The organism is Pseudomonas siliginis (assembly GCF_024072275.1).
GTDB lineage: Bacteria > Pseudomonadota > Gammaproteobacteria > Pseudomonadales > Pseudomonadaceae > Aquipseudomonas > Aquipseudomonas siliginis.
This window is the reverse complement of record NZ_CP099598.1, coordinates 3,331,491-3,446,833: the sequence shown is the minus strand read 5'-3', so window position 1 is coordinate 3,446,833 and position 115,343 is coordinate 3,331,491. Positions and strand designations below refer to the sequence as shown.

94 protein-coding genes, 8 pseudogenes and 1 riboswitch (1 of these 103 only partly in view) are annotated in these 115,343 nt (G+C 59.1%); of the genes and pseudogenes, 52 read left to right on the top strand and 50 right to left on the bottom strand.

Annotated elements, in window-relative coordinates:
* The first annotated feature begins 162 nt into the window (after window positions 1-162).
* Window positions 163-360: a hypothetical protein gene (locus tag NF676_RS15775; RefSeq protein WP_056789288.1), complete on the top strand. Its 198-nt coding sequence runs from the start codon at window positions 163-165 to the stop codon at window positions 358-360.
* A 64-nt stretch (window positions 361-424) separates the two neighbouring features.
* Here NF676_RS15775 and NF676_RS15770 read toward each other — a convergent pair whose 3' ends face one another.
* Entirely contained in the window at window positions 425-664 is a 240-nt protein-coding gene (locus NF676_RS15770) for a hypothetical protein (RefSeq protein WP_041480783.1), read from the bottom strand.
* Window positions 665-848: 184 nt separating this feature from the next.
* Between NF676_RS15770 and NF676_RS15765 the strand changes: the two genes are divergently transcribed.
* Window positions 849-1,184, top strand: a complete 336-nt coding sequence (locus tag NF676_RS15765; RefSeq protein ID WP_252886362.1) for a hypothetical protein — start codon at window positions 849-851, stop codon at window positions 1,182-1,184.
* Window positions 1,185-1,377: 193 nt separating this feature from the next.
* On the top strand, window positions 1,378-1,983 hold the full coding sequence (locus NF676_RS15760; protein WP_016775068.1) for a DUF6338 family protein: 606 nt from the start codon (window positions 1,378-1,380) through the stop codon (window positions 1,981-1,983).
* A gap of 140 nt (window positions 1,984-2,123) precedes the next feature.
* On the opposite strand, the gene NF676_RS15755 is transcribed toward NF676_RS15760, so the two are convergent.
* Entirely contained in the window at window positions 2,124-3,023 is a 900-nt protein-coding gene (locus NF676_RS15755; protein WP_056789291.1) for a LysR family transcriptional regulator, read from the bottom strand.
* Between the two features lie 119 nt (window positions 3,024-3,142).
* Here NF676_RS15755 and NF676_RS15750 point away from each other — a divergent pair, with 119 nt between their 5' ends.
* The gene (locus NF676_RS15750) at window positions 3,143-4,510 is read left to right on the top strand and encodes an MFS transporter (protein ID WP_041480776.1); all 1,368 of its coding nucleotides are present in this window, start codon (window positions 3,143-3,145) and stop codon (window positions 4,508-4,510) included.
* A 30-nt stretch (window positions 4,511-4,540) separates the two neighbouring features.
* On the top strand, window positions 4,541-5,815 hold the full coding sequence (locus NF676_RS15745; protein WP_252886361.1) for a glucarate dehydratase family protein: 1,275 nt from the start codon (window positions 4,541-4,543) through the stop codon (window positions 5,813-5,815).
* A gap of 102 nt (window positions 5,816-5,917) precedes the next feature.
* Here NF676_RS15745 and NF676_RS15740 read toward each other — a convergent pair whose 3' ends face one another.
* Window positions 5,918-6,802, bottom strand: coding sequence for a LysR substrate-binding domain-containing protein (locus NF676_RS15740; RefSeq protein WP_236168672.1), 885 nt, complete (start codon window positions 6,800-6,802; stop codon window positions 5,918-5,920).
* A 157-nt stretch (window positions 6,803-6,959) separates the two neighbouring features.
* Here NF676_RS15740 and ydiJ point away from each other — a divergent pair, with 157 nt between their 5' ends.
* Window positions 6,960-9,986 carry a D-2-hydroxyglutarate dehydrogenase YdiJ gene (ydiJ, locus tag NF676_RS15735; protein WP_252886360.1) on the top strand — a complete coding sequence of 1,009 codons (3,027 nt, stop codon included), beginning with the start codon at window positions 6,960-6,962 and terminating at the stop codon, window positions 9,984-9,986.
* Here ydiJ and NF676_RS15730 read toward each other — a convergent pair.
* A complete protein-coding gene (locus tag NF676_RS15730) occupies window positions 9,919-10,605 on the bottom strand; it encodes a paraquat-inducible protein A (RefSeq protein WP_150741026.1) in 687 nt (228 codons plus the stop codon). The genes ydiJ and NF676_RS15730 overlap by 68 nt on opposite strands.
* The gene (locus tag NF676_RS15725) at window positions 10,602-11,198 is read right to left on the bottom strand and encodes a paraquat-inducible protein A (RefSeq protein ID WP_041480769.1); all 597 of its coding nucleotides are present in this window, start codon (window positions 11,196-11,198) and stop codon (window positions 10,602-10,604) included. The genes NF676_RS15730 and NF676_RS15725 overlap by 4 nt, the downstream gene beginning before the upstream one ends.
* A gap of 170 nt (window positions 11,199-11,368) precedes the next feature.
* Between NF676_RS15725 and NF676_RS15720 the strand changes: the two genes are divergently transcribed.
* Entirely contained in the window at window positions 11,369-12,538 is a 1,170-nt protein-coding gene (locus NF676_RS15720; RefSeq protein ID WP_252886359.1) for an acetyltransferase domain-containing protein, read from the top strand.
* 252 nt (window positions 12,539-12,790) lie between these two features.
* Here NF676_RS15720 and NF676_RS15715 read toward each other — a convergent pair whose 3' ends face one another.
* Window positions 12,791-14,182 (bottom strand): aldehyde dehydrogenase family protein, encoded by a 1,392-nt coding sequence (locus NF676_RS15715; protein ID WP_150635061.1) that lies wholly within the window; start codon window positions 14,180-14,182, stop codon window positions 12,791-12,793.
* Window positions 14,183-14,285: 103 nt separating this feature from the next.
* Between NF676_RS15715 and ptrR the strand changes: the two genes are divergently transcribed.
* A complete protein-coding gene (gene ptrR / locus NF676_RS15710) occupies window positions 14,286-15,164 on the top strand; it encodes a putrescine utilization regulator PtrR (RefSeq protein ID WP_038862196.1) in 879 nt (292 codons plus the stop codon).
* 12 nt (window positions 15,165-15,176) lie between these two features.
* Here the strand turns inward: ptrR and NF676_RS15705 are convergent, their stop codons facing one another.
* Together NF676_RS15705 and NF676_RS15700 are read right to left on the bottom strand one after the other, a co-directional pair.
* Window positions 15,177-15,800 (bottom strand): glutathione S-transferase family protein, encoded by a 624-nt coding sequence (locus NF676_RS15705; protein ID WP_056789310.1) that lies wholly within the window; start codon window positions 15,798-15,800, stop codon window positions 15,177-15,179.
* A gap of 115 nt (window positions 15,801-15,915) precedes the next feature.
* Window positions 15,916-16,734, bottom strand: coding sequence for an alpha/beta fold hydrolase (locus NF676_RS15700; RefSeq protein ID WP_095180222.1), 819 nt, complete (start codon window positions 16,732-16,734; stop codon window positions 15,916-15,918).
* Between the two features lie 223 nt (window positions 16,735-16,957).
* Between NF676_RS15700 and NF676_RS15695 the strand changes: the two genes are divergently transcribed.
* From NF676_RS15695 to NF676_RS15685, 3 genes are read left to right on the top strand one after another with little or no spacing between them, the layout of a single operon-like run.
* The gene (locus tag NF676_RS15695) at window positions 16,958-18,664 is read left to right on the top strand and encodes a ShlB/FhaC/HecB family hemolysin secretion/activation protein (protein WP_252886358.1); all 1,707 of its coding nucleotides are present in this window, start codon (window positions 16,958-16,960) and stop codon (window positions 18,662-18,664) included.
* A 25-nt stretch (window positions 18,665-18,689) separates the two neighbouring features.
* Window positions 18,690-27,341: a two-partner secretion domain-containing protein gene (locus tag NF676_RS15690; RefSeq protein ID WP_252886357.1), complete on the top strand. Its 8,652-nt coding sequence runs from the start codon at window positions 18,690-18,692 to the stop codon at window positions 27,339-27,341.
* Window positions 27,341-27,775: a hypothetical protein gene (locus tag NF676_RS15685; RefSeq protein WP_016775049.1), complete on the top strand. Its 435-nt coding sequence runs from the start codon at window positions 27,341-27,343 to the stop codon at window positions 27,773-27,775. Before NF676_RS15690 ends, NF676_RS15685 begins: the two co-directional genes overlap by 1 nt.
* On the opposite strand, the gene NF676_RS15680 is transcribed toward NF676_RS15685, so the two are convergent.
* Window positions 27,756-28,049 (bottom strand): hypothetical protein, encoded by a 294-nt coding sequence (locus NF676_RS15680; protein WP_162098751.1) that lies wholly within the window; start codon window positions 28,047-28,049, stop codon window positions 27,756-27,758. The two genes, NF676_RS15685 and NF676_RS15680, sit on opposite strands and share 20 nt — an antisense overlap.
* Before the next feature lie 224 nt (window positions 28,050-28,273).
* Between NF676_RS15680 and NF676_RS15675 the strand changes: the two genes are divergently transcribed.
* From NF676_RS15675 to NF676_RS15630, 11 genes and pseudogenes are all read left to right on the top strand, one after another.
* On the top strand, window positions 28,274-28,543 hold the full coding sequence (locus NF676_RS15675; protein ID WP_016775048.1) for a hypothetical protein: 270 nt from the start codon (window positions 28,274-28,276) through the stop codon (window positions 28,541-28,543).
* A 237-nt stretch (window positions 28,544-28,780) separates the two neighbouring features.
* Complete coding sequence (locus tag NF676_RS15670; protein ID WP_224787207.1) at window positions 28,781-29,398, top strand: SMI1/KNR4 family protein; 618 nt, start codon at window positions 28,781-28,783, stop codon at window positions 29,396-29,398.
* 25 nt (window positions 29,399-29,423) lie between these two features.
* Complete coding sequence (locus tag NF676_RS15665) at window positions 29,424-30,014, top strand: hypothetical protein (RefSeq protein WP_150635064.1); 591 nt, start codon at window positions 29,424-29,426, stop codon at window positions 30,012-30,014.
* 124 nt (window positions 30,015-30,138) lie between these two features.
* Window positions 30,139-32,508 (top strand): annotated as a pseudogene (locus tag NF676_RS15660) (TreTu family toxin); the annotation flags it as partial.
* A gap of 7 nt (window positions 32,509-32,515) precedes the next feature.
* Complete coding sequence (locus NF676_RS15655; RefSeq protein WP_252886356.1) at window positions 32,516-32,800, top strand: hypothetical protein; 285 nt, start codon at window positions 32,516-32,518, stop codon at window positions 32,798-32,800.
* A gap of 378 nt (window positions 32,801-33,178) precedes the next feature.
* Window positions 33,179-33,541, top strand: a pseudogene (locus tag NF676_RS15650) (hypothetical protein); the annotation flags it as partial.
* On the top strand, window positions 33,538-33,828 hold the full coding sequence (locus NF676_RS27895; RefSeq protein WP_488656664.1) for an immunity protein CdiI family protein: 291 nt from the start codon (window positions 33,538-33,540) through the stop codon (window positions 33,826-33,828). The pseudogene NF676_RS15650 and the gene NF676_RS27895, both read left to right, overlap by 4 nt.
* A 136-nt stretch (window positions 33,829-33,964) precedes the next feature.
* A pseudogene (locus NF676_RS15645) lies at window positions 33,965-36,310 on the top strand (DUF637 domain-containing protein); the annotation flags it as partial.
* 522 nt (window positions 36,311-36,832) lie between these two features.
* Window positions 36,833-37,108: pseudogene (locus NF676_RS27770) on the top strand (hypothetical protein); the annotation flags it as partial.
* 554 nt (window positions 37,109-37,662) lie between these two features.
* Window positions 37,663-38,118 carry an Imm42 family immunity protein gene (locus NF676_RS15635; protein WP_159894627.1) on the top strand — a complete coding sequence of 152 codons (456 nt, stop codon included), beginning with the start codon at window positions 37,663-37,665 and terminating at the stop codon, window positions 38,116-38,118.
* 120 nt (window positions 38,119-38,238) lie between these two features.
* Window positions 38,239-38,751, top strand: a pseudogene (locus NF676_RS15630) (hypothetical protein).
* A gap of 54 nt (window positions 38,752-38,805) precedes the next feature.
* Here the strand turns inward: NF676_RS15630 and NF676_RS15625 are convergent.
* Window positions 38,806-39,849: an LLM class flavin-dependent oxidoreductase gene (locus tag NF676_RS15625; protein WP_065616172.1), complete on the bottom strand. Its 1,044-nt coding sequence runs from the start codon at window positions 39,847-39,849 to the stop codon at window positions 38,806-38,808.
* A gap of 203 nt (window positions 39,850-40,052) precedes the next feature.
* Here NF676_RS15625 and NF676_RS27765 point away from each other — a divergent pair.
* Together NF676_RS27765 and NF676_RS27760 are read left to right on the top strand one after the other, a co-directional pair.
* Window positions 40,053-41,093 (top strand): annotated as a pseudogene (locus tag NF676_RS27765) (cache domain-containing protein); the annotation flags it as partial.
* Window positions 41,094-41,231: 138 nt separating this feature from the next.
* Complete coding sequence (locus NF676_RS27760) at window positions 41,232-41,999, top strand: methyl-accepting chemotaxis protein (RefSeq protein ID WP_370593578.1); 768 nt, start codon at window positions 41,232-41,234, stop codon at window positions 41,997-41,999.
* Between the two features lie 140 nt (window positions 42,000-42,139).
* Here NF676_RS27760 and NF676_RS15615 read toward each other — a convergent pair whose 3' ends face one another.
* Window positions 42,140-42,625, bottom strand: coding sequence for a flavin reductase family protein (locus tag NF676_RS15615; protein WP_016775037.1), 486 nt, complete (start codon window positions 42,623-42,625; stop codon window positions 42,140-42,142).
* Between the two features lie 323 nt (window positions 42,626-42,948).
* On the opposite strand from NF676_RS15615, the gene NF676_RS15610 reads away from it, so the two are divergent.
* Complete coding sequence (locus NF676_RS15610; RefSeq protein WP_252886353.1) at window positions 42,949-44,355, top strand: purine-cytosine permease family protein; 1,407 nt, start codon at window positions 42,949-42,951, stop codon at window positions 44,353-44,355.
* Between the two features lie 249 nt (window positions 44,356-44,604).
* Complete coding sequence (locus tag NF676_RS15605) at window positions 44,605-45,705, top strand: polyamine ABC transporter substrate-binding protein (RefSeq protein WP_252886352.1); 1,101 nt, start codon at window positions 44,605-44,607, stop codon at window positions 45,703-45,705.
* Between the two features lie 124 nt (window positions 45,706-45,829).
* On the opposite strand, the gene NF676_RS15600 is transcribed toward NF676_RS15605, so the two are convergent.
* Window positions 45,830-46,804 (bottom strand): TerC family protein, encoded by a 975-nt coding sequence (locus tag NF676_RS15600; protein ID WP_252876458.1) that lies wholly within the window; start codon window positions 46,802-46,804, stop codon window positions 45,830-45,832.
* 239 nt (window positions 46,805-47,043) lie between these two features.
* Window positions 47,044-47,832: an AraC family transcriptional regulator gene (locus tag NF676_RS15595; protein ID WP_252887973.1), complete on the bottom strand. Its 789-nt coding sequence runs from the start codon at window positions 47,830-47,832 to the stop codon at window positions 47,044-47,046.
* Window positions 47,833-47,914: 82 nt separating this feature from the next.
* Here NF676_RS15595 and NF676_RS15590 point away from each other — a divergent pair, with 82 nt between their 5' ends.
* Window positions 47,915-48,913 (top strand): bile acid:sodium symporter family protein, encoded by a 999-nt coding sequence (locus NF676_RS15590; RefSeq protein ID WP_252886351.1) that lies wholly within the window; start codon window positions 47,915-47,917, stop codon window positions 48,911-48,913.
* Between the two features lie 6 nt (window positions 48,914-48,919).
* Here NF676_RS15590 and NF676_RS15585 read toward each other — a convergent pair whose 3' ends face one another.
* Window positions 48,920-49,522, bottom strand: coding sequence for a LuxR C-terminal-related transcriptional regulator (locus NF676_RS15585; RefSeq protein ID WP_252867757.1), 603 nt, complete (start codon window positions 49,520-49,522; stop codon window positions 48,920-48,922).
* Window positions 49,523-49,636: 114 nt separating this feature from the next.
* On the opposite strand from NF676_RS15585, the gene NF676_RS15580 reads away from it, so the two are divergent.
* Window positions 49,637-51,265 carry an ATP-binding response regulator gene (locus NF676_RS15580; RefSeq protein ID WP_252886350.1) on the top strand — a complete coding sequence of 543 codons (1,629 nt, stop codon included), beginning with the start codon at window positions 49,637-49,639 and terminating at the stop codon, window positions 51,263-51,265.
* Window positions 51,266-51,315: 50 nt separating this feature from the next.
* Here NF676_RS15580 and NF676_RS15575 read toward each other — a convergent pair whose 3' ends face one another.
* The 3 genes from NF676_RS15575 to NF676_RS15565 form a co-directional block, all read right to left on the bottom strand.
* Window positions 51,316-52,041: a hypothetical protein gene (locus NF676_RS15575; protein ID WP_252886349.1), complete on the bottom strand. Its 726-nt coding sequence runs from the start codon at window positions 52,039-52,041 to the stop codon at window positions 51,316-51,318.
* A 250-nt stretch (window positions 52,042-52,291) separates the two neighbouring features.
* Window positions 52,292-53,464 (bottom strand): cystathionine gamma-synthase, encoded by a 1,173-nt coding sequence (locus tag NF676_RS15570; RefSeq protein ID WP_252886348.1) that lies wholly within the window; start codon window positions 53,462-53,464, stop codon window positions 52,292-52,294.
* A complete protein-coding gene (locus NF676_RS15565; protein ID WP_056789363.1) occupies window positions 53,461-54,837 on the bottom strand; it encodes a pyridoxal-phosphate dependent enzyme in 1,377 nt (458 codons plus the stop codon). Before NF676_RS15565 ends, NF676_RS15570 begins: the two co-directional genes overlap by 4 nt.
* A gap of 364 nt (window positions 54,838-55,201) precedes the next feature.
* Here NF676_RS15565 and metE point away from each other — a divergent pair, with 364 nt between their 5' ends.
* On the top strand, window positions 55,202-57,490 hold the full coding sequence (gene metE, locus NF676_RS15560) for a 5-methyltetrahydropteroyltriglutamate--homocysteine S-methyltransferase (protein ID WP_252886347.1): 2,289 nt from the start codon (window positions 55,202-55,204) through the stop codon (window positions 57,488-57,490).
* A gap of 210 nt (window positions 57,491-57,700) precedes the next feature.
* On the opposite strand, the pseudogene NF676_RS15555 reads toward metE, so the two are convergent.
* From NF676_RS15555 to NF676_RS15545, 3 genes and pseudogenes are all read right to left on the bottom strand, one after another.
* Window positions 57,701-58,369 (bottom strand): annotated as a pseudogene (locus NF676_RS15555) (ABC transporter ATP-binding protein); the annotation flags it as partial.
* 92 nt (window positions 58,370-58,461) lie between these two features.
* Window positions 58,462-59,478, bottom strand: a complete 1,017-nt coding sequence (locus NF676_RS15550) for a FecCD family ABC transporter permease (protein ID WP_056789371.1) — start codon at window positions 59,476-59,478, stop codon at window positions 58,462-58,464.
* Window positions 59,475-60,488 carry an ABC transporter substrate-binding protein gene (locus NF676_RS15545; RefSeq protein WP_252886345.1) on the bottom strand — a complete coding sequence of 338 codons (1,014 nt, stop codon included), beginning with the start codon at window positions 60,486-60,488 and terminating at the stop codon, window positions 59,475-59,477. Before NF676_RS15545 ends, NF676_RS15550 begins: the two co-directional genes overlap by 4 nt.
* Before the next feature lie 140 nt (window positions 60,489-60,628).
* Window positions 60,629-60,820: riboswitch (cobalamin riboswitch) on the bottom strand.
* 137 nt (window positions 60,821-60,957) lie between these two features.
* Here NF676_RS15545 and NF676_RS15540 point away from each other — a divergent pair.
* Both NF676_RS15540 and map read left to right on the top strand, forming a co-directional pair.
* Entirely contained in the window at window positions 60,958-61,185 is a 228-nt protein-coding gene (locus tag NF676_RS15540) for a ParD-like family protein (RefSeq protein WP_007918027.1), read from the top strand.
* Entirely contained in the window at window positions 61,182-61,973 is a 792-nt protein-coding gene (gene map / locus NF676_RS15535) for a type I methionyl aminopeptidase (protein ID WP_122704021.1), read from the top strand. The genes NF676_RS15540 and map overlap by 4 nt, the downstream gene beginning before the upstream one ends.
* Window positions 61,974-62,176: 203 nt before the next feature.
* Here the strand turns inward: map and NF676_RS15530 are convergent, their stop codons facing one another.
* The 5 genes from NF676_RS15530 to ribBA form a co-directional block, all read right to left on the bottom strand.
* Entirely contained in the window at window positions 62,177-63,331 is a 1,155-nt protein-coding gene (locus NF676_RS15530; RefSeq protein WP_016775021.1) for an ABC transporter ATP-binding protein, read from the bottom strand.
* A 17-nt stretch (window positions 63,332-63,348) separates the two neighbouring features.
* Window positions 63,349-64,158, bottom strand: coding sequence for an ABC transporter permease (locus NF676_RS15525; RefSeq protein ID WP_007918021.1), 810 nt, complete (start codon window positions 64,156-64,158; stop codon window positions 63,349-63,351).
* A gap of 6 nt (window positions 64,159-64,164) precedes the next feature.
* Window positions 64,165-65,073: an ABC transporter permease gene (locus NF676_RS15520; protein ID WP_252887972.1), complete on the bottom strand. Its 909-nt coding sequence runs from the start codon at window positions 65,071-65,073 to the stop codon at window positions 64,165-64,167.
* Window positions 65,070-66,095, bottom strand: a complete 1,026-nt coding sequence (locus tag NF676_RS15515) for an ABC transporter substrate-binding protein (RefSeq protein ID WP_016775018.1) — start codon at window positions 66,093-66,095, stop codon at window positions 65,070-65,072. The genes NF676_RS15520 and NF676_RS15515 overlap by 4 nt, the downstream gene beginning before the upstream one ends.
* Before the next feature lie 426 nt (window positions 66,096-66,521).
* Window positions 66,522-67,631: a bifunctional 3,4-dihydroxy-2-butanone-4-phosphate synthase/GTP cyclohydrolase II gene (gene ribBA / locus NF676_RS15510; RefSeq protein WP_016775017.1), complete on the bottom strand. Its 1,110-nt coding sequence runs from the start codon at window positions 67,629-67,631 to the stop codon at window positions 66,522-66,524.
* A 68-nt stretch (window positions 67,632-67,699) separates the two neighbouring features.
* Here ribBA and NF676_RS15505 point away from each other — a divergent pair, with 68 nt between their 5' ends.
* Window positions 67,700-67,996: a DUF1330 domain-containing protein gene (locus tag NF676_RS15505; RefSeq protein ID WP_252886344.1), complete on the top strand. Its 297-nt coding sequence runs from the start codon at window positions 67,700-67,702 to the stop codon at window positions 67,994-67,996.
* A gap of 123 nt (window positions 67,997-68,119) precedes the next feature.
* On the opposite strand, the gene NF676_RS15500 is transcribed toward NF676_RS15505, so the two are convergent.
* The 7 genes from NF676_RS15500 to NF676_RS15470 all read right to left on the bottom strand — a co-directional run bounded on the left by NF676_RS15500 (window position 68,120) and on the right by NF676_RS15470 (window position 73,457).
* The gene (locus NF676_RS15500) at window positions 68,120-68,683 is read right to left on the bottom strand and encodes an NUDIX hydrolase (RefSeq protein WP_024013191.1); all 564 of its coding nucleotides are present in this window, start codon (window positions 68,681-68,683) and stop codon (window positions 68,120-68,122) included.
* A gap of 1 nt (window position 68,684) precedes the next feature.
* Entirely contained in the window at window positions 68,685-69,449 is a 765-nt protein-coding gene (locus NF676_RS15495; protein WP_042606770.1) for a GntR family transcriptional regulator, read from the bottom strand.
* Window positions 69,450-69,506: 57 nt separating this feature from the next.
* On the bottom strand, window positions 69,507-69,896 hold the full coding sequence (locus NF676_RS15490; RefSeq protein WP_027613073.1) for a carboxymuconolactone decarboxylase family protein: 390 nt from the start codon (window positions 69,894-69,896) through the stop codon (window positions 69,507-69,509).
* A 128-nt stretch (window positions 69,897-70,024) separates the two neighbouring features.
* Window positions 70,025-70,510, bottom strand: coding sequence for a flavin reductase family protein (locus tag NF676_RS15485; protein WP_076562509.1), 486 nt, complete (start codon window positions 70,508-70,510; stop codon window positions 70,025-70,027).
* A 12-nt stretch (window positions 70,511-70,522) separates the two neighbouring features.
* Window positions 70,523-72,004, bottom strand: coding sequence for an aldehyde dehydrogenase (locus NF676_RS15480; RefSeq protein WP_252886343.1), 1,482 nt, complete (start codon window positions 72,002-72,004; stop codon window positions 70,523-70,525).
* Window positions 72,001-72,834, bottom strand: a complete 834-nt coding sequence (locus NF676_RS15475; RefSeq protein WP_071172700.1) for an alpha/beta fold hydrolase — start codon at window positions 72,832-72,834, stop codon at window positions 72,001-72,003. The genes NF676_RS15480 and NF676_RS15475 overlap by 4 nt, the downstream gene beginning before the upstream one ends.
* 32 nt (window positions 72,835-72,866) lie before the next feature.
* Complete coding sequence (locus NF676_RS15470) at window positions 72,867-73,457, bottom strand: amino acid synthesis family protein (RefSeq protein ID WP_150635081.1); 591 nt, start codon at window positions 73,455-73,457, stop codon at window positions 72,867-72,869.
* A gap of 462 nt (window positions 73,458-73,919) precedes the next feature.
* Here NF676_RS15470 and NF676_RS15465 point away from each other — a divergent pair, with 462 nt between their 5' ends.
* On the top strand, window positions 73,920-74,963 hold the full coding sequence (locus NF676_RS15465; RefSeq protein WP_056789409.1) for a WD40/YVTN/BNR-like repeat-containing protein: 1,044 nt from the start codon (window positions 73,920-73,922) through the stop codon (window positions 74,961-74,963).
* Window positions 74,960-77,344 carry an efflux RND transporter permease subunit gene (locus tag NF676_RS15460; protein WP_042606775.1) on the top strand — a complete coding sequence of 795 codons (2,385 nt, stop codon included), beginning with the start codon at window positions 74,960-74,962 and terminating at the stop codon, window positions 77,342-77,344. Before NF676_RS15465 ends, NF676_RS15460 begins: the two co-directional genes overlap by 4 nt.
* Window positions 77,345-77,608: 264 nt before the next feature.
* Here the strand turns inward: NF676_RS15460 and NF676_RS15455 are convergent, their stop codons facing one another.
* Window positions 77,609-78,328, bottom strand: coding sequence for a FadR/GntR family transcriptional regulator (locus tag NF676_RS15455; RefSeq protein WP_252886342.1), 720 nt, complete (start codon window positions 78,326-78,328; stop codon window positions 77,609-77,611).
* Between the two features lie 187 nt (window positions 78,329-78,515).
* The gene (locus tag NF676_RS15450; RefSeq protein WP_252886341.1) at window positions 78,516-80,252 is read right to left on the bottom strand and encodes an IlvD/Edd family dehydratase; all 1,737 of its coding nucleotides are present in this window, start codon (window positions 80,250-80,252) and stop codon (window positions 78,516-78,518) included.
* 192 nt (window positions 80,253-80,444) lie between these two features.
* On the opposite strand from NF676_RS15450, the gene NF676_RS15445 reads away from it, so the two are divergent.
* The 8 genes from NF676_RS15445 to NF676_RS15410 all read left to right on the top strand — a co-directional run bounded on the left by NF676_RS15445 (window position 80,445) and on the right by NF676_RS15410 (window position 87,243).
* Window positions 80,445-81,767: an MFS transporter gene (locus NF676_RS15445; RefSeq protein WP_056789414.1), complete on the top strand. Its 1,323-nt coding sequence runs from the start codon at window positions 80,445-80,447 to the stop codon at window positions 81,765-81,767.
* Window positions 81,768-81,911: 144 nt separating this feature from the next.
* Window positions 81,912-82,904, top strand: coding sequence for an AraD1 family protein (gene araD1 / locus NF676_RS15440; protein ID WP_252886340.1), 993 nt, complete (start codon window positions 81,912-81,914; stop codon window positions 82,902-82,904).
* Between the two features lie 9 nt (window positions 82,905-82,913).
* Window positions 82,914-84,494 carry an aldehyde dehydrogenase (NADP(+)) gene (locus NF676_RS15435; protein ID WP_024013181.1) on the top strand — a complete coding sequence of 527 codons (1,581 nt, stop codon included), beginning with the start codon at window positions 82,914-82,916 and terminating at the stop codon, window positions 84,492-84,494.
* A gap of 207 nt (window positions 84,495-84,701) precedes the next feature.
* Entirely contained in the window at window positions 84,702-85,013 is a 312-nt protein-coding gene (locus NF676_RS15430; RefSeq protein ID WP_252886339.1) for a DUF5629 family protein, read from the top strand.
* A complete protein-coding gene (locus tag NF676_RS15425) occupies window positions 85,000-86,175 on the top strand; it encodes a lactonase family protein (RefSeq protein ID WP_236169619.1) in 1,176 nt (391 codons plus the stop codon). Before NF676_RS15430 ends, NF676_RS15425 begins: the two co-directional genes overlap by 14 nt.
* A gap of 156 nt (window positions 86,176-86,331) precedes the next feature.
* Complete coding sequence (locus tag NF676_RS15420; RefSeq protein ID WP_016775003.1) at window positions 86,332-86,511, top strand: hypothetical protein; 180 nt, start codon at window positions 86,332-86,334, stop codon at window positions 86,509-86,511.
* Between the two features lie 265 nt (window positions 86,512-86,776).
* Entirely contained in the window at window positions 86,777-86,989 is a 213-nt protein-coding gene (locus NF676_RS15415) for a hypothetical protein (RefSeq protein ID WP_039763920.1), read from the top strand.
* Complete coding sequence (locus NF676_RS15410; RefSeq protein WP_016775000.1) at window positions 86,986-87,243, top strand: hypothetical protein; 258 nt, start codon at window positions 86,986-86,988, stop codon at window positions 87,241-87,243. Before NF676_RS15415 ends, NF676_RS15410 begins: the two co-directional genes overlap by 4 nt.
* Before the next feature lie 119 nt (window positions 87,244-87,362).
* Here the strand turns inward: NF676_RS15410 and NF676_RS15405 are convergent, their stop codons facing one another.
* From NF676_RS15405 to NF676_RS27755, 7 genes and pseudogenes are all read right to left on the bottom strand, one after another.
* Window positions 87,363-87,959, bottom strand: a complete 597-nt coding sequence (locus NF676_RS15405; protein ID WP_252886338.1) for a glutathione S-transferase — start codon at window positions 87,957-87,959, stop codon at window positions 87,363-87,365.
* The gene (locus NF676_RS15400) at window positions 87,956-91,597 is read right to left on the bottom strand and encodes an AAA family ATPase (RefSeq protein WP_252886337.1); all 3,642 of its coding nucleotides are present in this window, start codon (window positions 91,595-91,597) and stop codon (window positions 87,956-87,958) included. Before NF676_RS15400 ends, NF676_RS15405 begins: the two co-directional genes overlap by 4 nt.
* Window positions 91,594-92,838, bottom strand: a complete 1,245-nt coding sequence (locus NF676_RS15395) for an exonuclease SbcCD subunit D C-terminal domain-containing protein (RefSeq protein ID WP_252886336.1) — start codon at window positions 92,836-92,838, stop codon at window positions 91,594-91,596. Before NF676_RS15395 ends, NF676_RS15400 begins: the two co-directional genes overlap by 4 nt.
* Before the next feature lie 77 nt (window positions 92,839-92,915).
* Complete coding sequence (locus tag NF676_RS15390) at window positions 92,916-94,076, bottom strand: hypothetical protein (RefSeq protein ID WP_252886335.1); 1,161 nt, start codon at window positions 94,074-94,076, stop codon at window positions 92,916-92,918.
* A gap of 201 nt (window positions 94,077-94,277) precedes the next feature.
* Complete coding sequence (locus tag NF676_RS15385; protein WP_252886334.1) at window positions 94,278-95,393, bottom strand: SoxR reducing system RseC family protein; 1,116 nt, start codon at window positions 95,391-95,393, stop codon at window positions 94,278-94,280.
* Window positions 95,383-98,373: a toxin VasX gene (locus tag NF676_RS15380; RefSeq protein WP_435406610.1), complete on the bottom strand. Its 2,991-nt coding sequence runs from the start codon at window positions 98,371-98,373 to the stop codon at window positions 95,383-95,385. Before NF676_RS15380 ends, NF676_RS15385 begins: the two co-directional genes overlap by 11 nt.
* 177 nt (window positions 98,374-98,550) lie before the next feature.
* Window positions 98,551-98,964: pseudogene (locus NF676_RS27755) on the bottom strand (toxin VasX); the annotation flags it as partial.
* A 724-nt stretch (window positions 98,965-99,688) separates the two neighbouring features.
* Here NF676_RS27755 and NF676_RS15370 point away from each other — a divergent pair.
* From NF676_RS15370 to NF676_RS15340, 8 genes are all read left to right on the top strand, one after another.
* On the top strand, window positions 99,689-100,165 hold the full coding sequence (locus tag NF676_RS15370) for a hypothetical protein (RefSeq protein ID WP_252886332.1): 477 nt from the start codon (window positions 99,689-99,691) through the stop codon (window positions 100,163-100,165).
* Between the two features lie 106 nt (window positions 100,166-100,271).
* Entirely contained in the window at window positions 100,272-100,529 is a 258-nt protein-coding gene (locus tag NF676_RS27890) for a DUF8617 domain-containing protein (RefSeq protein ID WP_488656663.1), read from the top strand.
* Between the two features lie 65 nt (window positions 100,530-100,594).
* A complete protein-coding gene (locus NF676_RS15365; protein WP_236169864.1) occupies window positions 100,595-101,023 on the top strand; it encodes a hypothetical protein in 429 nt (142 codons plus the stop codon).
* 12 nt (window positions 101,024-101,035) lie between these two features.
* The gene (locus NF676_RS15360) at window positions 101,036-101,272 is read left to right on the top strand and encodes a hypothetical protein (protein WP_221264762.1); all 237 of its coding nucleotides are present in this window, start codon (window positions 101,036-101,038) and stop codon (window positions 101,270-101,272) included.
* Window positions 101,273-101,295: 23 nt separating this feature from the next.
* Window positions 101,296-101,658 (top strand): ribonuclease toxin immunity protein CdiI, encoded by a 363-nt coding sequence (gene cdiI / locus NF676_RS15355; protein ID WP_236169865.1) that lies wholly within the window; start codon window positions 101,296-101,298, stop codon window positions 101,656-101,658.
* Between the two features lie 65 nt (window positions 101,659-101,723).
* On the top strand, window positions 101,724-102,065 hold the full coding sequence (locus tag NF676_RS15350; RefSeq protein WP_236169866.1) for a hypothetical protein: 342 nt from the start codon (window positions 101,724-101,726) through the stop codon (window positions 102,063-102,065).
* 119 nt (window positions 102,066-102,184) lie between these two features.
* Window positions 102,185-102,604 carry a hypothetical protein gene (locus tag NF676_RS15345; RefSeq protein ID WP_163025627.1) on the top strand — a complete coding sequence of 140 codons (420 nt, stop codon included), beginning with the start codon at window positions 102,185-102,187 and terminating at the stop codon, window positions 102,602-102,604.
* 81 nt (window positions 102,605-102,685) lie between these two features.
* Entirely contained in the window at window positions 102,686-102,988 is a 303-nt protein-coding gene (locus NF676_RS15340; RefSeq protein ID WP_122087874.1) for a hypothetical protein, read from the top strand.
* A gap of 89 nt (window positions 102,989-103,077) precedes the next feature.
* Here the strand turns inward: NF676_RS15340 and NF676_RS15335 are convergent, their stop codons facing one another.
* The 9 genes from NF676_RS15335 to NF676_RS15295 form a co-directional block, all read right to left on the bottom strand.
* A complete protein-coding gene (locus tag NF676_RS15335; protein WP_252886331.1) occupies window positions 103,078-104,709 on the bottom strand; it encodes a BatD family protein in 1,632 nt (543 codons plus the stop codon).
* On the bottom strand, window positions 104,706-106,442 hold the full coding sequence (locus NF676_RS15330; protein ID WP_076562558.1) for a vWA domain-containing protein: 1,737 nt from the start codon (window positions 106,440-106,442) through the stop codon (window positions 104,706-104,708). Before NF676_RS15330 ends, NF676_RS15335 begins: the two co-directional genes overlap by 4 nt.
* Window positions 106,439-107,518: a vWA domain-containing protein gene (locus NF676_RS15325; protein ID WP_252886330.1), complete on the bottom strand. Its 1,080-nt coding sequence runs from the start codon at window positions 107,516-107,518 to the stop codon at window positions 106,439-106,441. The genes NF676_RS15330 and NF676_RS15325 overlap by 4 nt, the downstream gene beginning before the upstream one ends.
* On the bottom strand, window positions 107,511-108,008 hold the full coding sequence (locus NF676_RS15320) for a DUF4381 domain-containing protein (protein WP_065616204.1): 498 nt from the start codon (window positions 108,006-108,008) through the stop codon (window positions 107,511-107,513). Before NF676_RS15320 ends, NF676_RS15325 begins: the two co-directional genes overlap by 8 nt.
* The gene (locus tag NF676_RS15315) at window positions 108,005-108,949 is read right to left on the bottom strand and encodes a DUF58 domain-containing protein (protein ID WP_150635093.1); all 945 of its coding nucleotides are present in this window, start codon (window positions 108,947-108,949) and stop codon (window positions 108,005-108,007) included. Before NF676_RS15315 ends, NF676_RS15320 begins: the two co-directional genes overlap by 4 nt.
* 5 nt (window positions 108,950-108,954) lie before the next feature.
* The gene (locus tag NF676_RS15310) at window positions 108,955-109,914 is read right to left on the bottom strand and encodes an AAA family ATPase (RefSeq protein WP_007913915.1); all 960 of its coding nucleotides are present in this window, start codon (window positions 109,912-109,914) and stop codon (window positions 108,955-108,957) included.
* A gap of 167 nt (window positions 109,915-110,081) precedes the next feature.
* Window positions 110,082-111,788, bottom strand: coding sequence for an ATP-binding cassette domain-containing protein (locus NF676_RS15305; RefSeq protein ID WP_252878334.1), 1,707 nt, complete (start codon window positions 111,786-111,788; stop codon window positions 110,082-110,084).
* Window positions 111,789-111,814: 26 nt separating this feature from the next.
* The gene (locus NF676_RS15300) at window positions 111,815-112,810 is read right to left on the bottom strand and encodes a YcaO-like family protein (protein WP_252886329.1); all 996 of its coding nucleotides are present in this window, start codon (window positions 112,808-112,810) and stop codon (window positions 111,815-111,817) included.
* Window positions 112,811-113,522: 712 nt separating this feature from the next.
* On the bottom strand, window positions 113,523-113,879 hold the full coding sequence (locus tag NF676_RS15295) for a hypothetical protein (RefSeq protein WP_150635094.1): 357 nt from the start codon (window positions 113,877-113,879) through the stop codon (window positions 113,523-113,525).
* On the opposite strand from NF676_RS15295, the gene NF676_RS15290 reads away from it, so the two are divergent.
* On the top strand, window positions 113,878-114,093 hold the full coding sequence (locus tag NF676_RS15290; protein ID WP_252876435.1) for a hypothetical protein: 216 nt from the start codon (window positions 113,878-113,880) through the stop codon (window positions 114,091-114,093). The genes NF676_RS15295 and NF676_RS15290 overlap by 2 nt on opposite strands.
* A gap of 79 nt (window positions 114,094-114,172) precedes the next feature.
* Window positions 114,173-115,343: the 5' portion of a hypothetical protein gene (locus tag NF676_RS15285; RefSeq protein ID WP_252886328.1), read on the top strand. Its footprint extends 224 nt past the window's final position; only the first 1,171 of its 1,395 coding nucleotides appear in the window; the start codon lies at window positions 114,173-114,175; the stop codon falls past the right edge of the window.

Sequence of the window (115,343 nt, the reverse complement as noted above, 5' to 3'; positions counted from 1 at the left end):
CAAGCAGATTTAAAGGTTCCCCGTTGATTGGGAGCTACTTGCCCAGCAAAAAGTGCCAGTGGATTGACGAATGCAGGGTGAGTTCGGGTTTACAACGAAGCAGGTACCGGGTGTAAGGTGGGCCTGTACACCGAAAACACCGTTGGCAAAAGGGAGGTGCTTATGAGCATTCCAATGCTGAACAAGCTGCACATGAATGGTTACGATGTGCTCAGTGTGAACAACGGCCCGTGGCGGGTATGCACTCAGGGCGACCGGTTGGCGTCATTCACCAGCAGGGAGGAAGCGATGGCCTATGCGGCGGCGCTTCCTGGTTACAAGCAACGCCCCAAACGGGTGCAAAGCCAGAACGTCAGTTGATGCGTTATAACGAAAGAGCCCCGGTTTCGACCGGGGCTTCTTATTTGTGGCTTTGGAACGCTTGTCAGTGCACCTTGATTCGGCTGATGGTCCGGGCTTTTACCTCCTTGGCATAGATCTGCAATCTCTCTTCGTCGCTTTGCAGGATTTCGCACGACCGCAACACGGTCTGGGCGTCTGCCTCGTTGCCGGATTTACGCAGTTGTTCAGCGATGCGCTTGAGATCGACCGCCGACCATCTCAGGTCCGACGCCACGCTTTGCAAATCCCGTTGAAGTTCGTGTTCGTATTCATTGAGCCGCATGATCACCTCCTGAACGTTCTCGGTAGAAAAGAGTAGTCGCATTTTCCCGGATGCGGCCAAGTCATCTGACGCCCGGCTGAACCGATGTGAAAAATTGTCCAAACGCCGGTAACGGCGGGTTGCCACGATGGATGTGCAAGCGGTTAAACGGTACATTCAGCTTTTTTCCGCACAGGTAAACAACATGCGCGTATGGATCGGCAGTCTGGCACTTGCTATGTTGACGGGGTGCTCGTTACCGGCGTCGCTGGTGCCGGGCGAGCCAAACCTCAGCAAGGCCAGTGACAAGCCACCCAAGGAATATGCTGCGTGTTTGTTACCGTTGTGGCAGAAGGATGTTGCCAGGACCTCGCAGACGTCGATTTCCAACGGCTACCGGATTACCGCGCCGAGCATTATCACGGCGGATGAGATTCTCGATATCGTCAAATACAAGGACGGTAGCAAGGTGTCCCTCTACCAGGGGCCGCCGTGGGCCAAGTCCGGATCGCTGCGCCAATCGGTGCGTGATTGCCTGTAGAACAGGCGCCCGATTCGCCCAAAAAAAGGCAGACACCGAAGTTCGGTGTCTGCCTTTTTTCATCGGATGGAGACTCCAGTCAAACGCTCGCAATGAGCTGTGACAGTTGCCCGCGAGGCGCAGCAGGATCCTTGACTAGGCTTTGAATGTCGGCCCGTGACGGGTTCGGCATGACTGAAAGGAGCCTCGGATCATGGATGATCTGGTCAAGGACATCATTCCGCTGTTGCAGTACCTCATCCCCGGGTTTCTATCGACCTGGATCTTCTATTCACTTACGGCATTCAAGCGACCGGATACGTTCGGCCAGATCGTGCAGGCGCTGATATTTACTTTTGTGATTCAGGGCGCGGTGTTGGCGGTGGGCAACCTCTGTTTGTGGATTGGCTCGAAGGGTTTTTCATTAGGAAACTGGGATGATCGGGCGCAAACGCTCTGGGCATTTGTGTTTTCGCTGATGCTGGGTTTGTTTGCCTGTTACCTGGCTACGAGTGACAAATTGCACGGCTGGTTACGTAAGCGAAACGTCACGAAACAATCTTCTTTCCCCAGTGAATGGTTCTGCGCCTTTGCCCAATTCGACCGGTTCATAACCCTGCATTTACATGACGAGAGGCGCGTGTTTGGCTGGCCTGTCGAGTGGCCGTCCGAATCCAGTTGCGGCCAGTTCGTGATGCAGAATCCACGTTGGGTCAATGACGATGGCAAGTCGACTCCTTTTGGTGCCGAAATTTTGCTGATAGATTCCGCGCAAGTTAAGTGGGTTGAATTCAGCCCGGTATCAGAGGGTTCATCATGACGACTGCAAGAGCACCGCGACCAATGCCAAAGCAATACGAACGCCTGTTCACAGGGCCTGACGGCAAGCCGCTGGAGGAGCCGTTGATCAAAGCCCCGAGCGCTCCGCCTCCGCTCAAATACAGGTTGCCACAATAATTTTCAGCCCCAACCCTGCACCACCGCCCGGCGAATCGCCTCCAGCAACATCGCGAACGCCGGGTTGTCATTGTTCTCCCGCCAGATCAGATGCAGTTCGCTTTGCACCCCTTCGCCCAGATCGATCTCGCGAAACACCACATTCCTGAACACCACGCTGGTAGCGCAACGCGGTACCAGCGCCAGACCCATGCCAGCGTTGACCAGCGCCAGAATCGTCAGCGACGAGCCCAGCCACTGCACGTAATCCGGCGCCACCCGCGCTGAGCGTAGCGTGCCGGTCAACAGTTCGTTGAACGGCGGATAGGCTTCATGGGAGTACATCAGGAATGGTTGTTTATCCAGATCGGCGACAGACACTTCAGTCGCGTTTGCCAACTTGTGCCCGCTGGGCACTGCCAGCACAAATGGTTCGCGCACCAGGCATTCGGTGGCATAGCCCGGTTCCTGCAATGGCGCCCGTGCGATGCCCAGGTCGATACGGCGAGCTCGCAACGCCTCGTGCTGTTGATAGGTGTTCATCTCTGCCAGATCGATTTTCACCTGGGGCTGTTTAAGTCGCGCTTCGGCGATCACCTTGGGCAGAAACTCATACACCGCGCTGCCGACAAACGCGATGTTCACCGAACCAATATCGCCCTCGGCAAACCGGCGTGCGGTGATCGCTGCTTGCTGGGCGCGCTCCAGCAGATTCTGCGCTTCAACGAAAAATGCCCGGCCTGCCGCCGTCAGCGCAACGCTGCGTGTGCTGCGGGTGAACAGCTCGACGCCAAGGTGATGCTCCAGCAACTGGATCTGCCGACTCAGCGGCGGCTGCGTCATGTTCAGACGCTCGGCTGCGCGGCGGAAGTTGAGTTCGGTGGCGACCGTGGTAAAGCAGCGCAGTTGGGTGAGTTCGAACATTGATCTAATCCAGGTATCAATCGAATGCCTGTTTAGATTAGACGGGATCAATGCACGACGTCCATGATCGGCTCATTGCTTCAAGTCATCCCTAAAAAAACAAGATCGGGAGTCGCCCCTTGAAAACCCTCCAGAGTCCGCCGGACATCACGGTGCTCGCCCGCGCCGCCGCCAAGGTCAAACGCCACGTACTGCCGCTGTTCGTGGTGATGTTCATCGTCAACTACATCGACCGGGTCAATATCGGTTTCGTGCGCAGTCATCTGGAGACCGATCTGGGCATTGGCGCAGCGGCTTATGGACTTGGCGCCGGATTGTTTTTCATCGGTTATGCGCTGTTCGAAGTGCCGTCGAACATGCTGTTGCAGCGCTACGGCGCGCGGGTCTGGCTGACGCGGATCATGTTTACCTGGGGCGCTGCGGCCATGGCCATGGCCTTTGTTCAGGGCGAAACCAGTTTCTACGTACTGCGCTTTATTCTTGGCGCGGCTGAGGCCGGGTTCTTCCCGGGAATCATTTACTACTTCACCCAATGGCTGCCAGCGTCCGAGCGCGGCAAAACCATGGCGGTGTTCCTTAGCGGCTCGGCGATTGCCTCGGTCATTTCCGGCCCGGTGTCCGGTGCGCTGTTGCATATCAGCGGATTGGGCATGCACGGCTGGCAGTGGATGTTTCTGATCGAAGGCGCAGCGTCGGTGGTGCTGTGTGCTTTCGTCTGGTTCTGGCTGCAATCGCACCCGCGCCAAGCCAAGTGGCTGAGCGAGGAGGAGCGTGAAGCGCTGGTCGCGGCGATTGCCGAGGAGCAGCGCGCTCGCGAAGCGGTACAAGTCGCCAAGCCGTCGATGTTCAAACTGTTGGCCGACCGGCAGATCGCGCTGTTCTGCTTCATCTACTTTTCCATTGCCCTGACCATCTACGGCGCAACCTTCTGGCTACCGAGCATGATCAAGAAGATGGGCAACCTCGGTGATTTCCAGGTCGGGCTGCTCAACTCCATTCCGTGGATCATTTCGATTGTCGCCATGTACGGCTTCGCGGCGCTGGCCGGCAAGTGGAAATTCCAGCAGGCCTGGGTCGCGCTGACCCTGGTGATCGCCGCCATCGGTATGTTCATGTCGACCACGGGCGGCCCGGTGTTTGCATTTGTCGCGATCTGCTTCGCCGCCATCGGTTTCAAAGCGGCGTCGGCGCTGTTCTGGCCGATTCCGCAGAGCTATCTGGATGCGCGCATTGCGGCGGCGGTGATCGCGCTGATCAACTCCATCGGCAACCTTGGCGGCTTCGTCGCGCCGACCGCGTTCGGCATCCTTGAACAAACCACCGGCTCCATCGAGGGCGGCCTGTATGGCCTGGCGGCGACATCGCTGATCGCTGCCGTGGTGATCTTCTTCGCCCGCACGGCGCCTGGCGCCAAAGATAAAACCCCGGCAAAGCCAAGTGACGAAGCCGCCGTTGTGGCGCCGGCTCGTCCGGCTGCGAGCCACTGAATCGATTGTTGATCTGTCAGGAGCGTTATCTTGAAAATCACCCGTGTCAGCGTCACCCCGATTGCCTTTCGCGATCCGCCACTGCTCAACGCCAGCGGCATCCACGAACCCTTTGCTCTGCGCTCGATCATCGAGATTGAAAGTGACAACGGCTACATCGGCCTCGGCGAAAGCTACGGCGATGCCCCGGCGCTGGCGATCCAGCAACAATTGCAGAGCCAGTTGATCGGCCTCGATCCGTTCAACCTCAATCAATTGCGCGCGATCGTGCAGGCCACCGTGGCGGCGAATAAACCCGCCGGCGTCGCTGGTGCCGAACTGGCCCCCGGTTCCCACGCCAGCAAAGCGGTGAGCAATGCCTACTCGGCATTCGAAGTGGCGTTTCTCGATTTGCAGGCGCACTACCTGAACGTGCCGCTGGTGGACCTGCTCGGCGGCGCGATCCGCGATGAAGTGCCGTTCAGCGCCTACCTGTTTTTCAAATACGCCGAACATATCGACTCCCCCTACAAGCCAGATAACTGGGGCGAAGCCCTGAGCGAGCAACAGATCGTCGCGCAGGCAGCGCGGATGATCGAGGCGTACGGTTTCAAGAGCATCAAGCTCAAGGCCGGCACCTTGCCGCCGGAGCATGAGGTGGCATGCATCAAGGCACTGAAGAAAGCCTTTCCGGGTTTTCCGCTGCGCATCGATCCGAACGGCAACTGGTCGCTGGGGACAGCGATTCGCATGGCCGAACTGCTCGGCGATGATCTGCAGTATTACGAAGACCCGACCCCGGGCCTTGATGGCATGGCCGAACTGCACAAGCGCACCGGTCTGCCCTTGGCGACCAATATGGTCGTTACCGATTTCGACGAGTTCCGCCGCAGCGTTGCGCAGAACAGCGTGCAAATCGTCCTCGCCGACCACCATTACTGGGGTGGCCTGCGGGATACGCAGACGCTGGCGAAAATGTGCGATGTGTTTGGCCTCGGCGTGTCGATGCATTCCAACTCGCACCTGGGCATCAGCCTGATGGCCATGGCGCACGTCGCGGCGGCGGTGCCGAATCTGGATTACGCCTGCGACACCCATTACCCGTGGCAGGAGCCGGACGAGGAAGTGATCAAGGGCGGCAAGCTGCCGATTGTCGATGGCTGTGTGAAGATCAGCCGTGCGCCGGGGTTGGGGCTGGAACTGGACCATGAGCAACTGGCCAAGCTGCATGACCAGTACCTGACGTGCGGGATTCGCCAGAGGGATGATGTGCGGCAGATGCAGCGGTACAAGGCGGATTGGCGGGCGGTCAAGCCGAGGTTTTAAGTTCGTTGCGACTGGCTTCTTCGCGAGCAGGCTCGCTCCCACACTTGACATACGTTTCCCTGTGGGAGCGAGCCTGCTCGCGAATGGCCGCGACTCGATCCTTCAGAGGGTATCAATCAGCCAATCCCTGAACGCCTTCAACGAAGGCAGATTCTCATTACGCGGCGGGTACACCAGGTAATAGCTGCGTCGGCTGGTAATCGGCTCGCCCAGTTGCAGCAATTCGCCCTTGAGCAATTCGTCTTCGACCAGAATTCGCGGCACCAGGCCAACACCGATATTGGCGCGTACCGCCTGGATCAAGTGCGAGGTCATTTCAAAGCTCGGTCCGATCCGCATGCTGCGATGCGCAAGTTGGTGATGGCTGAACCATTCCGCCCATGCCTGGGCATTGCTGCTGACGTTGAGCAGCAACTGCCCGGCAATGTGCCGTTCGGCCTCCTCGCGTTCCGTTGCCGACAACTGCGCGCTGGCAATGGCCACCAGTTCTTCGGTGTGCAGGGGCAGGGCGGTCAGGCCTGGCCATTCACCGCCGCCGACGCAGATCGCCGCGTCGATTTCGCTGGTATCGAAGTCGATGGTTTCGATCCGCGAGTGCAGGTGCACGGTCATGCCCGGGTGCGCCGTGTAGAAATCCTTCAACCGTGGCAGCAGCCATTTCGAGCCGAAGGTCGGCAGCGTCGCCAGGCGCAGGCTGTGGATGCCCGAACCAAACGCCATTGCCTGCAAGGTTGCGCTGCGAATCTGCCCGAGGGCTTCGCTGAGTTCGCGCTGATACATGCGCCCGACATCCGTCAGCACCACCTGCCGGCCTTCGCGGCTGAACAAGCGCATGCCGAGCATCTTCTCGAGAATCTGTACCTGGCGGCTGACCGCGCTCTGCGTCAGTGACAGTTCATGGGCGGCGCGGGTGTAACTCTCATGACGAGCGGCGGCCTCGAAAGCCAGCAGCAGCGACATGGACGGTGTGAGGGTGCGCGGATTCATTCGTAAAACTCATCGATAGCGGGTCGAAATTACGCTTGTTCCATGGCTGGCCAGCAATGAACATGGGCGCAATCAGATGGCGGAGCCTGACGCAATCATTCCTTGCGCACAACTGTTCACCGCCACACAGCCCGATTTGACCGAGATAACCCGACCAATGATTGCCCAGCTGTCGCCCGCCAAAGCCTTGACCGGCGATTACCAACAATTCCTCGCCGCCCTGAAAGACAGCGGCTTTCGCGGTGAAATCAGCGCTGATTACGCCAGCCGCGTGGTACTCGCGACCGACAACTCGATCTATCAGCGCCTGCCGCAAGCCGCTGTGTTTCCGCTGGATGCGGATGATGTGGCACGTGTCGCACGGCTGATTGCCGAACCGGCGTACGAGAAAGTGGTGATCACCCCGCGTGGCGGTGGCACCGGCACCAACGGTCAATCGCTGACGGACGGTATCGTCGTCGACCTGTCGCGGCACATGAATCGCATTCTGGAAATCAACGTTGAACAGCGCTGGGTGCGGGTGCAGGCCGGGGTGGTCAAGGATCAGCTCAACGCCGCGTTGAAATCCGCCGGGCTGTTCTTCGCCCCGGAACTGTCGACCTCCAATCGCGCCACGGTCGGCGGCATGATCAATACCGACGCCAGTGGCCAAGGCAGTTGCACCTACGGCAAGACCCGCGACCATGTGCTGGAACTGGAGATGATCCTGCGCGGCGGCGAGCGTTTGCACGGTCTGCCGCTGACGGAGGACGAGCTTGAAACGCAGTGCGCCCGCGACGATCGGGTCGGCGAAGTCTATCGTTGTGCGCGGCAGATCATTGATGAACAGGGCGAGCTGATCAAGGCACGCTTTCCGGATCTCAACCGCTGCTTGACCGGTTATGACCTGGCGCACCTGCGTGAGGCCGACCAGCGCTTCAACCTCAACAGCGTGCTGTGTGGCGCGGAGGGCTCGCTGGGCTTCGTCGTCGAAGCGCGGCTCAACGTGCTGCCGATTCCCAAGCACACGATGCTGGTGAATATCCGCTACGCCGGGTTCATGGATGCCCTGCGCGATGCGCGGGCGTTGATGGCGCTCAAGCCGTTGTCGATTGAAACCGTCGATTCCAAGGTCTTGCTGCTGGCGATGCAGGACATCGTCTGGCACGGCGTTGCCGAATATTTTCCCGAAAACCCTGAGCGACCGACTCTGGGCATCAACCTGGTCGAGTTCTGCGGTGACGATCCCGAAGACCTGCAGCGCCGCGTCGAAGCGTTCCTCGAACATCTGCAAAGCGACCGCACCGTGGAGCGCCTCGGACATACACTGGCGATCGGTCAGGCAGCGGTGAACAAGGTCTATGGCATGCGCAAACGGGCGGTGGGCCTGCTCGGCAACGTCGCCGGCGAAGCCCGCCCGCAGCCTTTCGTCGAAGACACCGCAGTGCCGCCGCAGCATTTGGCCGAATACATCGCCGAGCTGCGCGAGCTGCTCGACAGCCACGGTTTGCAGTACGGTATGTTCGGCCATGTTGACGCCGGCGTACTGCACGTGCGGCCGATTCTCGACATGAAAGACCCGCAGCAAGCGGCGCTGGTACGCCCGGTGTCTGATGGCGTCGCCGCGTTGACCCAGCGCTACGGCGGCCTGCTCTGGGGCGAGCATGGAAAGGGCCTGCGTTCGGAGTACGCGCCGGCATTCTTCGGCGAGTTGTACCCGGCGCTGCAAGCCTTGAAAGCCGCGTTCGACCCGCTCAATCAGTTCAACCCTGGCAAAATCGCCACGCCGGCCAACGGCGGCGCGGCATTGCTGAAGATCGACGAAGTGACCCTGCGCGGCGAGCTGGATCGGCAGATCGACGAGAAAGTCTGGCAAAGCTACGGCGCGGCCATGCACTGCAATGGCAACGGCGCCTGCTACAACTTCGATCCCGATGACGCCATGTGCCCGTCGTGGAAAGCCACCCGCGAACGCGCGCAGTCGCCCAAGGGCCGCGCTTCGCTGATTCGTGAATGGCTGCGGTTGCAGGGCGAGGCGGGCGTCGACGTGCTCTCGGATGCGATTCGCAAACCGGCTTTTTTCCGCTCGCTGTGGCAGCGCTGGCGCAACAGCCGCGATCCGTCGGCGGACTTCTCCCATGAAGTGTATGACGCCATGGCCGGTTGCCTGGCCTGCAAATCCTGCGCGGGGCAGTGCCCGGTCAAGGTCAACGTGCCGGAATTCCGCTCGCGTTTTCTCGAGCTGTATCACAGTCGTTATCTGCGGCCGGCACGGGATTACCTGATTGCCTCGCTGGAATACACCATTCCCTATATGGCGCGGATTCCGGCGCTGTACAACGGTCTGATGGGCGCTGGCTGGGTGCGTGGCGCACTGGCGCGGATCGGTGGCATGGTCGATGTGCCGTTGCTCAGCCGTTTCGATTTCCACGCAGCGATGCGCCGTTGGCAGGTGCAGCCAGCAACGGTTGCAACGCTGTCGGCGCTGACCCCAGAGCAACGCGAACGCAGCGTGGTTATCGTGCAGGACGCCTTCACCCGCTACTTCGAAGCGCCGCTGCTGGCTGATCTGGTCGAGCTGATTTCGCGGTTGGGTTATCAGGTGTATCTGGCGCCGTTCAGCGCCAATGGCAAACCGCTGCATGTGCAGGGCTTTCTCTCGGCGTTCAATCGCGCGGCTTTGCGTAATGCTGAGCAGTTGCAGGCGCTGGCGCAGACCGGGGTGCTTTTGCTGGGGCTGGATCCGGCGATGACTCTGGTCTATCGCCAGGAATACCTGAAAGTACCGGGCCTGAATGAATGTCCTGAAGTGGCGCTGGTGCAGGAATGGTTGCTCAAGGTCATGCCAGAACGGACGCCTGATGCTCAGCCGAAAGCGTTCCGTCTGCTCGCCCATTGTACGGAGAAAACCAACGCGCCGGCCGCGACCCGCCAATGGGAACAGGTGTTCCAACGGGCCGGCTTGCAGCTGGCCACGCAAGCCACCGGTTGCTGCGGCATGTCCGGTACCTACGGCCACGAAGCACGTAATCGCCAGACCTCAGCAATCATTTATGAGCAGTCGTGGGCGCGTCAGGTGCAGGCTCCGGCGGAGCAGGGCGAGGCGTTGGCGACCGGCTATTCCTGCCGCAGCCAGGTCAAGCGCCAGTCGGATCAGGCGCTGCGCCATCCGTTGCAGGTGCTGCTCCAGACCCTGCGTCGCTGACCGTGTCGCTGGTGTCCTTGTCCCAGATCAGGCGCGGGTCGAAACTCATCGCCGCGAGCATGGTGAACACCACGACCAGGCCGAAGAAGAGGATGCCCGGTCGTGGCTCGATATCGCCCAGCGCCTGGAATTTCACCAGCGCCGCGACCAGCGCGACCACCAGCACATCGAGCATCGACCAGTAGCCGATCAGTTCGACGAAGCGGTACAGCTTCGAACGCTCCCTGCGCGCCCAATCGCTGTTGCGCTGCACGGTGACCAGCAGCAAGGTCAGGGCGACGAATTTGATTCCCGGCACCGCGATGCTGGCGATGAAAATGATCAGCGCAATATCCCACGCCCCGGCCTCCCAGAACTCCAGCACGCCACTCATGATCGTGCTGTCGGCGCCGTTGCCGAGCATCACGGTATTCATCACCGGCAGCAGATTGGCGGGAACATAAAACGCCAGCGCGGCGAGCATGTACGCCCAGGTGCGCGCCAGCGAATTGGTCTTGCGCCGGTGCAACGGCGCATCACAGCGCGGGCACTGGTGTGGCTCGTCGGTCATGTCACAGGCCAGGCCACAGCTGTGGCACAGGCACAGGTTGAGTTCGCTGGCGGTCGGTGGACGCTTCATAAAATGTCCCACAGTTCGCGAATGTCCCGGCCGGCAATGCGGATCATCATCAGGCTCAGCACCGCCAGGGCGAACAGGCCGATCCCCGGCAGCACATCGAGCAGTCCGGCGAGTTTGAACACCGCGACCATCGCCCCCAGCAGACACACTTCGAGCATGCTCCACGGGCGCAGGGTTTCCAGCCAGCGCATGCACAGATTGAACCCCGGTGCCCGACGCAGGCCGAGGGCAAAACTCAACACCCAGACCAGCAACACCAGCTGAAATGCCGGGGCGATGATGATCGCAATCGCCGCGACCATTGCAATGAACGTAATCGGCCCCTGACTCAGAGCAAGCACCGAATCCCAAAGGGTTGCGCTGTTTTTCATGCCTTTGAGGCTGATGCTCATCACCGGGTAGAAATTGGCGAACAGCCACAGCATCGCCGCCGTGAACGTCAGCGCCAGACGCTGCTCGATGGTCAGGCCGTTGAAGCGCTGCAGCACGCCACCGCAGCGCACGCACAGGGTTTTCTGGTGTTGGGCGAGCACGACTTTCTCGTACACACAATCACAGTGCTCGCAAATGATCAGGTGTTCGGTGTTGACCATGGACAGCGCTCAAGGGCAGGGCGGATCTGTTCACTATAGAAGGCTGGCGCTGATGGGCAACTTCGATGCTGCATGTTTGGGTTTTGTTTTTCTGGTGTTATAAGGTAACGCGAAATTTGCGGGCGGCGTTGTGGCTGTCCGGTGTTATCCCTCTCGATTGCGAAAGATCCATGACCCCAGTGCTTCCCCGTTCTGCCTCATTGACGACTGGCCGGCTGCTGTCCATTGATGCGCTCCGAGGCCTGGTGATCCTGTTCATGCTGCTCGATCACGTGCGCGAAACCTTCCTGCTGCATCGCCAGGTCTACGATCCGATGGACATCGCCAGCACCGAGCCGGCGCTGTTTTTCAGCCGCACTCTGGCGCATCTGTGTGCGCCGGTGTTCGTCTTGCTGACCGGTTTGTCGGCATGGCTCTACGGCGAAAAATACGCCGGTAAAGCCGATGTCAGCGCGTTTCTGTTCAAGCGTGGATTGTTCCTCGTGGCGCTGGAGTTCACCTTGGTCAACTTCGCCTGGACCTTCCAGTTGCCGCCGAGCGTGATTTACCTGCAAGTGATCTGGGCGATCGGCCTGAGCATGATCGCGCTGGCGCTGCTGGTCTGGTTGCCACGTGCGCTGCTGCTGACGCTGAGCGTGGCGATCATCGCCGGGCACAACTTGCTTGATACGCTGCATTTCCCGGTCGAGTCGGCGCTGCATGTGCCTTGGGCGATTCTGCATGATCGAGGCTGGATCGAGATCAGCGAAACCCTGCGCCTGCGCACCTCGTACCCGCTGCTGCCGTGGATTGGTGTAATCGGCCTGGGCTATGCGCTGGGGCCGTGGTTTGCTCGCGGCATGGACGCGGCGGTGCGTCAGCGTCGTTTGCTGATTGCCGGGGTCGGTGGATTGCTGGGATTTGTGGTGCTGCGCTTGATTAACGGCTACGGCGAAAAACCGTGGGCGATCAGCGATTCGCTGGTGCAGACACTGATGAGCTTTTTCAACATCACCAAATACCCGCCATCGCTGCTGTTCATCGCGCTGACTGTGAGCGTGGGGCTGTTGCTGTTGCTCGCCTTTGAGCGCGTGCAGAGTCGCCGCTGGATTGGCTGGCTGACGGTGTTCGGCTCGGCACCGATGTTTTTCTATCTGCTGCACTTGTATGTGTTGAAGGTGTTGTACCTGATCGGTGTGGCGCTGTTCGGCCTGAATCAGGGCAGCTATTTCGGCTTTTCGACGGTGACGGCGGTGTGGCTGGCGGCGGTGGTTCTTGCCGTGGTGCTGTTCCCGGCGGTGCGCTGGTTCTCTGCATTGAAAGCGCGGCGGCGGGACATCAGCTGGCTGAAATATCTGTAAATTGCGTGGACTTGTGGGAGTGAGCTTGCTCACGAAAGCGGTGAATCAGCCGGTATAAATGCTGGCTGATGCACCGCCATCGCTGGCAAGCCAGCTCCCACAGGGTTCTATGGTGTTTGCTGTATCAGTTTCCACCGCAGTATTTGTGGGAGCTGGCTTGCCAGCGATGGCGCCGGTGGATTCGGCATCTTCATCGCTTGATACACCGCTTTCGCGAGCAGGCTCGCTCCCACAGGTTTTACAGCATCCGGCTTATTTGCGATCCAGCCACACGGTCTGCGCGTTGCAGAATTCCCGTACGCCAAAGTGCGACAGCTCACGACCGAAGCCGCTTTTTTTCACGCCGCCGAAGGTCACACGCGGATCGCTGGCGGAGTAGCCGTTGATGAACACGCCGCCGGTTTCCAGTTCACTGGTCAGTTGCTCAGCCAGCGCCACGTTCGCGGTGTAGATAGTCGCGGTCAGGCCGAAATCGCTGTCGTTGGCCAAGGCCACGGCGTGTGCGCAATCGCGGGCGGTGATGATCGAAGCGACCGGGCCGAACAGCTCTTGCTTGAACGAAGTCATGCGGTCGGTGACATCCGCCAGTACCGTCGGCTCATAGTAGTTGCCCGAACCCTCAACCTTGCCGCCCCCCAGCAACAGCGTCGCGCCTTCCTCCAACGTGTCGCGCACTTGCTGATCCAGCTCATCGCGCAGATCGAACCGCGCCATCGGCCCGATGTAAGTGTCGGCGTTCAGCGGATCGCCCACTTTCAACTGGCGTGTCGCTTCAACGAACTTGCGGGTGAATTCCTCGACCACACCTTGTTCGATGATCAGACGTTTGGCAGCCGCGCAGACCTGGCCGGAATTCTGATAACGACCGACCACCGCCGCGTGCACCGCCTCATCCAGATCGGCGTCATTAAGCACGATGAACGGATCGGAGCCGCCGAGTTCCAGCACGCATTTCTTCAACGCCGCACCGGCCTGAGCGCCGATGGCCATGCCGGCGCGGACGCTGCCGGTCAGCGTCACAGCGGCGATGCGCGAATCGGCGATGGCGCTGGAAACGCCTTCCGGGGTGACGTTGATCACCTCAAACACGCCATCCGGGAAACCGGCACGAACAAACGCATCGCGCAACAGATAAGCGCTGCCCATCACGTTTGGCGCGTGCTTCAGTACGTAGGTGTTGCCAGCGATCAGCGTCGGCACCGCGCCGCGCAGCACTTGCCAGATCGGGAAATTCCACGGCATTACCGCCAGAATCGGCCCCAGCGGGCGGTACTCGATGCGCGCCTTGCCGCCTTCCACCTGAGTCGCCTCGGCGTCGAGCATGGCTGGGCCGTGTTCGGCGTACCACTCGCAGAGCTTGGCGCATTTCTCGATTTCGCCACGGGCCTGGGCGATCGGCTTGCCCATTTCCTGGGTGATCATGGTTGCCATCGCTTCTGAGGTTTCACGCAGCGCGCCGGCGAGGGCGGTCAAAAGGCGCGAACGATCCTGCAGCGGCTTGCGCTTCCACTTGCCGAAAGCGAAGGCAGCGCGAGTCAGTGCCGCATCAAGGGCAACGGCGGATTCAAACGCGTATTGCCCGATCTGCTCACCGGTGGCGGGGTTGATCGAGATGGCGTGGGTCTGGCTGGAAATCTGGCTCATGACGTTGTCCTGTAGGTTCGTCGGATGGGCCTAGAGTAGGGTGGCGTTAGTTTTCTGGAAACTGAATAATAAAGAGCGTTTCTTTCACGATTGGAGAATGACTTTGGATTTGGTGCAACTGGAAATCTTCAAGGCCGTGGCCGAGCACGGCAGCATCAGCGCCGCCGCCACGCAGATCCACCGCGTGCCGTCGAACCTGACCACACGGATCAAACAGCTTGAGCAGGATCTCGGCGTCGATCTGTTCATCCGTGAGAAAAGCCGATTGCGCCTGTCGCCGGCCGGGTGGAGTTTTCTCGAATACACGCGGCGCATTCTCGATCTGGTGCAGGAAGCCCGAGCCACGGTGGCGGGGGAGGAACCCCAGGGCGCGTTCCCGCTGGGCTCGCTGGAAAGTACCGCAGCGGTGCGTATCCCCGAACTGCTGGCGGCGTACAACCAGCAGCACCCAAAGGTCGACCTCGATCTTTCAACCGGGCCATCGGGGACGATGATCGACGGTGTGCTGTCCGGGCGTCTCGCCGCTGCATTCGTCGACGGCCCGGTACTGCATCCGGCCCTGGAAGGGGTGCCGGCGTTCGAGGAGGAAATGGTCATCATCGCGCCGCTCAATCATTCACCGGTCGAGCGTGCGGCGGACGTGAATGGCGAAAACATCTACGCCTTCCGTTCCAACTGTTCTTACCGGCATCATTTCGAAAAATGGTTCAGCACTGACGCTGCCGTACCGGGCAAGATCTTCGAAATGGAGTCCTACCACGGCATGCTCGCCTGCGTCAGCGCCGGTGCCGGCCTGGCACTGATGCCGCGCAAAATGCTGCAAAGCATGCCCGGCAGCGCGACGGTCAGCGTCTGGCCGCTGACCGCGGACTTCCGCTATCTGACCACTTGGCTGGTGTGGCGCCGGGGCACGGTGTCGCGCAGTCTGAGCATGTTCGTGCGCTTGCTTGAAGAGCGGGGCGTGGTGCGTGAGCAAGCCTGATCGAGCATGTCTTTATGGCGTGCCGTTGCGCCCGTACAAACGATAACCGTCGCGCTGATTCAAGCGATCGTAATAGGCGCGCACCGCAGCAAGATCCCCGTGATCGAGCGGCGTTTCGAACCAGCGATTGACCGACAGCCCGATCGGGATGTCCGCCAGGGAAAACTGCTCGCCACTGACGTAAGCGCCGGTCTTCTCCAGTTGGCGATCGAGGATTTGCATGTTGCGCGTCCAGTCCCGGCAGCCGGCGGCCAGGGCATCGCGATCCTGATAGTCCGGCGACTTGCGCACCAGCGCCATTAGCGGATACGACCACGAGCGATTCAGCTCCGAGGCCTGCCAGTCGGTCCACTGATCGACCCGCGCCCGGGCAACAGGCTCAGCGGGATACAAATGCGCGCCGCCGTAACGCGTCGCCAGATAACGAATGATCGTGTTTGATTCCCACAAGGTGAAATCGCCGTCCTGGATCACCGGCACCATGGCGCAGGGATTCAGCGCGAGAAACTCCGGCGTGTTTGGCGACTTGAAACCCGAACCCCAGTCTTCGCGCTCGAACGGGATGTCCAGTTCGGCACAGGTCCACAGCACTTTGCGCACGTTGATCGATGAGGCTTTGCCGAGTAGTCGCAGCATGGGATTTCCTTCTCCGGGTAGTGGACGCAGAAAAATACCATAGCGTAAAACACAAGGCCCGCATTGCGCGGGCCTTGGTTCATCAGCATCTGACTACGGCTTTTGCCGGGCGGGATTACCGGTTGAGGAACGCCAGCAGATCCTCATTCAACGCCTGCGCATGGGTTACGGCGAACCCGTGCGGCGCGCCGGCGTAAACCTTCAACTCAGCGCCTTTGATTTGCGCAGCGGCCTGCTTGCCGGTGGTTTCGAACGGCACGATCTGGTCGCCGTCACCATGGATCACAAGGGTCGGCACGTCGATCTTGGCCATGTCCGGGCGGAAGTCGGTTTCCGAGAATGCGGTGACGCAATCGACGGTGCCCTTGAGCGAGGCCATCAGCGCGATGTTCAGGGTTTGCGTGAGCACGCCGTCAGAGACTTTCTGGCCCTGATTGGTGCCGTAGAACGGCGCGTTGAAGTCGGCGATGAACTGCGCGCGGTCCTTCAGCAGGCCAGCCTTGATGCCGTCGAACACCGATTTGTCGACGCCATCGGCGAAGTCGGCTTTCTTGCCGAACAGCGGCGTGACCGCACCGAGCAATACCAGGCCGGCAACGCGCTCGCTGCCGTGGCGGGCGATGTAGCGGCTGACGTCGCCGCCGCCCATGGAGAAGCCGACCAGGGTCACGTCGCGCAGGTCCAAATGGTTGATCAGGCCAGCGATGTCATCGGCGAAGGTGTCGTAGTCATAACCGGTCCACGGCTGCTCCGAGCGACCGAAACCACGGCGGTCGAAGGCGATGGTGCGATAGCCGCGACTGCTCAGGTATTCCATCTGGTATTCCCACATGTCGGCATCCAGCGGCCAGCCGTGGCTGAACAGCACGGGCTTGCCGCTGCCCCAGTCCTTGTAATAGATCTCGGTGCCGTCTTGGGTTTTGAAGGTGCTCATGCAAACTCCTTGTGATCGTGTGTGGCAAGAATAGATGCCGAATGGGCAACGGCCACTATCCGCGCAAAACGCGCCCGCCACTTGTACGCAGGTGCTGGTTTCACCCGTATGAAAGCGCGGCAAATCCCGATGAGCGGAACAAACTTAAGTTTGACGTCAAAATGATGGCCCTCTAATATCGCGCCACTATTTTGATGTCACTTTTTATGTCGAGGGATCGAACATGTTTTCACCCGCCTTCACGGCGCGGTTGTGCCTGGCGCTGCTCTGCCTTTTTCCGCTTGACTCTGCCTGGGCCGCGCCCACTCCTGGTGAAACCGACCTGATCCGCGAACGTCAGAACCGTTTGCTCGAAGAGCAGCAGCGGCGCCTCGAAGAACTCAAGGATCTGCCCGGCAAAGACGCCAAACCGGCGCAACCGACAGCACCCGCCGATACGCGCTGCTTCACCATCAAGGACATCGAGCTCAAGGGCGCCGACAGCCTCTCGGAGCGCGACAAGGCGCGGCTGCTCAAGCCTTATATCGGCGAATGCCTCGGCGTGCCGCAGCTCAACGAGCTGCTCAAAGTCATCACCGATCACTACATCGACAAAGGTCTGGTCACCAGCCGCGCTTATCTGCCGCAACAGGATCTGTCCGCCGGGCACCTGCAAGTGCTCGTGGTCGAAGGCAAACTCGAAGGCATGAAAGGCGCAGAAAACAGCCGGCTCTCGGATCGCGAACTGGCCATGGCCTTTCCCGGCAAAAGCGGTGAACTGGTCAACCTGCGCAAGATCGAGCAGATGGTCGACCAGCTCAATCGCCTGCCGTCCAACCAGGCCAAAATGGAGCTGGCGCCGGGGCAGAATGTCGGCGGCAGCGAGGTGCGCGTGACCAACACGCCGCAGAAGCCATGGCGCGCCGGCCTGTCGCGCAGCAACGATGGCCAGCGCAGCACCGGCGAGCAGCAGTGGGGCACGTCGTTCGACTGGGACAGCCCGCTGGGTCTGGCCGACCAGCTGAGCCTGCGCGGCGGTCACGATGCGATGACCGATCACCAGCACACCTCCAACAACGCCATGCTCAATTACAGTCTGCCGTGGGGCTGGTGGACGTTCAGTTACACCTACAGCCAGAGCGAGTACCGCTCGCAGATTGCCGCCAACGGCTACAACTTCAAGCAGACCGGCGACAGCGAAAACCATCAGTTGCGCGCCGAACGCGTGATCCATCGCGACGCGGTCAGCAAGACCTCCCTCAGCGCGGGACTTTCGTACCTGCGCAGCAACAACTTCATCGAAGACAGCAAACTCAAACTGAGCAGCAATCGCATCAGCGAAGCCCAATTCGGCTTCAACCACGGCCGTCGTGTCGGCAGCGCTTTCGTCAACTTCGACGCAGGCATGCAGGAGGGCATTGGTGCTTTCGATGCGCAGGGCAGTCACGATCCCGGTCCCGGCGAACCGGATGCACGCTACCGCAAATACACCGCAACCCTGAGCTATTTGCAGCCGTTCAAATTACTCGGTGAGTCCTTCAGCTTCAGCAGCCTGATGACCGGCCAGCGCAGCGAAGACGTGCTGTTCAGCCCACAGCGCACCAGCCTCGGCGGCTCGGCGTCGATCCGCGGCTACAAGGATCAATCGCTGTCCGGCGACAGTGGTGGCTACTGGCGCAACGACCTGCGCTGGAGCCGCCCGGTGACCGCCGAATGGCTGCAACCGGTGTTCGCCGAATACGGCACCAGCCTCGGTTACGACCAGGGCGTGATTCGTGGCGATCGCTACAACGGCGATCAGCATGGGCGCATGTCGAGCAACTCGCTGGAGCTGTTCGCCCGTGGTCAGCATGTGGCCGCCAGCGTGACTTTCGCGCATTCCCTGGAACGACCGGACGCGCTGACCGAGCGTGAAGCGCCGATCTATTTCCGCCTGGATTTCTTCATTTAATTTTTGCCCGCTTCGAGATTCTGATATGGACATTCGCCACCTGGCCTTCCTGGCCAGCCAACCTTCTGCGGCCGTAAAAAAGCGCGAGCAATTCTGCGGCATGCCCAAGCGTGGTCTGGCCTTTTTGCTGGCGAACGTCATGTTCTGGCAACCGGTGTGGGCGCAGGCGGACGGCATCGTTGTCAGTGCACCCGGCACCAGTCTGGATCGCGCCGGCAATGGCGTGCCAATCGTCAACATCGCAGCGCCCAATGGCAGTGGCCTGTCGCATAACCAGTTCCACGACTACAACGTCGGTGCGCAAGGCGTCATCCTCAACAACGCCACCGACCGCATGCAACAGACGCAACTGGGCGGGATCATTCTCGGCAACCCGAACCTGCGTGGCGCAGCGGCACAAACCATCCTCAACGAAGTCAATGGCGGCAGCCCGAGCCAGTTGCGCGGCTACACCGAAGTCGCAGGGCAATCGGCACGGGTGATCGTTTCCAATCCTTACGGCATCAGTTGCAACGGTTGCGGTTTCATCAACACGCCACGTGTCACGCTGACCACCGGTAAGCCGGTGCTCGACAATGGTCGCCTGGAGCGCTTTCAGGTTGATCAGGGAAGCGTGTCGATTGACGGCGTCGGTCTTGATGCGAGCAACGTCGACAGTTTCGAAATCATTACTCGCAGTGCGCAGATCAATGCACAGATCCACGCAAAAAACCTGAACATCACCACCGGCCGCAACGACGTCAACGCCGACACGCTCAGTGCCACCGCCCGTGCCGATGACGGCAGCGCCAGACCACAACTGGCCATCGACTCCTCGGCGCTCGGCGGCATGTATGCCGGTGCAATCAAACTGGTCGGCACCGAGCAGGGCGTTGGTGTGAAGCTGGCGGGGGATCTTGCCGCCAGCGCCGGTGACATCCGGATCGACGCCAATGGCCAGCTGACCCTGGCTAAAGTCACGGCGGGTAATGCCGTCGATGTAAAGGCCAAAAGTCTCGATGCCCAGGGCGCGGTTTATGCCGGTACGCAGGTCACCGTACAAACCGCCGAAGACCTGATCAATCGCCAAAGCCTCGCTGCCCGTGACAGCGTCAGCCTGAGCAGCGGCGGCAGGCTGACCAACGCTGGTGTGATTGAAGCCGGGGTGAACGCAGACAACAGCCGCAACGCCAAGGGTGATCTGTCGATCAACAGTGCTTCGGTGAGCAACAGTGGCAGCGTGTTGGCCAGCCGGACCCTGACCGCCAGCGCAGCCGCAACGTTCGAGAACCAGAACGGTACCGTGCAGGCTCAAGACATCACTTTGAACGCGGCGCGCCTGGTCAACCAAGGTGTGAATGCGCGTGTTTATGGTGAAACCCGTCTAGTCGTGAGCGCGCCGGCCATCGTCAACCTCAGCGGCCTGATTCGCTTCGCCGATGGGCAAGCGGCAACACTGGTGGTCGACAGCATCGACAACCGTCAGGGTCGTATCGAAATCGCCGGCGGCAGCCTCAAGCTCAATGCTCAGGAGGTAAAAAACACCGGCGGCAAAGTGATCGCCGGTCGCCTCGACGTGGACGCCCGTCAACTGGACAACAGCGGCGGCCTGATCGGCGCCAGCGACGGTGAGGCCAAGGTTGTCGCCCGCGAACGTCTGAATAACGGCGCGGGCAAGATCCAGGCGAAAACCACACTGGCACTGTCGGGAGGGGAGTTGCTCAATCAGGGTGGGACGCTGGCAGCCGACGACATTCTCGTCACGGCCACTCGCCTTGATAACAGCGCCAAGGGTGTGATCAGCGCGGAAAACGGTGCTGCTGATCTGACGCTGATGCAGGATTTCGATAACCACGACGGCAAGGTCCAGACTTCGGATCGCTTGACCGTCACTGCGCAGAGCATCAACAACCGCAACGCAAGTCTGACGGGCAAAACCCTCGAGGTGGCCGGTCGCGGCACGCTGGATAATACGCAAGGCACGATTTCGTCCGATGACAGCGTGGTTTCCAGTGCAGACCTGGATAACAGCCTTGGCCTGATCCAGGGAACCGATCGCCTGAGCCTGACCGCGCAGGATCTGCAAAACGCCAGCGGCCAACTTTTGGGCGGCATCGTCGACGCAAACCTGCGCAATCTGATCGGCAACAACGACGGCACGCTCAGCGCCGAAACCGGGCAACTGACGCTCCTCGTCCAGCAGCACTTGAACAACGCATTGGGCCGTCTGCAATCCATCAAAGGCGATGTGGAACTGCGTGCCAGCTCTGTCGATAACCGTGGCGGTGTAGTCGCCGCCCGGCAATTGCTGGTGGTGGCCAAGGACGGATACGTCGACAACCGTGGCGGGCGGATGATCGCCGACGGCCTGGAGTTGCACGCGGCCATTCTTGATAACCGTGCCAACGGGTTGTTGGCCGCAGGTGCCGATGGCGCGCGGTTGATCCTCAAGCAAACTGCACCAAGCCAGTCGCAACTGCTGAATCAACAGGGCCGGATTCAGAGCGAAGGTCAGTTGCACATCGACGGTGACGAGATCGAAAACAGCGCCGGTGTCCTGCTCGGCAACGCTATCGACATCAATGCCAAACAACTTGGCAACAACGACAAGGGCGGCATCGTCGGTAATGGCGGCGATGTCGTCCTCAACATTGCCGGAGTTTTCAGCAACGTCACCGGTCTGGTCGATGCTGGCGCACAGCGCTTGCTCCTTGATCAACTGACCTCGCTGGATAACCGGGGCGGCACCCTGCAAGGCAAGCGCCTGGACATCAATAGCGCCTGGATCAACAACAACGCTGCCGGGCAGATCATCGCTGGCAGCGACGGCCTGAAGATTACTGGCAAAACACTGCTCAATCAGCAAGGTGTGATTCTGGCCAACGGCAGCCATGCCGAACTGGCGCTGAACAACGGCAATTTGCAAAACCAGGGCGGCACGCTGCAAGCCGACTCGGTGAGCATCAACAGTGCCGACCTCGACAACAGTGCAGCCAGCGGCAAAGCCGGGCTGATTTCCAGCCTGATTGATGACTTGACGCTGACCGTGACGCGCCTGGCTAACCGCGCCGGCAAGATGTTCGGCAAGGATCAGGTGATCTTCACTGGTGCCAGCCTGGACAACACCAGCGGCGAGATCAGCGGTAATCAGCTGGGGCTCGAAGCCGTCGGGCAGGTCCTCAATCAGGGCGGCCTGATCGAATCGGCAAACAGCCTCAAGCTGACTGCCCACGGCTTGGATAACAGCGCCGGTGGTCAGCTCCGCGCCCTCGGTGGCGCTGCGAGTCAGATCAAGCTGACCGGCAATCTGAACAACCAGAGCGGCGTGATCGAAATCGGCAGTCAGGACCTGCTGCTGTCGGGTGCCGAAATCAATAACTTCAGCGGCAATGTGCGCCACGCGGCGCAGGGCCTTTTCGACCTGGATGTGAGCCAACTGGCCAACAACCAGGGCAGTCTCACCGGGCTGGGCAATGGTGTATGGGATGTCGGCTCGGTCAACGGTGTTGGTACCTGGCAACTGAACGGCGGGCTGACCTACACCAGTGCGCAGAACCTGACGCTCAATGCTGGCGAACGGATCGCCAGTGCTTCGGCGCTCAGCCTCAACGTGGCCAACCTGAACAATGCCGGACAATTGCTCAGCGGCGGCGATCTGGCGCTGACCCTCGGCGGCAATCTGCTCAACAGCGGCAAAGTCTCCGCGCAGCAGAAACTCACGATCAGCGCCAACGACGTGATCCAGCAGGACGGGCGACTGGTCAGCGGCGGCGACACCGTGATGACCTTGCGCGGCACACTGGACAATCTCGGTCGCCTGATCGCCAATCAGAACCTCACGGTGACGGCGGCACGGATCAATAACAAAGGTACCCTCGGCGCCCAAGGCGATCTCGAATTCACCGCCGCCAACGGTCTCTACAACGATGCCGACACGCTGCTGTTCAGCGGCGGCACGATGAAGCTGCACGGCAACAGCCTGAATAACTATTACGGCGATATTTACAGCCGCGGCAACATGAGCTTCGACGCTGTCGATGGCGCGCGCGCGGCGTTGTTCAGCAATTTGTCGGGCACCATCGAAGGCGAGGGTGACGTCGACATCAACGCGGTTTCCTTCGAAAATGCCAAAGCCGAGTTCGAGCTGACTTCCGGTCAGTCGTCCGGCAGTTTGAGCTGGGTGTGCGGTCAGCACTGCGATGGTGGTGATGGCTGGAAGCGCGGCACCATCACCATCACTACCCAATTCAACGACGAGGTGCTCAAGGACTCGCGCGCGGCGCGATTCGTGGCAGGCAAGAACTTCACCATCCACGCCAACCAGGTTGAAAACCGTTACAGCCTGCTGGCCGCCAACGGCGACCTGACCGTGACGGCTGACAGCCTGCTGAACCAGGGCGGGGAGTCGCGTTCGGGGACGCGCGTGGTGAAAAGGGGCACCCCAGGGCGTATCGACAACAGCCTCTGGGACAAGATGGAGTTCGTCGATGTTCCGGCGTTCAACGCGGCTACCGCGGCCGGCAACTTCGATCAGGCGCGGTTCGATGAACTGATCAGTCGCTCCAGTGATTCGCGATTCTCTTTGATGAGTGACGTCACCACCTGGAATGCAAACGGCAACGCCGTTTACGCTGCGGTGATGCAGGCCGGCGGCAAGGTCAAGCTCGACGTCACCAACAGCATCCAGAACGGCACGCTATACGACAACACTTATGGTCAACTGACAGGTTCTCTGGCCAGCGACCAGACTGACGCGGTCGGCGGCATCAACATCAACCTGGGCAAACATAGCACCGACGCTGTCGCCCAAACCTCCAGATCCGTTACCCGTATCGAGCATGTCGACGCCGATGGCGTGAAGCAGATCAGCTTCACACCGGTGGACTTCAAAGGTGTGCCGTTCGCCGCAGTCGACCCGACGGCTTCCTCGACCTTCCGGTTGCCGAAAGGCCCGTACGGCATGTTCGTGCAAAGCACGAATCCGCAGAGCCGTTATCTGATCGAAACCAATCCGGAGCTGACCCAGACGACGGCCTTCATGAGCTCCGACTACCTGCTCGGCAAGCTCGACTTCAGCGCCGACGAAGCGGCGCGTCGCCTCGGTGACGGTCGCTATGAATCGCGGCTGATCAGCGACGCCGTCATGGCCCAGACCGGCCAGCGTTTTCTCGCCGGTGGACTGGAGAACGACTACGAGCAATTTCGTTATCTGATGGATAACGCTCTCGCCAGCAAAAACCAACTGAACCTCTCTGTCGGCGTCAGCCTGACCTCGGCGCAGGTCGCTGCGCTGACCCACGACATTGTCTGGATGGAAGAGCGCATCGTCGACGGCCAGAAAGTGCTGGTGCCGGTGTTGTATCTGGCGCAGGCCGAGTCGCGCAACGTGCGCGGTGGCAGCCTGATTCAGGGCCGAGATCTGGAAATGCTGGCCGGTAGCGATCTGGTCAACGTCGGCACATTGAAGGCCAGCAACGACGTGTCCGTCGACGTCAAGGGCAGCCTCTATCAGGGCGGTCTGGTGGAAGCCGATGAGCGCATCAAACTCATGGCCACCGACAGCATTCGCAACGCACTGGCCGGCGAAATCCGTGGCAATCAGGTCGAACTGACGACACTCAAGGGCGATATCGTCAACGATCGCACCGCCATCGCGGTGCGTGATGGCAACGGCATGCGCACCCTCGTCGACGACGGCAGCATCATCAGCGCCCGCGACAGCCTGACCATCAAGTCCGGACAGGATCTGACCAACGCGTCTGCCATCAGCAGCGGCGGTGACGCCAGCCTGAGTGCAGCGCGCGACATCAACCTGTTGGCGACACGCGACGAAGACGAACTCCACGAATCGTTCGATGGCGGCCATCGCTCAGTCATTACCACCACGGTGGAAAACCTCGCGTCGACAGTGAAAACCGGCGGCGACCTGAAGCTCGATGCCGGTCGCGACATCAACGTCGTCGCCAGCACAGCCGAAGCCACCGGCAACCTCACCGCCGAGGCCAAGCGCGACATCAACATGTCCTCGGCCGGTGATGAACACAACGTCGAAACCCATAGCAAGGACGGCAAGAAACGTGTCCATGAACAGGATGACCACACTGTTCAGAAAGCAGCTGAGTTCATCGCCGGCGGCGACGTAAAAACCAGTTCCGGCCGTGACACCACACTGGTCGCGAGCAAAATCAGCGCAGGCAATGAAGCCTACGTCTACGCCGGTAACGACCTCAATTTGCTGGCCGCGCAGAACAAGGACCACACGCTCTACGACATGAAGGAGAAGGGCGGTTTCGGCAACCTGAAACTCCAGCGCGACGAAGTCACCCAGGTCACCCACGTCGGCAGCGAAATCAAGACCGGCGGCAACCTGTCTCTGGTCAGCCTGGGCGACCAGCATTACCAGGTGGCCAAACTCGACAGCGGCAAGGACATCCTCCTCGACAGCGGCGGCGCCATCACCTTCGAAGGGGTGAAGGATCTGCATGACGAGAGCCATACCAAAACCAACAACAACGCCGCATGGGTCTCGGCCAAGGGTCGCGGCAACACCGACGAAACCCTGCGCCAGACGCAGATGATTGCCAAGGGCAACATCGTCCTGAAAGCGGTCGATGGGCTGAAGATTGATATCAAGGATGTGAGTCAGGAGTCCGTCAGCCAGACCATTGATGCGATGGTCAAGGCTGATCCGCAACTGGCGTGGTTGAAGGATGCGGAGGCTCGGGGAGATGTTGATTGGCGGCGCGTGAAGGAGATTCACGAGTCGTTTAAATACAGCAACTCGGGGCTTGGCCCGGCTTCGCAGATGATTATTGCGATCGTGATGGCTGCCTTTGTCGGGCCTGCTGCGTTCGCTTCGCTAAGCGCGAGCATGGGCACCGCCTGGGCCGCAGGCCTCGCCGCTGTGGCAACAGGTGCAGCCACAAATGCCACGACCAGTTTTATCAATAACGGCGGAAACCTTGGAGCGGTTTTCGCGGACGTTACTTCATCCGATGCACTGAAGGGCTATGTGATTTCCGGAGTGACAGCCGGATTGATGGCCGAATACCTGAACCAGCTGACGGGTATGAAATACGATCCGAATACCGGAAAGTTGCTCGGCCCGTCGTTAGCCACGTGGGAGGGCGTCGGCAGATTTGCTGGAAGCCAAATCATCCAGGGTGGCACTTCCGCGCTGATCACCAAGGCAGTCGGCGGCGATGCAAGTGCCGGTGACGTTCTGAAGACGGCTCTGTTCAATACCGTCGCGGCGTTCAGCTTCAACATGGTGGGCGATCTCACGCAGGGCGTTCTGGATGATGGCTCAGCGGGCAAAATCATCATTCATGCGGCGGTGGGTGGGCTGTTGTCGGAGATGACCGGTGGGGATTTTGCGACAGGCGCGTTGGCGGCTGGTGCGAATGAAGCGCTTGTTGGTGAGATGAACAAATGGTTCAAGGGCAATCCCGAGTTGTTGCTCATGGGGTCGCAGATAGTGGGGGTGCTCTCCGCAACTGCGCTGGGCAATACTGATCAAGAGTCATTGGAAAACGCTTCTTGGGTTGCCAACAACGCGACACAGTACAACTTCCTGAATCACCAGGATGTAAAAGACCTCGAGAAAGCGCTTAAGGAGTGTAAAGACAACTGTGATGCTGTTCGAGCTGAGTTTGCCAAGCGTGATGCGGATAACACGGCGCGGCTCAATAACTGTTGGGCGACCGGCGATTGCGCGCAGATCAAGGCTGAGATTGATGAAGGCTCTCTTGCATTAAATAAACTTTGGGAAAATGACGATTCGGGGATCACAGATCAATTCCTTCATAGCAATATCGCCGACTCGACCAACGCTAGGACGCGAGCGGTCCTCGACCACCTTCCGAAAGGGGATCCGGCTAATGCGGTGAAATTGTTGGCTGCAGCGGGAATTATTGCTCTTGCGCCGGAAGCGATTGGTTTGCTTGGACAGTTGGCCACGAGAGGTGCAGCTACTTGTGCAGCAAACCCAGTGCTGTGCGCGAACGAAGTCGCGATCTGGACCGCTGAGGCAGGAATGTCGGAGGCACTTCCCGTGGGGTTAGGGGCCACAGCAGGTGGGGCCGCAGCCAAGGAACTGAGTGATCTCCGCGGTTTGATGGAGATCGAAGCGAAAACTGGGGCTAAGCTAACGGCTGAGCAGATTGCGGCAGTCGTTAGGCCGGCAGCGATAGGTTCAGAGGGGGCAGCCACCGTTGGAGGTCAGGCAACCTCTACATTTTTGAAAGATTTTGGCGAGAAAGTTCTTAGTCATAACACCCAGATTGGCGTGCGTAATAGTAAGGCGGGGACGATTTCTGGTGCTCATAACAGCGATGCCTTCTTGGAGTCGGTTGAAAAAACTGGGGCAAAAATCTCCAATAAAACTACGGATGTCCGTTATCCTGGCCTTGTGGAGTATAGTTATCAGTTGCCTAAAACTAACACTCGGGGCGAGTTGGTCGGTGGATACAAGTCCAAATCCACCAAAACAACTTATGATTCGAAAATTCTGTCAGATATCAAGGTGGCTGATATGTCGAGCAGGGCGGCAGTCGAAGCTGGCTCTTTGTTCAGAGCTAATCCAGCCATGAGGGAGGCCAGTATCAAAGTTGATGGTTATTACTTTCAAGTGACGCGTGATAGCAAAACTGGAGATATAACAAACTCATTTATTACTATGCCGCCGAGGACGAAATAATGGCTGATTTGGTTTGGTTAGAGGTTCTCAAGGAATCATTTTCTTCAACTGACGCAGATTATGAGGGTCTTTACGAGTTAATTGAGGCTTCTATCGTAAGAGGGAGGACTAATTTTCCTGCGTTTATCTACGACGCTTCGCAGGGACATGGGTTCTCAGTGGCTGAAGGTTTTTTTTACTCGCTTGATCAGGATTGGGACGATCCAGAAGAATTCAATGAGGTAAGTTTCTTCTTGGGGGAAGCGTTAACTTCTAGCATACCTGTGGCTGACTACGTTTCTCTGATGAAAATTGCAGCTGATGTTTATTCTGCTTACTTTCCAGATGAACGCGATGGAGTTCAAAGGTCTGCTGAAAGATTAGAAAAGCGTTATTCACAACAAATGGAGGAGATAAACGGGGACAGACCACCTTTCAATTCTCGTCCAGCGTAAAAGCGGTGGCGACCTGAAGCTCAATGCCGGTCGCGACATCAACGTTGTCGCCATCGCCGAAGCTACCGGCAACCTTACCGCCGAGGCCAAGCGCGATATCTCCCTGTCTCGGCCGGTGATGAACACAACGTCGAAATCCACAGCAGGCACGGCAAGAAACGCGTCCATGAAGAGGACGACCACTCTTTTCAGGAAGCTGCTGATTCATCGCCAGCGGCGACGCAAATACCAGCCCGGACCTCGACACCACACTGGTCGCGGGGAAGATCTGCACAGGCAACGAAGCCTACGTCTACGCCGGTAATGATCTGAACCTGCTGGCCGCGCAAAACAAGGGCCGCACCCTCTACGACATGAAGGAGTAAAACGTGTCTGTCCGCCGTTTTCCCAAGTAAGGTGATTGGAACAAACGTCTGATGCGCTCCGATCTCGACAATCAAAATAAATGTTCGGGATGGTGTGATCCAGACTGCGTTCTCGTACTGGTTAGGAATGGTTATGAGCAGTGGCGGCACGATAATAGAACGATTTGTGGCCCAAGAGTTGGACGACAGCGTTCGCTCTATTTTGAAAAACGCCTTTGATGAGCGGGTTTGCTCAGAGAGCATTCTGTTCAGGGCGTTCGAGTTTAATTGCTTTGACGTTTCTTTAGACTTTGAAAAAGGCATCGTCACATTGCAAGATGTACTCTCCGCTGGAGAAAGTAGCGTTCTTGATATACCGATACGTGATTTTATCTCTGCTTGTGGTTTGAATGTCTCTTGTTAATTGTAGAGGCCTAGATGTGATCTGACACCGGCCTAGCACCCAGATAAACGGGGACAGACCATGTTTAAAACGCATTCCAAAACGTGATCTGTCCCCGTTTCCCCGAGTCGGCGCAACATATTGAAGATGCCATCGGGGCAGGAAAGCCTGACACGTTGACCAGGCGCTTGTATTGGCGCTCAATGCAGAGAGTTGCCTAACGGGACGAAGGTTAGAATAGAGGTGATAGATTAGATTGTGAATAATTTGGATAAGTTGTTATCGATTGCAAGTTCGTCCTTGAGTGAGCGTGAACCAGAACTGTCTGGGCCAATACGCAACATGGCAGGGACTTCGGCGGAACAACTTTTTAATGTGCTGCGTCAGCGCAATGGCTTCTATGCTTTTGAAGGCGCGCTGCATATTTTTCCAAGCAACTCCAGCCAAAGTGAAATGGGCATATCTGATTGGAATCATGCTGACCTGTGGCGCACTAGCTACAAAGGTCTAGCCGATAATGGTGTCTTTTTTGCTGAAGATATCTTTGGTGGGCAGTTCTGTATCAAGGATGGCAGTATCTACATTTTTGATCCGGAAACTGGCTCGTTAGAGTACTTGGCTGCGGATGTTGAAAGCTGGGCTGAAGTAGTTCTGCACGACTATGAAGTATTGACAGGCTATCCGTTGGCTCATCAGTGGCAAAAGCGCAATGGTCCAGTTCGTGCTGGGATGCGTTTGCTGCCCAAAGTGCCTTTTGTAATGGGTGGTGATTTTTCCTTGGATAATTTATATGTTGCCGATGCTGTAGAAGGCATGCGGCTCAGAGCCGATATAGCCGATAAGATTAAAAATTTACCAGACGGTACTCAGGTTTAATTCAGTCTGGACTGACAGGAGACAAATGATAGTTTCAGCGATGTTTGATTCCCTCGTCACATTTGACTGCGTATATGGAGGCTTTGAGCTCGAAAATGGAGTAGTTCGCCTTTATGTCGAAAGAGGCCTAGCCTTGAAAAAAACGAAGTTGGTAACAGCGGCGGATGGCGCTCGGATCGTACAGTGTGATGAAGATGAGTGTCCTAAGGGCGAAAGTATTTTTCCTGTTCATTATATTTACGATCCCGCTAGAGATGTGGAGTATGTTGAATGGAGTCTTGTAAATGGTTTGTTACACGCTCGAAGCGAGGGTGGTGAATGGGTCAAATACGAGAGCAAGAGTGAAGGTTTGCACGCAATGCATGAATATGTGGGTGACTGCTGGCTGGTCTTTTCGGGTGTGAGTGTGTTGAGAAAAGTTATCTATGAATATTCTCTCGATCGAAAGAGTTCCTCAGGTAATGAGTTTGTCGAGGAGTTTATTAGTGGGCCTAAAGTCGATAAGTCTGCAAGTGAGTATTTTCTTGAGGGTGAAATAAACGTTTTGCCTGGGCCAGGATGGATGTCTTTGAAAATTGATGCAGATTCGTTTCATATCGAGATTCCCGACGATTGAAAGAAAAGCGGATAAATGGGGACCGGATAAATGGGGAAAGACCACCTTTCGAGAGACAAACGGGGACAGGCCACCTTCAAATTCGCGTCGAGCGTAAAAGCGGCGGTGACCTGCAGCTCGATGCCGTCGCAACATCTATTTGTCCTCGGCCGGAGATGAATACAACGTCGAAACCCATAGCAAGGACGGCAAGAAACGTGTCCATGAACAGGACGACCACACTGTTCAGAAAGCCGCCGAGTTCATCGCCGGCGGCGACGTAAAAACCAGTTCCGGGCGTGACACCACACTGGTCGCGAGCAAAATCAGCGCAGGCAATGAAGCCTACGTCTACGCCGGTAACGACCTCAATCTGCTGGCCGCGCAGAACAAGGACCACACCCTCTACGACATGAAGGAGAAGGGCGGTTTCGGCAACCTGAAACTCCAGCGCGACGAAGTCACCCAGGTCACCCACGTCGGCAGCGAAATCAAGACCGGCGGCAACCTGTCTCTGGTCAGCCTGGGCGACCAGCATTACCAGGTGGCCAAACTCGACAGTGGCAAGGACATCCTCCTCGACAGCGGCGGCGCCATCACCTTCGAAGGGGTGAAGGATCTGCATGACGAGAGCCATACCAAAACCAACAACAACGCCGCATGGGTCTCGGCCAAGGGTCGCGGCAACACCGACGAAACCCTGCGCCAGACGCAGATGATCGCCAAGGGCAACATCGTCCTGAAAGCGGTCGATGGGCTGAAGATTGATATCAAGGATGTGAGTCAGGAGTCCGTCAGCCAGACCATTGATGCGATGGTCAAGGCTGATCCGCAGTTGGCGTGGTTGAAGGATGCGGAGGCTCGGGGAGATGTTGATTGGCGGCGCGTGAAGGAGATTCACGAGTCGTTTAAATACAGCAACTCGGGGCTTGGCCCGGCTTCGCAGATGATTATTGCGATCGTGATGGCTGCGGTTGTTGGACCTGCGGCCCTGACAGCGTTGAGTGGGATGGGCACGTTCTGGGCCGCGACTTTCGCCGCTGTGGCTACCGGAGCGGCTACGAATGCTACGACTAGCTTCATCAATAACGGTGGGGATCTGGGCGCTGTTTTCGCTGACGTTACTTCATCCGATGCGCTGCAGGGCTATGTGGTTTCGGGGCTGACGGCCGGTTTGATGTCGCAGTATCTGAATGAATTGACCGGCGTGAAGTTTGATCCCAATGGCAAATATGCCGGACCGTCACTGGCCACGTGGGAAGGTGTGAGTAAATTCGCCGGCAGTCAGATTATTCAAGGCAGTACGTCTGCGCTTATCAGCAAGGCAGTGGGAGGCGATGCTGACCTTGGCAATTTGCTGCAAACCGCACTTTTCAACACCGTTGCAGCGTTCAGCTTCAACATGGTCGGTGACCTTACGACGGGTGTTGTGGATGATGGCTCTGCGACAAAAGTCATCATTCACGCGGCGGTCGGCGGACTGCTGTCCGAAATGACTGGTGGGGATTTCGCTACGGGCGCGTTGGCGGCTGGGGCGAATGAGGCCCTCGTTAAAGAAATGAACAATTGGTTTAAGGGCAACCCGGACCTATTGATCATGGGATCCCAAATTGTTGGGGTTCTTGCAGCTTCGACACAAGAAAATGTTGATGCAGAAACTTTGCAAAACGGCGCATGGATTACTGCTAACGCTACAAAATTTAACTATCAAGGACACTATGGTAAGTACCTTGAAAAGTATGAAACATGCAAAAACGACGCAACGGGTGTGGGCTGCTCATCAATTCTTAAACTGGCGGGCACTAATTCTCAGGTTCTTGGTAATTTCGTTCTGAATATGGATGTGGACTCCAAAATCGTCAGCTATACGTTGCTCGATGATTCAGGGAAGCCATGGATGATCATGGAACCTTTAGAGTACAAAGCTTATGTGGCATTGCCAGTGGCGATGCAGGATGCTTACAAAAACTCTGCGCAGTGGCAGTTCGACTTGTCTTCCACTTTGCTTTACGCAAAGGACGGACAAGAGGGCAAAGCAATAGAAAGCTACGAGATGATGCTGACCGATCCAGATTATTGGGGCGAGATGGCTCTCTCATTAATGCTCTCCTCGGCTGGCGGATCTGTACTTCAGGGTGTAAAGGGGGCTGCTGGTAGCTTGTTGAAGCTCGGCGAAACAAAAGTTATCAATAATGTAAGTATGACTCGTGTAGGGAGATGGATGTCCCCAGGTGAGCTATTACAGATGCAAGGTAACAACAGGGTCGTACAGGGCGCAGGAGGGCAAACTTTCATCTCAATTAACGGTGCGGCTGATTTTAAAGGGGCTGCATCTAAAGGGGCCGTGTATGTCGAATTTGATGTTCCAAGTAATGGTTTGTTGCAAGGTGGCAAGGAAGGCTGGTATAAAATGATTGGCCAAGATGCCAGTAAGTCTCAGCAGTATCTGTTGAAAAAGCAGGGCGGAGAACATCTGCCTGAAGTGAAAAATATAAAAATCTTAGATAGAAAGTGAGCGGGATATGGATTATTTTCAGTTTGAAAAAAAAATTATGCCTTTGCTCAAAGGCTACACTGTGAAAAGCTCAAAATTCGCAGGCGGAGATTTTGGTGACTTGGAACGAGTAGAGTTAGAAGGCTTTGGGAAACTGGCAACTGTTGAGTTTTGGTCTGAAGGTTGGACGGGTTTTGATATTTATGACTGCACTTGTGATGAGCAAGTCATGAATATTTTAATCTCTCCCGAGGAGGGGGAGCTCATCTCGAATGCGATTGAAGCGTTTGTAGGAAGGTTGAATGGCAAATAACAATAAATTTCTTTTGCCTAGTCAGTCGATTATTAAAGATGGAGGATAAATGGGACAGACCACGTTTAGAAAGTAATCCAAGAACGTGGTCTGTCGCCGGGAAAAATTTATTGTGCTGTTATCGGTACTTCGAAATGAATCCGGTAAGAGCGAAAATGGTAGTTCACCCAGCCGAATATCGCTGGCAAAGCTACCGTGTTAATGCACAATCAGAACGCTCGCACATTGTTACCCCTCATGCTCAATATTTGGCGTATGGAGGGCAGGGTGGGCAACCGACAAATGCTTACCGCGGGAGATAAAGGGGGACAGACCAACTTTCAATTCGCGTCGAGCGTATAACGCGATGGTGACCTGAAGCTCGATGCCGGTCGCGACACCCTTTACGACATGAAGGAGAAGGGCGGTTTCGGCAACCTGAAACTCCAGCGCGACGAAGTCACCCAGGTCACCCACGTCGGCAGCGAAATCAAGACCGGCGGCGACCTGTCTCTGGTCAGCCTGGGCGACCAGCATTACCAGGTGGCCAAACTCGACATCGGCAAAGGCATCTCACGTGATGACATTCCAAATGTTGTAATGAGTGCTCTAGAACGTGGGAAAGTTGTCGGGACCAATGGTTCGGCTAATGTTTATCGCATCACGCATAATGGTGTTGAGCAAAACATCGCAGTTGGGGTTGGCTCAAACGGCTTCGTGGCTCGAGCTAATCCGGTCAGTTCTTGGAAACCATTGCCATGATCAGGTTAAGACTAACGAGTGAGTATTTGGCCGGGCCGATATTCTGCCCAGATCCGGATAGAATGGGGCACGTTGATATTGAAAATCTGCCCCTTTCTCCAGAGCTGAGGGTCAAAGTCAGTGAGTGGGACGGTGAGTATCAGTCGACGTTCAACAGCGACTACCCGCCCGATTCTTGTTTTGCAACGCCTGAGGCAGAGCTTCGGCATAAAGTAGAGGGGGAGGAGCTGGCCAAATCGATGCAGCAAGAACTAGGGAGCAGTTATATGGATGAGTATTGCCCATAGTTGATAATTAGTCGGTGCAAAAGGAGTGTCGGGGTCCGCTCTGACGAGGGACGAATTGATTTCGGGATTGCCTGTAGGCACTAGAGATAAACGGGGACAGACCACCTTTCAATTCGCGTCGAGCGTATAAAGCGATGGTGACCTGAAGCTCGATGCCGGTCGCGACATCAACGTCGTCGCCAGCACCGCCGAAGCCACCGGCAAACTCACTGCGGAGGCCAAGCGCGACATCAACATGTCCTCGGCCGGTGATGAACACAACGTCGAAACCCATAGCAAGGACGGCAAGAAACGTGTCCATGAACAGGATGACCACACTGTTCAGAAAGCCGCTGAGTTCATCGCCGGCGGCGACGTAAAAACCAGTTCCGGGCGTGACACCACACTGGTCGCGAGCAAAATCAGCGCAGGCAATGAAGCCTACGTCTACGCCGGTAACGACCTCAGTCTTCTGGCCGCGCAGAACAAGGACCACACCCTCTACGACATGAAGGAGAAGGGCGGTTTCGGCAACCTGAAACTCCAGCGCGACGAAGTCACCCAGGTCACCCACGTCGGCAGCGAAATCAAGACCGGCGGCAACCTGTCTCTGGTCAGCCTGGGCGACCAGCATTACCAGGTGGCCAAACTCAACAGCGGCAAGGACATCCTCCTCGACAGCGGCGGCGCCATCACCTTCGAAGGGGTGAAGGATCTGCATGACGAGAGCCATACCAAAACCAACAACAACGCGGCGTGGGTCTCGGCGAAAGGTCGCGGCAACACCGACGAAACCCTGCGCCAGACGCAGATGATCGCCAAGGGCAACATCGTCCTGAAAGCGGTCGATGGGCTGAAGATTGATATCAAGGATGTGAGTCAGGAGTCCGTCAGCCAGACCATTGATGCGATGGTCAAGGCTGATCCGCAACTGGCGTGGTTGAAGGATGCGGAGGCTCGGGGAGATGTTGATTGGCGGCGCGTGAAGGAGATTCACGAGTCGTTTAAATACAGCAACTCGGGGCTTGGCCCGGCTTCGCAGATGATTATTGCGATCGTGATGGCTGCCTTTGTCGGGCCTGCTGCGTTCGCTTCGCTAAGCGCGAGCATGGGCACCGCCTGGGCCGCAGGCCTCGCCGCTGTGGCAACAGGTGCAGCCACAAATGCCACGACCAGTTTTATCAATAACGGCGGAAACCTTGGAGCGGTTTTCGCGGACGTTACTTCATCCGATGCACTGAAGGGCTATGTGATTTCCGGAGTGACAGCCGGATTGATGGCCGAATACCTGAACCAGCTGACGGGTATGAAATACGATCCGAATACCGGAAAGTTGCTCGGCCCGTCGTTAGCCATGTGGGAGGGCGTCGGCAGATTTGCTGGAAGCCAAATCATCCAGGGTGGCACTTCCGCGCTGATCACCAAGGCAGTCGGCGGCGATGCAAGTGCCGGTGACGTTCTGAAGACGGCTCTGTTCAATACCGTCGCAGCGTTCAGCTTCAACATGGTGGGCGATCTCACGCAGGGCGTTCTGGATGATGGCTCAGCGGGCAAAATCATCATTCATGCGGCGGTGGGTGGGCTGTTGTCGGAGATGACCGGCGGGGATTTTGCGACAGGCGCGTTGGCGGCTGGTGCGAATGAAGCGCTTGTTGGTGAGATGAACAAATGGTTCAAGGGCAATCCTGAGTTGTTGCTCATGGGGTCGCAGATTGTTGGGGTGCTCTCCGCAACTGCGCTGGGCAATACTGATCAAGAGTCATTGGAAAACGCCTCTTGGGTTGCCAACAATGCGACACAGTACAACTTCCTGAATCACCAGCAAGTAGACGATCTCGTCACAGAGTTGAAGGGCTGTAGAGCGAGCGAAAATCCAGCAGCCTGTCGAGAGAAAGTGAAGGATACCTATGCGAAACTGAGCGCGAAAACCAGTGGATCCGAACTGTTCAAGTGCGAGGGTTTCGATCAGTGTAATGGTCAGACGAACGCCGCTGAAGGGGGAACGCTGGCGCTTGAAAACTACGATGCAAATGGCGGGTTAAGTGCTGAAGAGCGAGCGATTGTTCAGGATTTCCAAGACTCGAACCACACGGACGAGCTGAACTCTCACCATAAAACGATGCTGGGTGATCATGCGGAAATCGCTGGGACGATTCTGACTGGAGGGATCGGGGCTGGGAGCAAATTGGTTGGCAAAACCGAGGAGGTTCTGGTTGGTGCAAAAGGTGCGGCGGATATCGGAGCCTTAGACGACGTAGCTCTTCCCGGCTTAGGTTCGACACCAGGCCTACTCTCGTCACCTAGCATTCCATCGGGAGCAGGACTTGGTGGTTTCAAATTTGGACTAAGCGCGGGTGAAATAAACGCCATCAATTCAAAATTTGATGGTTCAATATCGTTTCGAAGCGTGGATACGGCTATTGCAAACGCCAGCAATTATGATGGATTCTTTAATAAGGCTGGTTCAATTATAAGAGATATCGCAGGGGGGGCATCTGTTTGATAATGGGAATAAACGAACGGCTGTTGAGGTTGTGGAGCGGCTAATTATAAGAAACGGTGTCGATGGTCCGCCAAAGCAGGTGATATGGAATGTCGTAGATAAGGTTGCTACAGGGAAATTAACAGATGTTAAAGATATTTCTAACGCATTGAGAGGTCTGGATTGATGTCTTGTGATCCTTCTGATAAATATGCTGCTCGTTTTGGGTTTTTAGATATGAATAGTGTGCATCTGGATGATTTCATTCAGATTATGGAGCTGGTGGCAAAAAAATGCGAAGGATTCTTTATATTTAAAATCGACGGTGAAAGGAAGCCCGATATTTATACTTTTGTTCTAAATGCCTCTTCGCAAAGTAACGTGGTTCTAAGAAAGGACACAGATAATATACGAGAAGGTATGAGGTTTTTTTTCTGCGAGCTTGAAAGAGCTGGAATCTACCTCTGACTAAAGAGTTGGCAGGTTCGGCAGTCGAAAGCTCAGCGTATCTAGAAGTGCGGTGTGTGGCTTCTTTCGGGAATGGTCGGCAGCGAAATCGAGACCGGCGGCAACCTGTCGCTGATCAGCCAAGGCGACCAGCATTACCGGTGGCCAAACTCGACAGCGACAAGGGCTTCGTCCTCGACAGCGGCGGCGCCATCACCTTCGAAGGGGTGGAGGATCTGCATGACGAGAGTCACACCAAAACCAATAACAACGCCGCGTGGGTCTCGGCCAAAGGTCGGGGCCAACACCGACGAAACCCTGCGACAGACCCAGATGATTGCCAAAGGCAACATTGTCCTGGAGATAAACGGGGACAGATCACCTTTCAATTCGCGTCGAGCGTATAACGCGATGGTGACCTGAAGCTCGATGCCGGTCGCGACATCAGCGTCGTCGCCATCGCCGAAGCTACCGGCAACCTTACCGCCGAGGCCAAGCGCGACATCAACATGTCCTCGGCCGGTGATAAGCACAACGTCGAAACCCATAGCGAGGACGGCAAGAAACGCCTCCATGAGCAGTACAACCACACCGTTTAAAAAGCTGTTGAATTAATCGCTGGCGGCGACGTAAAACCCAGCTCGGGCCGTGACATCACTTTGATCGCGGGTAAGATCTGCGCAGGCAACGACGTCTACACCGGCAATGACCTGAACCTGCTGGCCGCGCAGAACAAGGACCATACCCTATGCGACATGGAGGAGTAAAACGTGGTCTGTCCCCCGTTTTCAAAATGGCAACGTCCACCGATTTGAAGGGACGAATGGTGGGTTTCACTGGAACGGTAGTACGGGTGACGCCGGCAACCAATTGTCGGCTAGTTATATACCGGCGGCGGTGCAAAAAACGCTAGGAGTAAGATTGAAGTGATTTACGGTGATCCTTTTATATTCTCAATTCAGTTTGATGTCGTGAGGGATTGGAATGATTCAAGTTGTTTCTGGGCAAATGGCTTGTTTTCGTTGTTTGTTTGTGGGGAAAGGCTCCTTGATGTGGTGGATGTAGTCGAGCTTAAAACTGCCGTGAACTTCTACGCAAAAATGGAGTTCGAAAATGTAGAGGAGGGCGATTCGGCGATTTCTGCAAAAGAATTATTTGCTTCCGCGCATCGTTATTTCTTCAAAGGAGAGTCCGCCATTTTAGAAGGCGTGCAAGATATAACGTGCACCTTTTTGGGAGACGCCGGTCTGTTTATTTTTTTTCAAAAAACAGCGCATGCAGACAGACTGGTCTGGAGTAAGGACTTTGGCAACCTTGTCCATGAGGCGTTGCTGCCTCGGGGGGCAGTGGTTGGCGTAATTGAAAGTATTGAAGAGTTGTAGATGTTTTGTGGTAGTTGTAGCGATGCAGGTTTGTTGAACTCGAAGAATCTGGCCGCTACTCTTTGAAAAGGTAAGAAAGAGTTGATTAAAGCCGGACTTTTGCTGCTTTTTATTGTCCTGATGGCAGGCTGCCATTCCAACGTCAGAGACTCTTCCCCCAGTCTATTGAAGGATGGTGTCCAACTTCAGCAAAGAACGGCAACGCCAGATGCACAACACGCCAAAGTCATCATGAAATCGACAGGCTACACATATCCTGTCGAGTGCTCGGTTCGCCGTGCTACAGATCCTGATCGGCGAATGGAAGTGATGGGTACTGTGGTCGATTCCGAGCGGGGTAAGGTATTCGGCTGGATCGCCAAGCTTAACGAAGCGGCCAATAGCGCCACGTTCAAGCACTTCCCTCAGTTGGAAGCGCAAGCCAATGCCGACTAACCCTTCGAAGTGTCGGGGCGTTCCAACGGCATGGGCACCGGCAACACTTATAGCTGCGGGCCGCTGAGCAGTACCTTTACGCCGGAGCGAAGCAAGGTCTACCTGGTGGAGTTTCAGTTTGTTGGGCGGGGTTGCGAGCAGCGTGTTTACGATGTCACCCAGCCGGGCCAGCGCATTCCCGTGATCTCTAAAAACTAAAGCCCCGGACAAGTCCGGGGCCTTTTAGTGGGTCAGAGACCGTCCGCCGAGTAATCAACGAAACGCCGGCACCACATGCTTGATAAACAACTCCAGCGATTTCTTCTTCTCTTCATGCGGCAAGCTGTTGTCACACCAGAAACTGAACTCATCCACCCCCAGTTCCTGGTAATACTTGATCCGCGGAATGATCTCTTCCGGCGTGCCGATCATCGCGGTCTTGTGCAGGCTCTCCAGTTCAAACTCCGGACGTCCGGCAAACTTCTCTTCCGGGCTCGGCGCGAGGAAGCCATTGACCGGAGTTTCCTTGTTGCCAAACCACGCATCGAATGTGCGGTAGAAACGTGAGATGGCTTTGGCGCCAACTTGCCAGCCGTCCGGGTTATCAGCGGTGTGCACGTGGGTGTGACGCAGCACCATCAATTGTGGGCGCGGTACGTCTGGGTTGTTGTCGAGCGCGGTCTGGAATTTGTTCTTCAGGTCGAGGACTTCTTCGTCGCCTTTCATCAATGGCGTGACCATGACGTTGCAGCCGTTGGCCACGGCGAAGTTGTGCGAGTCGGGATCGCGGGCGGCGATCCACATGGGTGGGTTGGGCTTCTGGATCGGTTTCGGCACGCTGGTCGAGGTAGGGAATTTCCAGATGTCGCCGTCGTGGGCGTAGTCGCCTTGCCACAGGGCGCGGACCACCGGGACCATTTCGCGCAGGGCCTGGCCGCCGCTGGAGGCGGGCATGCCGCCGGCCATGCGGTCGAATTCAACTTGATAGGCGCCGCGCGCTAGACCGACTTCCATGCGGCCGTTGCTGATCACGTCGAGCAGGGCGCATTCGCCGGCGACGCGTAGCGGGTGCCAGAACGGCGCGATGATGGTGCCGGCGCCGAGGTGGATGGTGGTGGTTTTCGCTGCGAGGTAGGCCAGCAGCGGCATCGGGCTTGGGGAGATGGTGTATTCCATGGCGTGGTGTTCGCCGATCCACACGGTGCTGAAACCGCCAGCCTCGGCCATCAGGGTCAGTTCGGTCAGGTCTTCGAACAGTTGGCGGTGGCTGACGCTTTCGTCCCAGCGTTCCATGTGTACGAACAGGGAAAATTTCATGACGCTACCTCGAGTCTTTTGTAATTGGCCGGTCGTGTGCGGGCCTGTCGAACTGACGTGAACGCTGCGCGCTCGCGAGTCTTCTCACCATTCAAGCACGCCTTCGAGGACGGCTGTTCGGTTGATTGAATATTGGTATACCATAATACGGAATATCCGCAAAATATTTCTGACCGACACTTCGAACAAGGAAGGCGCAAGCAATGAACATAAAACAAAAACTGACTCTGGCGTTTGCGGTAATCGCCAGCCTGCCGGTGTTACTGGTGGCAGCGCTGATCATCCTCAATGTCCGCGAGGGCGCGCGCGACACCTTTACCGACAGCACCGGGCGCGAAGTGCGTCAGGTGGAAAACGCGATGCAGCTGTTTTTCGAGGGCATCAGCCAGAACGTTGCTTACCTGGCCGAGCATCCGCAACTGCAGAGCATCGACACCAGCCTCAAACGCTACCTGAGCAGCGACGCCGCGCAAGTGCCGCTGGGGCCGCAGGATCAACAGCTGTTCAAGCTGTTCGACGGTCTGGCCAAGGCGCACCCGGCTTACACCTATCTATCTGTCGGCACCGAGCAGGGCGGTTACCTGTTCTGGCCGGGCGATGCGCAACTGGCCAACTACGATCCGCGCCCCCGGCCCTGGTACAAAACCGCGATGGCCAATCCCGGCAAAACCCTGCGCACCGAGGCCTATTACTGGGCGGCGGATGACGTGGTGCTGGTGAGCACCGTGCGCAGTTTCAACAACCAGTTGGGCAGCAATGCTGGCGTGGTCAACATCGATGTGTCGCTCAAGCAATTGACCGACCTGGTCAAGCAGATCCGCCTCGGCGATAGCGGTTATCTGATGTTGATGGAAGCCAACAACACCGTGCTGGTCGACCCGAGCGATCCGGCGCACAACTTCAAGAAACTCAGCGATCTCGGCGACGGTTATCAGCAACTGGCCGAGGCGGGCAAAGGCCTGGTCGAGGTGCAATTGGCTGGCGAGGATTACATGGCGCTAGTTTGGCCTTCGCAGGCGTTGGGCTGGCGGTTTGTCGGCTTGGTCAAGGCGAGCGAAGTGATGGCCGGGGCGACTCGTTTGACCTGGCTGATCGGCGCTATCGCTGTGGTTTGCGCACTGTTGTTTGCAATGGCCGGCGCGTGGTTCGCCGGGCTGATGGTCAAGCCGATTCGTGGTGTCGCCAGCGGACTCGAAGGCATTGCCCAGGGCGAGGGCGATCTGACTGCGCGACTGGAAGTACGCGGGCAGGATGAAACCGCGCAACTGGCGGGCTGGTTCAACCAGTTTCTGGAAGCGATTCGCACGTTGATTCAACGCATCGGCCAGGCAGCCGGGCAGATTCACAGCAGCTCCGGCAGCGCCACCGAGGTCTCGGCGGAAATGGCCGACGTGGCTTCGCGTCAGCGTGAGGCGGTGGACATGGTTTCTACGGCGTTTCACGAAATGGTCGCCACTTCCAACGAGGTCGCACGCTCGTGCAGCCAAGCGGCCGATTCAGCAGACAACGGTCAGCGTCAGGCACACACCGGGCAGCAGCAGATCGATGCGGCGGTGAGCAACGTCGGGCGCTTGAGCCAGGAGATCGGCCACAGTGCCGAGTCGATGCAGCAACTGGAACAGGACAGCAACGACATTCAGTCGATCCTCGGCACGATCCGTTCGATTGCCGAGCAGACCAATCTGCTCGCGCTCAACGCCGCCATCGAAGCCGCGCGCGCCGGTGAACAGGGCAGGGGCTTTGCCGTGGTCGCCGATGAAGTTCGGGCGCTGGCCAAACGCACCTCGGATTCAACCGGTGAGATTGACGCACTGCTGGGCAATCTGGCGCGGCGCACCCACCAGATGGGCAAGCAGATGCACGCCAGCCTTGAGGTGTCGCAGGAAACCGTGGTGTCGATCAACGAGGCGCGGGCGAGTTTTGAATTGATTCGTGAATCGGTTGACGTGATCCGCGACATGAACACGCAGATCGCCACGGCGGCGGAGGAACAGCATCAAGTGGCGGAGGACATCAATCGGCACATCAGCCAGATTCATGGTGATGCGCAGTTGGTGGCGAGCCTGGCGGATTCAACTCGCCAGGATGCGCAGAACCTGACGGCGTTGTCGCAGACGTTGAATCAGCTGGTGAGCCGGTTTAGGACCTGACACGGTCGCCCAGGCAACACCAAAACCTGTGGGAGCGAGCTTGCTCGCGAAGGCGTCGGGTCAGTCAACAATGTAACAACTGACCCATCGCATTCGCGAGCAGGCTCGCTCCCACATGGGATATCCGTGATCTGGTGAAATCACGCCACAACCGGCAACGCACCCATCTTGCCGTGGCAATACACCAGCGGTCCGGCGACCTGCTCGGGGACGATCAGGTTCTTCACCGCGCCGACCATGATCGCGTGGTCGCCACCTTCGTATTCACGCCACAACTCGCACTCGATCACCGCCGTGGCATTGGCGAGGATCGGGTTGCCCAGTTCGCTCAACGTCCACTCGATGCCCTGCGCCTTGTCCTTGCCTTTGCGCGCGAAGGCATAGGCCTCGCTTTGCTGCACGCTGGACAACAGGTGAATCGCAAAGCGTTTGTTCTTGATCAGTACGGGATAGGAGTCGGAGCTGTAGTTGGGGCAGAACAGCACCAGCGCCGGGTCCATCGACAGTGAGCTGAACGCGCTGGCGGTCAGGCCGACGATCTGACCGTCGTCGTCCAGCGTGGTGATAACGGTGACGCCGGACGGGAACGAGCCCATGACTTGTTTGTAAATGGCAGCATCGATCATTGGGTGGTCCTCGGGTGGTGTGACGCGGTTTTTACGGTTAGTAGGTCTGATGGTATACCGTAATACATATCTTGCAAGAGCTTTTCTGGTGAACCGATAAACGTGCCACTTTCGTCGGAAACTCAGTGTTTACGGGGCTTTCAGCTAGCCGGTCAGGGGTGGGATCAGCGAGGATAGCGGATCAGACAGCGACAGAATCAGCGGATCAGGCTTGTGCAAAGTTTGGAATACCATAATATGGTCTGCATCTGAGGGGCGACCCAAGAGTCCTCCCGGTTTGGCTTCATACAAAGATAAAAACAGACAAACTCGAGTTCATGCATATGTCCCAGATGTCCCGGCAAGATCCGTTGATCGAGAATCATACGGTCGATTACGTCCCACTCGCGGAACGCCACGGGAAGGCCCGCGATCTGTTCACTCTTTGGTTCAGCACCAACATCGCGCCACTGCCCATCGTCACCGGCGCCATGGTGGTTCAGGTGTTCCACCTCAATCTGTTCTGGGGGCTGCTGGCGATTGCGCTGGGGCATATGATCGGCGGCGTGGTGATTGCGCTGGCCTCGGCCCAAGGCCCGCGCATGGGCATTCCGCAAATGGTCCAGAGTCGCGGTCAGTTCGGTCGTTATGGCGCACTGCTGATCGTGTTCTTTGCGGCGCTCATCTATATCGGTTTCTTCATTTCCAACATCGTGCTGGCCGGTAAATCCATCGTCGGCATTGCGCCCTCGGTGCCAGCGCCGCTGAGCATTCTGATCGGAGCGCTGGCTGCTACGGCGATCGGTGTGATCGGCTACAACTTCATCCACACCCTCAACCGCATCGGCACCTGGGTGATGGGCGGCGCGTTGCTCGCCGGATTCATCTACATTTTCGCCCATGACTTGCCGGCAGACTTCCTGACGCGCGGCAGTTTCAATCTCTCCTGCTGGCTGGCGACGGTGTCGCTGGGGATCATCTGGCAGATCAGCTTCTCGCCGTACGTCTCCGACTATTCGCGTTATCTGCCAGCAGATATCGGCATCGCCAAACCCTTCTGGGCGACGTATCTGGGTGCGACGCTGGGCACGATTCTGTCGTTCAGCTTTGGCGCGGTGGCGGTACTGGCGACGCCGGAAGGCACTGAAGCGATGGCAGCGGTCAAGCAGTCCACCGGCTGGCTGGGGCCGATTCTGATGGTGCTGTTTCTGCTCAACATCATCAGCCACAACGCGCTCAACTTGTATGGTGCGGTGTTGTCGATCATCACCTCGATTCAGACCTTCGCCAGCCAGTGGACGCCGAGCATCAAGGTGCGCGTGGTGCTCTCGAGCGTGATCCTGGCCGGATGCTGCGTGGTCGCCCTCGGTGCCTCGGCGGATTTCATTTCCGAATTCATCGGACTGATTCTCGCGTTGTTGCTGGTGCTGGTGCCGTGGGCGTCGATCAACCTGATCGATTTCTATCTGATCAAGCGCGGTAACTACGACATCGCCTCGATCTTCCGCGCTGACGGCGGGATCTACGGGCGCTTCAACCTGCACGCGATCATTGCCTATTTCATCGGCATCATCGTGCAGCTGCCGTTTGCCAACACCTCGCTGTACGTGGGGCCGTACGCCAATCTGGTGGAAGGTGCCGACCTGTCCTGGCTGGTCGGTCTGGTGGTAACGGTGCCGCTGTATTACTGCCTCGCAACCCGTGGTCAGGCGCAGCAGAGCAGGGCGGCCAGACTCGGCTATACCGACTGATCCCAACGGCAACACAGCAATGCCCGGCCCAGCGCCGGGCATTTTTGTTTGCGTATTTCAGCGGTCACGGAAAATGGCCATATCGATCCCCTTTTGGCCTGCCGCCTACTGTCATCGCGCTACGCTGTCAGCAAGAATCGAAACCATAACAACAGGCTCGACCTTTTTTGCCCTTGGCTATCGTTACAGCCACTGCCGTGTACAGAACATAAAAACCATCGATCTCACGTCGCATTCGGGGAAACAACCATGGTCACGATCAAACGCATTCTGGGCGCCACCGTGTGTGGCCTGACGCTGCTGGCCAGCGCCGTCCAGGCCGAGCAGCGCGAACTGCGGGTGTACAACTGGGCGGATTACATTCTGCCGTCAGTGCCCAAGGACTTCGCCGAGCAAAGCAAGATCAAAGTGACCTGGGACACCTTCGACACCAACGAATCCCTGGAAGCGAAACTGCTCACCGGCAACTCCGGTTACGACCTGGTAGTGCCGTCCAATCAGTTCATCGAAACCCAGATCAAGGCCGGCGTGTTCCAGAAACTCGACAAGTCGAAATTGCCGAACTGGCAGCACCAGGATCCGGCGTTGCTCAAGTTGCTCGACGCCAACGACCCCGGCAACCAGTACGGCGTGCCATACATGTACGGCACCGTGCTGATCGGCTTCAACCCGGCCAAGGTCAAGGCCGCCCTGGGCGACAACGCGCCGGTGGACAGTTGGGATCTGGTGTTCAAGCCCGAGAACATGGAAAAGCTCAAGGCCTGTGGCGTGGCGATGCTCGATTCGCCGTCGGAGATCCTGCCGCTGGCCCTGCATTACCTCGGCCTCGACCCGAACAGCCAGAACCCGGCGGACTATGAAAAGGCCAAGGCCTTGATGATGAAGATTCGCCCGTACGTGACCTACTTCAATTCGGCCAAGTACATGACCGACATTGCCAACGGCGACATCTGCGTGGCGATCGGTTATTCCGGCAGCTTCTACCAGTTCGGCAATCGCGCCAAAGAGGCGGGCAACGGCGTGGTGGTCGACTGGCGTCTGCCGAAGGAGGGCGCGCCGATCTGGTTCGACACGTTCGCCATTCCGAAGAGCGCGAAGAACGTCGACGAGGCCCACGAATTCCTCAACCACTTGCTCGACCCGAAAGTGATCGCACCGATCAGCGATTTTCTCGGTTACCCAAATGCCAACAAGGACTCGATGCCGCTGGTCAACAAGGACATCACCGACAACCCCAACCTGACCCCGACCAGCGAAGCGCTGAAAACCCTGTATGTGGTGCAGCCGTTGCCGCAGAAAATGGAGCGGGTGCGCACGCGGGTGTGGACCAGTATCAAATCCGATAAATAAGAGCATCGCACTTCAAATGTGGGAGCGAGCCTGCTCGCGAAAGCGGGGTGTCATTCAACTCCTATGTTGAATGATCCGGCGTATTCGCGAGCAGGCTCGCTCCCACAGGTAGGGTTGTGTGGTGTCATTCGGTGCGGCGTTCAGCCTCGCGGCTGGTCGCCAGACTCAACAGCACCGACCCTAGAATCACCGACCCGACGATTGCCAGCGACCATTCCACCGGCATGTGGAACCACGGCATCAGCACCATCTTGCCGCCGATGAACACCAGTACGATCGCCAAGCCATACTTGAGCAGGTGAAAGCGATCAGCCATGTCCGCCAGCAGGAAGTACAGCGCGCGCAGGCCCATGATCGCGAAGATGTTCGAGGTGAAGACAATGAACGGGTCGGTGGTGACGGCGAAGATCGCCGGGATGCTGTCGACCGCGAACATCAGGTCGCTGGCCTCGATCAGCACCAGCACCAGGAACATCGGTGTTGCCCAGCGAACGCCGTTCTGCAGGATGAAAAACTTCTCGCCATGAAAGCCACTGGTGATGCGCATATGTCCGCGCACCCAACGCAATAACGGATTCTTTTCCAGATCCGGTTGATGATCAGCGAACACCAGCATCTTGATCCCGGTGATGATCAGGAACACACCGAAGGCATACAGCAGCCATTCGAACTGCGACACCAGCCACACCCCGGCAAAAATCATGATCGCGCGCATGACAATCGCGCCGAGCACGCCGTACAGCAGCACTCGTCGTTGCAATTCCGGTGGCACCGCGAAGTAGCTGAAGATCATCACGAAGATGAACATGTTGTCGATCGACAGGGACTGCTCGATCAGATAACCGGTTAAAAATTCCAAGGTTTTCTGTCTGGCGATCTCACCCCCGAATTCGCCATGCAGATACCACCAGAGCAGCCCGGCGAAGCTCAGCGCGAGCAGGCACCAGGCAATCACCCAGGCCGACGCTTCACGCACCGACACCCGGTGCGCCTTGCGCCCGCCGAAGACAAACAGGTCCAGGGCCAGCATGGCCAGAACGAAGACGATGAAGGCGCCCCACATCCAGGGTTCGCCGATGTTGATGTTCGTGGCAGGCATGGCACGCTCCCCTGTCTTTTTATTTGCAGCAAGCACATCCCCTGTGGGAGCGAGCCTGCTCGCGAATACGATGGAACAGTGAAGTTGAGGTTGCTGACCCACCGCGTTCGCGAGCAGGCTCGCTCCCACAGGGATCATCTTCTCTTCTCGATCAAAGTCAGACGGGGCCATGCTAGCGACGGATCTGGAGCAAAGAAAAATCGTTTATTTCTGACTGACAGTTCGGCAAAAACGAAGTATCAGCGGAAAAACTCTCCCGGCGTTTCGCCGAACTGCTGACGAAACGCGGCGATAAACGCCGAGGTCGAGTCGTATCCACAAGCCAGCGCAACATCGGTCACACGCTCGCCTTTTTCCAGCGGGGTCAGGGCGCCAAGCAAGCGCAGGCGCTGGCGCCAGGCGCGGAAGGTCAGGCCGGTGTCGCGCAAAAAAAGCCGTGTCAGAGTCTTTTCGGTGACGCCGAATTTTTCGCTCCAGTGGCTCAGGGTGGTCTGCTGCTCCGGGTGTTGCTCAAGGCTCTGATAGATCTGCTTCAGGCGCGGGTCTTGCGGCAGCGGCAGCATCAGGTCGATGGTCGGTGCGTCGGCGAGTTGATCGAGGATCACCTCGGCCAAGCGTCCGTCAGGGCCACTCTCGTCGTATTCCACCGGGACCTGACTGAAGGCGCGAATCAATTCCCTGAGCAGCGCGCTGACGCCGAGCACATGGCAATGTTCAGCCGCCCAGCCGGTGACACTGCTGTCGATGTACAGGCTGCGCATTTCCGTGTGCGGTGCGCTGAACACCCGGTGCGGCACGCCCGCTGGAATCCACACCGCACGCTCCGGCGGCGCGACGAAACGGCCGGCGCTGGTCTGCACTTCGAGCACGCCCTGAATCGCGTAGGACAACTGCACCCACGGATGACTGTGGCGGCGGGTGAGGGCGCGATTGGGCAGCGATTCGGTGCGTCCATACACGGGACGCGGCAGGCTGGGCAGCCCGGGAACACTGCGGCGAACGCTCTTGGCATGTCCTTTAGGCGGCATCTTGCGGCTCTTCGGCGTTAGTCGGTAATTGCCAGTCACGTTAGAGTCGTCGGCACGCACTGGCAACCCCCGGATGAATCTCATGACGCGCCCACGTTTACTGCCCGATAACTTCACCCTGACTTTGATCGGCGTGGTTCTGCTGGCCAGCTTCCTGCCCGCCAGCGGTCAAGTCGCCGTCGGCTTCGGCTGGCTGACCAACATCGCCATCGCCCTGCTGTTTTTCCTGCACGGCGCCAAGCTGTCGCGCGAATCGATCATCGCCGGCGCTGGCCACTGGCGTCTGCATCTGCTGGTGTTCGGCCTGACCTTCGTACTGTTCCCGATCCTGGGCCTGGCGCTGAAACCGCTGTTGTCACCGCTGATCGGTGATCAGCTGTACATGGGCATGCTCTACCTCTGCGCGTTGCCCGCCACGGTGCAGTCGGCGATCGCGTTCACTTCGCTGGCCCGGGGCAATATTCCGGCGGCGATCTGCAGTGCGGCGGCGTCCAGCCTGTTCGGGATTTTCCTCACGCCGCTGCTGGTGACGTTGCTGCTCAACGTCCACGGCGACGGCGGCTCGACCCTCGATGCCATCGTCAAGATCAGTGTGCAATTGCTGCTGCCGTTCATTGCCGGGCAGATCGCCCGCCGCTGGATCGGCGCGTGGGTAGGGCGCAACAAGAACTGGCTGAAATTCGTTGATCAGGGTTCGATTCTGCTGGTGGTGTACGGCGCATTCAGCGAAGCCGTCAACGAAGGCATCTGGCAGCAGATTCCGTTGTTCGAGTTGCTCGGTCTGGTCGTGGTCTGCTGCATCCTGCTGACACTGGTTCTGGTGGCATCAATTCTGTTGAGCAAAGCCTTCGGCTTCAATCAGGAAGACCGCATCACCATCCTGTTCTGCGGCTCGAAAAAGAGCCTGGCCACCGGCGTGCCGATGGCGCAGGTACTCTTTGCCGGCAGCACCATCGGCGTGCTGATTCTGCCGCTGATGCTGTTCCACCAGATTCAGCTGATGGTCTGCGCGGTGCTGGCGCAGCGCTATGCCAAGCGGCCGGAGTCGGTGCCGGATCTGATGGCGCAGGTTGATCCGTAAAAGGGTTCACAGACCCGAATACTTGACCGCCGCTGCCGCCCGCGTCGGCACGTCCAGCGTGCGCAACAACGAAGACACGTGGATCCTCACCGTGAACGGCGAAATATCCAGTTCACGGGCGATTTCCTTGTTGGTCTTGCCTTGCGCGATCAAACGCAGCACGTCCTGCTGACGCGGCGTCAGCGTCGTCGCGGTTTCCAGCGGCAACAAGCCGGACGGCGCCGACTTCACCAGCACCTCGCCTTCACGGATCGCCAGAATCGCCTGGCCAATTTCATCCGGCGCAATGTTCTTGCCGATAAAACCGTCGATGCCCGCCGCCATGACTTCACTGATCAGCGTCTGATCGTCAACCATCGACACCACGATCAGCGTGGTGCGCGGCAATCGTTGGCGCAAGTCGGCGAGTTGAGTGATGCAGGTCAGTCCGGGAAAACGCAGATCGAGCATCAGCGTGTCCGGCTCGTCGCCCTGTGGCAGCAGCTTGAGCACCGCGTCGAAGTCGCCAGCCTCGCAGGTATCGGCATCGGGCAGCAAGCGCTGCACTGTGCGCAGCATCGCCTCGCGAAACAGCGGGTGATCGTCGGCTATGATGATCCGGCACGTCATGACGCGACCCTCCCTGGGTCAGGCGTGATTCAAGGCCTGCACCTTAGCACTGGACGCGAAGGTTGCCTGTAGGCTGCTTCCGAAACTGACGATTGCTGCACAAGGACGTTTACCATGAAGTTCGAAAAAAATACCGAACTCGACCAAGCCAACCTGCGCATCATCATCGCTGCAATTGCGGTGGTTTACATGGTCGTGCTGGGTTTTCTGCCGGGCCATCGCTTCGATACCTACCTGCCGGTCATCACTTACATTGTCTTGTTTCTGCTGGCTTCGATCGCGTTCCGCCAAGCCATTGCGCGTTGGCCCGGGCATTATCCGGCGCGGCGGATTTTTGCCATGGTCCACGATTACACCGGCACCTGTTTTGGACTGGTGATCGGCGGCGAAGCGGCGCTGCCGTTGTATGCGGTGATGGTCTGGGTCAATCTTGGCAACGGCATGCGCTACGGCTCGCGCTATCTGGCAATCGCCACCGGCCTTGCATTGGTGGCGCTGCTGGTGGTCTATCGCCTGACGCCGTATTGGCAGGCGCAGCCGTTCATGGTGCTGATGCTGCTGATCACCAGCACGGTGATTCCGTTTTATGCGCACTTGCTGCTTGAGCGCACGCGCAAGGCGTCGGAAGAAGCGCTGGCGGCTAACCTGGAAAAGTCGCGGTTTCTGGCGCAGGCCAGTCATGACTTGCGTCAGCCAATTCATTCCATCGGACTGTTTACCGCGTGTCTGCGAGAGTCGCGCCTGGGCGATGACGAGCGGCGGCTGGTCGATAACATCGACCGCTCACTGCTCAACGTCTCGCAATTGTTCCGCTCGATTCTCGACCTCTACACCCTCGATAACGGCCGGGTTGAAGCGAAAATGCAAACGCTGAATCTTGGTGAATGGCTTGCGGATCTGATACGCCAACACCAGGAAGCGGCCCGTTGGGCAGGCGTCGAGCTGCGGCTGCGACCGTGCAACCACTGGGTCAGAACCGACCCGGCGCTGCTCGCGACCATGGTGCAGAACGTGCTCTCCAACTGTTTCAAATACGGCGCGCAACGTCCCGTGCTGATCTGCGTGCGTAAACGTGGGGCAGGGCTGGCCATCGTCATCCATGACCGTGGCAACGGCATTGCCGAAGAGCATCTGCACAAGGTCTTCGAGGAGTTTTATCGGGTACGGCAAGTGCGCGACAAAGATGTCGAGGGCGTGGGGCTGGGCCTGTCGATCATCAAGCGTCTGGGTGAACTGATCGATGTGCACGTTGCTCTGCGTTCACGGTTGGGACGCGGCACCGCTGTGACGCTTGCGGGGTTGCCGATCGTGGCGGCGCCGCAGTCACCGGTGGTTCGCAGTGAAGCGCGGCAGGTGGGTTTGTTGACCGGGCTGAAGGTGTGTCTGGTCGAGGATGACCGCAACGTGCTGCTGGCTACTTCGGCGTTGCTCGAACGCTGGGGCTGTGTGGTGCAGGGCGAGTGGTCGGCTGAAGGCCTGGTCACCGACTGCGACATCATCGTTGCCGACTATGACCTCGGCACCCATGCCACGGGTATCGAATGCATCGATGAAGTGCGCAGGCGGCGCGGTTGGGCAGTGCCGGCGATGATCATCACCGGGCATGACGTCGAGAAGATTCAGGCTGCCTTGCATGACCGGCAGATTGCGATTCTGTCGAAACCTGTGCGCCCGGCCGAGTTACGCGCGACGCTGCGCGCCTTGCGTGATCGACAAGGCGCAGCGGTTGAACAGATGCTGTAAAGGCCAATGTAAACGGGCGGCTCAGGAGCTCGCCCGTTATTTCGCGGCGATTATTGTGGGCTGTTGAACTGGTCGGAATAGCTGCCGGTCATCAGCGCCGATGCCACGCGATCAGAACCGACTCCGACCCGGGAGTAGGCCACTCGGTTGACGCCGGTGCGGTCGGCCCCATCCGCTGCCAATGCTCCGGCACCGACACGATCAGCGCCATCGGCAGCCACCGCGCCTGCGCCGACACGATCAGCGCCATCGGCAGCCACCGCGCCGGCACCGACACGATCAGCGCCATCGGCGGCCACCGCGCCGGCACCGACGCGATCAGCACCATCGGCAGCCACCGCGCCGGCGCCGACGCGATCAGCACCATCGGCAGCCACCGCGCCGGCACCGACACGATCAGCGCCATCGGCAGCCACTGCGCCTGCGCCGACACGATCAGCGCCATCGGCAGCCACCGCGCCGGCACCGACACGATCAGAACCATCGGCAGCCACCGCGCCCGTGCCGACGCGATCAGCGCCATCGGCAGCCACAGCGCCGGCACCGACGCGATCAGCGCCATCGGCAGCCACCGCGCCGGCACCGACACGATCAGCGCCATCGGCAGCCACTGCGCCGGCACCGACACGATCAGCGCCATCGGCGGCCACCGCGCCGGCGCCAACATGATCAGCCCCATCCGAAGCCAACGCCTGCGGTTGCGCCGCCAAGACATTCGGCACCACAACGCTGGCCGCTACCGCAAGAAGCACGCCTGACAACAACTTGTATTTCATGGTTTTCTCCACGACCCGTTGCCAAACAGCGATCAATCGCGCGCGATGCATACAGACGCCACGACTCACTGGCTTGGGTTCTACCTGGTTGGCGAAAGGCACGGGCACACCGAACGGCGTGCGGGTGTCGAGATAATTTTGATCGAGCCGATTGAGTATAGGATCGGCCTCGGGAACTGCCACGGCAGAAAGATCGACGGACAAAAAAAGACGAAGCCCGCATTGCGCGGGCTTCTTTGGGTGGAGCTGTTTACATTCTTGCCAGTGCCTGAGCCAGATCGGCGCGCAGGTCTTCAACGTCTTCAACTCCGACCGACAACCGCACCAAGCCATCGCCAATACCAAGCTTGGCGCGCGTCTCCGGTGGAATCGTCGCGTGGGTCATGATCGCCGGATGCTCGATCAGGCTTTCCACGCCACCGAGGCTTTCGGCCAACGCAAAGATCTTCACGTTTTCCAGAAAGCGCCGCGCACCGGCCAGGTCGCTGTTCAGATCGACGGAAATCATCCCGCCAAAACCGCGCATCTGCCGCTTGGCCAGTTCGTGCTGCGGGTGCGACTCAAGGCCCGGATAGTAGACGCGCTTGACCTGCGGTTGCTGTTCCAGCCACTGCGCCAGATCCAGGGCGTTGCTGCAATGGCGCTCCATGCGCAGCGCCAGGGTCTTCACCCCGCGCAAGGTCAGGAACGCATCGAACGGCCCGGAAATCGCCCCGACGGCGTTCTGCAGGAAGCCGAGTTTTTCCGCCAGTTCGGCGTTCTGTCCGACCACGGCAATGCCGCCGATCACGTCGGAGTGGCCGTTGAGGTATTTGGTGGTCGAGTGCAGGACGATGTCGAAGCCCAGCTCCAGCGGGCGCTGGATGTACGGGCTGGCGAAGGTGTTGTCGGCGACGCAGATGATCCCGCGCGCGCGGCAGATGCGCGCAATGGCGGCCAGGTCCGACAGGCTCAGCAGCGGGTTGGTAGGGGTTTCGACCATGACCATGCGCGTGTCGTCCTGCAGCGAGGCTTCGAACGCCGACAGATCGGTCAGGTCGACGAAGCTGAAACGGTGCCCGGCGCTGCGCTGGCGAACCTTGTCGAACAGGCGGAAGGTGCCGCCGTACAAGTCATTGCCGGAAACGATGTGCGAGCCGGCGTCGAGCAGTTCCAACACCGTGGAAATCGCCGCCAGCCCTGAGGCGAAGGCGAACGCTCGGGTGCCGCCTTCAAGGTCCGCAATGCAGCGCTCCAGGGCGAAACGCGTCGGGTTGTGCGAGCGGCCGTAGTCGAACCCCTTGTGCACGCCGGGGCTGTCTTGCAGATAAGTCGAGTTGGCATAGATCGGCGGCATCAGCGCGCCGGTGGTCGGGTCCGGCTCCTGCCCGGCGTGGATCACCCGGGTCGCGAAGCCTTGGGATTTATCGTCGTGCTGACTCATGCAAGGGATCTCCGTAATTGGTTGAGCATGTCGGTGCGGGTAATCAGGCCATGGAAGCTGGAACCGTCAGCGATGATCGCGACGAGGCCACGGCTGAGCACCGCTTCCAGCTCGGCCAGGCTCGCAGCCGGGGCGAGGGTTTGCAGTTTGTCGGTCATCACGCTGGACACCGACTGGCTGAAGCGCGCGGCATCTTCGTGGACGCCGAGGAGGATGTCGGACTCGTCGATCACACCCACCAGTTGCTTGCCTTCGACCAGCACCGGCAGTTGCGAAACATCCGCCAGACGCATGCGCTGAAACGCAGTGAGCAGGGTGTCGTCCGGGCCGACGCTGATCACCCGGCCGTCCTCGAAACGCCGTGCGATCAAATCGCGCAGATCGCCGTAGCCCTTGCGCTGCAACAGGCCTTGATCGGTCATCCACTGGTCGTTGTAGACCTTCGACAGGTAGCGCGTGCCGGTGTCGCAGACGAAACTGACCACGCGTTTCGGCTCGGTCTGCTCGCGGCAATAACGCAGCGCGGCGGCGAACAGGGTGCCGGTCGATGAACCACCGAGAATGCCCTCGGCCTTGAGCAACTGGCGGGCGTGATCGAAGCTTTCCGCGTCGCTGATCGAGTAGGCGTGACGCACGCTGGACAGGTCAGTGATCGACGGAATGAAGTCTTCGCCGATGCCCTCGACGGCCCACGAACCGGGCGTCGGCAAGGTGCCGTCGCGGCTGTATTGCGCCATCACCGAGCCGACCGGATCGGCGAGGACCATTTCCAGATCCGGCTGCACGCGCTTGAAAAAACGGCTCAGCCCGGTCAGCGTGCCGGCCGATCCGACGCCGACGACGATGGCGTCCAGATCATGTTCGGTCTGCGCCCAGATTTCCGGCGCGGTGCTGCATTCATGGGCCAGCGGGTTGGCGGGATTGTTGAACTGGTCGGCGAAAAACGCCCCGGGAATGTCCTTGGCCAAGCGGGCGGCGACGTCCTGGTAATACTCGGGATGGCCCTTGCCGACATCGGAGCGGGTGATGTGCACTTCGGCGCCCATGGCCTTCAAGTGCAGGACCTTCTCGGTGGACATCTTGTCCGGCACCACCAGCACTACGCGATAGCCTTTGGCGCGGCCGACCAGCGCCAGACCCAGACCGGTATTGCCGGCGGTGGCCTCGACAATCGTGCCGCCCGGTTGCAGGCGACCGTCACGTTCGGCAGCGTCGATCATCGCCAGACCGATACGGTCCTTGATTGAGCCGCCAGGGTTCTGCGATTCGAGTTTGAGAAACAGCGTGCACGGTCCGGTATCGAAGCGGGTGACCTGCACCAGCGGAGTATTGCCTATCAGCCCAAGCACGGCAGGGCGTGATTCCTTTGACATTTCTTCACCTCTTTATGGTGTTGATCGCGTTCCAATCGCGGGGAAAAGACTCGCGTGCAACTTAGGCGCAGACATCCTCTCTCGCAACCTCTAATCCTTGGAAAATCCAGCCATTTGGATCTAACGATAGAACGAAAACTTGCATGTTGCCCTGACGTGTTCTGATCGTTCCCACGCTCCGCGTGGGAATGCAGCCTTGGACGCTCTGCGTCCCTACGGCCAGAAGATCCCAGCCTTCGACAGCTCCTACGGGGCGGCTGTGCATGAGTAGAACTTGTGATGATCTAGAATTTATTGAGTTTGTTTCATCAAGTCCGGTTCCCGACAATACCCGCCATCGAATAAGCATCTGGAGTTGTTTGTCATGGCACTGGCCCATTCCCTTGGATTTCCGCGCATCGGTCGCGACCGCGAACTGAAGAAAGCGCAAGAGGCGTTCTGGAAAGGAGAACTGAACGAGGCGGGCCTGCGTGACGTCGGGCGTGAGCTGCGCAAGGTCCATTGGGACTTGCAGAAAAACGCCGGCATCGACTTGCTGCCGGTTGGCGATTTCGCCTGGTACGACCAAGTGCTGACCCACTCGCTGATGTTCGGCGTGATCCCCGAGCGCTTCCGCCCCCATGACGGCAAAGCCACGCTGCACACCCTGTTCAGCATGGCCCGTGGCGTCAGCAATGCTTGCTGCGGCGAAGGCCACGCTCAGGAAATGACCAAGTGGTTCGACACCAACTATCACTACCTCGTACCGGAATTCAGCGTCGATCAACAATTTCAGCTGGGTTGGGAGCAGTTGTTTGAGGAAACCGAAGAGGCCCGTGTGCTGGGGCACAACGTCAAACCGGTGATCATCGGTCCGCTGACCTATCTGTGGCTGGGTAAAACCAAAGGCGTCGACTTCGACAAACTCGATTTGCTTGACCGCCTGCTGCCGCTGTACGGCCAGATCTTCGCGCGGCTGGCGGCGTTGGGTGTGGAGTGGGTGCAGATCGACGAGCCGATTCTGGTGCTCGATCTGCCGCAGGACTGGAAGAATGCCTTCGAGCGCGCCTACAACCAGATCCAGCGCGATCCGCTGAAAAAACTGCTCGCCACGTACTTCGGTGGTCTGGAAGAAAACCTCGGTCTGGCGGCGAACCTGCCGGTCGATGGCTTGCACATCGATCTGGTGCGCGCGCCGGATCAGTACCCGACCATTCTGGATCGTCTGCCGGCTTATAAGGTGCTGTCGCTGGGTGTGGTCAACGGTCGGAACGTCTGGCGCTGCGATCTGCAAAACGCGCTGGCGACGCTGCGCCATGCTCATGAGCGTCTGGGTGATCGTTTGTGGGTAGCACCGTCCTGTTCATTGCTGCACAGCCCGGTTGATCTGGGCCGCGAAGACCAGCTCGATGCCGAACTGAAAAGCTGGCTGGCGTTCGCCGTGCAGAAGTGCGAAGAGGTCGCCGTGCTCGCTCAAGCGGTCAGCGAACCGGAAGCGCCGAAGGTACTGCGTGCCCTCGCGCAAAGCCGTTCGGTGCAGACCAGCCGCGCTGCCTCGCCGCGTATTCACAAACCGGCGGTACAAGCGCGGGTCGCGGCGATCACTGCCAAGGATGCGCAACGCCAATCGCCGTTTGCCCAGCGTATTGCCAAACAGCGCGGCAAGCTCGACCTGCCGTTATTCCCGACCACCACCATTGGTTCGTTTCCGCAAACGGCGGCGATCCGTCTGGCGCGTCAGGCCTACAAGCAAGGCAAGCTCAGCGCGGCCGATTACACCGATGCGATGCACACGGAGATTCGCCACGCGGTGGAAATTCAAGAACGCCTCGGCCTGGATGTGCTGGTGCACGGTGAGGCCGAGCGCAACGACATGGTCGAATACTTCGCCGAACAGCTCGACGGCTATGCCTTCACCCGCTTTGGCTGGGTGCAGAGCTACGGTTCGCGCTGCGTCAAACCGGCGGTGATTTTCGGTGACCTAAGCCGCCCGCAGGCGATGACGGTCGAGTGGATCCGCTACGCCCAAGGCCTAACCGACAAGGTCATGAAAGGCATGCTGACCGGCCCGGTGACCATGCTGATGTGGTCGTTCCCGCGCGAAGACGTCAGCCGCGAGGTGCAGGCTCAACAACTGGCGCTGGCCATTCGTGACGAGGTGAATGATCTGGAAGCGGCGGGAATCAAAATCGTGCAGATCGACGAAGCGGCGTTCCGTGAAGGCTTGCCGTTACGCCGGGCGCAATGGCCGGCGTATCTGCACTGGGCGAGCGAAGCGTTCCGCCTGTGCGCCTCCGGCGTGCGCGACGAAACGCAGATCCACACGCACATGTGCTACAGCGAGTTCAACGATGTGATCGAGTCGATCGCGGCGATGGACGCCGATGTCATCACCATCGAAACCTCGCGTTCGGACATGGAACTGCTCGAAGCGTTTGAAGCGTTCGCCTACCCGAACGACATCGGCCCCGGCGTGTACGACATTCACTCGCCACGGATTCCGGATGTGTCGGAAATGGTCGGTTTACTGCGCAAGGCGGCGCAGCGTATTCCGGTGGAGCGCCTGTGGGTCAATCCGGATTGCGGCTTGAAAACCCGAGGCTGGCCAGAGACCGAGGCGGCGTTGGTGCACATGGTCAGCGCCGCGCGGCAACTGCGCAAAGAGTGGGCCTGACCCTTTACCGCCCTGGAATACATAACCTTTGTGGGAGCGAGCCTGCTCGCGAAAGCGGTGTGTCAATCGACACCATGTTGGATGACCTGACGCCTTCGCGAGCAGGCTCGCTCCCACAGAACTCGCGTTCTCCCCGTCATTCACGGCAACACACAAATCCTTTGTGGGAGCGAGCCTGCTCGCGAAAGCGGTGTGTCAGCCACCCATGCATCAGGCAAGGAAGCGCAATATCGGCGCACCATCGAACGGGTCTGTCAGATAGTGCGCCCTGACCCCGAAAGTCGTCTGTAACCGCTCCGGCGTCAGCACGTGCAGCGGCTCGCCAAGCGCGACCAGTCGCCCGCGCTCCAGCACCGCCAGGCGATCACATTTGAGCGCCTGATTGAGATCGTGCAAAGCGATCAGCGTAGTCACCGGCAGTGCGCGCACCACGTGCAGAATGCTCAACTGATGCTGGATGTCGAGGTGGTTGGCCGGCTCGTCGAGCAGCAGGATCTGCGGGCGCTGCGCCAGTGCGCGGGCGATGTGCACGCGTTGGCGTTCCCCGCCGGAAAGGCTGCGCCAGAGGCGGGTGCGCAGGTGCACGGCGTCGACGTCGACCAGCGCTTGCTCGACGATGGCGTCATCGGCCGGCGACCACGGTTGCAGCGCCGACAACCACGGCGTCCGCCCCAGCGCCACCGCGTCGAACACGCGAATGCCATCGTCGGTATCGGCCTGTTGCTCAACCACCGCGAGCGTCTGCGCGATAGTGCGCCGCGACATCTTGCCCAGCGTCCGACCGTCGAGCTGCACCTGACCTGCGCTCGGTTCGCGCAGGCCAGCGAGCAGTTTCAGCAGAGTGGATTTCCCCGACCCGTTCGGCCCGACAATGCCCAGGGTCTCGCCGCGCTGAACATCGAGGCTGACACCGTTGAGCAATTCGGCACCGCGCACTTTGAAGCCCACATCAGCACAACTCAAAACCGTGTTCATCGCGCCGATCTCCGGCCCACCAGAATCAGCGCGAACACTGGCGCGCCGACCAGCGCGGTAATCACGCCGACAGGAATCACCTGACCCTTGATCAGGGTGCGTGACAGCACATCGGCGGCGATCAGAAACACTGCGCCGCCCAACGCACTGGCCGGCAGCAGACGGGCATGGCCGGTGCCGAGCAACAACCGCGCGGCATGGGGAATCACCAGACCGACAAAGCCGATCGAGCCGACAATCGACACCATCACCGCCGTCACCAGCGCGGCGCAGCCAATCAACAGAATCTGCACACGTCGCACTGGAATGCCGAGAGACGCCGCCGAGTCCGCACCAAAGGTGAACGCATCCAGCGCCCGCCGATGCCACAGACAAACAACCAACCCCAACACCGCCACCGGCACCGCCAGCCCCACCGACGGCCAGCGCACGCCGCCGAGATTGCCCAACAGCCAGAACATGATCCCGCGCGCCTGTTCCGAGCTGGCCGAGCGGGTGATCAGAAAAGCGGTGAGGGCGTTGAACAGCTGCGAGCCGGCAATCCCGGCCAGAATGATCTGCCCGGTGCCGCTGGCCGAGCCGCTGACTCGCGCCAACAGGATCACCAGTGCGAAAGCGGTCACCGCGCCGGCAAAAGCACCGACCGACAATGAAATCGCCCCGGCACCGACGCCGAGCAGGGCGACCATCACCGCGCCGGTCGAGGCGCCAGCAGAAATTCCCAGCAGATACGGATCGGCCAACGGATTGCGCAGCAGCGACTGCAGGATTACGCCACAGGTCGCCAGACCGGCGCCGCAGGCCGCCGCGACCAGCGCGCGGGTCAGGCGATAGTTCCAGACAATGCCTTCGTCGATCGGGTCGAGCACATAACCGGCGCCCCACAGCTTGTTGGCCAGCACCTGCAACACCACGCTCGGCTCGATCGAAGTCTCACCAATGGCCACGCCGCCGATCAGCGCGACCGACAGCGTCAACAGCACCAGCAGCAAACGGATCAGGCGTCTGCTCATTGCGACAGGTCGTAGCCGTTGATGGCGCTGGCCAGTTGTTCGAGGCCGTCGAAGGTGCGCAGGCTGGCCTGCATGGCCATGGCGTCAAGGATGATGATGCGGTTGTGCTTGACCGCGTCCATGTTGCGCGTCACCGGATCACTGCGCAGGAAGGCGAGTTTCTTCTGATAGTCGTCCGCCGGGAAACGTCGACGATCCATGCGCGCAATCACCAGAAACGTCGGGTTGGCCTTGGCGATGGTTTCCCAGCCGACGGTTGGCCATTCTTCATCGGACTCGACGACGTTGCGCACGCCGAGGGTGCTGAGCATGAAATCGGGAACGCCTTTGTGCCCGGCCACGAACGGCTCGATGTCCATCTCGGCGCTGGAGAACCATACCAGGGCGCTGACGTCTTTGCGCTGCTGGTTTTTCGCGGTGGCGATCGACTGCGCGAGGCTGGCTTTGAGCTGCTCATTGAGCTGTTCGCCACGCGCCTGCACGTCGAAAATCGCCGCCAGTTGGCTCACGCTTTTGTAGATGCTGTCGATGCGAAACGGTGCCAGCCGCGTCCCGTCCGAACCGACGAGGTTGTCCTTGGCTTCGCAATCGGAGGGCAGCAGATAGGTCGGAATCTTCAGTTCATGAAACTGCTCGCGGGTGCCGACCGCGCCTTGCGGGCCGACCATCCATTCCAGCTCGACGGCAACCAGCTCCGGGCGTTTGGCGATCACCGCTTCGAAACTCGGCTCGTTATCGGCGAGGCGCTCGATCGTGTCGTTCTGCGCTTTGTATGTGCCCAGCACGTCGTTGAACCACAGTGAGGTGCCGACGACTTTGTCGCCCAGACCCAAGGCATAGAGCATTTCCGTGCCGGCCTGGCCGATGGTCACCGTGCGCGCAGGTGCGTGTTGAAAGGTCAGGCTGCTGCCACAGTTTTCGACGGTCAGCGGATACGCAGTCGGCGCCGCTTGCGCCAGGGCGCAAAGGCTCAGAGCGGTGAGCAGGGTGGCAACGCGGGGCAGCAGCATGGGGCAGTCTCCAAGGGAACCGTACGGGAGCGGGCGGGTACGGTTTGGAAACACACCTCGGGCGCGGTCGTGGAAACTGCGCAAGGCCGGCACGGGGAAAATGCGCACGGCACGATGTCCTTCCCGGACACCCCGCCGGTTGGTCAGTCACTGTGCCGGCAGGTCTCCTGACTGATGCGTCATCGCCACGCTCCGGCCTTCCCGGGGTTCACCCAGTGGCAGTCGAGGAGCAGGCTCGGCACCTACAGTTGCGGGGGCAGTTCCGATTGATGCGTGGAGCACCTCGGATTCCCTATTAATTCCGTGTGGAAACCGGCGCGGGCATGGTAGTCGATCAGGCCGCTGATGGGGAGCCGAATCTGCTTCGGCAGCTCCTGCACGGGTGCGTGTTTGCGTGGCGGAGCGTTTGCAATCCGAGGGTAAGCTTGGCTAGTATACGATCCATATACATTTCGTATCGGATATAGACATGGGCATCGTAAAGATTTCAGAGGACATGCACGAGAATCTGCGCATCTCCAGCAACGCCCTCAGCCGCTCGATCAACGCGCAGGCTGAGCACTGGATGCGCATCGGCATGCTCGCCGAGCTGCATCCCAATCTCGACCACAGCGCCATTTGCCGCCTGCTGATCCGCGCCGAACAGAATGGTGGGCTGGATCTGCAACAACTGACTCAGGAAGCCGTCAGCGCATGAGAAACCAGATCAAGATCAACACCCCGGCCGACATCGAAAAATCCCGCGCCGCCGGCAAACTCGCCGCTGAAGTGCTGGCAATGCTGGTGCCGCATGTGAAGGCTGGCGTGACCACCGATGAGCTGGATCGACTGTGCAACGATTACATCGTCAATGTGCAGAAGGCGGTGCCAGCCAATGTCGGTTATCACGGCTTTCCGAAAACCGTCTGCGCGTCGGTCAACGATGTGGTGTGCCACGGGATTCCATCGGGTACGCCATTGAAAGACGGCGACATCGTCAACCTCGACATCGCGGTGATCAAGGACGGCTGGTTCGGCGATACCAGTCGCATGTATGTGGTGGGCGAGGCGACTCCTGAAGCGCAGCACCTGATCAAGACCACCTACGAAGCCATGTGCGCAGGCATCCGTGCAGTGAAGCCGGGCGCAACGCTGGGCGATATCGGTCACGCGATCCAGAGCCTGGCGGAGGCGGAGGGCTTCAGTGTGGTACGCGAATACTGCGGCCATGGCATCGGCAAGGTCTATCACGATGAACCGCAGATCCTGCATTACGGCTTTCCCAATCAGGGCCTGAAGCTCAAGGCCGGGATGATTTTCACCGTGGAACCGATGCTCAATGCCGGCAAACGCCATGTGAAGAACATGCCGGATGGCTGGACCGTATTGACCAAGGATGGCTCGTTGTCGGCGCAGTGGGAGCATATGGTCGCGGTGACGGAGAGCGGGTTCGAAGTGCTGACGGCTTGGCCGGATGAGATTGAAGGGTACCGGGCCATTGGCTAATACCGTGTCGCCTGCTTGCCCTCACCCTAGCCCTCTCCCAATGGGAGAGGGGACTGACCGAGGTGTTGTTGCGAGATACGCCGACGTGCGATACCGAGTCGAACTTACATTTTGAACAGCATGAAGATCGGCTCCCTTTCCCCCTCGCCCCCCGTGGGGGAGAGGGCTGGGGTGAGGGGGTAGATCCAACTGACTCAGCGCAATCAGTGAGCCCCGGCAGCCTTGTTCAAGTCGCTCTCGGTCCACTCGGTATAAACACAAGCATCCGCCGTCGCCCAGCGCACCCGTACCGGATCGCCGGCCTTGAGCGGCATGCCCGCTGCCGATAGCGCTTTCACCGTCATCGACGTCCCGCCCGCAGTCACCACGCTGCACGTCTGGCTTTCACCGAGAAACAACACCTCCACAACGTTCGCCGATACTTCATTCCAGCCCGCCGCCAGCGGCTCATCCAGCGCCTGCTGCGTGCTCAGCGCCAAGGCCTTTTCCGGACGCACCATCAGCAGCACATCCTGATCAGTGTGCAACCCGGACGTCAGCCGAATCGACAACGACTGGCCCTCGAAACTCGCTGCTGCATTGCCTTGCGCCTTGAGCTTGAGGAAGTTCGAATTACCCAGAAACGACGCGACAAATGCATTGGGCGGATTCTGGTAAAGGTCATAACCACTGCCCAGACCAACGATTTTGCCGTGGCTGAAAATCGCGATGCGTTGCGACAGACGCATGGCTTCTTCCTGGTCGTGGGTCACGTAGACGATGGTGATGCCCAGGCGCCGGTGCAGCTGGCGCAGTTCATCCTGCAAGTCTTCGCGCAGCTTCTTGTCCAGCGCACCGAGCGGTTCGTCCATCAGCAGAATGCGCGGCTCGTAAACCAAGGCGCGAGCGATGGCAACCCGTTGTTGCTGGCCGCCAGACAGTTGCGAAGGGCGGCGATGGGCGAACTGTTCGAGCTGCACCAGCTTCAACATCGCATCGACGCGTTTTTCACGCTCGGCCGCAGCCAATTTGCGAATGGCCAGAGGGAAGGCGATGTTGTCGCGTACCGACAGATGCGGGAACAGCGAGTAACGCTGAAAGACCATGCCGATGTCGCGCTTGTGCGGCGGCACGTTGACCAGTGATTGGCCGTTGACGAGGATCTCGCCGCTGCTCGGTGTTTCAAAACCGGCGAGCATCGACAGCGTGGTGCTTTTGCCCGAGCCGCTGGAGCCCAGGAACGTGAGGAATTCACCGTCCTTGATGTCCAGCGAGATATTGTCGACGGCAGCGAAATCGCCGTAGTGCTTGTTCAGGTTGCGCAGGCTGACCAGGGGTTTGTCGCTCTGCTGGGATGCGTCTTTGATCACGGCACTCATGTCGTACTCCTGGGCGCTCAGGCGCTGATTTCGTTGCGCCGGCGCAGGGCGGCGGCGATCACCATGACCAACACTGACAGGCCGATCAGCAGCGTCGAAGCGACGGCGATCACCGGGGTCAGGTCCTGGCGCAGGGTGGTCCACATTTTCACGGGAAGGGTTTGCAGAGTCGGGCTTGCCATCATCACGCTGAGCACCACTTCGTCCCACGAAACGAGAAAGGCGAAGAGGGCGCCGGCGACCATGCCCGGACGAATCGCCGGGAACGTCACCTTGAACACCGCTTGCAAGCGCGAGGCACCGCAGATCACCGCCGCGTCTTCAATCGACTGATCGAACAGCTTCAGCGAGTTGATGATCGAGATGATGGTGAACGGCAGCGCGACGATCACATGGCTGACGACGAAGGCGAACATCGTTCCGGTGTAGCCGAGCTTGAGAAACAGCGCGTACACCGCCACGGCAATGATCACCAGCGGCACGATCATCGGCAGGGTGAACAGGCCGTAGAGCATCTCGCGGCCGGGAAAGCGTCCGCGCACCAGCGCAAACGCGGTCGGCAAACCGAGCGCCACAGCGCAGATGGTGGTCAGCACGGCGACCTTGAGGCTGGCGGCAGCGGCGTTCATCCAGTCGGGATTGGAGAAGAACTGGCCGTACCATTTCAGCGTCCAGCCTGGTGGCGGGAACACCAGCCACTGCGAGGAGCCGAACGACAGCAGCACGATGAACACGATCGGCAACAGCAGGAACAGGCCGATCAGCCCAGTCGTAGCGTAGAGGCCGAAACGCATGCGCCGGCTCATGGCATTGGGGGTCAGGAGCATGTCGGCTTACCTCGCGTTACTGGCGCCAACCGGGGATTCCGGTTGAAGCTTCAGGTAGAAGTAGAACAACACCAGGGTGATTGCGATCAGCAACGCGGCGCCGGCGCTGGCCAGGCCCCAGTTGAGGAACGATTGCACCTGCTGAATGATGAACTCCGGCAGCATCATGTTCTGCGCCCCGCCGAGCAGTGCCGGGGTGACGTAGTAACCGAGCGACATCACGAACACCATCAAACCACCGGAGGCCAGACCCGGCCGGCACAGCGGCAGGAACACCCGGAAGAAGTTGGTCCACGGGCTGGCGCCACAGATCGAGCCGGCCTGCAGGATCATCGGGTCGATGGCCTGCATGGTCGCCTGCAACGGCAGTACGATGAACGGGATCATGATGTAGCTCATGCCGATCACCACGCCCGTCAGGTTGTGCACCATCTCCAGCGGTTGATCGATGATGCCCATGGCCATCAAGGTCTTGTTGATCACGCCCGAGGCTTGCAGCAACACCAGCCACGAATAGGTGCGGGCGAGCAGGCTGGTCCACATCGACAGCAGCACGATGTTGAGGATCCAGCGCCCCCAGCCGCGCGGCACCAGGGTGATCGCCCAAGCCAGCGGAAAGCCCAGCAGCAGGCTGAACAGCGTCACCAGCCCGGCCACCGAGAAGGTGTTGAGCAGCACTCGCGCATAGGCCGAGTTGGCGAACAACTGTTCGTAGTTGCCGAGACCAGGCACAGGTTCCAGCACACCGCGCAACAGCAGGCCAATCAACGGCGCGAGAAAGAACAGGCCGAGGAACAGCAGCGCCGGGACGAGGTTGCCGGCGCCGCGCCAGCGTTGCTTGAGGGCCGGACCGGCAGCGCCGGCGGCGCTCCCGGTGGCAGTGGAAGGACGAGGCGCAGTGGCCGCGATTTTCATTTGACCAGCCATTCGTTCCACCGTGTCGCGATAGCCGGACCGTTCTTGGCCCAGTAAGCGAAATCAAGGGTGATCTGATCCTTGGCGTAAGCCGTCGGCAGGTTGGGAGCCAGCGTCGAATCCAGACGCTCCACACTGTCGAGGTTGACCGGCGCGTAGGCGGTCAGGTTGGAGAAGTCGGCCTGGCCTTTGGCGCTGCTGGCATTGGCGAGGAACTTCATCGCCGCATCTTTGTTTTTCGAGCCTTTGGGAATGACCAGAATGTCGGCCATGACCAGGTTCTGCTTCCAGCTCACGCCGACCGGTGCGCCGTCTTCCTGCAAGGCGTGCACCCGACCGTTCCAGAACTGGCCCATGCTCGCTTCGCCGGACGCCAGCAGTTGCTGCGACTGCGCGCCGCCGCCCCACCAGACGATGTCTTTCTTGATGGTGTCGAGTTTCTTGAAGGCGCGATCCAGATCCAGCGGGTAGAGCTTGTCAGCCGCAACGCCGTCGGCCAGTAGCGCCAGTTCGAGCACGCCGGGGCTTGGCCATTTGTACAGGGCGCGCTTGCCCGGGTAGGTCTTGGTGTCGAACAGCGCGCTCCAGTCCTGCGGCTTGTTGGCGCCGAGCTTGCCTTCGTTGTAGCCGAGGACAAAGGAGAAGAAGAACGAACCGACGCCGTGATCGCTGACAAAGCGCGGGTCGATCCTGTCGCGCTGGATCACTTTGAAATCGAGGGGTTCGAGCAGGCCTTCGGCAGCGGCGCGCAGGGCGAAATCGGCTTCGACATCGACCACGTCCCACTGCACGTTGCCGCTTTCGACCATGGCCTTGAGTTTGCCGTAGTCGGTGGGGCCGTCCTGGACGACGGTGATGCCGCTGGCCTTGCTGAACGGATCGGCCCAGGCCTGTTTCTGCGCATCCTGGGTGCTACCGCCCCAGCTGACAAAATTCACGCTTTCGGCAGCCATTGCAGCCTGGCCGGTAACGCTGAGCAGTCCCGCGAAAAAGATCGCGGTTGCAGCTTTGTTCAACACCATGTTCACGCCCTCATTGTTGTGTTTTTGAGCGGGCCTTGCGTTGTTGCCCGCCTGTCGGGAGCAGTAGCTGGACGCTTTTTCAGGTCGTCCGGTCTATGGAATATCATATTATGGTATTCCAAGCTTTGTGCAAGCACTTTGCCTTACCGGTTATCTGGCCGGTTGGTTTTTTTGAGCCGTTCGGCCTGAGATATTTTGTGAATGTGAGATCCAGCCCCTCACCCCAGCCCTCTCCCAAGGGGAGAGGGGGAAAGGGAGCCGATCTTCATGCTGTTCAAAACCCAGCCCGATTCGGTAATGGGAAAGGAGTGGATCCGTATGCTGCTCAAAGCTGAGTTCGACTCGGTATCCCAGGTCGATGTATAGCGACCGGTCAACGCGGTCGGCTCCCTCTCCCTTTGGGAGAGGGCTGGGGTGAGGGCGGCGTCATTCAGTGAACGGAATGCTCTCAACCACCTCAAGGTCATACCCGGTCAACCCCGCATACTTCAGCGGTGGCCCGAGGTGGCGCAGCTTGCCCACCCCGAGGTTCTGCAGAATCTGCGCCCCAGTCCCGACCTCGGAATAAATCCGCGATTGCGAACGGCTGAACTGCCGTGGCGGCTGGGTCAACTGCGGCACGCGCTCCAGCAACGCCTGCGACGATTCATGATTGGCCAGCACCACCACAACTCCATGACCTTCCGCCGCGACCCGTTGCAACGCTGCCCAGAGGGTCCAGTTCGTCGGCCCGCTGTACTCGGCGCCGACCAGATCGCGCAGCGGATCGATCACATGCACGCGCACCAGCGTCGGTTCTTCACGGCGCAGGTCGCCCATGACCATCGCCATGTGCACACCGCCTTCGATGCGATCCTCGAAGGTGATCAAACGGAACGTGCCATGCACCGTCGGCAGCTCACGTTCGCCGATGCGTTCGATGGTGTGCTCGGTGCTCAGGCGATAGTGGATCAGGTCGGCGATGGTGCCGATCTTGATCCCGTGCTTGCGCGCGAACTGCTCCAGATCCGGGCGGCGGGCCATGGTGCCGTCGTCGTTCATCACTTCGACAATCACCGAGGCGGGGGTGAAACCGGCCAGACGCGCCAGATCACAACCGGCCTCGGTATGCCCGGCGCGGGTCAGCACGCCACCTTCCTTGGCGCGCAACGGGAAGATGTGACCGGGCTGCACCAGGTCTTCGGCACGGGCATTCGGCGCGACGGCGGCGGCCACGGTGCAGGCACGATCCGCCGCGGAGATGCCGGTGGTCACGCCGACCGCCGCTTCGATCGACACGGTAAATGCAGTGCTGAACACGCTGCCATTGGCGGGTACCATTTGCTCCAGGCCCAGACGCTGGCAATGTTCGTCGGTGAGGGTCAGGCAGATCAGCCCGCGTGCTTCGCGGGCCATGAAGCTGATAGCCTCCGGCGTGCAACGGTCGGCGGCCAGCAGCAGGTCGCCTTCGTTCTCGCGGTCTTCGTCATCGACCAGCAGGACCATTTTGCCGAGTCGATAATCTTCGATGATTTCTTCGATGCTGTTGAAGGCCATGCTGGACTCTCAGGGTTCGTTGGAAATATATTGGTATACCATAATACAAAATCAACAAAGAGGTCACTATGAAGGCGTACTGGATTGCACATGTGGATATAGCCGATGCCGAGCACTACAGCCAATACACCCAGCGCACCCCGCAGGCGATTGCCGCATTCGACGGCAAGTTTCTCGCCAGAGGCGGGCGCAGCGAAGCGCTGGAAGGGCGGCAGACGCCACAGCGCACCGTGATCATCGAGTTCGCGAGCTACGAACAGGCCGTGGCGTGCTATCGCTCGGCGGCGTATCAGGAGGCGAAAAGTTACCGCGAAGAATGGGCGAGGGCGGAGATCATCATCGTAGAAGGCATCGCCCCGAACTGAGCCACACCACCAAACTATGTGGGAGCGAGCCTGCTCGCGAATGCGTTCGATCATTCAACATTTGTATCGACTGACACGACGCCTTCGCGAGCAGGCTCGCTCCCACAGGGGTATAGGTGGTGATCAGCGCATGAAATGGATCTTGCCGCTGTCATCATTACCCATGTAGATCCCGTAAACCCCAGCCTGGCGCTCTTCGATATAGCGCTCGAGGATCTGCCGGATCGCCGGGTAGTAGATCTGCTCCCACGGAATCTCTTCCGGGGCGAAGAACTTGTAATCCATGGTCTCCGGCCCGTACTGCCCGGTGATCTCCAGGGCGATGGCGCGGAAGATGATGTACACCTCGCTGATTTTCGGCACGCTGAAAATCGAATACGGCGAGACGATTTCCGCGCGCACGCCGCTTTCTTCCCAGACTTCACGCAACGCCGCCTGCTCGGTGGTTTCGCCGCTTTCCATGAAACCGGCCGGCAGCGTCCAGGTGCCCGGGCGCGGGGGGATCGCCCGTTGGCACAGGAGGTATTTGCCGTCCTGCTCAATGATGCAGCCGGCAATGATCTTCGGATTGACGTAGTGGATATAGCCGCAGCCGCGGCACATCAGGCGCTCGTGCGTATCGCCCGGCGGCGTCTGCTGACCAAGGTCAGGGCCACCGCATTTCGGGCAAAAGCTCGGGCTGAACATGTCATTGACCTATGCGGGGTTCTTTCAGCGCGATCGGCAGGGTGATCGCCGGGGTGCCTTTGACGGCGACGCCGGTTTCTTCCTGCTTGCGCTTGAGGTAATCGAGGGCCACGGCGGCGGCCGCGCGGACGTGATCGACGCAGGCCTGATGCGCCGCCAGCGGATCACCGCTCTTGATCGCCTCGACCATTTTTTCCATCTCGTGATTACTCGCGCCGCGTCGGTTTTCCTGGGACACCGAGGTCGCGCGCAGATAGCTGATGCGCGCCTGCAACTGACGCAATTGGGTGGCGGCGACATGGTTGCCCGAGCCTTCGAGCAGCACGTCGTAGAAGCCCTGCACCGAGTCGATCACCTGTTGCAGCTCGCCGTCCTTCAACGCCTTGCGGTTGTCATCGAGGGCTTTTTCCAGGGCTTTGATGTCCTTGGCTTTGGCGCGCAGGGTGAACAACTGCACGATCAAGCCTTCGAGCACGCAACGCAATTCGTAGATATCGACGGCATCGGCGAGGGTGATGATGGCCACGCGCGGGCCTTTGGCGTCGGCGAATTCGACGAGACCTTCGGATTCAAGGTGACGCAAGGCTTCGCGCACCGAAGTGCGGCTGACGCCGAGGCGATCACAGAGGTCGCGTTCGACCAGGCGATCGCCTGGCATGAGCTGGAAATTCATGATCGCGCTACGCAGTTTGTCCAGCACGATTTCGCGCAGGGTAACGGGGTTGCGATTGACCTTGAAGCTGTCGTCGAGTGGCTGGCGTTTCATGGGGTCCGCTCTTGAGCTTGGCTGTCCATGCCAGACGGGCATCAAAACAGCCGAGGGTTAACTGGAGGCCTCGGCGTCGGCTTCGGCAAAGGCTTCACGGGCCAGCCGGAAACTGTCCACGGCCGCCGGAACGCCGCAATAAATGCCGACCTGAAGCAGAATTTCGCGTATTTGCTCACGACTCAGGCCGTTACGCAAGGCGCCACGCACATGCAGCTTGAGTTCATGCGGGCGGTTGAGCGCGGAGATCATCGCCAGGTTGATCATGCTGCGTTCCTTGAGCGACAGACCCTCACGCCCCCAGACATGTCCCCAGCAGTATTCGGTGACCATTTCCTGCAGCGGACGGGTGAAATCGTCGGCGTTGTCTATCGAGCGCTGCACGTAGGCTTCGCCCAATACCTGGGTGCGGATTTTCAGACCTTTTTCATACTTCTCGTTACTCATTTCTTTCGCCTCACCTCAATCCTGTGGGAGCTGGCTTGCCAGCGATAGCGGTAGTTCAGTCAGCATTGATGTTGAATGTTCCGTCGCCATCGCTGGCAAGCCAGCTCCCACAGGGTTTTGTATTGTTCTCAAACAAGGGGCGGCAACGCACCGAGCTTGCCCTTGTGATAAATCATCGGCGTCACCGGTTGCTCGGGCAGGATCAGGTTCTTCACTGCGCCGACAATGATCGCGTGATCGCCGCCGTCGTATTCACGCCACAACTCGCACTCGATGATCGCCGTGGCCTTGGCCAGAATCGGGTTGCCCAGATCGCTCAGGTGCCACTCGATGCCCTTGGCCTTTTCCTTGCCCTTGCCGGCGAACGCGTAGGCTTCGGCAGTCTGCTCGGCGGAGAGCAAATGGATGGCGAATTTCTTGCTGTCGCGCAGTACCGGGTAGGTGTCGGACGCATAGTTGGGGCAGAACAGCACCAGCGCCGGGTCGATCGACAGCGCGCTGAACGCGCTGGCGGTGATGCCGACGATGCCGCCGTCCGGGTCGAGGGTGGTGACCACCGTAACGCCGGACGGGAACGAGCTCATGACGTCTTTGTAAATGCCGGGTTCGATCATTTCGCAGGACTCCTAGCGCATCACAAACGGATCAGGCATTGGCGCCTGGGAGAGGTTGATCCACACCGTTTTCAGTTCGGTGTAGGCCAGCACCGAATCGATGCCGCTTTCGCGTCCATAGCCACTGTTCTTGAAGCCGCCGATCGGCGCCATCGCCGACACCGCGCGGTAAGTGTTGACCCAGATGATCCCCGAGCGCACATCGCGTGCCAGACGATGGGCGCGGCCGAGGTCACGGGTCCAGATGCCGGCGGCGAGGCCGAACTGTGAGTCATTGGCGATCGCCAGCGCTTCGGCTTCGTCTTTGAAACGAATCACCGAGGCGACCGGGCCGAAGACTTCTTCCTGCATGATCTTCATCGAATTGCGGTCGCACTCGAACAGCGTCGGCTCGTAGAACCAGCCTTCGCCGAGATGCGCCGGACGCTTGCCACCGGTGCGCAAACGCGCGCCTTCGGCGATCGCATCGGCGACCAGACCTTCGACCACCGCCAGTTGCTGCGCGGTGGCCATCGGACCCATTTCACTGTGGTCTTCCTGTGGGTTGCCGATGCGGATGCGCTGGGCGCGCTCGACCAGACGATTGACGAATTCGTCGTAGATTTCGTCCTGCACCAGCAAGCGCGAACCAGACACGCAACTCTGCCCGGACGCCGCGTAGATCCCGGCAATCGCGCCGTTGATCGCGCTGTCCAGATCGGCGTCGGCGAAGATGATATTCGGCGACTTGCCGCCCAGTTCCAGCGACAGCTTGGCGAAATTCTCGGCGCTGCTGCGCACTACATGCCGAGCCGTGGCCGCGCCGCCGGTGAAGGCGATCTTGCGGATCAGTGGATGGCGGGTGAGGGCGGCGCCAGTGCTCGGACCGTAACCGGTGACGACGTTGACCACGCCCGGCGGAATCCCGGCTTCAAGGGCCAGACGCGCCAGCTCGAGAATGGTCGCCGAAGCGTGCTCGGACGGCTTGATCACAATCGTGTTGCCGGCGGCGAGGGCCGGGGCCAGTTTGATCGCGGTCAGGTACAGCGGGCTGTTCCACGGAATGATCGCGGCGACCACACCCATGGCTTCGTGCACGGTGTAGGCAAACAGGTCGGGCTTGTCCAGCGGCAGGGTGCCGCCTTCCAGTTTGTCAGCCAGGCCTGCGGTGTAGTGGAAGAACTCCGGCAGGTAGCTGACCTGGCCACGGGTTTCGCGGATCAGCTTGCCGTTGTCACGGCTTTCCAGCTGCGCCAGGTGTTCCTTGTTTTCTGCGATCAGATCGCCGAGGCGACGCAGCAATTTCCCTCGCGCGGTGGCGGTCAGACCGCGCCATGCCGGGCTGTCGAAGGCCGTCTGCGCCGCTTGCACGGCGCGTTCGACGTCCGCTTCATCGGCGTCGGGCAATTGCGCCCAGGCTTGCGCGGAGGCCGGGTTGAGGCTTTCGAAGGTCTTGCCGGAGAGGGCGTCGACCCAGTCTCCGCCGATGCACATCTGGAAGCGTGCGAGTGTCATGCAACGATCCCCTTTATATGGTTTTGTCGGGCGTGTGCGAATTGGAGAAATTCCAGCAGCATCTGATTGACCAGACGCGGCGACTCTACCGGCATCATATGCCGTTGCTCGGGCAGCACGGCAACCTTCGCGCCGGGGATGCGTCGGGCCAGTTGCTCGGCCATTTCCGGCGTCGAGCCAGGGTCGAGCTCGCCAGTGGCGATCAGTGTCGGCGCCTGAATGCTGCTCAGGTCGTCGGCGCGGTACATGTCCTGGGTGGCGAACAATTCGTAGGTGGTCAGGTAACCCTGCGGATCGTTGTTGGCCAAGGTCTGGCGCAACGCGGCGATCTGCGCCGGGTTGGCCGCCTGATATTCACGGCTGAACCAGCGTGACAGAGCGGCTTCGGCGTTGGCGTCCGGGCCATGTTCGGCAGCCTGCGCAGTGCGCGCGATGACACCGGCACGCTGTTCTTCGCTGCGGTTGAAGACGCTGTTCAGCACCACCAGGCTTTGCAGGCGCTCCGGGTAGTGCAGGGCGAAGGCCCGCGCGACCAGACCGCCCATGGAGAAACCGATCACCGCTGCCTGGGGCAGATTCAGGTGATCGAGCAGCTCGAGCAACTGATCGGCGTAACCGAGCAGGTCGGTGCCGCTGGCCGGGCGCGGACTGGCGCCGTGGCCGAGCATGTCGTAGGCGATCACCTGGTACTGGCTGGCGAGGCCGACAATCTGCCCGCCCCACATTTCTTTGTTCAGGCCCACGCCGTGGATCAATACCACGGGCTGGCCTTGGCCGGTCGCCAGGTAACTGGTGCCAGCCGGGGTGAGTTCAGCGGTGAGCCGAATCATGGAGCGCTCCTGCAATGCCTTTCTTGTTGTGATTACTGGGCTTTTTCGGCGGCCAGTTCTTCCAGATCGATGTAGCGGTTGCCGATGCGCGGGTGCAGGCGGCCACCGTCGGCGCAACCCAGCACCACCACGATTTCGTCGGCACGCGGCGCGTCTTCAATCTGCATTTCCAGGGTGATGTAGTGCGAACGCAGGCCTTCGTCGTCCTTGTGCATCATCGGGATCTGAATCGACGTGCCCGGACCGCCGCGCTTGTTGGTGAAGCTCAGGTAGCTCTTGGCTTTCACCGCTTCGCGATAGTGGTTGCCGAAGCGCAGGGTGTGGATCACCGCGGAGGCGTGTTCGATCTCGCCATCAGCGCCGACCACCGCCGCTTTGCCATAAGCCTCGATCTTCTCGGCGCCACCAATGATGCCCACCAGACGCTCGACCATCATTGCGCCGAGGTCGGAGCAGTTGGCGCGGATCTGCGGCTTGAGGTCTTCGACAAAACCATTGCCCACCCACGGGTTCTTCATCACCACGGCGAGGCCGACCATGGTCACCGGCTTGTCAGTGGACTTGCCGCCTTCGATGAAGGTTTCTTCGACATAGCTGACGATCTTGCGAATTTCGAAACTCATGAGCTGCTCCGTTTGGGGGATTGAGAGTGTCTGTGCGTCTGATGGTATACCATAATACCGATCCTGCAAGTCCCCTCCGCAACAATTGCGTCATCCATCCTACGAATGGCTGCGCATTCACCCTTTGTCGCAAAACCAACCATCACTACAAACCCTGTGGGAGCGAGCCTGCTCGCGAAAGCGGTGGGTCAGCCAATAAACAGGGTGACTGATACACCGCATTCGCGAGCAGGCTCGCTCCCACAGGGAAAATGATGGGTTACAGAGAGCCGCTTTCGGTTAACAAAAGATAACGCGGCGCCGATTGTCAGACATTTGCAAAGCCCGATAGGATGAGCCAGCTTCCGAAGGGGCTCTGGATTGCGGGTTTCAGGACTATGCTTCTGAAACGCCAGTAGCCGAGCACCCTTGCGGCGCCCTTGAAGGCCCGATGGCCCAACAATAATAAATAGGGGAAGGTCTATGAGTCGTTGCCGCCCGCCGGCGTTACGCAACACCGCGTTGCTGGCCACAGCACTCTCGCTGCTGGGCTTTGCCACGTTATCGGCACCTGTGATTGCCGCCGAGGCCCCGGCTGACGTGGTCTATGCCACCGAATCGGCCAAGGCCGCAAAAAGCCTGATTCTTGATGTCGTCCACGCTGGCGCGCGTCTTGTCGCGGTCGGCGATCGCGGGCACATCGTCTATTCCGATGACCAGGGCAAAACCTGGACCCAGGCCAAGGTGCCGACCCGGCAACTGCTCACTGCCGTGTATTTCGTCGATGACAAAAACGGCTGGGCCGTGGGCCACGACGCACAGATTCTCGCCAGCGCAGACGGCGGTCTGACCTGGACCAAACAATTCGAAGACCTCGCACGCGAATCGCCGCTGCTCGACGTCTGGTTCAAGGACGCCAGCAGCGGCTTTGCCGTGGGCGCCTACGGCACGCTGCTGGAAACCTCCGACGGCGGCAAGCACTGGGAAGACGTCAGCGATCGCCTCGACAACGAAGACCAGTTCCACCTCAACGCCATCGCCGCCGTGAAAGACGCCGGGCTGTTCATCGTCGGCGAGTCCGGCAGCATGTTCCGCTCCGCCGATGACGGCCAGACCTGGGAAAAGCTCGAAGGCCCGTACGAAGGTTCGCTGTTCGGCGTGATCGGCACGGCGCAGCCGCAGACCCTGCTGGCGTACGGCTTGCGCGGCAATCTTTATCGCTCCACTGATTTCGGCAGCACCTGGGAGCAGGTCGAACTCAAAGCTGCACGCGGTGCGCTGGAGTTCGGTCTGTCTGGCGGCACGCTGCTCGAAGACGGCTCGATCGTGATCGTCGGTAACGGCGGTTCGGTGATCAGCAGCAGCGACAACGGCGAAACCTTCAGCGTGTTCAACCGTCCGGATCGCATTTCGCTGTCGTCGGTCACCGCCGCTGGCAACGGCAACCTGATTCTGACCGGGCAGGGTGGTTTGCACATCACCCAGCCAAACGGTGCCGAGACCAATAACAAGAAGGCGGGGCTATGACTTCCTTGATCACTCCTCAGCAGGAAAAGGCGACGGTTCTCGAGCGCCTGATCTTCAACAACCGTCCGGCCGTGATCCTGATCTGCCTGGTGGTGAGCATTTTCCTGTTCTGGCAGGCCACGCTGATCCGGCCGTCGACCAGTTTTGAAAAAATGATCCCGCTGCAGCATCCCTTCATCGAAAAGATGATGGAACACCGCAACGATCTGGCGAACTTGGGCAACACCGTACGTATTTCGGTGGAAGCCACCGACGGTGACATCTTCTCCAAGGAGTACATGGAGACCCTGCGCCAGATCAACGACGAAGTGTTCTACATTTCCGGCGTCGACCGTTCCGGCCTCAAATCGCTGTGGAGCCCGAGCGTACGCTGGACCGAAGTGACCGAAGAGGGTTTCGCCGGCGGTGAAGTGATTCCGCAGAGCTACAACGGCTCCCAGGACAGCCTCGATCTGCTGCGCAACAACGTGCTCAAGTCCGGCCAGGTCGGGCGTCTGGTGGCCAACGACTTCAAGTCGAGCATCGTCGACATCCCGCTGCTGGAGGCCTATCCGGACCCCCAGGATCAGGGCAAGTTGCTGGCGCTGGACTATCGCCAGTTCTCCCATGAGCTCGAAGACAAGATCCGCAACAAGTTCGAAGCGCAGAACCCCAACATCAAGATCCATATTGTCGGTTTCGCCAAGAAGGTCGGCGACCTGATCGACGGTCTGGTGATGGTGGTGCTGTTCTTCGGTGTCGCCTTCGTCATCACCCTGATTCTGCTGCTGTGGTTCACCAACTGCCTGCGCAGCACCATCGCGGTTTTGAGCACGACGCTGGTGGCGGTGGTCTGGCAACTCGGGTTGATGCACTTCTTCGGCTTCGGCCTCGACCCGTATTCGATGCTGGTGCCGTTCCTGATTTTCGCCATCGGCATTTCCCACGGCGTACAGAAGATCAACGGTATCGCCCTGCAATCCAGCGAGGCCGATAACGCCCTGACCGCTGCACGGCGCACCTTCCGCCAGTTGTTCCTGCCGGGGATGATCGCGATTCTGGCCGATGCGGTGGGCTTCATCACTCTGCTGATCATCGACATCGGCGTGATCCGTGAACTGGCTATCGGCGCCTCCATCGGCGTTGCGGTGATCGTGTTCACCAACCTGATCCTGCTGCCGGTGGCGATTTCCTATGTCGGCATCAGCAAGCGCGCGATTGCCAAGAGCAAGAAAGATGCGAACCGTGAACATCCGTTCTGGCGTCTGCTGTCGAACTTCGCCAGCCCGAAAGTCGCGCCGATTTCGGTAGCGCTGGCGCTGATCGCCTTCGGTGGCGGCCTCTGGTACAGCCAGAACCTGAAGATCGGCGACCTCGACCAGGGCGCGCCGGAACTGCGTCCGGACTCGCGCTATAACAAGGACAACAACTTCATCATCAGCAACTACTCGACCAGCTCCGACGTGCTGGTGGTGATGGTCAAGACCAAGGCTGAAGGCTGCTCGCGCTACGAAGCCATGGCGCCGATCGATCAGCTGATGTGGAAGATGCAGAACACCGAGGGCGTGCAGTCGGCGATCTCGCTGGTGACCGTGTCCAAGCAGATGATCAAGGGCATGAACGAGGGCAACCTGAAATGGGAAACCCTGTCGCGCAACCCGGACGTACTGAATAACTCGATCGCCCGCGCCGATGGCCTGTACAACAACAGCTGCTCGCTGGCACCGGTACTGGTGTTCCTCAACGACCACAAGGCCGAAACCCTCGACCGTGCGGTGCAAGCGGTGCAGGAGTTCGCCAAGGAAAACAATAAGGACGGTCTGGAATTCATCCTTGCTGCCGGTAACGCCGGGATCGAAGCGGCCACCAACGAAGTCATCAAACAGGCTGAGCTGACCATTCTGATTCTGGTGTACATCTGCGTGGCGGTGATGTGCATGATCACCTTCCGCTCTTGGGCGGCAACCCTGTGCATCGTCCTGCCGCTGGTGCTGACCTCGGTACTCGGCAACGCGCTGATGGCGTTCATGGGCATCGGCGTGAAAGTTGCGACGCTGCCGGTGGTGGCGTTGGGCGTGGGGATTGGCGTGGATTACGGCATCTACATCTACAGCCGCCTGGAAAGTTTCCTGCGTGCCGGGCTGCCGTTGCAGGAAGCCTATTACCAGACCCTGAAGTCCACCGGTAAAGCGGTGCTGTTCACCGGCCTGTGCCTGGCGATCGGCGTGTGCACCTGGATCTTCTCGGCGATCAAGTTCCAGGCTGACATGGGCCTGATGCTGACCTTCATGCTGCTGTGGAACATGTTCGGCGCGCTGTGGCTGCTGCCGGCGCTGGCCAAGTTCCTGATCAAGCCTGAGAAGCTGGCGGGGCAGAAGGGCAATTCGCTGTTTGCCCACTGATCTGACAGGCTGAAACGACAAAGCCGCAACCTTGAGGGGTTGCGGCTTTTTTTGTGAATCAACATCAAGAGCCCCTCACCCTAGCCCTCTCCCGGAGGGAGAGGGGACTGACCGAGGGGTGCGGCTAGATATATCGACCTGAAATACCGAGTCGGTTATGGATTCACAGCAGAACGTTCAAGTCGGCGTAAATCTCAAATATTCCCCAATCGGTCCCCTCTACCTCTGGGAGAGGGCTAGGGTGAGGGCAAGCGGTCTCAAGCCCTAAGAAAGCTCAGCGCCAAGCACCACACTCAACGCACTGCGCGCATCATCCAGCTGCACCAGCGTCGCATGTCGGGCACCCAGCGCATCACGATTCTCGATGGCGGTCAGGATCGCCTTGTGCCGCGGCAACGCCAGTTCATGCAGATTCGGCCGTTGATTGGAATGCTTCAACGCCTCGGCAATCGCTACCGCCAACATGTTGCACAGGTTCGCCAGCAGGTCGTTGTGCGTGGCATCGGCGATGCGGCTGTGGAAGTCCAGGTCCGGCTGCAACAGCGCTTCCGGAGTCGGCGCGGCTTCCATGCGTTGGTAGGCTTCGTTGATCGCGGCGATGTCGGCATCGGTTGCATGCTGAGCGGCGAGGGCGGCCGCTGCCGGCTCGATGATGCTGCGCACGCTGGTCAGCACGTTGAAGAATTCATTCTGCGGGCTGCTCTGCATCAGCCAGTGCAGCACGTCCGGGTCGAGCATGTGCCATTCGCGGCGAGCCTTGACCACGGTGCCGACGCGCGGTTTGGAATACACCAGACCCTTGGCCACCAGCACCCGCGTGGCTTCGCGCAATACCGGGCGACTGACCGCGTACTCCTCGCAAAGCAGGGCTTCGGCGGGCAGTTTGTCGTCGGGCAAAAAGCGTCCGGAGACGATCTGCATGCCCAGTTCCTGGACGATGCGCGAGTGCATGCTTTTACGGTCGGTAGGTTTGCGGTAATCCATGGGGAGTGGCGCGATCCTGAGCGATGGAGATGCCGCGCATCATAGCAGGCACGGCACAGATTTGAGGCGATACGCAAAAGCAACTGTGGGAGCGAGCCTGCTCGCGAAGGCGGCATATCAGTCAAATAGATGTCGACTGACACTCCCTCTTCGCGAGCAGGCTCGCTCCCACAGGGGAATTGCGCTGTTAGTGAGAGTGACGCGGAACCTCGGCACCTCGGCAACCAACCAGGAAGTCAAAGTCGCAACCCTGATCCGCCTGGAGGACGTGATCGATGTACAGTTGACGATAACCGCCCACCAGCAACTGCTGCGGTGCTTGCAGATCGGCCATGCGTGCCGCCAGTTCAGCATCCGGAATGTCCAGATGCAGACGGCCGCTGGCGCAATCGAGTTCGATCCAGTCGCCTTCCTTCACTGCCGCCAAAGGCCCGCCCGCTGCCGCTTCCGGCGCGACGTGCAGAACCACCGTGCCGTAAGCGGTGCCGCTCATCCGTGCATCGGAAATGCGCACCATGTCCGTCACGCCTTGCGCCAACAGCTTGGCCGGCAGGCCCATGTTGCCGACTTCAGCCATGCCCGGATAACCCTTCGGCCCGCAGTTCTTCATCACCAGAATCGAATCCTTATCGACGTCCAGCTCCGGATCGTTGATCCGCGCCTTGTACATGTCGAAGTTCTCGAACACCACCGCGCGACCGCGATGCTGCATCAGTTCAGCGCTAGCGGCGGACGGCTTGAGCACCGCGCCCAGCGGCGCCAGATTGCCGCGCAACACGCAGATGCCGCCGTCAGCGCGAATCGGATTGTCGAGGGTGCGGATCACTTGGTCTTCGCCATAGATCGGCGCGTCTTTGGTGTTCTCGCCGATGGACTTGCCGTTGACGGTCAGTGCGTTCGGGTTGGGGATCAGATCGGCTTCGCCGAGGCGACGCAGCACCGCTGGCAAGCCACCGGCGTAGTAGAACTCTTCCATCAGGAAACGCCCGGACGGTTGCAGGTCGACGATGGTCGGCATGCCGCGACCGATGCGGGTCCAGTCGTCCAGATCGAGCTCGACGCCGATGCGCCCGGCGATGGCTTTCAAGTGGATCACGGCATTGGTCGAACCACCGATGGCGGCGTTGACGCGAATGGCGTTTTCAAAGGCTTCCTTGGTGAGGATCTTCGACAATTTCAGGTCTTCACGCACCATCTCCACCGCACGCATGCCGGACATGTGCGCCAGCACATAACGGCGTGCATCCACAGCCGGAATCGCGGCGTTGTGCGGCAGCGAAGTGCCCAGTGCTTCAGCCATGCAGGCCATGGTCGACGCGGTGCCCATGGTGTTGCAGGTGCCCGCCGAACGCGACATGCCGCCCTCGGCTGCGAGGAAGTCATCGATGGTGATGGTGCCGGCCTTGACCTGTTCGCTGAGCTGCCAGACCACGGTGCCGGAACCGATGTCCTTGCCTTTGTGCTTGCCGTTGAGCATCGGCCCGCCGGTGACGACGATGGCCGGCACGTCGCAACTGGCCGCGCCCATCAACAGTGCTGGAGTGGTTTTGTCGCAACCGGTGAGCAGCACGACGCCGTCGATCGGGTTGCCGCGAATCGCTTCTTCAACGTCCATGCTCGCCAGGTTGCGGGTGAGCATGGCGGTCGGGCGCAGGTTCGATTCGCCGTTGGAGAACACCGGAAACTCCACCGGAAAACCACCGGCCTCGATCACCCCGCGTTTGACGTGCTCCGCGATCTGGCGGAAGTGCGCGTTGCACGGGGTCAGTTCCGACCAGGTGTTGCAGATGCCGATGATCGGCTTGCCGTGGAACTGATGGTCGGCGATGCCCTGATTCTTCATCCAGCTGCGGTACATGAAGCCGTTCTTGTCGGCCGTGCCAAACCATTGGGCGGAGCGCAGGGTGGGTTTCTTATCAGACATGATCGATTCTCTTATTGTAAGACTATTGTTTGCGAGCTGACGCTTAATCTAAGCTCAAAATCCGCGCTTTGGAAGTGTTGTTGGGTAATTAGTATTACTATATAGTCGTTTTCGACGGAGGGATGGCCCTGGCTGTTTTGGCGAGAGGCGTCCCCCGAGGTTCTATAAAAACAACAATCGGAGACCGATCTCATGAGCCAGGAATTGCGGCTTGTCCGGCGCATCACACTGAAACTGATTCCCTTCCTGATCCTGCTGTACCTGATCGCCTATGTGGATCGCTCCGCCGTCGGCTTCGCCAAGCTGCACATGGGCGCGGACATCGGTATCGGCGACGCCGCCTATGGCCTCGGTGCCGGGCTGTTCTTCATTGGTTACTTTCTTCTAGAGATTCCCAGCAACCTGATGCTCGAACGCTTCGGCGCACGACGCTGGTTCGCGCGGATCATGATCACCTGGGGCGCGATCACCATCGGCATGGCCTTCGTGCAAGGGCCGCACAGCTTCTACGTGATGCGCTTTCTGCTCGGCGCGGCCGAGGCGGGCTTCTTCCCCGGCGTGCTGTACTACATCACCCAATGGTTCCCGGTGCGCCATCGCGGCAAGATCCTTGGCCTGTTCATCCTCTCGCAACCCATCGCGATGATGATCACCGGTCCCGTGTCCGGTGGTTTGCTGGGCATGGACGGCATCCTCGGCCTGCACGGCTGGCAGTGGCTGTTCATCGTCATCGGCACCCCGGCGATCCTGCTGACCTGGCCGGTGCTGCGCTGGCTGCCGGACGGCCCGCAGCAAGTGAAGTGGATGGATCAGGCGGAAAAAGACTGGCTGACCGGCGAACTGAAAAAGGATTTGCAGGAATACGGCCAGACCCGTCACGGCAATCCGCTGCATGCGCTGAAAGACAAACGTGTGTTGTTGCTGGCGCTGTTCTATCTGCCGGTGACCCTGAGCATTTATGGTCTGGGCCTGTGGCTGCCGACGTTGATCAAACAGTTCGGCGGCAGCGATCTGGTGACCGGGTTCGTCTCTTCGGTGCCATACATTTTCGGGATCATCGGCCTGCTGATCATTCCGCGCAGTTCCGACCGTTTGAATGATCGCTACGGCCACTTGGCGGTGCTCTATGTGCTCGGTGCGCTGGGCCTGTTCCTCAGCGCCTGGCTGTCGCTGCCGGTGGCGCAACTGGCGGCGCTGTGTCTGGTGGCGTTCGCGCTGTTCTCATGCACCGCGGTGTTCTGGACCTTGCCGGGGCGTTTCTTTGCTGGCGCGAGTGCCGCGGCGGGGATTGCCTTGATCAACTCGGTCGGCAACCTGGGCGGTTACATCGGGCCGTTCGTGATCGGCGCGTTGAAGGAATACACCGGCAATCTGGCTTCGGGGTTGTACTTCCTCTCGGGCGTGATGGTGTTCGGGCTGATTCTGACCGGCATCGTCTACCGCGTGCTGGAACGCAAGCATGTGCTGCCCGTCGACCAGTTCGCCGCCAGCGCCCGTGGCGCGACCCGCATCTGACTGACAACACTGGCCCCTGTGGGAGCGAGCCTGCTCGCGAAGAGGCCATCACATTCAACACTGCTGGTGACCGGTACACCGCTTTCGCGAGCAGGCTCGCTCCCACAGGGGATAGCGGCGTTTTTGATGGAACAGGAGAAAATCATGCATCTGGTTCAATTCGAATTACCCAACGGCGAGCGCCGGGTCGGCGTGGTCGACAACGGTCAGGTCCGCGAAGTCGAGGACGCCCGCAGTGTCCGTGATCTGGCCCTGGCGGCAATCGAGGCCGGCAACTCGCTTGAGCAGCAAGTGCAAAGCCTCGGCCTCGGCGCCAGTCACGACTATGGGCAGTTGCTCAAAGACCTGCGCATCCTGCCGCCACTCGATCACCCGGACCCGGCGCACATGCTGGTCAGCGGTACCGGCCTGACCCATCTGGGCAGCGCTTCGGCCCGGGACAAGATGCACCAGCAGGCCGGCGATGAAGCGGCAATGACCGACACCATGCGCATTTTCAAATGGGGCGTGGAGGGTGGCAAACCGGCGGCGGGGCAGGCCGGTGTGCAACCGGAGTGGTTCTACAAGGGCGACGGCAGCATTGTCGTGCGTCCGGGGCAGGCGTTCCCGCTGCCGCCGTTCGCCGAAGACGCCGGCGAAGAGCCGGAGATGGCCGGCCTGTACGTCATCGGCAACGATGGCAAGCCGTATCGCCTCGGTTTCGCGGTGGGCAACGAGTTCTCCGACCACGTCATGGAGCGCAAGAATTACCTGTACCTGGCGCACTCGAAATTGCGCAGTTGCAGTTATGGCCCGGAACTTCGTACCGGTGAATTGCCTCAACACCTTGCCGGCACCAGCCGAATCCTGCGTGACGGCGAAGTGCTCTGGCAGAACGAGTTCCTCAGTGGCGAGGCCAACATGTGCCACAGCCTGGCGAACCTTGAGTACCACCACTTCAAATACAGTCAGTTCCTGCGTCCGGGCGACGTGCATATTCACTTTTTCGGCACTGCGACCCTGTCGTTTGCCGACGGCATCCGCACCCAGCCGGGCGACACGTTCGAGATCAGCCAGGCCGACTTCGGCGCTGCGCTGGTCAACGGTATCGCACCGGTTCAGGCGGCTTTTGAACCGGACAGCATCGGCACCCTTTAAGGAGATCCCATGACTCAGATTCTCGGTCACAACTACATCGGCGGTCAGCGCAGCGCCGCCGGCAGCGTCAAACTGCACTCGGTCGACGCCAGCACGGGCGAGGCCCTGCCGCACGATTTCATTCAGGCCACGGCCGAAGAAGTCGACGCCGCCGCCAAGGCCGCCGCTGCGGCTTACCCGACGTATCGCAGCCTCAGCGCCGAACGTCGCGCGCAGTTCCTCGACGCAGTCGCGGATGAGCTGGATGCGCTTGGCGACGATTTCGTCGCCGTGGTCTGCCGCGAAACCGCGCTGCCGGCCGGACGCATTCAGGGCGAGCGTGGTCGCACCAGCGGGCAGATGCGTCTGTTCGCCAAAGTCCTGCGTCGCGGTGATTTCTACGGCGCACGGATCGATCTGGCACTGCCGGATCGTCAGCCGCTGCCACGTCCGGATCTGCGTCAGTACCGCATCGGCCTCGGCCCGGTCGCGGTGTTTGGTGCGAGCAACTTCCCGCTGGCGTTCTCCACTGCCGGTGGCGATACCGCAGCAGCGCTGGCCGCCGGTTGCCCGGTAGTGTTCAAGGCCCACAGCGGCCACATGGCCACCGCTGAATTGGTCGCCGACGCGATCATTCGTGCCGCAGAAAAAACCGGTATGCCCGCAGGCGTGTTCAACATGATCTACGGTGGCGGCGTCGGCGAATGGCTGGTCAAGCACCCGGCAATTCAGGCCGTTGGTTTCACTGGCTCGCTGAAGGGCGGTCGCGCTTTGTGCGACATGGCCGCTGCACGTCCGCAACCGATCCCGGTGTTTGCCGAGATGTCCAGCATCAACCCGGTGATCGTCTTGCCGCAGGCACTGGCCACGCGTTCGGAAACCGTCGCGCGCGACCTCACCGCTTCGGTAGTGCAGGGTTGCGGTCAGTTCTGCACCAACCCGGGGCTGGTGATCGGTATTCGCTCACCGCAGTTCAGCGCGTTTGTACAGCAAGTCGCCGCTGCGATCGGTGATCAACCGGCGCAAACCATGCTCAACGCCGGCACCCTCGGCAGCTATGGCAAAGGTCTGGAAAAGCTCCTGGCGCATAGTGGCATTGAGCATCTGGCCGGCAATCCGCAGCAGGGCAATCAGGCGCAGCCGCAGTTGTTCAAGGCCGATGTCAGCCTGTTGATCAACGGCGACGAAGTGCTACAGGAAGAAGTGTTCGGTCCGACCACAGTAATCGTCGAAGTGGCCGATCAGGCACAACTGAGCGCAGCGCTGCACGGCCTGCACGGTCAACTGACCGCGACGATCATTGGTGAGCCGTCTGACTTCGAGCAATTCGCCGAACTGACGCCGCTGCTGGAACAGAAAGTCGGGCGCATCCTGCTCAATGGTTATCCGACTGGTGTCGAAGTGTGCGATTCGATGGTGCATGGCGGCCCGTACCCGGCGACGTCCGATGCGCGCGGCACGTCAGTGGGCACGCTGGCGATCGATCGCTTCCTGCGCCCGGTGTGCTTCCAGAACTACCCGGACAGCTTGCTGCCCGAACCACTGAAAAACGCCAACCCGCTGCGGATTCAGCGCCTGGTGGATGGCAAGCCATCGCGTGAGGCGATCTAGCCAGCACCGCGATTTTTTGTGTTGATCGTTCCCACGCTCTGCGTGGGAATGCAGCCCGGGACGCTCTGCGTCCCAATGGAACGCGGAGCGTCCCTTGAGGCATTCCCACGCGGAGCGTGGGAACGATCAGACAGAGGTTCCAGCAGGGGCCTCTGGATCACATTGGGCTATCATTGGCCCTTTCCCCCCAAAGAAAGACTGTTTGCCATGACTGCCCAAACCCTTCTCAACGCCCTCGAACACTGCGATATGGTCGAAATCGATGGCCTGCACGCCTTCGAATTCGCCCTCGACGAGGACGATAACCTGCACATCGAATGCATTGATGGCCGTGCAGCCAAGCACTGGGAATTCACCCCGGCTCAGGTTGCGGCTGCGACGTTCGATGAGACGCTGCAGAGCTGGCTGATCGTCGGTTACGCCAGCGACACCAAGACCACGGGCGAGCATCGTCTGGTGTGCCTCGGCGACGTAGTCAGCAGCAGCGACGATGAGGATGACAATAATGAAGATGCGTAATTTCTGGCCTTTGCTGATGGCCGGCAGCGTCGGCGCGATGGGGCTTTCCAGCGCCAGCGCCGACACCTTGCAGTTGCTGGTCGGCTCGTACACCGCCGGTTCCAGCCAGGGCATCTACCGCATGCAGTTCGACAGCGCCACCGGCCAGATCGACGCCAAGCCGCTGCAAGTGGTCAAGACCGAAAACCCGTCCTGGCTGACCCTCTCGAAAGACCAGAAGCGTTTGTTCGTGGTCAATGAAAACGGCCCGGGCCAGACTGACCCGGTCGGCCGCGTCAGCAGCTTCGCCATCGACCCGAAGACCCATGCGCTGAGCCTGATCAATCAAGTGCAGAGCCTCGGTAACGAGCCGACCCATTCCAGCCTCAGCGCTGATGCCAGACACCTGTTCGTCAGCAACTACTCGGTGATGGAAGATCCGGGCGGCACCCTGGCGGTATTGCCGGTCGATGCCGACGGCCAGCTGAAACCGGTGGTGCAGATGAGCGGCCACCCGGCCAGCCGGGTCAACCCTGAGCGCCAGGCCTCGAATCACGTGCACTCGACGGTGTCTTCGCCGGACGGTCGCTACGTGTTCTCCAATGATTTGGGCGCGGACAAGGTTTTCATCTATCAGTACGACCCGAAGGCCAATCCACACCTGCCGCTGACCCCGGCAAAAACCGCCTCGGTAGCCTTGCCGGCCGGCAGTGGCCCGCGTCATCTGCTGTTCAGCGCTGATGGCAAACACGCTTGGCTGACCATGGAGATGAGCGCGCAGGTTGCGGTGTTCGACTACAACGACGGCGTGCTGACCCAGACGCAACTGGTCGATCTTGCAGCGGGCCAGCCAACCTCGGACAAAGCCGGCGCGGCGCTGCATGCTTCGGCTGACGGCAAGTTTCTCTACGTGAGCAATCGCGGCACGGCCAATCAACTCGTAGTGTTCGGCATTGATCCTGCGACCGGTCAGCTCAAAGAGCTGCAAAAGCGCTCGGTCGAGGGTGATCACCCGCGCGAGTTTGCTCTCGATCCGAGCGGTAAATTCGTCTTGATCGCCAACCAGAAGAGCAACCAGATTGTCGTCGTCGAACGCGATACCAAGACCGGTCTGCTCGGCAAAACCGTGCAAAAACTGCCGATGGACGCGCCAAGCGATCTGAAGTTTGTAGTGCGACAATAAGCCACAGGCCCCGTTCTGCGGGGCCTGCATCGTTGTATTAATTGCACTGATATCGGCTAATGCTACAAAAGATTTCAAGCGAGCAACCCTCGAGCGTTACGTTTGTTTCACAGCCCGACCGGGCAAACCAAGCAAACGAACACGAGGGTTACCGCCATGAATTTCAATCTCTTCTCCGTCATCGCCGCTTCCGCCATTTCTGCCACCGTGGTATTGCCAGCCGGTGCCAACGTCGAAATCGCCAGCAAAAAATCCCACACCCAGAGCTACACCCAGAAATACCTGCAACAAAGCGCCAACTTCTACGCCGCGCTGGATCACAAAACCCAAGCCTGAGCGCACCGTTCTCCTGTAGGAGCTGCCGAAGGCTGCGATCTTGATCGTTCCCATGCTCTGCGTGGGAATGATCAAACAAGAGATCGCAGCCTTCGGCAGCTCCTACGCGCGTACGCGTTCTCCACTCATAGGTTTTCTCTCGCCGGCAAATAGAGCCGCTAAATAATCAACGAAGCTGATATTCACCATTGCAAACCCTGAGTGGTTGCTTCGGCTTTTTTGATTGATTCTGTGGCCATCGAAACCTTTGCCCACGGAGAACACCATGGCCAGCGCAATCCTCACTTCCGCCAAACGCGGCGCCTACCTGGCCATCGGTCTGTACCTGGCCGTGGTGCTGTTTGTCAGCATCGGCGCGCAAATGGAACACAGCTTCGACGCCCCGATCGACGTCGCCCACCCCGGCATCCAGTTCGAACTGCGCTCGCAAAGCGCGATGGTCGACAGGGCCGAACTCGCAGGAGTCGGCGGCGCATGAAAGGCTACAGACTCTGGGTCATCGCCAGCCTCGCGCTGATGACCAACGGCGCCTCACTCTTGGGGTTTGGCCAAGGCTCGGTGGGCGGTTTGGCCCGGGCCATAGAGGCCAACCACAACATCGCGCACAACATTGAACGAGCCAACACGCTGGGCCTGATGGCCGGCAATCCACCGGTCAAGGTTGCGGTGGATTTTCTCGGGCCGTTTGAAGTGGATTGCATGGCGCTGGGCATGTGCCAAGCACTGGCCTAATGATCGTTCCCACGCTCTGCGTGGGAATGCCTCAAGGGACGCTCCGCATTCCAATGGGACGCGGAGCGTCCCCGGCTGCGTTCCCACGCGGAGCGTGGGAACGATCAAGAGAGAGAGAGTTACTTCTTCATGATCGAGGTGAACAGTTCGGATTCGAGCAAGCGCTGCAACCAGGCCTGCAAGCGAACATAAGGCGTCTGCGCGAACCACTCTCGATCAACGTGAGCGAACTGCCGGACGAAGGGCAGCAGGGCGATGTCGGCGAGGCTCGGATGATCGGCCAGCAAGTAGTCACGTCCTTCAAGCAGCTCATCCAGTTTCTGCAGAAATAACGCACCTTCAGCCCGATAAGCTTCCATCGGCTGCTCAGGGTAACGCTCGGCGTACTTGTAGCGATTCAAAGCCGATTTGAAAATCTGATCATTGCCTTCAATCAGTTTCTCCATCCACAGCGCCGCGAACGAATCACCGGCCAGCAACCAATCATCCGGATCATTCTGCGCCAACGCCCAGCGCATGATCTGCAGACTCTCATCGATCACCACGCCATCGGCATTCAGCACCGGCACCGTGCCCTTGGGCGAGAGCGCCAGCATCTGCGCCGGTTTGTCCTTGAGACTGACTTCGACAATCTCCACCGGCACGCCCGCATAACGCAGCGCCATTCGCGCACGCATGGCGTAAGGGCAGCGGCGGAAGGAATACAGCGTGTTCATTTCACCTCCAGCGTGCTCAAACCATTGCCTTGGCGCCGCACCTGAATCTGCACAGGAATCCGTTCGTGCATTTCCTGCACATGGGAAATCACCGCCACCTTGCGTCCCTGCGCCTGCAAGCCATCGAGCGCGTCCATGGCCAGTTGCAAGGATTCCGGATCAAGGCTGCCGAAACCTTCGTCGATAAACAGCGATTCGATTTTCAGCGTGCTCGACGCCATCGAAGCCAGACCCAGCGCAAGGGCGAGCGAGACGAGGAACGTCTCGCCGCCCGACAACGAATGCACCGAGCGCAGTTCGTCGCCCATTTCCGTGTCCATCACCAGCAGGCCGAGCATGCTGCCGCCACGTTTGAGGCGATAGCGTTTGACCAGTTGGCGCAGCTGCGCGTTGGCGTGGTGCACCAGCAGGTCGAGGTTGTAGGCCTGGGCGATCTTGCGGAAGGTGTCGCCGGTGGCTGAGCCGATCAAGGCACTGAGTCGCGCCCAGCGTTGATACTCGGCGTAGGCGTCAGCGATCTGCCGGGCCAACGCCTGATTGGCGTTCTGTCGGCGCTGGTCTTCCGCCTGTTCGGCGCGCAGTTCGGCGCACTGCTGTTCGCTGACGGCGAACTGGTTTTGCAGCTCGGCGAGGGCGCTGTCCAGCTGTTCGGCGTCAAGATTGCCGTCCTGCCGGGCCTGGTGATCGAGCAGGCGCTGATCGCGCTCTTGCAACAAGACCTGGGCCTGTTCGATGGCTTTTTCGTTGTGCTGAAGGGTCTGACGCAGGTCGGCGACTTGCGCGTCGTCGAAGCGCAGCAAGTCTTCCAGGCCGCTGTCATCCAGTTCCGGGTGGCTGGCGCGCCAATCGGCGATCTTGCCGGCGAGTGCCTGTTCTTCAGCCTCCAATGCTTGCAGGCGATCCTGCTGAGACTTGAGTTCGGCTGCGATCTGCACCAGCTGCGTGCGCACGCTTTGCAGCTCCTCAGCGGTGCTGGTTTCGGCGACGCGCGCCTGTTCCACCGCATGTTCCAGCTGCTGCTGCCAATGCTCGGCGCTGCTGTGCTCGCCAAGTAACTGCGCGAGCTTTTCCTGACAGCTTTGCTGCTGCTCGGTCAGCGCGGTGAATTGTTGCTCGGCGCTGTGCAGTTGCTGAGTGCGCAGCTGTTGGCGATCCTGTTCTTTCTCCAACGTCTGCTGGCGTTGCTGCTGTTCGCTCAGCTCTTCCTTTTGCTGCTCAAGCTGGGCCAGACGCTCGCCGATCTGCCGATCCAGCTGCATGAATGTCGCGGCCGGCTCCAGGCGCAGTGCTTCGAGAGTGTCAGCCGGCAGCAGCGGACCGAACGCGCTGAGTTCTTCTTCAAGGCGCTGACGGTCGCTGTTGAGTTCATGCTGCTGATGGCTCAGCTGTTGCGCCGCTTGCTGATGCGCCACCTCGGCCTGACGCAATTGTTGCGACAAGCGCGCCGCGTCCTGTTGCAAGGTGAGCAGGGCGCTTTGCCGTTGTTCGTCCTGAGTGATGCTCTGGTTCAATTGCTCGTTCTGGCGGCTGAGCCAGGCGTCGCGTTTGTCAGCGTCCTGATTGAACAGTTGCGCGGCCAGCGGATGCGCGTCGAGGCTCGGGGCCAGGGCTTGTTGCTGCGCCGCCAGTTGTTCCTGTTGCTGCAGCAGCTCTTTCTGTTGCGCGATCACGCCACCGACTTCGCCGCGCAGCTCGATCAGTTTTTCCTTGAGCTGATCGACCACTTGCTGGGCGTTGGCCTGTTCGCTTTCATCGTGACGGCCAAGGCTTTGCAACAGCGCTTCGGGCTGATGATAGGGATGCTCGTTGCTGCCGCAGACCGGGCAGGGCTGATCGTCCTGCAACTGCGCGCGCAACTCTTCTACACTGGCACTGCGCGCCAGCCGCTGACGCTCGAGCAGTTCGCGAGTGACATTGAGGGTCTGCTCGGCGACGGTCAGTTCGGCCTTGGTTTTCACACCGTCCTGGGTCAAGCGTTCGCGTTGCTGCTGCGCGTCGAGCTGACGTTGTTGCAACTCGGCGCTGCGCTTGTCGAGATCCTGCTGAGACGCCCACAGGCGCGACAGGTCTTCAACTGCGCGCAGCTGTTTGCGGTTGTCCTGCAGCAAAGTGCCGAGCAGGCCGATCTGTTCCGCAACCGCGTCGGGCTCGGCGCCGGCCTCTTTGAACAGCACTTCCAGTTGCTGCTTGTGCGAGGCCAGTTGCTCAGCACTGCGCGCGGCGTTCTGTTCGAGGGACGCCAGTTCGCTCTGGCCCTTGTTCATGCGGTTGCCGATCAGCATCAGCTGTTGCAGACGGTCGCGATAGGCGCTCCAGGCATCGCTCAACGGCGCCAGATGCGCACTCTGCTCAAGCTCGGTGGCGATGCGTTGCAAACGCTCGGCGACCTCAGCTTGTTTTTCCTGCAAGGCCTGAATCGCGCTCTGGCCATCCTTGAACGCTTGCTCGGCGGTTTGTCGGGCTTCGGCGCTGCTGGCAGTGTCCTTGATCAGACGGGCGAGGGTGCTTTGCTCTTCGAATGCCTGACGCAGCAACGGCGCGTTTTCGCTCTGGCGTTGTTGTGCTTCGCTGAGGGCGACTTTTGCTGTATCGAGGTTTTGCGCCAGTTGCGTCTGGCGTTCGCCCAACGCGGCGTGTTGTTGGGTGTGCGCGGCAATCTGCGTCGTCAGTGGCGTCAGCAGCGCATCAAGCTCGGCCTTGCGCGCGAACTGATGGCGTTGCGGGCCAAGCTGTTCCAGACGCGTCAGCTTCACCCGCTCGCCGGCCAGTGCCTGCCATTGCTGTTGCGCGGTTTGCAGTTGTTCGCTGGCGGCTTTTTGCGCGTCCTGCAACTGACGCAAATCCTTCAGCCAACCGTGTTGTTGCTCAAGCTGTTTGAGCTGCGCCTGTTGCGCCTTCATATGTTGCTGCGCGGTGTTGAAACGCTCGTCGAGTTCGGCGCGCGCTTCCGGCGCCAAAGGCGTTACCCCGGTAGCCTGATCCTGCAACAGCTTGTGCGCTTCGCGGGCTTCTTTGGTCTTGTCGAAAGCGCGGCGGCCGAGGCGGGTGTAGAGCGCGGTGTCTGTGAGTTTTTCCAGCAGTTCACTGCGGTCGTTGTCGTCAGCCTTGAGGAACGCGCTGAACTCACTCTGCGCCAGCAGCACAGCGCGAGTGAACTGTTCAAAGTTCAGGCCCAGCGCGGCTTCCAGCTGGGTTTTGTATTCGCCTTTCTGGCTGGCGAGCAGTTGATCCTGATCGATGTCGCGCAGGCTCTGCCGACTGGCCTGGAGTTTGCCACCAGCCTTCTCGCGAGCACGATTGGCTTCCCAGCGCGCGCGATAGCGGCGGCCATCGACGCCGACGAAATCCACTTCGGCATAGCCTTCACCCGTGCCACGCCGCAGCAAGGTGCGCGGGTCACCAGTGGCGATTTCACCGTCAGCGTCGGGGACTTTGGCATCGCGACCGGTGTTGTTCAGGCGCGGCACGGCGCCGAACAGCGCCAGACACAACGCATCAAGCAACGTGCTCTTACCAGCGCCTGTGGGGCCGGTGATCGCAAACAGACCAGCGCTGGCCAGCGGTTCGGCGGTGAAATCGATCTCGAACGGACCGGCCAGCGAGGCGAGGTTTTTCAAGCGAATGGCGAGAATTTTCATGGCTGCTCGCCCTCCAGTTGCACGTCCTGCAGCAGTTCGGCGAAGTCCTTGAGCGTCTGCTCGTCGACCTCGCTGCCGTAATTGTCGAGCCAAGCGCGGCTGAACAATTCCTGCGGGGTGAGCTGGTCGAGTTCGATCAACGTGCTGCCGTCATCGCTGCCATCGGCGCCACGATTGCCGGCGTATTCAGCGGCGATGCGCACCAGTCGCACGGCTTTGCCTTGCAGTGCGGTTTCCACTTGATGGCGCAGATCCGGCTGCGGCTCATCCAGACGCACGCGCACTTCGAGCCAGGGCTGGCGCTGGGTTTCGGCGAGCAGATCGATGTTCGGCAGGTCGGCCAGTTGCAGCAGAATCTCGGCCAGCGGTGCCGGGCCGATGCGCTGCAGATTGACCGAGCGCGGGATCAGTTTCGGCTCGACGCTGATCAGAGTTTCACCGTCGAGGACCACATCGAGAATCTGATGTTGATAACCGATTTCGGAGAACGACAGCGGAATCGGCGAGCCGCTGTAGCGGATGCGCTCCTCGCCGTTGACCTTCTGCGGCTTGTGCAAATGGCCGAGGGCGACGTAACTGATGCTTTCGCCGAACAGGCTGGCGGGCAGCGCTTCGGCATTGCCGATGATCAGGCTGCGTTCGGAATCCTCCGACACAGAGCCCCCGGCCATGTGCGCGTGGCTGATAGCGATCAACGCCTGCCCGGGTTGACGCTTGGCATTCGCCGCCGCGATCAGCCATTCATGCACCTGACCGATGCCGCGCAGATAGTTGTCACCCAGATGCGCGCCAGTGACTTCCGCCGGGCGCAAAAACGGCAGCGCCAGACACCACGCGGCGATTTCTCCTTGGGCATTCGGCAGCGGCAGCAGCAGGCGCTCGGCATCGAGTTGCCCGTCATCCAGCCACAAGACCCGACCCAACGCGTGAGTGCGCAAACGCCGCATCAACGGCGCCGGCAGCTCGATCCGCGAGCCGGAATCATGGTTGCCGGCGATCATCACGATGGTCAGCAACGGCTGCTGTTCGTGAGCGCTGACGATGAAGTCGTAAAGGCGTTCCTGAGCTTTGACCGGCGGATTGACCGTATCGAAGATATCGCCGGCAATCAGCAGCACATCCGGCTGCGCCAAGTGCAACTGGCGCAGCAGCCATTCGAGAAAACACGCGTGCTCGAAATCGCGCTCCTGGCCGTGCAGGTTTTGCCCAAGGTGCCAGTCGGAGGTGTGGAACAAACGCAAGGTGGACTCCGCATTTTGATCAAGAGGGTGGCCGCGAAGAAGAACGGGCGGCGAGAGGAGGGGAGTTTACTGGCAAATCACGCCCCTTGCCTTGTCGTGTGTCTGCTTGCACCGGCAGCGGCGAATATTTCGGTAATCGGCCGATGCGGCTGGCGTCTGTGCATCTGCCGCACCAGCTCGCTCATCCGCAACAACTCTTCGCTCGGCTTGGCCCATTGCTCTTTTGGCAATGGCTCGGACCATTCGCGCATGACTTCCGGCAGCGCCTGCTTGCCGATTCTTTCCAGCCGACGAATTTCCCATTCGAGCAGACGGTTGGGAATCGTCCATAGGGTCATGACGTGATACAGGTACCAGAAGAACCCCGACAACCGCGAGCGGCGGCCTTCATGGATCTGCTGATGCATCCGCGCGCGGGCATTGTGGAATGTATGCAGGCCTTCGTGGGGTGGGTCGTCCGGGCCTTGCAGGTCTTGCAGGTCCTGGATCGATTTAAGGTCGTTGACCTCGTACTCCATGTAGCCGCGAATCGCTTCCCAGTGGCTGATCGCAAGCTCCAGGCCGGCGCATTGGAATTCCTGGCTTATGAGGGTTTCACCTTGGTAGAAACCGATGCCCATGCCGTATTGGCGGTGAATGCCAAACTGGGTGGCGCCTTTGGCTTCGATGATCCAGGCGCTGAGCGATTCCCATGGAACGAAGACTGGTTCGGTGGCGCCTTCGGGCATGAAGCAGACTTCGCGGCGTTGGCGGTTGAAGCGGGTTGGGATGAGGGAGAGACGTTTTTTGTGGACGTGGTGCCAGACGGCCAGGCCGATACCCAAGGCCATAAAACCCGTTAATAACGCCAATTTGTAAAGGGCAAGAAAAACACCCTCAATAATTTCCTTAATGAACTCCCAGTTATCTCCAAACATGAGCCCAATTAAGCCTCCCACCAGTGGATATAGAAACGCGATCATGAATGTGCCACTGAACGGTCCTCCTAAAGTCACCTGCCACATGAATACCTGCGGGTTTCCCAACCCGAAGTCCATGTAAACACTGTTTAGTACCCCTATATGAGGCCCGTAGGGTGGCGTTTGTGTTGGTAATGGCAAGGGCGCGAGATAGGTAATTTTTCCACTCGGAAACGGCTCTACATCGCCCGCTTTTCTGATCACCTCACATTGCGCATCAACAAGAGGCTCATTGTGATTATTCAGCATGGTCAGCCCTTTCGAGGTATTGATTTTCAACCAGCAGAACCATCGGGTTTTCCTTGAACGAGCCGGGAGCAACAACTGCGAAATGGCCGTCACCCCGAGGGTCTCTCGCCTCGGCCAACATCAACCGAAACATCCGCATCCAACGCGGTCCTCTGTGGGAGCGAGCCTGCTCGCGAAGGCGCGCAAACAGGCAAAAAACCTCCCTCCCTCTGGTCACAAAACTGCTCTGCATCAGTCCACAGCCCGCCTGCAAACCTCAGCGAAAATCTGCGTAATCGGCCGATGCGGCTGGCGCTTGTGCATCTGCCGCACTTGTTCGCTTAGTCGCAACAGCTCTTCACTGGGCTTGGCCCATTGCTCTTTAGGCAGCGGCTCGGACCAGGCGCGCATGACTTCCGGCAGCGCCTGCTTGCCGATTCTTTCGAGTCGGCGCACTTCCCATTCGACCAAACGGTTGGGAACCGTCCATAAAGTCATGACGTGATACAGGTACCAAAAAAATCCCGACAACCGCGAGCGGCGGCCTTCACGGATCTGCTGATGCATCCGCGCCCGGGCGTTACGAAAAGTGTGCAGGCCTTCGTGGGGCGGGTCGTCCGGGCCTTGCAGGTCTTGCAGGTCCTGAATCGATTTGAGGTCGTTGACTTCGTACTCCATGTAACCGCGAATCGCCTCCCAATGGCTGATCGCGAGCTCCAGGCCGGCGCATTGGAATTCCTGGCTTATGAGGGTTTCACCTTGGTAGAAACCGATGCCCATGCCGTATTGGCGATGGATGCCGAACTGGGTGGCACCCTTGGCTTCGATGATCCAGGCGGACAGCGATTCCCATGGGACGAAGACAGGTTCGGTGGCGCCTTCGCGCATGAAGCAGACTTCGCGGCGTTGACGGTTGAAGCGGGTTGGGATGAGGGTGGCGCGGGTTTTGTGGACGTGGTGCCAGACGCCTAGGCCAATAAACAAGGCAATTAAACCCGTTGAGAAAGCCAATTTGTAAATGGCAAAAAAAATACCCTCAATGACTTCTTTAATGAACTCCCAGCTATCACCTAACAGAAGTCCTATAAACCCTCCCATCAGTGGATATAGGAACGCGATCATTAATGTGCCGCTGAATGGTCCGCCTAAAATGACTTGCCAAGAAAAAACCTCCAGTGTCCCTAAACCGAAATCCATATAAACGTCATTCAGTTCACCAATATGCCGACCGTAAGCTGGCATTGATGTTGGTAATGGCAAGGGCGCGAGATAGGTAATTTTTCCGCTCGGAAACGCCTCAATGTCACCGGCCTTTCTAGGCTGTTGAAGCGGGCGAATTGTTAATGGATCATCGTGATTATTCAGCATGGTCAGCTCTTTCTAACAGGTGAGCCTCAACCAGCAAAACTGGAGGTTTTTCTTTGACCTGTTGAGGAGTAACAACCCCAAAATGACCCTCACCACGCGGATCTAGGTGAATGACGCGAGTTCGAGATGCCCATTCACCTTTTTCATTCAATGTCTGAACGCACACAGCCAATTCCAGCGTTTCTTTCGCGGGAACAAATTCCGACCCGAGGCCCGCTGGATACTGGAGACAAAGTATCAGTCCTTCTGGGCTGGACTTCACGATGCGCAGGCTGCTTAAAATCTCGTCACTAATGACATCTCGCTGCTCTCGTGGTGCTCCTCGACTGTGCAGCGGAATTGAAATGCGGTGCGCGCCGATACCTAAACGGGAGGTTGGGTTGCCGCCAAACGGAGGCAGCAGATCATTCAGCGTTAGGGTCGGCAATGCTAAGTGAATATCGCTGGGTTTGGCTTTGAATAACAGATCCTTCAGCCAAGAGTCGTACAGATTTGGGCCAAGCTGCGCGTAAGGTGCGTGAATTAAAAAAGCCAGATAACTTTGATAGTCATCAAGTGAGTGGTCGCCACGCATCTCGCTATCCCTACTCCACGGTGTGATTTTCAACCATTTATCGTGAGCACTGATGTTGTAGCGGCTGTACAGCCAGCTGCCGCCCAGCTCTAGAACGGTAAAAAGTGCTCCAGCGAGATTGAAGCGGAAAAAGACGGTGGATAAACGTGTGCCAGCAGCGGCCCAAGCAGCTCTTCGAGCGGCATTACTTGACGCCTTCAATACCTTGAATGTGGAGTGGACAGTGTTGGTCAAACCATAGCTAGTAGTTGATGTCATGCCACCAGCTCCCATCGTCGCCAATGCAGCTGCGCTTTGCGCCGAAGGATTTCCACTGCGAACCGCCTGTTCCCAGTTTTTGCGCTGCGTGACAAAACTGTTCGTAGAAGAAGCCAACCCTGACAAATATGTAAAAAAACCCAATCCCACATGCAATTTCCCCATCTGCACGTGCACGGTCTGCAAGGCATGGAGCTGAACGCTTGCCACTAGAGAAGCGCAGCGAACTTTTAACGCCGTATCAGCAAGACTTTGTGCGGCACTAAATCCCGCCGCTCCCGTTGCAGCGACTGAATTCATCAACGAGGTCCACACTCTTTCATTTACAGCCTGCCTGCGCAGCTCCCGATAAACCCCCACCAAATTCACCACCTGCACCATCACCACCAACAACCCCATCCCCTCCGTCCGCACCAGACTCGCCTTCGAAACCCCCGCCACTCCCGCGCGAATGTTCTCCAGCAACCCTCGCAATTCCCCGTGCTGCGCCGGCGGAAACACAACCGTCACGCCCGCTTTCGCCGGGGTGGCGCCATACAGCCGTGCCGAGCGATCCGGCAGTTCGTCAATCGGGCTTAGCGCTGCCGCAAGGCGGCCTTCGAACAAGGCCAGTTGCGTGCGCACGCGGACGATTTCTTCCTGCAATTCCATCGCCCGGGCGGTTTTGTGGCCTTGGCGGTTTTTATTGTGGGTGAGCTGGTTGCGTTCGCGGTTGAGGGTTTTCAGGTAGTCGCGTTCGCGCAGCACTTCCTTGATCGTGGCTTGCAGCGCCGCTTGTTCCGCCGGGGTGGATACGGTGAAGGTCACGCCGCTGGTTCGCGCGGCGTCGAAGACGCGCAGGCGCAGGGCTTTGGGCAGGCGCTGGAACAGTTCGTCGAGGTCGGGGATTTTCTCGCCGGCGAGATCAAAGCCTTCCAGCGCCCGGCTCAGGCCGAGGTTCAGCGCCGGGCTGTAGGTGTCCTGCACCGCATCGGCGAGGACGCGGCTGTGTGCCGGCAGATCGTCGAGGGCCGGCAACTGCGGATGCTCGATGCTCTGCAATTTGGCCAGCCAGTCCGGCAGGTTGTTGAACATCGCCATGCCGGCGTTGAACAGCGTTGAATATTGCCCGGCCTGTTCGGTCTGCAAGCGCAGCGGCAAGGTGTAGAACAGCGGGCGGGTCAGTTGCGGGTGTTGCTCGAGGTAACCGAGCATTTGCTCATTGGCCGCGTCGCTGCGGCCGATGTCCTTGAGGCAGGCGTATTCGCTGGCGAGCGCCTGATCGATCTGCACTTGCCCGTCGAAATACCACGCCGAGCGATGGAAACGCCCGGCGCACAGCAATTGCGCGCGGTCGGCGGTGATGCGTTCGAGCAGGCGATTCCAGCGTCCGAGGTTGTCGCGATGATTGTTCAGCACCTCGTCCATGGCCGGGCGGTCGATCAGGTCGTTGATGCCGCGTTTGCCGCTGAGCAACGGGCCGTCGAGCACGTCTCTCATGCGTCGGTTCTGATCCTTGCCGAGGTCGACCAGTGTGTTCAGATGACGCTCGACGAAATCGGCCGGGGCCACTTCAGCAAAATATTCGCGGGTGTAAAAGCGCCGATCTGCCTCGGCGGTGACGCGAGCGTGCGCGGTGAAATCCGGGGCAATGCCGTCGAAGCGGTTCAGCGCCAATGACTCGTCCAGTGCCTTTTCGCGAAGCTGTTGCAACTCAGGCGTGGCTTCGACTGCAACTGGCTCGACCTCACCACCTTTGTTCAGATAGTCGAGCAGCGCCTGCCGGGTATTTTCCCGATTAGGCTCGGGCAATTGCTCCAGTTCAGCGAACAATGCCTGGGCGCGCGGATCGTCGCTGGCCTTGGCCAAAGTGTCGAAGTCCTGAGATCCGAGCTGGCTCAGCGACTCGATGTAACTGGCCAGCAGGTAGTCGCGCTCGTTGTTGTCGGTGTTGCTCCACTGCTCGATCCAGCCGACCACCAGGTCCTGATAATCAGCCAGATCACGCATCACCCCGAGGTCGTCGTTGACCAGCAGAAACAGCGTGTCGTCCTGATAAGGTCCGCGCACCCGCCCGAGAAATTCGCCGATATGCGCCTCGCGAAAACGTCGCGGGTTTTCCCACAGATAGGGTTCACGCTCGTGCTCCGGCGCGTCGCTGACCTGCACCGCCGGCATCCGCGTGGCGTCGGCCTCGGCCAGCGGTTTCGCTGTGCAGGCCACTTCCGCCAGCCACTGTTTCGCCTGAGCCACGGTGAGCAAATGCTCGCCGCCGATCAGACAATGCACCGGGCCGAGATCGACCGCCTGCATGAAGTGCTCGCGTTCCTGCGCACTGTCCAGCACCTGTCGGCACTTCGCCGCGCTCAACTGCACGTCGGCGAAGGTCACGTAAAGGGTGCTTTTGCGCGAAAAGATCAACGCCGGACGTTCTTCGATGGCGCTGCGCTGATCCTCACTGACGCTTTTGCCGCGATGCAGCAATGCGCTGATGACACCTTCCAGCACGCGGTATTCGTAGAGCTCACCGCTGAGACTGTCGGCGATGTACAGCCAGCCGTCGCGCAGGCGGCGGATGCCCATGGGGCGCGTGGTCAGAGTGTACGGCAGCGTGATTTCGGTGCTGGGGTCGAAGGGTTTTTCCACCAGGCCGTACGCGAGGGGCAACAGTTGCACGTGGGTGTTGCGCAAGGGGCAGGCGGCTGGCGCACCAATGGGCGCTTTCGAGGCGGCAGCTGCCGCGAGGTTGGCGGGGTGCATCATTGAGCACATTTTCCTGTGTCTGTTTGTGACGGAGAAATGTGCGTGTATCTGAAAAACGACAGCAGTCAGATCTTTCTGTGTTTTGCGTAGGAATCGAACACTCGGGATGAAACCTACGAGGGATCGACTGAAATCTTACAGAGGTTACTTCGGATGAATCGTGAGTAGCTCGAAATGCGTACCCGCGGTCGCCAACCGACGCAGGGCAAACAGAGCCTTTAACAGGCGCATTGCCCGAGGATACGGGCTGTACCGCTCATCGAAACCGATTGTTCAACCCATCCATTGATTGACGCCAAAATAGTGGCCACTTAATATCATGCCGGATGATGCGCCATTGTAGAGACGCCAGCGACTCTTTGCGCTCATCCGCGCCGCTGTCCGGCCGAGCATGGCACCTGATCAGATCGATTATTGCCCGTTACAGGATCTTCTACATGGACGTTCGTCGTACGTATTCCTCGCGCACCAGTCTCCTGCCCCTGTGGGCGAACTCATCAGTTCATTGGCATGCCCAAGCGCGGACAAACGTTCCTGCTGGCAAACATCATGGTCTTGCAGCCACTATGAGCGCAGGCCGATGGCCTCGTCGTTGCCAATCCCAGTATCTCGCTGGATCGTGCGGGTAATGGAGCAGAACCAGAGACAAACCAAGTTCTGATAAACAGAGATCTGTCCCCCAGGTCCCCTACGGCGGAAAATCGTGTCTGGAGCCCATGCAATGCATCTGATCAACTCTTTACCCTTCGTCATCGACACTGAACCCTATGACGCGTGGAAGCAGCAATGGGCAAATCAGGAAGGCCTGGATATTCATTCGTATATCAACGACCAATGCCACCCGGAACAGATATTGATGTTTTCCACGTTGCTGTTCCCGACGTTCATCGTGTCTGAGGGAGGCGTCTTCCTCGAGCGAAATTTTTCACACGAAGCGTTCGCGCGCTGCGTGAACCTGGCCGCTGGCGACATGGCGGAGGTTGAGCGGCTTATGAATTGTGTGAAGATTTATGATTTTTTTGGCCAATACGGAAATGGTGTATCGCCCAGAATATTTCTTCAGCTGTGCGAGATGATCGGGTTTGCCTGGCGAATGGTGCTGAAGGAGAAATTCCCGGACACATTATTCACTGTCGAGGTGTCGAACTCGGATGAGGATTACGGCCCGGTGGTTACGTTTTATCAGGTGAAACAATGATTGATCCCATTCCCAACGCTCGCTGATAAAAGATTTTTTGTCTTGATGTGCCCGTCTCAAGACCGTGTGCGAGCAGTTACTTTTCTTGAGTTGAGCCACCAATACAATGCCTAAATTTTCCTGTGTGTGCGGTCAGATAATCAATTTGTCTCATGGTACGTCCGAGTCAGAATATTCGATGGTTGCCGAGCGAAAGATAGATGAGCTAGGTGCTGCCTTGGCAGATCGTTGGTTGTCAGAGGAAGAGTTCTATCAGCAGATAGGAGCGGGTGCTACTACTGTTTATCGATGCAATAAATGCGAACGACTACATATTGATCAAGGTGGCGGTAAATTTTCTTCCTATACCAAGGAAGTACGTTAGGGCGCGCCCACATGCGTTGCGGGGAAAGAGTAGAAACTGGATTGTTCGCCAGCAAGAGGCTTCAAATGGACTTTTCAATTGCGGAATACGGATTGGTCGGCCCCCTGAATGGAAAACTGTCCAGAGCTCAAGTGCGCGAAATTCTGGGAGCCGGTTTCGAAGTGTTCTGGAAAACACCTGACTCCTTGAATACTACCGATGCTTATATTCAGCTCGATCTTCATGTCTACTACGACGAGCGAGATATAGTTAAAGGGGTAGAGTTTTTCGAAAGAAGCACGGTGTCCTGGAGCGGGCACAAGCTGGTAGGCGAAACATCCACGGACGTGTTGGCTTTGTTTCGTCGCCATGGTATTGACCCCGTCATTGACGATGACGGATTTGAAGTCGGTGAGTTGGGGATGGGGTTTTACGTTGACGATGACGACGACTTGATCACCACTTTATATATCAATCTGCGCCGCGAAAATTCATTCAACGGCATCGTGCTCTAACAGGAGCCAGAGATGATCATCTGCCCAAGATGTCAGCAGGATTACATTGTCTGTGCCCATGTCAAGGCCACTGGGAAAGAGTTATTCATGTGCCCAGAGTGCGACGCTACCTGGTTTTCAGTTGAGGCGATCGGCGTTGCGCCTTTTCTGGACTTTGGGACTTATATGGAAAGCATAGGCTTGTCGATGCTGTGGGACGAGTTGGACATTGTTTCCGGTTCAGAAGACTCAAGAAATGACAGTGTATGATCCGGCAATGAAGTGAGGTTGTTATGAAGGAGTTGTTCGGTCAGCCATACCGCCAGTCAGACCCTTATTGGATTGTCAAAGGGTATTTTGACCGGATGTATGATGATGGCCGTTTCATCGAGGCTGCGGGCTATATTGTGAGGCGTTGGGGGTTCAGTGTTGATGGAGCATACTGTAACTTTCCTGATGTAAATAGCTCATTTGAAGAGGGCCATTTCGAAGGAGTGGAGTTTTCTTATGGGTATCCCTCTAGCGATGCAGACACAATTATTATCAGTGAAGAGGTCTGCATGGAATACCTTCGGCTAGCTTGTGATAAGTACCTACAGCGTCATCCTGAATATAAGGCGAAAGTCGATGTTCTCTTGAGTGAGAGCCATGTCTGATAAGTAAAAAGTGTGCCATTTGTTCAGCGCAGCCAAAAGTTATCCGATCAAGAGAAAGTTGAAAGATGAAAGATTTCGAGTCAGTAAAGAAACTGATTATCCAATTGGTGAAAGATAAAGCCGGTGATTTTGATGGTGGCAGTTGGGAAGCTGATTACAAGCTGAACTGGGAAGACGAGTTAGCGGAAAGGCTAGCAAACGCTTTCTACAATATGTCCAGAGCGGCATCCGCCAAAGAAAATACAGATGATGTCATGTTGAAAGCCGCGTTGCTGAATTCACGAACGGACTTCATGGATCTCGCCAATTTTTTCAGGGATATTTTCGACGATTTGGATGCACTGCTGCGCAAGCCAGTCTGGCCGGATATTCCAGAAGGATTTGATTATCAGGGCTACCACCAGTGAGTTATCCATAGGTGCAGAATGCGACGACATCGGGTCTTTAGTAAGGGGCGCGGGCGTCAAGCCTGACCATCTTGGAAGGACTCGCGCATCTTTCTTGGTTCAGGAGATCCCCGGAAAAAATGACAATGGTATTTAGTTTTTTAAGTCGCGGTGATCTCGGGTTGATTCACGCTGGCATGTCCCGAGAGGAATCAAGGAAGGCGCTTGGTGGTCGGTTTGAGGCGTTTTACAAAGCCGAAGATTCGACAGTACCGACCGACGCTTACGATGATTTAGGCGTGCACGTTTACTTTGATGAGCGCTACCGGGTCTTTGGCGTTGAGTTTTTGAAATGGAGTGAGCTTGTTTGGGACAACCAGAAACTGGTCGGTGAGAATGCGCTTGTGGTTCGACAGTTTTTGGCCAAGCGAGGAGAGGTTCTGGTTTTCAATAATTCAGGCTTCAGTGTCACTGGCGTGGGTTTAAGGTTTTATGTGCCTGATTTCGGGGAAAACGACGCCATCGTTGAGGCTGTCTATGTAGAAGTTGGTGGCGCATGAGGAGAGGCGCGGGAAACAAATAGCTTATGGATTGGACATCTCAGAGGAACTCAGCTTCAGTCGCAATCTGGAGGTTTTACAGTGATTACCGAAGACATAAAGATCGTCCAAGAGATCTTCCAGGTGGTCGAAGCCGGCATCGTCCATGGCTATGACGCGTTCCGTTATGGCGTGGAGTTGGGGGAGGGCTACATCGAGACGGAGCTGTGCGTTGAGAAAGATGGCGTCGAGGACTGGAACGCTGAAACTGATATTAACGGGGCGATTATCCTTCGTTTGGTCGACCAGCTTCAGGAAAACGCAGTCAAGCGTGGCGAGCCATGGAAGTCATTCGTCCTCTCCTATCGAGAAGGCGAACAAGTCAAAACGAAATTCGAGTATTGATTCCGGACTTTCCGATCAAAAGATCGCAGCCTTCGGCAGCTCCTAAACACAATCCGTAGGCGCTACCAAAGGCTGCGATCTTTTGCTGTTCACTTCGGATAAAGCGGCGGCAACCCACTCTCACCCACCGGATCCTGCACACGCTCGGCGGCGGGAATCGTTCGAATCGCCCGCCACAAATCCTCACCCTGCCAATGCTGCCCGGTCTCGCTGTACAGCGCGCCGTTCAGCCCATCCAACGCGTCCGACAACGGCACAAACCGCGCGGCCATGTCTGCTAGTGTCTCCGGCTGCTGCCGCGCCCAGGCGTCCAGTGCCTGGCGGGTGGCGTGGGGGTCGTTGGCTTGGCTGGCGCGTTTGATGTCGTCGAGCAGGGTGCGTGGGCTAGGGCCGGTCTGGGCGGCGCGGTGGATTGCCGGTTGCCAGCGGGCGCGCCACCAGAGGCCGAAGCCGAGCAGGGTGGTGCAGGCGAGGATCAGGGTGCTGAGTTTCCACCACCACAGGGTGTCGTTGTCGGGCGTGCTCGGTTGCAGGGTGCCGGCCGGGGTGTCGATTTGCAGGCTGGGGTTGTTCGCCACTTGCAGGGTGCGCGCGGGCAGGCTGCTGTGTTCGAGGTGGTCTTCGAAGGTGTTCCACCAGACCACGTCGACGGTTGGCAGGTCGATCGCGCCGCTGCGGCTTGGCACCAGTGCTTCGCGCTCTTCGCGGCTGCCGATGATGCCGCGGTCGCTGCTCTGGTTGATCAGCACCGGTTGGTCGGGGTAGCGGCGCAGGCCGTTGACGTCGGTGGCGGGCAGGGCTGGCAGTTGCGAGCTGGCGAGGCCTTCGACTTTCAGGGTCAGGCTGCGGGTCAGGGAATCGCCGACCTGAGTGTGATCCGGTTCCGGGCTCCAGCTTTCGCTGAGGCTGAGGTTGCGCGCCGGCAACCATGGCGCATCGACCGGGTAGGTCAGCGGTTTCGGTTTGACCGTCAGCGGAATCGACGCCGAGCTGACGCGCATCAGTTTGCCGGGTTTCGGCCCCGAGGGGTCTGCTGATGGCGCGGTATCCACCAGCGTGGCGCTGAACGTCTGCGGGGCGATCGTCAGCAGGCCGCTGTGTTGCGGATAGATCGCGTAGCGCATCTCGATCACGCCGTGGCGCAGGCCATTGATGTCTTTTTCATAGGTGCGCGTGTCGCCGAGCTGCTCGATGCGCGCATCGGCGATTTGCAGCGGGCTCAGGCTGCTGTCGTCGTACAGCGAAACCGAGTGATAAATGCGCAGGGTCAGGATGGCCTGGGCCTGCACGTAGACGCTGGTCTGGTCGAGGCTGGCTTCGATGAACACCGGATCGAGGCTGTTGTTGTCTTCGCGGTTGTCGCTGGCGATCACCTGCACGGTGATCGGCTGGCTCTGCGCTTCGCCCAGTTGCAGCGGCGGAATCACTACGCTGCCATTTTCTTTCGGCAGCAGGGTGATGATCCAGCGTGTGGTCGCCCGGTTGTCGCCGTTGAGGGTGTTGAGCTGGTTGACCTGGCGCGTGCCGCGCACTTCGAACAACGCTTCCAGCGCCGACAGATCGGGCTTGCCGAACTGGGTGACGTCGTCAGTTTCGAGGGTGAGCTCGACCGTCTCGCCGGAGTTCAGGCGACTGCGATCCACGCTGGCGGTCAGCTCGGCCGCCTGAGCGGTGGCCGTGCAGATCAGCAGGGGCAGCAAGAGAGCGGTGAAGCGGGTCATCGATTGTTTTCCTGATCCTGATGTTGTTGCTGTTCGTACCAGAATTTGCGCCTGAGCAGTTCGCCCGGGTCGTCCGGGATCTTGCCCAGCCATTGTTCGAGCGCCTGACGCTGCTCGCCTTCGAGGTTGTTCTCGCTCGGGCGCAGGGTCGGCACCGTGTCGGTTTCCTCTTCCTCGTTGCTGCCGGGGATTTCATTGGGGCCGGGCAGCGGCGGGGCGGTCGGCGGCGGTTCGCTGGCCGACTCGGCCGGTTGCGCCTCGCTCTGGGTTTCACTGCTCACCGCCGGAGGGGGCGCGGTAGTGGGCGATGGCTCATCGCCGGGCAGACTTTGTTCGTTGGGCTGGTTGTCCGGTTCGGGCGGCGGCGGGGCGTTTTTCTGCTTCAGCAGGTTTTCCACCAGCGCCTTGTTGGTCTGCGCCGGACGCAGATCCGGTTGCAGCTCGAGCGCCTGTTCGTAGGCATCGATCGCCGCTTCCAGCTCGCCGCTTTTCGCCAAAGCGTTGCCACGATTGTAGTGGGCGCGGGCATCGCTGCCCTCGGCGAAGCGCTGAGCGGCGCCACTGTAGTCGCCGGCCTCGTACAACGCCACCCCTTGCCACTGATGATCATCGAAATGCTGCGCGGCTTCGGCCGGGCGTTTCTGCTTGAGCAGGTGCAAACCTTGCTGGTCGGGGCGCAACCACAAGTCTTCGAAGTCGAAAGCGTAGCTCGGTTGCGGCAGGCACCACAGCAGCGGCAGGCAGAACAGCCAGCCACGGCGCCCGGCACAAGCGGCGAGCAACAGCAGCGGCAACAGCAGCCAATAGCCCTGATCGGCCCACGTATCGAGGCGCACGGTCTGGCCGTCGTCGCGCAGGCTGCGGGGGCCGTTGAGCAGGCCAAGGGCGCCAAGATCAGCCTCGTCAAGACGCGCCGGGTGATACTCACCGCCTACGCTGTTGAGGAAAGTCGCGAGACCGGGGCTGTCGAGTTGCGGCACGCGGATCGCGCCTTGCTCGTCCTTGAGGAAACTGCCGTCCTCCTGGGCAATCGGCGCACCTTCGGCGGTGCCGATGCCGAGCATCAGCAGTTGCGTCGACTCGCCATTGAGCGCACGGCGAATGCCGCGCCGTTCCTCTTCATTGAGCGACGAACCGATCAACAGAATCCGTCCCTGTCCCAGCGCACCTTGCTTGAGCAACGCCAGCGCCTTGTCCACGGCCAGATCGGCGCGGTGGCCGGCTTCCGGCATCAGCGACGGCTTCAGCGCGTCGAGCAGATTGCGGCTGGTCGCCAGATCATCCGACAGCGGCACCAGCGTGTGCGCGCTGCCGGCATAAACGACGATGGCGGTCTGCGCATCGCTGCGCGCCTGCAACAGGTCGAACAGCTTGCGCCGCGCCTGTTCCAGACGCGTCGGCGGCGAGTCGGTGGCGAGCATTTCCGGGGTCAGTTCGAGCACCACCACCAATGGATCGGCAGGCTTCTGGCTGGTCTGTTCGACGCGCTCCCAGCTCGGCCCGAGCAAGGCCAGAATGGTCAGCAACCACGCCACGCCTAGGGCGATCCACGGCAGTTTGCTCTGGCGCCCGCTGCCGCCACTGAGCAGCGCAGCGTGAAATGCCGGCGGCAGAATCATCTGCCAGCGCCCGGCGCGTTTCTGCCGGTGCCAGAGTTGCCAGAGCAGCCAGCCGAGCAGCGGCAACAGCAACAGCCACCAAGGGCGGAACCAGTGCGGCCAGAGCGCGATCATCGGCGCCTCCGCAGGCGCAAACGCTGCAAGCGCTCACGCCAGTCCGGCAGCGGACTTTGTAAATACAGTTGTTTGGTAAACAGGCGTTGCAGCGGATTGTCCGGCCACAGTTCGCGGACGACCAGCAACAGGCTCAACCACAGCGCCAACGCCAGCGGCCAGTGATACAAGGCTTGCGCCGGGCGTGCCTGAGTCGGTTGCTGAGTCACCGGTTCGAGCTGATCGAGGGTGTCCTTGATCGCTTGCAGCTCTTTGCCGTCATGGGCGCGGAAGTACTGGCCGCCGGTGATTTCGGCGATGGCCTTGAGTGCCGGCTCATCCAGATCGAGGCTCGGATTGACCCCGAGCAGGCCGGTCGAGCCGCTGTCCTCGGGATTGGCGCCGATGCCGATCGGATAGATTCTGACGCCTTCGCTGGCGGCCAGTTTTGCGGCGGTCAGCGGATTGATTTCGCCGCCGTTGTTGGCGCCGTCGGTGACCAGAATCAGCACGCGACTTTGCGCCGGGCGCAGGCGCAAGCGTTTCAGGGCCAGACCGATGGCATCGCCGATCGCGGTGTTCTTGCCGGCGATACCGATCCGCGCTTCGTCGAGCCAGATGCGAACGGTGCGCCGATCGAAGGTCAGCGGCGCTTGCAGGTAGGCCTGGCTGCCGAACAGGATCAGACCGACGCGATCGCCGTCGCGGCTTTCGAGGAAATCGCCGAGCAAGTGCTGCACCAGCGACAGACGACTGACTTCTTCGTCCTGCCACTGCATGTCGGGAAAATCCATCGAACCGGACACGTCCACCGCCACCAGCAGATCACGGCCACTGGCGGCAATTGGCAGCGGCTCGCCGAGCCATTGCGGGCGGGCGGCGGCGGTCAACAGAATCAGCCACAGCAAGATAAACGGCGCCTGCTGCCGCCACGCCGGCAAGTTGGCGCGGGCGCGGCGGCGGGCGAGGCCTTCGAGGTCGGCGAGGAAACTGACTTTCAATGCCGGCTCGCCGCTGTCGGCCACCGGCAGGATCAGGCGCATCAGCCACGGCAGCGGCAACAGCACAAAGATCCAAGGCCAGGCGAACTCAAACATGTTTGCGAATCCACGTGTCGACCGCTTGGGTCAGGCCGGCGATGGCTTTGTCGTCGAGTTTGCATTCCGGTTTGTACGCGCCTTCAACCAGCACCATCCAGCGCGTCAGGCCGGCAGCGGGGCAGCGGTTATCGAGGAAGGCCAGCCATTTGCGGCCGTTGAGGGTGTGGCTCTGGCTGTACGGATAGTGGTTGCGGCACAGGCGTTTGAGCAGGCCGTTGAGTTGTTGCAGCCAAGCGCCGGCTGGTGCACCGTCGTAGGGTTTGGGCATTTGCGCCAGTTCGGCGAGCGCGGCGATGCGTACCGGGTCCAGCGGCTGCTCGGCGCGCACCACCGGGCGTTTCTTGATCGGAATGAAACGGCGCAGCTTCCACACGGCAAAACCCAGCAGCGGCAACAGCAGAAGCAGCAGCCACCAGCCGGGCGCCGGCGGCCAGAAGGCGATCGGCGGCGGCGAGATCAGCGGTTGCAGTTGTTCGAGGCCGTTCATCGACCTTTCCCCGGACGCTGCGGGTTAAGGAACTCGCGCATCTGCTCGACCATTTCACTCTGCGTGCTCAAGGGCATCAGCAACACCCGCAGCTTTTGCGCGAGCAATTCCCAACGGGCGATGCGCGCTTCGGCCTGGGCGCGGTAGGTCTGGCGCAGGTCGAAGTTCAGCGTGTCGATCTCCAGTTGCGCGCCACGTTCGGCGAAGCGCAGCAGGCCGGCGGCGGGCAGAGCGTGATCGAGTGGGTCGGACAGCGGCAACATCAGCAGATCACAATGCCGCGCCAGCAGACTCAATTGCTGCTCGGCGCTGTCGGACAACGCGCGTTCGTCGCAAATGACGATGGCCAGACTGCCCGGCCGCAGCACTTCCCGCGCGCGGCGCAGGGCCACGCCGAAGGCATCGCGATCTGGCTCGCGCTCGCTGTGCAGCGACTGATTGACCTTGACCAAGCGGTTGAGCAATTGCAGCAGGCTCTGCTTGCTCCGGCGAGGCTTGATTTCGTAGTGCTCGTTGTCGCCGAACACCAATCCGCCGACGCGGTCGTTGTGCCCCAGCGCGGCCCAGCCGATCAACGCCGCGACCTGCGCCGCCAGCACCGACTTGAACATCAGCCCCGAGCCGAAAAACAACCGCGTGCTTTGCTCGACCATGATGAAAATCGGTCGCTCGCGCTCTTCGTGGAACAGCTTGGTATGCGGCTCCTGCGTGCGCGCGGTGACGCGCCAGTCGATGGTGCGCACGTCGTCACCGGCCTGATACACCCGCACCTGATCGAAGTCGACGCCACGGCCACGGAATTTCGAATGATGCAGGCCGATCAGCGGGCTGCGCTGACTCGGCGTAGAAAACAGTTGCACCTCGCGCACGCGGTGACGCATCTCGATCAGCTCGGCGAGGCTGATGCGGATACCGGGTTCGGAGGTCAGGGCGGCGTTCATGGGGGTCAAGCGACGGCGACGACGTCGAGAATCCGCTGCACCACGCGATCCTGATCGATGCCAGCGGCTTCGGCTTCGAACGACAGAATGATGCGATGGCGCAACACGTCGAACAGCACCGCTTGAATGTCTTCCGGGCTGACGAAGTCGCGACCGGCCAGCCAGGCGTGGGCGCGGGCGCAGCGATCGAGGGCGATCGAGCCGCGCGGACTGGCGCCGTAAGCGATCCATTCGGCCATTTCCGGATCGAACTTGGCCGGGTTGCGCGTGGCCATGACCAGTTGCACCAGGTATTCCTCCACGGCGTCGGCCATGTACAAACCAAGGATTTCCTTGCGCGCGGCGAAGATCGCCTGCTGGCTGACCCGGCGCTCGGGCTTGGTCTCACCGTTCAACGCCTCGCCACGGGCCTGCTGGAGGATGCGCCGTTCGACAGCAGCGTCGGGGAAACCGATCTTGACGTGCATGAGGAAACGGTCGAGCTGGGCTTCCGGCAACGGATAGGTGCCTTCCTGTTCGATCGGGTTCTGCGTGGCCATCACCAGAAACAGCGGCGACAGCTCATAAGTGCTGCGCCCGACGCTGACCTGACGCTCGGCCATCGCTTCGAGCAAGGCCGATTGCACCTTGGCCGGCGCGCGGTTGATTTCGTCGGCCAGCACCAGGTTGTGGAAGATCGGCCCTTGCTGGAAGACGAAACTGCCGGTTTCCGGACGGTAGATTTCGGTGCCGGTGATGTCGGCCGGCAGCAGGTCGGGGGTGAACTGAATTCGATGGAACTGGGCTTCGATGCCCTCGGCGAGTTCTTTGATCGCTTTGGTCTTGGCCAGACCGGGAGCGCCCTCGACCAGCATGTGGCCGTCGGCGAGCAGGGCGATGAGCAAACGCTCGATGAGTTTTTCCTGGCCGAGAATCTGCGTTGAAAGAAAGGTTCGCAGCGCCAGCAGCGCTTCACGATGTTCCATCGGTGACTGTTCCTGGAAAGGGGGTGGCCGGGGCGTTCGGATAACGCCGGGGCTGGGGGCGTTACTTTAATCCATCGTGGGGGGCGGCGACTAACGGCATTTGCGCGATTTGTCAGTATCGGCCCTCGTTTGCACTGCGTGGGGCCGTTTCTGGACGTTTTTGCGATTCAGGTCTGCGTGTGCAAGCTGTGCAATATGACCTTGATGGCGGGGCGCTCAAGCAGTTCGAACCATTTGCCTTCATCAACGATGGCGCCTTGCTGCATGACGAGCACGCGGTCAAAACGATGGAGATGTTCAACATCATGGGTGACACATATAAGGCCCTGTCCAGCGAATGTCTTGAATAGCAAATCCCACACTGGTGTAGCGAGTTTCGGTTCAATCGAAGCACTCGGCTCATCAAACAGATTGAATTTGCCCGGTCGATTCAGAAGTCGCAGCAACGAAAGCCGCTTCGCTTCACCTCCGGAGATATTGGTGGCGTTTTCAGCGATGTGACCTCGGCCAATGATTTCATCAAGCTGGAGGCATTGAATTGCCTCGTTCAATGTTTTCGACTGCTCAACACCGAAAAGTACGGACTGTTCAAAACTTCCTTCCAGGAACTGCGGAGACTGGGGGCTGTAACGCACCGTTTCCAGATGAACGCGAGCATTTAAGCGATCTATGCACAGCTCGTCGATGAACAGCCGGGGCCGCACCGAAAAATCCAGTCCTGCCAGCGCTTCGAGTAACGTCGATTTGCCAGCGCCGCTGGGCCCGATGATCGCAACGGATTGGCCCTGTCGGAAGCTGATCTGGCTGGCAATTGATAGCTGCGCAACACCGTTATGGGTGATCTCGCAGGGCTCGAGCCGTAATGTTGATAGGTTATGCAACGCATCAGAGTCATTGCGGCGATCGTTATCGAAGTCAGCAGTTGCAAGTAATTCTTTGAGTCGCCGTTGATCAGCCGAAAATTGATCCAGCACCCGATAGCCTTCGGTCAGCGCCGATACATTCAACAGGAACGTACCAGCAATAGAGGAAATGGCCACCAACTGACCGACGCTGATACTTGCTTGTCCGGACGTCTGATCCATGACTCCCCAAGCCAACAAACCGCCGGTGGACAGGCTGATAAACAAAATCTTCGCCGCGCTCAACAGTCCGCCCGAGCCTGCTACGGTCACCGCAGCATTGGCGTAGCGCTCAAACGCTCGGTTCAAGGGTTGCAGGGCCGTGCGTTCGGCGCGTTCCAGTTTTATCGATTTACCAGCCCTCAAAGTATTGACCAAGGTTGCACTCAGCTCATCCTCCTGGTCATTAACAGCATCGATGTGTTTTCTGCGCCATCGAATGATCCGGTGAGTTGCATAGAGATAACAGCCACCGAGGCCAGCTAGCGCGCAGAAAACCCAGGCTCCGCCCATATACCAGAATGCGCCGGCCACAATAAGAAATTCCAGGCACAGGGGAAAACCCGTAGTGACGAAGAACATCAGCAACTGTTCGTGGGCAGTGATTCCGCGCTCGACCGACTTGATGAAGTGTCCTACTCGCCACGTGCCAAACTGGGAAAAATCCTTGCCCATCAACCGCGCCATCCAATTGATGGAAGCATCCATGACAATTCGCTGGACGAGCTTTGAGAGCAGCAGCGTTTGCAGGGGGGTGGTCATCGACTGAATGCAACCGGCCAGCGTAAAAGCTGCGGTGAAAAAAAGCAGCGTACGCAGCGTTGTGTGATCGGCATCGTTTAGTGAATCGACGATCTTGCCCAATAACAAAGGAGGGGCCAGGGCCAGGATTTTCAGGGTGATGGTCGCGCCTATTGTCATCACCAGCAGGAGTCGATGTTTCTCGCAGGCTGTTCTTATAAATGTCTGCATGAGTATGGGCCTGTGGTCGTTTTGGATCACGCCGTTGGCGTGCTTCTGGTGCCGAGCAAAATGTGCTGAGGAGCTACGGGTTGGCCATTTCTGATTATGTTGAATCGGTCGAGACCCGGGATATAAGTCTGGGTAACTACGTTGGTCCCCGGGTACTCCATGACTGTTCTGAAAAATAGGACTTTGTTCATACCGCTCAGGTTTTTTCGGAGCAAGGCAAGTTGTTCAGGAACAGAGAGTGCAAGCAGGCTTTTTGGCGGCGCCAGGGTATTGAGTTTCAAGTTTTTAACGGGTGCAAAGTCTATCAGCTGTTTCAGTTTCTCGGATTGACAAAGCACATCAAGTACCTTTCGGTCCGCGATTTCATCGTTGGCGTCGTATAAGGCGTTTGATTGGAATTGCTCCGTTACCGCTCTTTGGATGGCGATAAATATGTCCAAAGAACAGCCGGAGCCGATTGCGGATATATGTCGGTCGCCGGGGCCGGTTCGTGGGAATGCAACCGCCAGATAAACTTCTGACTCGTCTTTGATAATGATGATCTGCAAAGCTTCGGCAGCCCGTAGCGCGTATGAGTTGTTGAACAGGGCTTGCGCAAGCAGGGGCGCCGACGGTGAGTAGAGATCTATCGCAGGTATCAGTCTGCAGACGGCCATGAAAAACCGGGACAACAGGTGTCGCTCAATCAGTTCCAGGGTACCGTGCAGCAGTGCTTCTGATTTCGTGCAGCCGAAAGCAGTTCCTGAGTTAGAGGCGTAGCGATTTAAAAAGCGCGTCGGTTGACTCGTTGTTTTACGTTCATCTTTGACCGGATACAGCAGGGCGCATGGCACAAAAAGCCCGGCGCAGCCGTCGAGTGCTGCAAGCTGCAGACACTGTAGAGGCTCGATGTTTTTTCGCAGACTTGTGAAAATGCCGTCCGACTCGACCCCCGTTCTGCGAAGCGATGTCACTGCAACCAAGCGTTGTGCAAAATGGCGGCTCGGCGTGAAACATCGCGTAGTGCTCAAGGCTTTCAGCAAGTGCACCTACAAGCGCGTCGGGACCTTTGCCTGCGCCTGATTCAATCAGCGTGTCGTATTCGTTATAGAGTTCGGCAGTAGCGACCAGATTACCGTCATCGACATAGCGCACTCGCGCTTTCAAACCCAGTGTCTGGATAACATTGTTTATTCGGACAAACGCTTCGCTGGATGAAATCTCACGCTCTGACATGGTGAGCCTCGTAGGCTTGAATGCCGAAAGATCGACTTTCGGCATTTTCAGGATTGGCTGATCGGGAGGCCGAGTCAGCGGGTCAGTGAGGCGAAGAAGTCCAGTTCCGTCGCCAGGAAACCTTCAAAGTGGCCCGAGCCATAAGGCAAATCCTCGAAGGTGTTTATTTCAGAACGTTTTCTACCCATTACATATGACTCCATTGAATATCACGTTGTCGGCACTTTTTTGTGCGCCGAGCTTGCATGTTTTTTTGCAAGCGCAACGAGTAATAACAAGGGAGGGGTGGGCCCGCAATCAGACGGCTTCCGATGATTGCGTAGGGCACTTCTTGAGGAGTAGTAGGATCGAACTTCGTGCTGTTAAACACAGCGGCGTTCTATGCGGAAAATTAGCGCGAATTATGGTTTGCAGGTGTTTAGAACTTGTAGAGGTGTCAATCAGCGTGCAATTAATGACGATGGCATAAGAGGCGATCAAATGCCGTCGTCATTTATCTTGTCATGCGAGCCGAACTGGTTATTCCAGATTAATTACAAAAGTTCCTGTCCCATCGAGAATATTCTTCAAAGTCTCAACAACCTCATCCATATCCACCATATACGGGTTGAAGCTGATCTCCAGCACATCATCGCCATTCAACGCATCGGCATCCGCCGCAGCAATCTCGATCTTCAGCAGTTCCGACGTCAGCGTGACCTTCACGCCGTCAAGCGTCGAAGGCTCGCCATCCAGGGTGATCTCCAGCTCATCCTCATCCGGATAACGACTCATCAGGAACATCTCGCCCTTGTCGCTGTGGCAGCAGAGCATGGCCATGTTGTCTTCTTCGTCGTCGCACGGGTTGACGATCAGTAGGGCGGTGGTCATTTGCATGGGTGAAATCCTGGGCAGTGGCGGCGGTGAATCTGTTCGAAGGCGCGATTTTGCCAGTCTCTGCTCGTTCGCGCTGCCTGCATCGGCAAAAAGTCGCAAAGCAGGACATTTCCGTCGCCCGGTTCCGAGTAGCGAGAAGGGAAAATCCGACGCCAGCGTAAGGCAATTACCGGATGCGCAAAATCCACCCGAAATTGCGATTTTTCGCTTGTGATCGCCACCGTTTTGCCGTTAGTTTCGCCGGTCTTGCGCAACGGAGTGCGTTACCAAAACCCCGAAAAAGGACCTTTGCCATGACTCAATATTTCGAACGCGCCGAAGAAATTCGCCACCTGTCTGACGAACAGATCGAGGAGATCTACAAGCGCTATCTGGAAGGTGAGAAAACTTCGCAGCTGATGGAGCAATTCCAGATTCCTTCCACGGTGCGCAGTCTGCTAAAGGTTCTGCCACCGATCGTCAGCACAGACCTCACCTGTCCTTACTGTGAACTGCCGATGTGGATGCGCCGCTACGCCAGGGGAACTCCGCTTTCGTTGCGCAGTGCATTCAAATGCGTCCGCTGTGAGCACCAGCACAGTGTCCCCGGCGCCAATGGCCGCCACGCAGCGTGCAACTGCACAGAATGTTTCAAGGTTCGCCAGCAGCAACTGGCCGCCCGGGCAGCGCGGGACCGTCTGGAGTTGCAGGCCAGATATGGCGCGCAACACCCTGCAGTGCCTTACGCCAATCTGGGCTTTGTGCAGAAGTTGACGTTGCTCGCCTTGCTCGATGATGGCTACGGGGCAAACGTTGAATGGATTGCGCCGTTGAATGCGCCATCCAGAGAAGAGCTGCTCGCCCTGACGTTCGAGGCCCGTGAAGAGTTGCTCAAAAGCCTGCACGAAGCCGGGGTGCTGGCAGTTTCCACCGATTCCGACATCAACGCCTTCGATCGCAGCGAGGGCTGCAATATCCGCGAGTACAGCGCGGTGCGCTGGCTGCCCAGCGTCACGCTCGACGGCGTAACGCGCTGTGCCCGCGAGAATTTGTATCAGGTGCTGTATCAGGAGTTGTCGGGCAGCGTCAAAGCCGCCTGGAAGAGCGAAATCTATTCGCTGGTCTTCAGTCTCGCCCGCGAAGCGTCCATTCAATACATTCGTGTGCTGGCCAGTGAGGTGGACTTCGCCTTCACGGCCGAAGCCCGTGCCGAGGAGGTGGTCGGGCAGTTGTTGCAGGACTTCTCGGTGAGTCAGTTGTATTACTTCGCCCGCCTGGCGGTACGAAACGCCGCGCACTTTTATGCCACCGGCAATTCCAAGGGGCGCAGTCACGCCTCCAACACCATTCCGCGCAACATGCTGGGCACGGCGCAGGACGCGCTCGTCCGTAACTGGCGCAAGAACGGCCATCGTGATGCGCGGGTGCCGCAGACAGCCTTGCAGCGACTGCTTTACGACGTAGTGCTGAAGGACAGCGGCGCCG

What these genes read in the sequence shown, in the direction of transcription:
- NF676_RS15530 (WP_016775021.1), bottom strand. Translation starts at nt 63,331, where the DNA reads ATGAGTGCCGTGATCAAAGACGCATCCCAGCAGAGCGACAAACCCCTG.
- NF676_RS15360 (WP_221264762.1), top strand. Translation starts at nt 101,036, where the DNA reads ATGATCATCTGCCCAAGATGTCAGCAGGATTACATTGTCTGTGCCCAT.
- NF676_RS15295 (WP_150635094.1), bottom strand. Translation starts at nt 113,879, where the DNA reads ATGCAAATGACCACCGCCCTACTGATCGTCAACCCGTGCGACGACGAA.
- NF676_RS15385 (WP_252886334.1), bottom strand. Translation starts at nt 95,393, where the DNA reads ATGCTGAATAATCACGATGATCCATTAACAATTCGCCCGCTTCAACAG.
- NF676_RS15305 (WP_252878334.1), bottom strand. Translation starts at nt 111,788, where the DNA reads ATGCAGACATTTATAAGAACAGCCTGCGAGAAACATCGACTCCTGCTG.
- NF676_RS15565 (WP_056789363.1), bottom strand. Translation starts at nt 54,837, where the DNA reads ATGTCAAAGGAATCACGCCCTGCCGTGCTTGGGCTGATAGGCAATACT.
- NF676_RS15595 (WP_252887973.1), bottom strand. Translation starts at nt 47,832, where the DNA reads ATGCCGCCTAAAGGACATGCCAAGAGCGTTCGCCGCAGTGTTCCCGGG.
- NF676_RS15690 (WP_252886357.1), top strand. Translation starts at nt 18,690, where the DNA reads ATGGACATTCGCCACCTGGCCTTCCTGGCCAGCCAACCTTCTGCGGCC.
- NF676_RS15585 (WP_252867757.1), bottom strand. Translation starts at nt 49,522, where the DNA reads ATGACGTGCCGGATCATCATAGCCGACGATCACCCGCTGTTTCGCGAG.
- NF676_RS15730 (WP_150741026.1), bottom strand. Translation starts at nt 10,605, where the DNA reads ATGAAGCGTCCACCGACCGCCAGCGAACTCAACCTGTGCCTGTGCCAC.
- NF676_RS15485 (WP_076562509.1), bottom strand. Translation starts at nt 70,510, where the DNA reads ATGATCGAACCCGGCATTTACAAAGACGTCATGAGCTCGTTCCCGTCC.
- NF676_RS15315 (WP_150635093.1), bottom strand. Translation starts at nt 108,949, where the DNA reads ATGAACGCCGCCCTGACCTCCGAACCCGGTATCCGCATCAGCCTCGCC.
- NF676_RS15605 (WP_252886352.1), top strand. Translation starts at nt 44,605, where the DNA reads ATGGTCACGATCAAACGCATTCTGGGCGCCACCGTGTGTGGCCTGACG.
- NF676_RS15540 (WP_007918027.1), top strand. Translation starts at nt 60,958, where the DNA reads ATGGGCATCGTAAAGATTTCAGAGGACATGCACGAGAATCTGCGCATC.
- NF676_RS15420 (WP_016775003.1), top strand. Translation starts at nt 86,332, where the DNA reads ATGAATTTCAATCTCTTCTCCGTCATCGCCGCTTCCGCCATTTCTGCC.
- NF676_RS15700 (WP_095180222.1), bottom strand. Translation starts at nt 16,734, where the DNA reads ATGAGCACCTTCAAAACCCAAGACGGCACCGAGATCTATTACAAGGAC.
- NF676_RS15290 (WP_252876435.1), top strand. Translation starts at nt 113,878, where the DNA reads ATGGGTGAAATCCTGGGCAGTGGCGGCGGTGAATCTGTTCGAAGGCGC.
- NF676_RS15740 (WP_236168672.1), bottom strand. Translation starts at nt 6,802, where the DNA reads ATGAATCCGCGCACCCTCACACCGTCCATGTCGCTGCTGCTGGCTTTC.
- NF676_RS15475 (WP_071172700.1), bottom strand. Translation starts at nt 72,834, where the DNA reads ATGATTCGGCTCACCGCTGAACTCACCCCGGCTGGCACCAGTTACCTG.
- NF676_RS15480 (WP_252886343.1), bottom strand. Translation starts at nt 72,004, where the DNA reads ATGACACTCGCACGCTTCCAGATGTGCATCGGCGGAGACTGGGTCGAC.
- NF676_RS15405 (WP_252886338.1), bottom strand. Translation starts at nt 87,959, where the DNA reads ATGAACACGCTGTATTCCTTCCGCCGCTGCCCTTACGCCATGCGTGCG.
- NF676_RS15570 (WP_252886348.1), bottom strand. Translation starts at nt 53,464, where the DNA reads ATGAGTCAGCACGACGATAAATCCCAAGGCTTCGCGACCCGGGTGATC.
- NF676_RS15725 (WP_041480769.1), bottom strand. Translation starts at nt 11,198, where the DNA reads ATGGTCAACACCGAACACCTGATCATTTGCGAGCACTGTGATTGTGTG.
- NF676_RS15615 (WP_016775037.1), bottom strand. Translation starts at nt 42,625, where the DNA reads ATGATCGATGCTGCCATTTACAAACAAGTCATGGGCTCGTTCCCGTCC.
- NF676_RS15675 (WP_016775048.1), top strand. Translation starts at nt 28,274, where the DNA reads ATGAGCAGTGGCGGCACGATAATAGAACGATTTGTGGCCCAAGAGTTG.
- NF676_RS15695 (WP_252886358.1), top strand. Translation starts at nt 16,958, where the DNA reads ATGTTTTCACCCGCCTTCACGGCGCGGTTGTGCCTGGCGCTGCTCTGC.
- NF676_RS15755 (WP_056789291.1), bottom strand. Translation starts at nt 3,023, where the DNA reads ATGTTCGAACTCACCCAACTGCGCTGCTTTACCACGGTCGCCACCGAA.
- NF676_RS15760 (WP_016775068.1), top strand. Translation starts at nt 1,378, where the DNA reads ATGGATGATCTGGTCAAGGACATCATTCCGCTGTTGCAGTACCTCATC.
- NF676_RS15515 (WP_016775018.1), bottom strand. Translation starts at nt 66,095, where the DNA reads ATGGTGTTGAACAAAGCTGCAACCGCGATCTTTTTCGCGGGACTGCTC.
- NF676_RS15325 (WP_252886330.1), bottom strand. Translation starts at nt 107,518, where the DNA reads ATGTTTGAGTTCGCCTGGCCTTGGATCTTTGTGCTGTTGCCGCTGCCG.
- ydiJ (WP_252886360.1), top strand. Translation starts at nt 6,960, where the DNA reads ATGATTGCCCAGCTGTCGCCCGCCAAAGCCTTGACCGGCGATTACCAA.
- NF676_RS15330 (WP_076562558.1), bottom strand. Translation starts at nt 106,442, where the DNA reads ATGATCGCGCTCTGGCCGCACTGGTTCCGCCCTTGGTGGCTGTTGCTG.
- NF676_RS15495 (WP_042606770.1), bottom strand. Translation starts at nt 69,449, where the DNA reads ATGAAACGCCAGCCACTCGACGACAGCTTCAAGGTCAATCGCAACCCC.
- NF676_RS15580 (WP_252886350.1), top strand. Translation starts at nt 49,637, where the DNA reads ATGAAGTTCGAAAAAAATACCGAACTCGACCAAGCCAACCTGCGCATC.
- NF676_RS15610 (WP_252886353.1), top strand. Translation starts at nt 42,949, where the DNA reads ATGTCCCAGATGTCCCGGCAAGATCCGTTGATCGAGAATCATACGGTC.
- ribBA (WP_016775017.1), bottom strand. Translation starts at nt 67,631, where the DNA reads ATGGCCTTCAACAGCATCGAAGAAATCATCGAAGATTATCGACTCGGC.
- NF676_RS15490 (WP_027613073.1), bottom strand. Translation starts at nt 69,896, where the DNA reads ATGAGTAACGAGAAGTATGAAAAAGGTCTGAAAATCCGCACCCAGGTA.
- NF676_RS15430 (WP_252886339.1), top strand. Translation starts at nt 84,702, where the DNA reads ATGACTGCCCAAACCCTTCTCAACGCCCTCGAACACTGCGATATGGTC.
- NF676_RS15655 (WP_252886356.1), top strand. Translation starts at nt 32,516, where the DNA reads ATGGATTATTTTCAGTTTGAAAAAAAAATTATGCCTTTGCTCAAAGGC.
- NF676_RS15410 (WP_016775000.1), top strand. Translation starts at nt 86,986, where the DNA reads ATGAAAGGCTACAGACTCTGGGTCATCGCCAGCCTCGCGCTGATGACC.
- NF676_RS15455 (WP_252886342.1), bottom strand. Translation starts at nt 78,328, where the DNA reads ATGGATTACCGCAAACCTACCGACCGTAAAAGCATGCACTCGCGCATC.
- NF676_RS27760 (WP_370593578.1), top strand. Translation starts at nt 41,232, where the DNA reads ATGGCCGACGTGGCTTCGCGTCAGCGTGAGGCGGTGGACATGGTTTCT.
- NF676_RS27895 (WP_488656664.1), top strand. Translation starts at nt 33,538, where the DNA reads ATGATCAGGTTAAGACTAACGAGTGAGTATTTGGCCGGGCCGATATTC.
- araD1 (WP_252886340.1), top strand. Translation starts at nt 81,912, where the DNA reads ATGCATCTGGTTCAATTCGAATTACCCAACGGCGAGCGCCGGGTCGGC.
- NF676_RS15345 (WP_163025627.1), top strand. Translation starts at nt 102,185, where the DNA reads ATGACAATGGTATTTAGTTTTTTAAGTCGCGGTGATCTCGGGTTGATT.
- NF676_RS15715 (WP_150635061.1), bottom strand. Translation starts at nt 14,182, where the DNA reads ATGAGCCAGATTTCCAGCCAGACCCACGCCATCTCGATCAACCCCGCC.
- NF676_RS15575 (WP_252886349.1), bottom strand. Translation starts at nt 52,041, where the DNA reads ATGAAATACAAGTTGTTGTCAGGCGTGCTTCTTGCGGTAGCGGCCAGC.
- NF676_RS15720 (WP_252886359.1), top strand. Translation starts at nt 11,369, where the DNA reads ATGACCCCAGTGCTTCCCCGTTCTGCCTCATTGACGACTGGCCGGCTG.
- NF676_RS15500 (WP_024013191.1), bottom strand. Translation starts at nt 68,683, where the DNA reads ATGTTCAGCCCGAGCTTTTGCCCGAAATGCGGTGGCCCTGACCTTGGT.
- NF676_RS27890 (WP_488656663.1), top strand. Translation starts at nt 100,272, where the DNA reads ATGCCTAAATTTTCCTGTGTGTGCGGTCAGATAATCAATTTGTCTCAT.
- NF676_RS15550 (WP_056789371.1), bottom strand. Translation starts at nt 59,478, where the DNA reads ATGAGCAGACGCCTGATCCGTTTGCTGCTGGTGCTGTTGACGCTGTCG.
- cdiI (WP_236169865.1), top strand. Translation starts at nt 101,296, where the DNA reads ATGAAGGAGTTGTTCGGTCAGCCATACCGCCAGTCAGACCCTTATTGG.
- NF676_RS15370 (WP_252886332.1), top strand. Translation starts at nt 99,689, where the DNA reads ATGCATCTGATCAACTCTTTACCCTTCGTCATCGACACTGAACCCTAT.
- NF676_RS15350 (WP_236169866.1), top strand. Translation starts at nt 101,724, where the DNA reads ATGAAAGATTTCGAGTCAGTAAAGAAACTGATTATCCAATTGGTGAAA.
- NF676_RS15425 (WP_236169619.1), top strand. Translation starts at nt 85,000, where the DNA reads ATGAAGATGCGTAATTTCTGGCCTTTGCTGATGGCCGGCAGCGTCGGC.
- NF676_RS15770 (WP_041480783.1), bottom strand. Translation starts at nt 664, where the DNA reads ATGCGGCTCAATGAATACGAACACGAACTTCAACGGGATTTGCAAAGC.
- NF676_RS15520 (WP_252887972.1), bottom strand. Translation starts at nt 65,073, where the DNA reads ATGAAAATCGCGGCCACTGCGCCTCGTCCTTCCACTGCCACCGGGAGC.
- NF676_RS15435 (WP_024013181.1), top strand. Translation starts at nt 82,914, where the DNA reads ATGACTCAGATTCTCGGTCACAACTACATCGGCGGTCAGCGCAGCGCC.
- NF676_RS15415 (WP_039763920.1), top strand. Translation starts at nt 86,777, where the DNA reads ATGGCCAGCGCAATCCTCACTTCCGCCAAACGCGGCGCCTACCTGGCC.
- NF676_RS15450 (WP_252886341.1), bottom strand. Translation starts at nt 80,252, where the DNA reads ATGTCTGATAAGAAACCCACCCTGCGCTCCGCCCAATGGTTTGGCACG.
- NF676_RS15590 (WP_252886351.1), top strand. Translation starts at nt 47,915, where the DNA reads ATGACGCGCCCACGTTTACTGCCCGATAACTTCACCCTGACTTTGATC.
- NF676_RS15465 (WP_056789409.1), top strand. Translation starts at nt 73,920, where the DNA reads ATGAGTCGTTGCCGCCCGCCGGCGTTACGCAACACCGCGTTGCTGGCC.
- NF676_RS15320 (WP_065616204.1), bottom strand. Translation starts at nt 108,008, where the DNA reads ATGAACGGCCTCGAACAACTGCAACCGCTGATCTCGCCGCCGCCGATC.
- NF676_RS15665 (WP_150635064.1), top strand. Translation starts at nt 29,424, where the DNA reads ATGATAGTTTCAGCGATGTTTGATTCCCTCGTCACATTTGACTGCGTA.
- NF676_RS15460 (WP_042606775.1), top strand. Translation starts at nt 74,960, where the DNA reads ATGACTTCCTTGATCACTCCTCAGCAGGAAAAGGCGACGGTTCTCGAG.
- NF676_RS15625 (WP_065616172.1), bottom strand. Translation starts at nt 39,849, where the DNA reads ATGAAATTTTCCCTGTTCGTACACATGGAACGCTGGGACGAAAGCGTC.
- NF676_RS15705 (WP_056789310.1), bottom strand. Translation starts at nt 15,800, where the DNA reads ATGCTGCGACTACTCGGCAAAGCCTCATCGATCAACGTGCGCAAAGTG.
- NF676_RS15310 (WP_007913915.1), bottom strand. Translation starts at nt 109,914, where the DNA reads ATGGAACATCGTGAAGCGCTGCTGGCGCTGCGAACCTTTCTTTCAACG.
- NF676_RS15685 (WP_016775049.1), top strand. Translation starts at nt 27,341, where the DNA reads ATGGCTGATTTGGTTTGGTTAGAGGTTCTCAAGGAATCATTTTCTTCA.
- NF676_RS15470 (WP_150635081.1), bottom strand. Translation starts at nt 73,457, where the DNA reads ATGAGTTTCGAAATTCGCAAGATCGTCAGCTATGTCGAAGAAACCTTC.
- NF676_RS15400 (WP_252886337.1), bottom strand. Translation starts at nt 91,597, where the DNA reads ATGAAAATTCTCGCCATTCGCTTGAAAAACCTCGCCTCGCTGGCCGGT.
- NF676_RS15365 (WP_236169864.1), top strand. Translation starts at nt 100,595, where the DNA reads ATGGACTTTTCAATTGCGGAATACGGATTGGTCGGCCCCCTGAATGGA.
- NF676_RS15505 (WP_252886344.1), top strand. Translation starts at nt 67,700, where the DNA reads ATGAAGGCGTACTGGATTGCACATGTGGATATAGCCGATGCCGAGCAC.
- NF676_RS15445 (WP_056789414.1), top strand. Translation starts at nt 80,445, where the DNA reads ATGAGCCAGGAATTGCGGCTTGTCCGGCGCATCACACTGAAACTGATT.
- NF676_RS15335 (WP_252886331.1), bottom strand. Translation starts at nt 104,709, where the DNA reads ATGACCCGCTTCACCGCTCTCTTGCTGCCCCTGCTGATCTGCACGGCC.
- NF676_RS15765 (WP_252886362.1), top strand. Translation starts at nt 849, where the DNA reads ATGCGCGTATGGATCGGCAGTCTGGCACTTGCTATGTTGACGGGGTGC.
- map (WP_122704021.1), top strand. Translation starts at nt 61,182, where the DNA reads ATGAGAAACCAGATCAAGATCAACACCCCGGCCGACATCGAAAAATCC.
- NF676_RS15775 (WP_056789288.1), top strand. Translation starts at nt 163, where the DNA reads ATGAGCATTCCAATGCTGAACAAGCTGCACATGAATGGTTACGATGTG.
- metE (WP_252886347.1), top strand. Translation starts at nt 55,202, where the DNA reads ATGGCACTGGCCCATTCCCTTGGATTTCCGCGCATCGGTCGCGACCGC.
- NF676_RS15525 (WP_007918021.1), bottom strand. Translation starts at nt 64,158, where the DNA reads ATGCTCCTGACCCCCAATGCCATGAGCCGGCGCATGCGTTTCGGCCTC.
- NF676_RS15545 (WP_252886345.1), bottom strand. Translation starts at nt 60,488, where the DNA reads ATGCTGCTGCCCCGCGTTGCCACCCTGCTCACCGCTCTGAGCCTTTGC.
- NF676_RS15600 (WP_252876458.1), bottom strand. Translation starts at nt 46,804, where the DNA reads ATGCCTGCCACGAACATCAACATCGGCGAACCCTGGATGTGGGGCGCC.